The organism is Mesorhizobium sp. B263B2A (assembly GCF_020165775.1).
In the GTDB taxonomy this organism is placed as follows: Bacteria; Pseudomonadota; Alphaproteobacteria; order Rhizobiales; family Rhizobiaceae; genus Mesorhizobium; species Mesorhizobium opportunistum.
Window position 1 is genome coordinate 55,657 of record NZ_JAIUIU010000004.1, and the last position, 109,569, is coordinate 165,225.

The 109,569-nt window shown below is 63.7% G+C and carries 117 protein-coding genes, 1 tRNA gene and 2 pseudogenes (2 of these 120 cut by a window edge); 59 read left to right on the top strand and 61 right to left on the bottom strand.

Annotated elements, in window-relative coordinates:
* The 3 genes from LB568_RS09470 to LB568_RS09480 all read left to right on the top strand — a co-directional run.
* On the top strand, positions 1-122 hold the end of the coding sequence (locus tag LB568_RS09470) for an amino acid ABC transporter substrate-binding protein (RefSeq protein WP_013892561.1). 652 nt of this gene lie to the left of the window's left edge; the window shows 122 of its 774 coding nt (coding positions 653-774); the start codon falls outside the window, past its left edge; the stop codon is at positions 120-122.
* Positions 123-240: 118 nt separating this feature from the next.
* Positions 241-921, top strand: coding sequence for an amino acid ABC transporter permease (locus LB568_RS09475; RefSeq protein WP_224729968.1), 681 nt, complete (start codon positions 241-243; stop codon positions 919-921).
* Entirely contained in the window at positions 918-1,685 is a 768-nt protein-coding gene (locus tag LB568_RS09480) for an amino acid ABC transporter ATP-binding protein (protein ID WP_224729969.1), read from the top strand. Before LB568_RS09475 ends, LB568_RS09480 begins: the two co-directional genes overlap by 4 nt.
* A gap of 159 nt (positions 1,686-1,844) precedes the next feature.
* Here the strand turns inward: LB568_RS09480 and LB568_RS09485 are convergent, their stop codons facing one another.
* The 6 genes from LB568_RS09485 to LB568_RS09510 form a co-directional block, all read right to left on the bottom strand.
* Positions 1,845-2,426 (bottom strand): CarD family transcriptional regulator, encoded by a 582-nt coding sequence (locus LB568_RS09485; protein ID WP_010911999.1) that lies wholly within the window; start codon positions 2,424-2,426, stop codon positions 1,845-1,847.
* Positions 2,427-2,795: 369 nt separating this feature from the next.
* A complete protein-coding gene (gene fdxA / locus LB568_RS09490) occupies positions 2,796-3,134 on the bottom strand; it encodes a ferredoxin FdxA (RefSeq protein ID WP_013892564.1) in 339 nt (112 codons plus the stop codon).
* 267 nt (positions 3,135-3,401) lie between these two features.
* The gene (locus LB568_RS09495) at positions 3,402-3,788 is read right to left on the bottom strand and encodes an RNA-binding S4 domain-containing protein (protein ID WP_023769389.1); all 387 of its coding nucleotides are present in this window, start codon (positions 3,786-3,788) and stop codon (positions 3,402-3,404) included.
* Positions 3,789-3,815: 27 nt separating this feature from the next.
* Positions 3,816-7,304: a helicase-related protein gene (locus LB568_RS09500; RefSeq protein WP_224729970.1), complete on the bottom strand. Its 3,489-nt coding sequence runs from the start codon at positions 7,302-7,304 to the stop codon at positions 3,816-3,818.
* Positions 7,305-8,029: 725 nt separating this feature from the next.
* Entirely contained in the window at positions 8,030-8,755 is a 726-nt protein-coding gene (phbB, locus tag LB568_RS09505; RefSeq protein ID WP_013892567.1) for an acetoacetyl-CoA reductase, read from the bottom strand.
* Between the two features lie 128 nt (positions 8,756-8,883).
* Positions 8,884-10,062, bottom strand: a complete 1,179-nt coding sequence (locus LB568_RS09510) for an acetyl-CoA C-acetyltransferase (protein ID WP_013892568.1) — start codon at positions 10,060-10,062, stop codon at positions 8,884-8,886.
* 296 nt (positions 10,063-10,358) lie between these two features.
* Between LB568_RS09510 and phaR the strand changes: the two genes are divergently transcribed.
* Entirely contained in the window at positions 10,359-10,967 is a 609-nt protein-coding gene (gene phaR / locus LB568_RS09515; RefSeq protein ID WP_013892569.1) for a polyhydroxyalkanoate synthesis repressor PhaR, read from the top strand.
* A 19-nt stretch (positions 10,968-10,986) separates the two neighbouring features.
* On the opposite strand, the gene LB568_RS09520 is transcribed toward phaR, so the two are convergent.
* A complete protein-coding gene (locus LB568_RS09520) occupies positions 10,987-12,129 on the bottom strand; it encodes a citrate synthase (RefSeq protein WP_041164553.1) in 1,143 nt (380 codons plus the stop codon).
* 89 nt (positions 12,130-12,218) lie between these two features.
* Between LB568_RS09520 and LB568_RS09525 the strand changes: the two genes are divergently transcribed.
* The 5 genes from LB568_RS09525 (at position 12,219) to LB568_RS09545 (ending at position 20,182) form a co-directional block, all read left to right on the top strand.
* Entirely contained in the window at positions 12,219-13,307 is a 1,089-nt protein-coding gene (locus tag LB568_RS09525) for a citrate synthase/methylcitrate synthase (RefSeq protein WP_224729971.1), read from the top strand.
* Between the two features lie 208 nt (positions 13,308-13,515).
* Entirely contained in the window at positions 13,516-14,646 is a 1,131-nt protein-coding gene (locus tag LB568_RS09530) for a patatin-like phospholipase family protein (protein ID WP_224729972.1), read from the top strand.
* An 839-nt stretch (positions 14,647-15,485) separates the two neighbouring features.
* Positions 15,486-16,670, top strand: a complete 1,185-nt coding sequence (locus LB568_RS09535; protein WP_224729973.1) for an efflux RND transporter periplasmic adaptor subunit — start codon at positions 15,486-15,488, stop codon at positions 16,668-16,670.
* A 77-nt stretch (positions 16,671-16,747) separates the two neighbouring features.
* Positions 16,748-19,924 (top strand): efflux RND transporter permease subunit, encoded by a 3,177-nt coding sequence (locus LB568_RS09540; protein ID WP_023776967.1) that lies wholly within the window; start codon positions 16,748-16,750, stop codon positions 19,922-19,924.
* Positions 19,925-20,023: 99 nt separating this feature from the next.
* The gene (locus LB568_RS09545) at positions 20,024-20,182 is read left to right on the top strand and encodes a DUF3309 family protein (RefSeq protein ID WP_023763678.1); all 159 of its coding nucleotides are present in this window, start codon (positions 20,024-20,026) and stop codon (positions 20,180-20,182) included.
* Between the two features lie 26 nt (positions 20,183-20,208).
* Here the strand turns inward: LB568_RS09545 and LB568_RS09550 are convergent, their stop codons facing one another.
* Entirely contained in the window at positions 20,209-21,168 is a 960-nt protein-coding gene (locus tag LB568_RS09550; RefSeq protein WP_224729974.1) for an SDR family oxidoreductase, read from the bottom strand.
* A 116-nt stretch (positions 21,169-21,284) separates the two neighbouring features.
* On the opposite strand from LB568_RS09550, the gene LB568_RS09555 reads away from it, so the two are divergent.
* Entirely contained in the window at positions 21,285-22,193 is a 909-nt protein-coding gene (locus LB568_RS09555) for a LysR family transcriptional regulator (protein WP_224729975.1), read from the top strand.
* Here the strand turns inward: LB568_RS09555 and LB568_RS09560 are convergent.
* From LB568_RS09560 to LB568_RS09575, 4 genes are all read right to left on the bottom strand, one after another.
* Entirely contained in the window at positions 22,157-23,332 is a 1,176-nt protein-coding gene (locus tag LB568_RS09560) for an MFS transporter (RefSeq protein ID WP_224729976.1), read from the bottom strand. The two genes, LB568_RS09555 and LB568_RS09560, sit on opposite strands and share 37 nt — an antisense overlap.
* A gap of 262 nt (positions 23,333-23,594) precedes the next feature.
* Positions 23,595-23,903, bottom strand: a complete 309-nt coding sequence (locus tag LB568_RS09565; RefSeq protein WP_013892578.1) for a DUF1244 domain-containing protein — start codon at positions 23,901-23,903, stop codon at positions 23,595-23,597.
* A gap of 11 nt (positions 23,904-23,914) precedes the next feature.
* Positions 23,915-24,712: an N-formylglutamate amidohydrolase gene (locus LB568_RS09570; RefSeq protein ID WP_224729977.1), complete on the bottom strand. Its 798-nt coding sequence runs from the start codon at positions 24,710-24,712 to the stop codon at positions 23,915-23,917.
* Between the two features lie 142 nt (positions 24,713-24,854).
* Entirely contained in the window at positions 24,855-25,043 is a 189-nt protein-coding gene (locus tag LB568_RS09575) for a hypothetical protein (RefSeq protein ID WP_167313525.1), read from the bottom strand.
* Here LB568_RS09575 and LB568_RS09580 point away from each other — a divergent pair.
* Both LB568_RS09580 and pyk read left to right on the top strand, forming a co-directional pair.
* Positions 25,000-25,446: a DUF1036 domain-containing protein gene (locus LB568_RS09580; protein WP_412033906.1), complete on the top strand. Its 447-nt coding sequence runs from the start codon at positions 25,000-25,002 to the stop codon at positions 25,444-25,446. The genes LB568_RS09575 and LB568_RS09580 overlap by 44 nt on opposite strands.
* Positions 25,443-26,876, top strand: coding sequence for a pyruvate kinase (pyk, locus tag LB568_RS09585; protein WP_023763684.1), 1,434 nt, complete (start codon positions 25,443-25,445; stop codon positions 26,874-26,876). Before LB568_RS09580 ends, pyk begins: the two co-directional genes overlap by 4 nt.
* Before the next feature lie 9 nt (positions 26,877-26,885).
* On the opposite strand, the pseudogene LB568_RS09590 reads toward pyk, so the two are convergent.
* The 4 genes and pseudogenes from LB568_RS09590 to ykgO all read right to left on the bottom strand — a co-directional run bounded on the left by LB568_RS09590 (position 26,886) and on the right by ykgO (position 29,420).
* Positions 26,886-27,349 (bottom strand): annotated as a pseudogene (locus LB568_RS09590) (hypothetical protein).
* Between the two features lie 52 nt (positions 27,350-27,401).
* Positions 27,402-28,469, bottom strand: coding sequence for an alpha/beta fold hydrolase (locus LB568_RS09595; RefSeq protein WP_224729978.1), 1,068 nt, complete (start codon positions 28,467-28,469; stop codon positions 27,402-27,404).
* Positions 28,470-28,586: 117 nt separating this feature from the next.
* Positions 28,587-29,186, bottom strand: a complete 600-nt coding sequence (locus LB568_RS09600; protein ID WP_224729979.1) for a tetratricopeptide repeat protein — start codon at positions 29,184-29,186, stop codon at positions 28,587-28,589.
* Positions 29,187-29,294: 108 nt separating this feature from the next.
* On the bottom strand, positions 29,295-29,420 hold the full coding sequence (gene ykgO, locus LB568_RS09605) for a type B 50S ribosomal protein L36 (protein WP_006327841.1): 126 nt from the start codon (positions 29,418-29,420) through the stop codon (positions 29,295-29,297).
* A 230-nt stretch (positions 29,421-29,650) separates the two neighbouring features.
* Here ykgO and LB568_RS09610 point away from each other — a divergent pair, with 230 nt between their 5' ends.
* Complete coding sequence (locus LB568_RS09610) at positions 29,651-30,070, top strand: lysozyme inhibitor LprI family protein (RefSeq protein WP_140573118.1); 420 nt, start codon at positions 29,651-29,653, stop codon at positions 30,068-30,070.
* 70 nt (positions 30,071-30,140) lie between these two features.
* Here LB568_RS09610 and LB568_RS09615 read toward each other — a convergent pair whose 3' ends face one another.
* The 11 genes from LB568_RS09615 to LB568_RS09665 all read right to left on the bottom strand — a co-directional run bounded on the left by LB568_RS09615 (position 30,141) and on the right by LB568_RS09665 (position 38,413).
* Entirely contained in the window at positions 30,141-31,217 is a 1,077-nt protein-coding gene (locus LB568_RS09615; RefSeq protein WP_224729980.1) for a 5-(carboxyamino)imidazole ribonucleotide synthase, read from the bottom strand.
* Positions 31,214-31,711, bottom strand: coding sequence for a 5-(carboxyamino)imidazole ribonucleotide mutase (purE, locus tag LB568_RS09620; protein ID WP_013892587.1), 498 nt, complete (start codon positions 31,709-31,711; stop codon positions 31,214-31,216). Before purE ends, LB568_RS09615 begins: the two co-directional genes overlap by 4 nt.
* A gap of 86 nt (positions 31,712-31,797) precedes the next feature.
* Positions 31,798-32,706, bottom strand: coding sequence for an anti-sigma factor family protein (locus LB568_RS09625; protein WP_224729981.1), 909 nt, complete (start codon positions 32,704-32,706; stop codon positions 31,798-31,800).
* A complete protein-coding gene (locus LB568_RS09630) occupies positions 32,703-33,242 on the bottom strand; it encodes a sigma-70 family RNA polymerase sigma factor (protein ID WP_224729982.1) in 540 nt (179 codons plus the stop codon). Before LB568_RS09630 ends, LB568_RS09625 begins: the two co-directional genes overlap by 4 nt.
* A 46-nt stretch (positions 33,243-33,288) precedes the next feature.
* Positions 33,289-33,492: a hypothetical protein gene (locus tag LB568_RS09635; protein ID WP_224729983.1), complete on the bottom strand. Its 204-nt coding sequence runs from the start codon at positions 33,490-33,492 to the stop codon at positions 33,289-33,291.
* Between the two features lie 137 nt (positions 33,493-33,629).
* A complete protein-coding gene (locus LB568_RS09640) occupies positions 33,630-34,835 on the bottom strand; it encodes an aminotransferase class V-fold PLP-dependent enzyme (RefSeq protein ID WP_224729984.1) in 1,206 nt (401 codons plus the stop codon).
* Positions 34,836-34,860: 25 nt separating this feature from the next.
* On the bottom strand, positions 34,861-35,325 hold the full coding sequence (locus tag LB568_RS09645; RefSeq protein WP_013892592.1) for a RidA family protein: 465 nt from the start codon (positions 35,323-35,325) through the stop codon (positions 34,861-34,863).
* A gap of 70 nt (positions 35,326-35,395) precedes the next feature.
* Positions 35,396-36,190: an amino acid ABC transporter ATP-binding protein gene (locus LB568_RS09650; protein WP_013892593.1), complete on the bottom strand. Its 795-nt coding sequence runs from the start codon at positions 36,188-36,190 to the stop codon at positions 35,396-35,398.
* A 4-nt stretch (positions 36,191-36,194) separates the two neighbouring features.
* On the bottom strand, positions 36,195-36,845 hold the full coding sequence (locus LB568_RS09655; RefSeq protein WP_140573126.1) for an amino acid ABC transporter permease: 651 nt from the start codon (positions 36,843-36,845) through the stop codon (positions 36,195-36,197).
* Between the two features lies 1 nt (position 36,846).
* Complete coding sequence (locus tag LB568_RS09660; RefSeq protein WP_013892595.1) at positions 36,847-37,512, bottom strand: amino acid ABC transporter permease; 666 nt, start codon at positions 37,510-37,512, stop codon at positions 36,847-36,849.
* Positions 37,513-37,582: 70 nt separating this feature from the next.
* Positions 37,583-38,413, bottom strand: a complete 831-nt coding sequence (locus LB568_RS09665) for a transporter substrate-binding domain-containing protein (RefSeq protein WP_174324795.1) — start codon at positions 38,411-38,413, stop codon at positions 37,583-37,585.
* Positions 38,414-38,582: 169 nt separating this feature from the next.
* Here LB568_RS09665 and LB568_RS09670 point away from each other — a divergent pair, with 169 nt between their 5' ends.
* A complete protein-coding gene (locus LB568_RS09670) occupies positions 38,583-39,371 on the top strand; it encodes an IclR family transcriptional regulator (RefSeq protein WP_013892597.1) in 789 nt (262 codons plus the stop codon).
* A 35-nt stretch (positions 39,372-39,406) separates the two neighbouring features.
* On the opposite strand, the gene LB568_RS09675 is transcribed toward LB568_RS09670, so the two are convergent.
* The gene (locus tag LB568_RS09675) at positions 39,407-39,610 is read right to left on the bottom strand and encodes a YdcH family protein (RefSeq protein WP_013892598.1); all 204 of its coding nucleotides are present in this window, start codon (positions 39,608-39,610) and stop codon (positions 39,407-39,409) included.
* A gap of 239 nt (positions 39,611-39,849) precedes the next feature.
* On the opposite strand from LB568_RS09675, the gene LB568_RS09680 reads away from it, so the two are divergent.
* The 5 genes from LB568_RS09680 (at position 39,850) to LB568_RS09700 (ending at position 43,836) form a co-directional block, all read left to right on the top strand.
* Positions 39,850-40,023 (top strand): YdcH family protein, encoded by a 174-nt coding sequence (locus tag LB568_RS09680; protein WP_013892599.1) that lies wholly within the window; start codon positions 39,850-39,852, stop codon positions 40,021-40,023.
* A gap of 313 nt (positions 40,024-40,336) precedes the next feature.
* Positions 40,337-41,590 carry a flavodoxin-dependent (E)-4-hydroxy-3-methylbut-2-enyl-diphosphate synthase gene (gene ispG, locus LB568_RS09685; protein WP_013892600.1) on the top strand — a complete coding sequence of 418 codons (1,254 nt, stop codon included), beginning with the start codon at positions 40,337-40,339 and terminating at the stop codon, positions 41,588-41,590.
* Between the two features lie 4 nt (positions 41,591-41,594).
* Positions 41,595-42,449 carry a lytic transglycosylase domain-containing protein gene (locus LB568_RS09690; protein ID WP_013892601.1) on the top strand — a complete coding sequence of 285 codons (855 nt, stop codon included), beginning with the start codon at positions 41,595-41,597 and terminating at the stop codon, positions 42,447-42,449.
* 28 nt (positions 42,450-42,477) lie between these two features.
* The gene (locus LB568_RS09695; RefSeq protein ID WP_224729985.1) at positions 42,478-43,029 is read left to right on the top strand and encodes a chloramphenicol phosphotransferase CPT family protein; all 552 of its coding nucleotides are present in this window, start codon (positions 42,478-42,480) and stop codon (positions 43,027-43,029) included.
* A gap of 54 nt (positions 43,030-43,083) precedes the next feature.
* Positions 43,084-43,836: a Stf0 family sulfotransferase gene (locus LB568_RS09700; RefSeq protein WP_013892603.1), complete on the top strand. Its 753-nt coding sequence runs from the start codon at positions 43,084-43,086 to the stop codon at positions 43,834-43,836.
* An 18-nt stretch (positions 43,837-43,854) separates the two neighbouring features.
* On the opposite strand, the gene LB568_RS09705 is transcribed toward LB568_RS09700, so the two are convergent.
* The 3 genes from LB568_RS09705 to LB568_RS09715 form a co-directional block, all read right to left on the bottom strand.
* Positions 43,855-46,194, bottom strand: coding sequence for a response regulator (locus tag LB568_RS09705; RefSeq protein WP_013892604.1), 2,340 nt, complete (start codon positions 46,192-46,194; stop codon positions 43,855-43,857).
* A gap of 109 nt (positions 46,195-46,303) precedes the next feature.
* On the bottom strand, positions 46,304-47,059 hold the full coding sequence (locus LB568_RS09710) for an SDR family oxidoreductase (RefSeq protein WP_013892605.1): 756 nt from the start codon (positions 47,057-47,059) through the stop codon (positions 46,304-46,306).
* Positions 47,060-47,114: 55 nt separating this feature from the next.
* Entirely contained in the window at positions 47,115-48,032 is a 918-nt protein-coding gene (locus LB568_RS09715) for a polyprenyl synthetase family protein (RefSeq protein WP_013892606.1), read from the bottom strand.
* A 78-nt stretch (positions 48,033-48,110) separates the two neighbouring features.
* Here LB568_RS09715 and LB568_RS09720 point away from each other — a divergent pair, with 78 nt between their 5' ends.
* From LB568_RS09720 to LB568_RS09735, 4 genes are all read left to right on the top strand, one after another.
* Complete coding sequence (locus tag LB568_RS09720) at positions 48,111-48,872, top strand: biosynthetic peptidoglycan transglycosylase (protein WP_013892607.1); 762 nt, start codon at positions 48,111-48,113, stop codon at positions 48,870-48,872.
* Between the two features lie 141 nt (positions 48,873-49,013).
* Positions 49,014-49,196 carry a 50S ribosomal protein L32 gene (rpmF, locus tag LB568_RS09725; protein WP_008834724.1) on the top strand — a complete coding sequence of 61 codons (183 nt, stop codon included), beginning with the start codon at positions 49,014-49,016 and terminating at the stop codon, positions 49,194-49,196.
* A gap of 251 nt (positions 49,197-49,447) precedes the next feature.
* Positions 49,448-50,407, top strand: coding sequence for an agmatinase (locus tag LB568_RS09730; RefSeq protein WP_224729986.1), 960 nt, complete (start codon positions 49,448-49,450; stop codon positions 50,405-50,407).
* A gap of 258 nt (positions 50,408-50,665) precedes the next feature.
* Complete coding sequence (locus LB568_RS09735) at positions 50,666-51,067, top strand: hypothetical protein (protein WP_013892609.1); 402 nt, start codon at positions 50,666-50,668, stop codon at positions 51,065-51,067.
* A 26-nt stretch (positions 51,068-51,093) separates the two neighbouring features.
* Here the strand turns inward: LB568_RS09735 and LB568_RS09740 are convergent, their stop codons facing one another.
* The 3 genes from LB568_RS09740 to LB568_RS09750 all read right to left on the bottom strand — a co-directional run bounded on the left by LB568_RS09740 (position 51,094) and on the right by LB568_RS09750 (position 52,542).
* A complete protein-coding gene (locus LB568_RS09740; RefSeq protein WP_140573138.1) occupies positions 51,094-51,525 on the bottom strand; it encodes a GlcG/HbpS family heme-binding protein in 432 nt (143 codons plus the stop codon).
* A 185-nt stretch (positions 51,526-51,710) separates the two neighbouring features.
* Positions 51,711-51,944, bottom strand: coding sequence for a hypothetical protein (locus tag LB568_RS09745; protein WP_013892611.1), 234 nt, complete (start codon positions 51,942-51,944; stop codon positions 51,711-51,713).
* 76 nt (positions 51,945-52,020) lie between these two features.
* A complete protein-coding gene (locus LB568_RS09750) occupies positions 52,021-52,542 on the bottom strand; it encodes a winged helix-turn-helix transcriptional regulator (RefSeq protein WP_013892612.1) in 522 nt (173 codons plus the stop codon).
* 91 nt (positions 52,543-52,633) lie between these two features.
* Between LB568_RS09750 and LB568_RS09755 the strand changes: the two genes are divergently transcribed.
* Both LB568_RS09755 and LB568_RS09760 read left to right on the top strand, forming a co-directional pair.
* Entirely contained in the window at positions 52,634-53,470 is an 837-nt protein-coding gene (locus LB568_RS09755; RefSeq protein WP_224729987.1) for an alpha/beta fold hydrolase, read from the top strand.
* A 98-nt stretch (positions 53,471-53,568) separates the two neighbouring features.
* Entirely contained in the window at positions 53,569-54,225 is a 657-nt protein-coding gene (locus LB568_RS09760) for a glutathione S-transferase family protein (RefSeq protein WP_224729988.1), read from the top strand.
* Between the two features lie 113 nt (positions 54,226-54,338).
* Here LB568_RS09760 and LB568_RS09765 read toward each other — a convergent pair whose 3' ends face one another.
* The 3 genes from LB568_RS09765 to LB568_RS09775 all read right to left on the bottom strand — a co-directional run bounded on the left by LB568_RS09765 (position 54,339) and on the right by LB568_RS09775 (position 56,166).
* The gene (locus LB568_RS09765) at positions 54,339-54,602 is read right to left on the bottom strand and encodes an ArsR/SmtB family transcription factor (RefSeq protein ID WP_023763711.1); all 264 of its coding nucleotides are present in this window, start codon (positions 54,600-54,602) and stop codon (positions 54,339-54,341) included.
* Positions 54,603-54,633: 31 nt separating this feature from the next.
* Positions 54,634-55,881 carry an MFS transporter gene (locus LB568_RS09770; protein WP_013892616.1) on the bottom strand — a complete coding sequence of 416 codons (1,248 nt, stop codon included), beginning with the start codon at positions 55,879-55,881 and terminating at the stop codon, positions 54,634-54,636.
* 90 nt (positions 55,882-55,971) lie between these two features.
* Positions 55,972-56,166 (bottom strand): DUF1192 domain-containing protein, encoded by a 195-nt coding sequence (locus LB568_RS09775; protein WP_023763713.1) that lies wholly within the window; start codon positions 56,164-56,166, stop codon positions 55,972-55,974.
* Positions 56,167-56,288: 122 nt separating this feature from the next.
* Here LB568_RS09775 and LB568_RS09780 point away from each other — a divergent pair, with 122 nt between their 5' ends.
* The 3 genes from LB568_RS09780 to LB568_RS09790 all read left to right on the top strand — a co-directional run bounded on the left by LB568_RS09780 (position 56,289) and on the right by LB568_RS09790 (position 58,847).
* The gene (locus LB568_RS09780) at positions 56,289-57,299 is read left to right on the top strand and encodes an NAD(P)H-quinone oxidoreductase (protein ID WP_224729989.1); all 1,011 of its coding nucleotides are present in this window, start codon (positions 56,289-56,291) and stop codon (positions 57,297-57,299) included.
* Positions 57,300-57,567: 268 nt separating this feature from the next.
* The gene (locus LB568_RS09785) at positions 57,568-57,708 is read left to right on the top strand and encodes a DUF1127 domain-containing protein (RefSeq protein ID WP_013892619.1); all 141 of its coding nucleotides are present in this window, start codon (positions 57,568-57,570) and stop codon (positions 57,706-57,708) included.
* Between the two features lie 443 nt (positions 57,709-58,151).
* Positions 58,152-58,847: a DUF1013 domain-containing protein gene (locus LB568_RS09790; RefSeq protein ID WP_224729990.1), complete on the top strand. Its 696-nt coding sequence runs from the start codon at positions 58,152-58,154 to the stop codon at positions 58,845-58,847.
* Between the two features lie 48 nt (positions 58,848-58,895).
* Here LB568_RS09790 and LB568_RS09795 read toward each other — a convergent pair whose 3' ends face one another.
* The 4 genes from LB568_RS09795 to LB568_RS09810 all read right to left on the bottom strand — a co-directional run bounded on the left by LB568_RS09795 (position 58,896) and on the right by LB568_RS09810 (position 61,157).
* Entirely contained in the window at positions 58,896-59,615 is a 720-nt protein-coding gene (locus LB568_RS09795; protein ID WP_013892621.1) for a helix-turn-helix transcriptional regulator, read from the bottom strand.
* A gap of 168 nt (positions 59,616-59,783) precedes the next feature.
* Positions 59,784-60,191: a hypothetical protein gene (locus tag LB568_RS09800; RefSeq protein WP_013892622.1), complete on the bottom strand. Its 408-nt coding sequence runs from the start codon at positions 60,189-60,191 to the stop codon at positions 59,784-59,786.
* Positions 60,192-60,257: 66 nt separating this feature from the next.
* A complete protein-coding gene (locus tag LB568_RS09805; protein WP_224729991.1) occupies positions 60,258-60,848 on the bottom strand; it encodes a DJ-1/PfpI family protein in 591 nt (196 codons plus the stop codon).
* 141 nt (positions 60,849-60,989) lie between these two features.
* Entirely contained in the window at positions 60,990-61,157 is a 168-nt protein-coding gene (locus tag LB568_RS09810) for a hypothetical protein (RefSeq protein ID WP_013892624.1), read from the bottom strand.
* A 299-nt stretch (positions 61,158-61,456) separates the two neighbouring features.
* On the opposite strand from LB568_RS09810, the gene LB568_RS09815 reads away from it, so the two are divergent.
* Both LB568_RS09815 and LB568_RS09820 read left to right on the top strand, forming a co-directional pair.
* A complete protein-coding gene (locus LB568_RS09815) occupies positions 61,457-62,404 on the top strand; it encodes a ring-cleaving dioxygenase (protein ID WP_224729992.1) in 948 nt (315 codons plus the stop codon).
* Positions 62,405-62,520: 116 nt separating this feature from the next.
* Positions 62,521-62,682, top strand: coding sequence for a hypothetical protein (locus LB568_RS09820; protein ID WP_023763718.1), 162 nt, complete (start codon positions 62,521-62,523; stop codon positions 62,680-62,682).
* A 32-nt stretch (positions 62,683-62,714) separates the two neighbouring features.
* On the opposite strand, the pseudogene LB568_RS09825 reads toward LB568_RS09820, so the two are convergent.
* The 7 genes and pseudogenes from LB568_RS09825 to tkt all read right to left on the bottom strand — a co-directional run bounded on the left by LB568_RS09825 (position 62,715) and on the right by tkt (position 72,257).
* Positions 62,715-63,427: pseudogene (locus LB568_RS09825) on the bottom strand (SGNH/GDSL hydrolase family protein).
* A gap of 59 nt (positions 63,428-63,486) precedes the next feature.
* Positions 63,487-64,227 (bottom strand): DUF899 domain-containing protein, encoded by a 741-nt coding sequence (locus LB568_RS09830; RefSeq protein ID WP_224729993.1) that lies wholly within the window; start codon positions 64,225-64,227, stop codon positions 63,487-63,489.
* Between the two features lie 161 nt (positions 64,228-64,388).
* A complete protein-coding gene (locus tag LB568_RS09835; protein ID WP_224729994.1) occupies positions 64,389-65,414 on the bottom strand; it encodes a class I fructose-bisphosphate aldolase in 1,026 nt (341 codons plus the stop codon).
* A gap of 148 nt (positions 65,415-65,562) precedes the next feature.
* Entirely contained in the window at positions 65,563-66,759 is a 1,197-nt protein-coding gene (locus LB568_RS09840) for a phosphoglycerate kinase (RefSeq protein ID WP_224729995.1), read from the bottom strand.
* 158 nt (positions 66,760-66,917) lie between these two features.
* Positions 66,918-68,798 carry a potassium/proton antiporter gene (locus LB568_RS09845; protein WP_140573334.1) on the bottom strand — a complete coding sequence of 627 codons (1,881 nt, stop codon included), beginning with the start codon at positions 68,796-68,798 and terminating at the stop codon, positions 66,918-66,920.
* A 298-nt stretch (positions 68,799-69,096) separates the two neighbouring features.
* Entirely contained in the window at positions 69,097-70,107 is a 1,011-nt protein-coding gene (gene gap, locus LB568_RS09850; protein WP_224729996.1) for a type I glyceraldehyde-3-phosphate dehydrogenase, read from the bottom strand.
* Positions 70,108-70,265: 158 nt separating this feature from the next.
* Positions 70,266-72,257: a transketolase gene (tkt, locus tag LB568_RS09855; RefSeq protein WP_224729997.1), complete on the bottom strand. Its 1,992-nt coding sequence runs from the start codon at positions 72,255-72,257 to the stop codon at positions 70,266-70,268.
* A 262-nt stretch (positions 72,258-72,519) separates the two neighbouring features.
* On the opposite strand from tkt, the gene LB568_RS09860 reads away from it, so the two are divergent.
* The 4 genes from LB568_RS09860 (at position 72,520) to LB568_RS09875 (ending at position 75,105) form a co-directional block, all read left to right on the top strand.
* A complete protein-coding gene (locus LB568_RS09860; RefSeq protein ID WP_023763725.1) occupies positions 72,520-72,792 on the top strand; it encodes a DUF4164 domain-containing protein in 273 nt (90 codons plus the stop codon).
* An 11-nt stretch (positions 72,793-72,803) separates the two neighbouring features.
* A complete protein-coding gene (locus tag LB568_RS09865; RefSeq protein WP_140573331.1) occupies positions 72,804-73,169 on the top strand; it encodes a cell division protein ZapA in 366 nt (121 codons plus the stop codon).
* 249 nt (positions 73,170-73,418) lie between these two features.
* A complete protein-coding gene (locus LB568_RS09870; RefSeq protein WP_013892636.1) occupies positions 73,419-74,078 on the top strand; it encodes a peroxiredoxin in 660 nt (219 codons plus the stop codon).
* Between the two features lie 160 nt (positions 74,079-74,238).
* Positions 74,239-75,105: an MBL fold metallo-hydrolase gene (locus tag LB568_RS09875; protein ID WP_224730105.1), complete on the top strand. Its 867-nt coding sequence runs from the start codon at positions 74,239-74,241 to the stop codon at positions 75,103-75,105.
* A gap of 305 nt (positions 75,106-75,410) precedes the next feature.
* Here the strand turns inward: LB568_RS09875 and rpoH are convergent, their stop codons facing one another.
* Both rpoH and LB568_RS09885 read right to left on the bottom strand, forming a co-directional pair.
* Positions 75,411-76,322: an RNA polymerase sigma factor RpoH gene (rpoH, locus tag LB568_RS09880; RefSeq protein ID WP_013892638.1), complete on the bottom strand. Its 912-nt coding sequence runs from the start codon at positions 76,320-76,322 to the stop codon at positions 75,411-75,413.
* A 209-nt stretch (positions 76,323-76,531) separates the two neighbouring features.
* On the bottom strand, positions 76,532-77,584 hold the full coding sequence (locus LB568_RS09885; protein ID WP_041164022.1) for an RluA family pseudouridine synthase: 1,053 nt from the start codon (positions 77,582-77,584) through the stop codon (positions 76,532-76,534).
* A 27-nt stretch (positions 77,585-77,611) separates the two neighbouring features.
* Here LB568_RS09885 and LB568_RS09890 point away from each other — a divergent pair, with 27 nt between their 5' ends.
* The 7 genes from LB568_RS09890 (at position 77,612) to LB568_RS09920 (ending at position 81,860) form a co-directional block, all read left to right on the top strand.
* Positions 77,612-77,995 (top strand): hypothetical protein, encoded by a 384-nt coding sequence (locus tag LB568_RS09890; RefSeq protein WP_013892640.1) that lies wholly within the window; start codon positions 77,612-77,614, stop codon positions 77,993-77,995.
* Positions 77,992-78,399 carry a VOC family protein gene (locus LB568_RS09895; RefSeq protein ID WP_013892641.1) on the top strand — a complete coding sequence of 136 codons (408 nt, stop codon included), beginning with the start codon at positions 77,992-77,994 and terminating at the stop codon, positions 78,397-78,399. The genes LB568_RS09890 and LB568_RS09895 overlap by 4 nt, the downstream gene beginning before the upstream one ends.
* A gap of 91 nt (positions 78,400-78,490) precedes the next feature.
* Positions 78,491-78,565: transfer RNA gene (locus LB568_RS09900), tRNA-Glu, on the top strand.
* 20 nt (positions 78,566-78,585) lie between these two features.
* Positions 78,586-78,957: a hypothetical protein gene (locus tag LB568_RS09905; RefSeq protein WP_013892642.1), complete on the top strand. Its 372-nt coding sequence runs from the start codon at positions 78,586-78,588 to the stop codon at positions 78,955-78,957.
* Positions 78,958-79,747: 790 nt separating this feature from the next.
* Entirely contained in the window at positions 79,748-80,329 is a 582-nt protein-coding gene (locus tag LB568_RS09910) for a VOC family protein (RefSeq protein WP_013892644.1), read from the top strand.
* Positions 80,330-80,351: 22 nt separating this feature from the next.
* Positions 80,352-81,197: a glutathione S-transferase family protein gene (locus LB568_RS09915; RefSeq protein ID WP_140573313.1), complete on the top strand. Its 846-nt coding sequence runs from the start codon at positions 80,352-80,354 to the stop codon at positions 81,195-81,197.
* A gap of 270 nt (positions 81,198-81,467) precedes the next feature.
* Positions 81,468-81,860, top strand: coding sequence for a hypothetical protein (locus LB568_RS09920; protein ID WP_140573312.1), 393 nt, complete (start codon positions 81,468-81,470; stop codon positions 81,858-81,860).
* Between the two features lie 149 nt (positions 81,861-82,009).
* On the opposite strand, the gene LB568_RS09925 is transcribed toward LB568_RS09920, so the two are convergent.
* Positions 82,010-82,225: a hypothetical protein gene (locus tag LB568_RS09925; protein ID WP_023776891.1), complete on the bottom strand. Its 216-nt coding sequence runs from the start codon at positions 82,223-82,225 to the stop codon at positions 82,010-82,012.
* A 314-nt stretch (positions 82,226-82,539) separates the two neighbouring features.
* Here LB568_RS09925 and LB568_RS09930 point away from each other — a divergent pair, with 314 nt between their 5' ends.
* From LB568_RS09930 to phoB, 9 genes are all read left to right on the top strand, one after another.
* Complete coding sequence (locus LB568_RS09930) at positions 82,540-83,463, top strand: DUF2865 domain-containing protein (RefSeq protein WP_140573311.1); 924 nt, start codon at positions 82,540-82,542, stop codon at positions 83,461-83,463.
* 137 nt (positions 83,464-83,600) lie between these two features.
* On the top strand, positions 83,601-83,837 hold the full coding sequence (locus LB568_RS09935; RefSeq protein ID WP_013892649.1) for a hypothetical protein: 237 nt from the start codon (positions 83,601-83,603) through the stop codon (positions 83,835-83,837).
* Between the two features lie 567 nt (positions 83,838-84,404).
* Entirely contained in the window at positions 84,405-88,172 is a 3,768-nt protein-coding gene (locus tag LB568_RS09940; protein ID WP_224729998.1) for a PAS domain-containing protein, read from the top strand.
* Positions 88,173-88,703: 531 nt separating this feature from the next.
* Complete coding sequence (gene pstS, locus LB568_RS09945; RefSeq protein WP_224729999.1) at positions 88,704-89,759, top strand: phosphate ABC transporter substrate-binding protein PstS; 1,056 nt, start codon at positions 88,704-88,706, stop codon at positions 89,757-89,759.
* A gap of 67 nt (positions 89,760-89,826) precedes the next feature.
* Positions 89,827-90,810: a phosphate ABC transporter permease subunit PstC gene (gene pstC, locus LB568_RS09950; RefSeq protein WP_013892652.1), complete on the top strand. Its 984-nt coding sequence runs from the start codon at positions 89,827-89,829 to the stop codon at positions 90,808-90,810.
* A gap of 3 nt (positions 90,811-90,813) precedes the next feature.
* The gene (pstA, locus tag LB568_RS09955) at positions 90,814-91,665 is read left to right on the top strand and encodes a phosphate ABC transporter permease PstA (RefSeq protein WP_013892653.1); all 852 of its coding nucleotides are present in this window, start codon (positions 90,814-90,816) and stop codon (positions 91,663-91,665) included.
* Positions 91,662-92,465: a phosphate ABC transporter ATP-binding protein PstB gene (gene pstB / locus LB568_RS09960; RefSeq protein ID WP_013892654.1), complete on the top strand. Its 804-nt coding sequence runs from the start codon at positions 91,662-91,664 to the stop codon at positions 92,463-92,465. The genes pstA and pstB overlap by 4 nt, the downstream gene beginning before the upstream one ends.
* 23 nt (positions 92,466-92,488) lie before the next feature.
* On the top strand, positions 92,489-93,196 hold the full coding sequence (gene phoU, locus LB568_RS09965; protein WP_010911897.1) for a phosphate signaling complex protein PhoU: 708 nt from the start codon (positions 92,489-92,491) through the stop codon (positions 93,194-93,196).
* 16 nt (positions 93,197-93,212) lie between these two features.
* Complete coding sequence (gene phoB / locus LB568_RS09970; protein ID WP_010911896.1) at positions 93,213-93,902, top strand: phosphate regulon transcriptional regulator PhoB; 690 nt, start codon at positions 93,213-93,215, stop codon at positions 93,900-93,902.
* 318 nt (positions 93,903-94,220) lie between these two features.
* Here the strand turns inward: phoB and LB568_RS09975 are convergent, their stop codons facing one another.
* Positions 94,221-95,465: an ROK family protein gene (locus LB568_RS09975; RefSeq protein WP_224730000.1), complete on the bottom strand. Its 1,245-nt coding sequence runs from the start codon at positions 95,463-95,465 to the stop codon at positions 94,221-94,223.
* A 270-nt stretch (positions 95,466-95,735) separates the two neighbouring features.
* On the opposite strand from LB568_RS09975, the gene xylF reads away from it, so the two are divergent.
* The 4 genes from xylF (at position 95,736) to LB568_RS09995 (ending at position 100,855) form a co-directional block, all read left to right on the top strand.
* Positions 95,736-96,776: a D-xylose ABC transporter substrate-binding protein gene (xylF, locus tag LB568_RS09980; RefSeq protein WP_013892657.1), complete on the top strand. Its 1,041-nt coding sequence runs from the start codon at positions 95,736-95,738 to the stop codon at positions 96,774-96,776.
* Positions 96,777-96,919: 143 nt separating this feature from the next.
* The gene (locus LB568_RS09985) at positions 96,920-98,236 is read left to right on the top strand and encodes a sugar ABC transporter permease (RefSeq protein ID WP_013892658.1); all 1,317 of its coding nucleotides are present in this window, start codon (positions 96,920-96,922) and stop codon (positions 98,234-98,236) included.
* Between the two features lie 15 nt (positions 98,237-98,251).
* Entirely contained in the window at positions 98,252-99,064 is an 813-nt protein-coding gene (locus LB568_RS09990; protein ID WP_013892659.1) for an ATP-binding cassette domain-containing protein, read from the top strand.
* Between the two features lie 150 nt (positions 99,065-99,214).
* Complete coding sequence (locus LB568_RS09995; protein ID WP_224730001.1) at positions 99,215-100,855, top strand: CHASE domain-containing protein; 1,641 nt, start codon at positions 99,215-99,217, stop codon at positions 100,853-100,855.
* A gap of 97 nt (positions 100,856-100,952) precedes the next feature.
* Here LB568_RS09995 and LB568_RS10000 read toward each other — a convergent pair whose 3' ends face one another.
* The 6 genes from LB568_RS10000 to LB568_RS10025 all read right to left on the bottom strand — a co-directional run bounded on the left by LB568_RS10000 (position 100,953) and on the right by LB568_RS10025 (position 104,450).
* The gene (locus LB568_RS10000; protein ID WP_023763747.1) at positions 100,953-101,198 is read right to left on the bottom strand and encodes a YMGG-like glycine zipper-containing protein; all 246 of its coding nucleotides are present in this window, start codon (positions 101,196-101,198) and stop codon (positions 100,953-100,955) included.
* An 83-nt stretch (positions 101,199-101,281) separates the two neighbouring features.
* Entirely contained in the window at positions 101,282-101,608 is a 327-nt protein-coding gene (locus tag LB568_RS10005; protein ID WP_023776880.1) for a hypothetical protein, read from the bottom strand.
* A gap of 134 nt (positions 101,609-101,742) precedes the next feature.
* Positions 101,743-101,919 (bottom strand): hypothetical protein, encoded by a 177-nt coding sequence (locus tag LB568_RS10010; RefSeq protein WP_013892663.1) that lies wholly within the window; start codon positions 101,917-101,919, stop codon positions 101,743-101,745.
* Between the two features lie 148 nt (positions 101,920-102,067).
* The gene (locus LB568_RS10015; protein ID WP_224730002.1) at positions 102,068-103,099 is read right to left on the bottom strand and encodes a sensor histidine kinase; all 1,032 of its coding nucleotides are present in this window, start codon (positions 103,097-103,099) and stop codon (positions 102,068-102,070) included.
* Between the two features lie 179 nt (positions 103,100-103,278).
* Complete coding sequence (locus LB568_RS10020; protein WP_013892665.1) at positions 103,279-103,443, bottom strand: DUF1328 domain-containing protein; 165 nt, start codon at positions 103,441-103,443, stop codon at positions 103,279-103,281.
* 212 nt (positions 103,444-103,655) lie between these two features.
* Positions 103,656-104,450 (bottom strand): response regulator, encoded by a 795-nt coding sequence (locus LB568_RS10025; RefSeq protein ID WP_013892666.1) that lies wholly within the window; start codon positions 104,448-104,450, stop codon positions 103,656-103,658.
* 224 nt (positions 104,451-104,674) lie between these two features.
* Between LB568_RS10025 and LB568_RS10030 the strand changes: the two genes are divergently transcribed.
* Both LB568_RS10030 and LB568_RS10035 read left to right on the top strand, forming a co-directional pair.
* Positions 104,675-104,878: a NepR family anti-sigma factor gene (locus LB568_RS10030; protein WP_013892667.1), complete on the top strand. Its 204-nt coding sequence runs from the start codon at positions 104,675-104,677 to the stop codon at positions 104,876-104,878.
* Between the two features lie 3 nt (positions 104,879-104,881).
* A complete protein-coding gene (locus LB568_RS10035; RefSeq protein WP_013892668.1) occupies positions 104,882-105,433 on the top strand; it encodes a sigma-70 family RNA polymerase sigma factor in 552 nt (183 codons plus the stop codon).
* A 42-nt stretch (positions 105,434-105,475) separates the two neighbouring features.
* Here LB568_RS10035 and LB568_RS10040 read toward each other — a convergent pair whose 3' ends face one another.
* Positions 105,476-105,925 (bottom strand): response regulator, encoded by a 450-nt coding sequence (locus LB568_RS10040; RefSeq protein WP_013892669.1) that lies wholly within the window; start codon positions 105,923-105,925, stop codon positions 105,476-105,478.
* Between the two features lie 337 nt (positions 105,926-106,262).
* Between LB568_RS10040 and LB568_RS10045 the strand changes: the two genes are divergently transcribed.
* Together LB568_RS10045 and LB568_RS10050 are read left to right on the top strand one after the other, a co-directional pair.
* Complete coding sequence (locus tag LB568_RS10045; RefSeq protein ID WP_140573302.1) at positions 106,263-106,589, top strand: DUF883 family protein; 327 nt, start codon at positions 106,263-106,265, stop codon at positions 106,587-106,589.
* A gap of 11 nt (positions 106,590-106,600) precedes the next feature.
* On the top strand, positions 106,601-107,086 hold the full coding sequence (locus LB568_RS10050) for a hypothetical protein (protein ID WP_013892671.1): 486 nt from the start codon (positions 106,601-106,603) through the stop codon (positions 107,084-107,086).
* Between the two features lie 28 nt (positions 107,087-107,114).
* On the opposite strand, the gene LB568_RS10055 is transcribed toward LB568_RS10050, so the two are convergent.
* Positions 107,115-108,647, bottom strand: coding sequence for a sensor histidine kinase (locus tag LB568_RS10055; RefSeq protein WP_140573300.1), 1,533 nt, complete (start codon positions 108,645-108,647; stop codon positions 107,115-107,117).
* 133 nt (positions 108,648-108,780) lie between these two features.
* Between LB568_RS10055 and LB568_RS10060 the strand changes: the two genes are divergently transcribed.
* On the top strand, positions 108,781-108,954 hold the full coding sequence (locus LB568_RS10060) for a hypothetical protein (RefSeq protein WP_013892673.1): 174 nt from the start codon (positions 108,781-108,783) through the stop codon (positions 108,952-108,954).
* Between the two features lie 29 nt (positions 108,955-108,983).
* On the opposite strand, the gene LB568_RS10065 is transcribed toward LB568_RS10060, so the two are convergent.
* A protein-coding gene (locus LB568_RS10065; RefSeq protein WP_013892674.1) for a diacylglycerol/lipid kinase family protein crosses the window boundary here: on the bottom strand, positions 108,984-109,569 show its 3' portion. Its footprint extends 335 nt past the window's final position; the window shows 586 of its 921 coding nt (coding positions 336-921); its start codon lies beyond the right edge, outside the window; it ends in the stop codon at positions 108,984-108,986.

The window sequence follows — 109,569 nt, forward strand, 5'->3', positions numbered from 1 at the left end:
TCGTGCGCAAGGGCGATCCCGAGCTGGTCGCCGCGATCAACAAGGCGCTGGCCGACATCAAGGCGGATGGCACCTATCAGAAGATCGCCGACACCTATTTCGGCCAGGACGTTTCGAAGTAAGTTTTCGTGGGATGGGCCGGTTGCCGGCCCGTGCGATGCATCCAGCGGCGAGCCGTCTTTGACGGTTTGCCGCTTTTGTCGTGATATGGCTGACGTTTAGCACTCTGGAGGGTCTTTCGTGCCGCACTGGCTGCAACTGATGCTGGAGTCGCTGCCTTCGCTGCTCTGGGCCGCGCTGATCTTCACCGTGCCGTTGACGCTGCTGTCCTTCGTGCTGGGCCTGACGGTCGGCCTGGGCGCGGCGCTCGGCCGGCTGTTCGGACCCAAGCCGCTGGTCGCGCTCGTGCGCTTCTATGTCTGGATATTTCGCGGCACGCCGCTCCTGGTGCAGTTGTTCCTGATCTTCTATGGCCTGCCGTCGGTCGGCATATTGCTCGACGCCTTCACCGCGGCGCTGATCGGCTTCACGCTCAACATCGGCGCCTACACGTCGGAGATCATCCGCGCCGCCATCGGCTCGGTGCCGAAAGGCCAGTGGGAGGCCGCCTATTCGATCGGCATGACCTGGAGCCAGGCGATGCGGCGCACCATCCTGCCGCAGGCCGGCCGGGTCGCGGTGCCGCCGCTGTCCAACACCTTCATCTCGCTGGTCAAGGACACCTCGCTGGCAGCCGCCATCACAGTGCCGGAGATGTTCCAGGCGGCGCAGCGCATCGTCGCCACCACCTATGAGCCGCTGATCCTCTATGTCGAGGCGGCGATCCTCTATCTGGCGATGAGCTCGGTGCTGTCGGCCCTGCAGGCGCGGCTGGAGGAACGGCTCAACCGCTATGGCGGCTTCCTGGAGGCACGCTCATGATCGGCCTCAGCGACATCGAAAAGCGCTTCGGCGACAATCTGGTGCTGAAGGGTGTGACCGTCGCCATAGACGAAGGCAGCGTCACCGCGCTTGTCGGCCCTTCGGGCGGGGGAAAAAGCACGCTGCTGCGCTGCATTAACCTTCTGGAGATCCCGACATCGGGCACGGTCCGCATTGGCGACGAAACGCTGGAATTCCGCCCGGGCATCAAGGTGGCGACCGCCGATATCAGGCGCCTGCGCCTGCAGACCGGCATGGTGTTCCAGAATTTCCAGCTGTTTCCGCACCGCACCGCGATCGAGAATGTCATGGAAGGCCTGGTGACGGTGCTGAAATGGTCGCCGCTGAGGGCACGCGAGCGGGCGCTGGCGCTGCTGGAGAAGGTCGGCATGGAGCACAAGGCAGATGCGTGGCCGGCGACGCTGTCGGGCGGCCAGCAGCAGCGCGTCGCCATTGCCAGGGCATTGGCGCCGTCGCCGAAGGTGCTGCTCTGCGACGAGCCGACCTCGGCGCTCGATCCGGAATTGGCACAGGAGGTGGTCGATGTGCTCGGCAAGCTCGCCAGCGAAGGCACGACCATGGTGATGGCGACGCACGACCTGCGCCTCGCCTCCAAGATCGCCCAGGAAGTGGTCTTCCTCGATGCCGGCGTCGTCGTCGAAAAGGGGCCGTCCGCCGTGCTGTTCGGCAATCCGGAGCGCGAACGGACCAAGCGGTTCATCGCGACGCTGAAGCAGGAGGCGGAGAAGGAGGGCAAGGGGTGAGTCTTCTACTTCCCCCGTTGTGGGAGGTCGGACCGAAGGTCCGGAGGGTAGGCGCTGCCCCCCACCCCGCTGCTTTGCAGCGACCCTCCCCACAAGGGGGAGGGTAAACAAAAAACCCGGCGCGAGGCCGGGTTTTTCAGAACTCGAAGGTTCAAAGACTCAGGCAGCTTCTTCCTGCTCGGCTTCCTCGTTGTCGGCCTTGGCGCCACGCTTAGGGCCCTTGTTGAGGTTGACCTCGATCAGACGGACGGCTTCGGTTTCCGACATGCGGTTGACGGCCGCGATCTCGCGGGCCATGCGGTCGAGCGCCGCCTCATAGAGCTGGCGTTCGGAATAGGACTGCTCCGGCTGGTTGTCGGCACGGTAGAGGTCGCGCACGACTTCAGAGATCGAGATCAGGTCGCCCGAATTGATCTTGGCATCATATTCCTGGGCGCGGCGCGACCACATGGTGCGCTTGACGCGGGCGCGGCCCTGGACGACCTTCAGCGCGCGCTCGACATAATCCTCTTCCGAAAGCTTGCGCATGCCGATGGAGGTCGCCTTGGCGACCGGCACCTTCAGGCGCATCTTGTCCTTCTGGAAATCGATGACGAATAGCTCAAGCTTGTGACCGGCCACTTCCTGCTCGTCGATCGACACGATCTGGCCGACGCCGTGCGCCGGATAGACAATGTACTCACCGGTCTTGAAACCATGACGCGCACCGGTGGACTTCTTCTGCGGGGTGATCGTAGCCATTACGCCCTGAACTCCTTGTTGTGGTACCGGCGTCCTGCCGGTCCGAACTCGTGCGATCGGGGGAACCGATCGTTAGCCGCACAACAGATGAACCCATCGGAAAAGCCGGACCGGCAAACCGCACAGATTGCGACCGCCTGGCCCAGATCGCTCTGGTCCGGAATGGGATTTTCACCTTTCAGTGATTTGGGGCGTCTGCGCCATAAATCGACGTTGTGTCACCGGCATGTTTGGCTGATGTAACACAAAAAGTCGGAAGAATCAAGGTTTTGCTGCGTCAGCGAAGGCCACAGGTCCGTGCCGCCTGTCAAGGCGCTCAATGCAGCATGGCTCTTACCTTGCGTAATACCGGCCTTCGCGACCGGGTTGTCAATCGCCCTCGCCGGGCTCGGCGGAGAAGTATTTCTCGAATTTGCCAGCCTCGCCGTCGAAGGTTTTGGCGTCGGCCGGTGGCTCCTTCTTGGCGGTGATGTTGGGCCATTTCTCGGCGTATTCGGTATTGATCTGCAGCCATTTGTCGAGGCCCGACTCGGTGTCGGGCTTGATCGCGTCGGCAGGGCATTCCGGCTCGCAGACGCCGCAGTCGATGCACTCGTCGGGATGAATGACGAGCATGTTCTCGCCTTCGTAGAAACAGTCGACCGGACAGACCTCGATGCAATCCATATATTTGCATTTGATACAGTTGTCGGTCACGACATAGGTCATCGGTCGGCTCCGGGACGTCCCAGCTCTATTGGGCCAGTTTTGTTGGGCTTTTTCCGTGAGGTAACGCCTTTGTCCGTCGCTTGCAAGGGCAGCCATGCCCAACGGCATCGGCGTTTCCGGAATGAAATTCCAGCACGCGGGTGCGACAGGGGCATTTGGTGTCCTGTTTGCCGGGGTCGGTTTCCGTCTGGCGTCTGTCGCTGTCCCAAATCGCCAACCGCGTCTTTGGCCACAAACCTCTTGGCCGATCCTCTTGGGCGACAAGCCTCAATCTTCGCCGAGCAAGCGGTCGGTCTGGCGGCGCTCCCGTTTGGTCGGGCGGCCGCTGCCAGCCTCGCGCAGCGCTGGGATGGCATCGGGCACGCTGTCGGCCTTCGGCGTAGGCAGCGGCGACATGTCCTCGTAGAGGGTGCGAGCCTCCTCGGCCGGGCCGCGCCGCACACCGGCGCCGAGCACCTTCCAGACGAAAATGCGCCGGTCGAGCGTGATGGTCAGCACGTCGCCCGGCTTGACCAGATCCGAGGCCTGCGCTGCTTTGTCGCGATTGATGCGCACGCGGCCAGCGACCACCAGCTTCGCCGCCAGCGAGCGCGATTTCACGGCCCGCGAGAAGAACAGCCATTTGTCAATGCGCTGGCGGCCTTCAGCAACCATCGAAGCGCTATCTCTTGGTCTAGGGGCCTACTTCTTCAGCTGGTCGCGCAAGGCGGCGAGCTTGGCGAAGGGTGAGTCCGGATCGAAGCGGACCGGGCGTTCCTCGCGCGGCTTCGGCTGGAAAACGGGCTTTGCGCCCCCTTGATCGGGGCGACCGCCCTTGCCTTCCGGCCTGCCGCCCTTCCAGTCGGGCCGGCCTTCACGGCGTTCGGGACGTTCGCCTTGCGGGCGGCCGTCGCGGCGCTGTTCGCCTTCGCCCTGCGGCTTGGGCTTGAACTTCGAACGATCGAAGCGCGGCTTGCCGGCGCCGTCGCGGCGGCCTTCATAGGCCGGACGCTCGCCTGGCATGCCCGTTGCCTGGGCGCCGACGGCATCGGTCGGTGCGTTGCCTCGGCCGCGCGCCTGGCCGTTGCGCTGGCGATTGTTGCGGCCTTCCTGATGACGGGGGCGCTGATCGAAACGGCCCTGGCGCCACAGCAGGATCGGCTTGGGCGCTTCGGCTTCGGCGGCGGGCTCACTGGCCTCACCCTCCCCCTCGTGGGGAGGGTCGGCGCGCAGCGCCGGGGTGAGGGGAGCGCCGGTACCGTCAGCACCGCCTGCCTCACTGGCTTCATCAGCACTACGTGCATCGTCGGCGCCATCACCCGCGTCGCTTCGCGCCGCGACCTTCCCCATCGAGGGGGAGGTGGGGGCGTCGGCGCCTTCTGTGGCAGTGACGTTGGCGACAACTTCTGCAACAGCCGGAGTTTCTTCCACGATTTCTGCGGGAGTTGCGACTTGCTCTTCCGTGACAGGCTCTGACGCTGTTTCCGCAATGGCTGAGGTTTCGATTGTAGCTTCAACAGCCGTTTCCGCGACAGGTTCTGCGGCTGTTTCCGCGATGGCTTCGGGCGGAGCTTCGACCGCCGCCTCGGCGGCAGCCGGCTCGGAACCTTCGACCGCGGCTTCGGCTGCCTTGGCCTGTTCGGCGCGTGCGGCCTCTTCCGCCGCGAGCTTGGCGGCTGTCGCTTCGCGCGCGGCATTGTCCTGCGCCTCCAGCCGTGCCTTGACCTCGGCCGCCGGTTTCGGCTCGGCGCGGTAGCCGAGGCCCTTCAATATCTCTTCCATGTCGTCGGCGGTGGCGCCGAGGATCGACATCATCGGCGGCGTCACCATGAAGGACTGGCCGTCATAGGCGCCGTCCGGCCGCTGGCCAAGGCCGGGCTTCCAGTTGGTCGCCGGACGGATCAGGTCGGCCAGACGCTCCAGGATGTCGATGCGCACGGCGCGGCGGCCAAGATTGCGGTAGCCGGCAAGCTTGTAGAAGGCCTTGTCGAAGGTCGGATCGATGACCACCGAGGTGCGGCCCGATGCCAGCGCGTGGACCACGTCGCCAAAGCCGGGCTTGTCCTTGCCGTCGTTCTTCAGCGCCCACAGCAAGGTCACCAGTCCAGCCGGTGCCGGCTTGATCAGCGCCGGCACGAAGACATGGTAGGCGCCGAAGCGCACGCCAAGCCGGCGTAGCGCCGCACGGCCTTCCTGGTCGAGCGACTTCATCTCCTCGGCGATGTCGCGGCGGTTGATGAGGCCGAAATTCTCGACGAGCTGGAAGGCGATGCCACGGCCGATGCCGGAAATCTGGTCGGCATTCTTCAGGTCGACCAGTGGCTTCAGCAGCGTTTCGATCTGGAAATTGACGAAGCGTTCGGCACGCGCGGCGACCTTGTCGCGCGCCGGGCCGGTCAACTGTTCGTCGGCCAGCAGCACCAGGCGCGGCTTCAGTGCGTCCTCGCCTGAAACCAGCGTGCCGATCGGTGCGCCGATCCAGCGCAGCGTGCCGTCCGAACCAAGCGCAAGGTCGCCATTGGCGCAGGCGCCGAAGCGTTCGGCGCGTGCCTCGAATTCGGCGGCCAGCGCCTTTTGCGCGGCCGTGCGCACGGCCTTGGCGTCTTCGCCGCCGGCCGTCTGGTCGGCTGTGAAGCGGAACCCTTGCAGCTCGCCGACATGATGGCCTTCGACAAGGACGGTTCCGGTAGGACTGATTTCGGCTTCAGGCATGGTATTTTCTCTAAGGCGCCGCATGAGGACGGAAGTCCTGCGGTCTACGAAGCGTTTCGTCAACCGCTCATGCAGCGCATCCGACAATCTGTCTTCGATTTCGCGCGTCTTTTCCTGCCAGTGTGCCTGATCGGCCAGCCAGCCTGGCCGGTTCGACACAAATGTCCAGGTGCGGATCTGGGCGATGCGGTGCGACAGCGTGTCGATGTCGCCCTCGGTGGTGTCGGCGCGGCGCACCTGCTCGGCCATGTAATTCTCGTCGACATGGCCGTGCCGGGCAAGGTCCATGTAGATCGAGGCGATGAGGTCGGCATGCTGGGCCGGGGCGATCTTGCGGTAGTCGGGGAGTGCGCAGGCTTCCCACAGCAGCGCCACGCGCCTGGCATCGGTGGCCAGCGCGCGGATGTCGCCGTCGCGCGACAGATATTCGAGCGCCTGTGCGTCGACCGCCGGCAGCGCGCGCGTCAAACCCTCGACCGGAGCGTTGGTCTCGATCGAGCGCTTCAGCGCGTCGAGGCTGGCGAAGTCGAAACGCGCGGTGCGCCACTGCAGCACCTTCACCGGATCGAAGTCGTGGCCCTCGATCTTCTTGACCAGCTCTTCGTCGAGCGGATCGACCTGGCCGGTGACGCCAAAGGTGCCGTCGCGCAGATGCCGGCCGGCGCGGCCGGCGATCTGGCCAAGCTCGGCCGCCGTCAGATTGCGGTACTGGTAGCCGTCGAACTTGCGGTTCTGGGCAAAGGCGACATGGTCGAGATCGAGGTTGAGACCCATGCCGATGGCATCGGTGGCGACGAGATAGTCGACATCGCCCGACTGGAACAGCGCCACCTGCGCGTTGCGGGTGCGCGGCGACAGCGCGCCGAGCACGACGGCGGCGCCACCTTGCTGGCGGCGGATCAACTCGGCGATGGCATAGACCTCATCGGCGGAGAAGGCGACGATCGCGGTGCGACGCGGCAGCCGGGTCAGCTTCTTGGAGCCGGCATAGGCGAGATGCGATAGCCGCGGCCGCGTCACCACCGAGACGCCCTTCAGCAGCCGCTGCAGGATGCCATGCATGGTGGCCGCGCCAAGCAGCAACGTCTCCTGGCGGCCGCGCAGATGCAGGATACGATCGGTGAAGATGTGGCCACGCTCGAGATCGCCGGCCAGTTGCACCTCATCTATGGCGACGAAGGCGGCATCGGTCTCGCGCGGCATGGCCTCGACGGTGCAGACCGAATATTTAGCGCCTTTCGGCTGGATCTTCTCCTCGCCGGTGATCAGCGCCACCTTGTGAGCTCCGACCTTTTCGCAGACGCGGGTGTACACCTCACGCGCCAGCAGCCGAAGCGGCAGGCCGATGATGCCGGTCTCATGCGCCACCATGCGCTCGATGGCGAGATGGGTCTTGCCGGTGTTGGTCGGGCCAAGCACGGCGGTCACGTCGCGGCCCGACAGGATCAGCGGCTCGGTGTGTTTCGGCTGGATGTTCATCGGCTCGGAAATAGGGCTTTCTGGCCTCTCATTGTCGGGAGCGTGCCCTGGACGGCGCGTATGACAGGCGACACATAGGGATTTCGGGCGCGAAGCGAAAGCGGAATGTTCCGCTGTCGGCTCGAAGGCGCCTTTGTCAAGCTCCCGATCGGTTGCGGATTAAGAGTTGGAACGAGTCTGGAACGAATCGGCGACGAATCGCTGACTCGGTTAGATTCAGCTTTTGTTCACGGCTACATATGGATTTTGTGACGATGAGTCTCACCACATGCTGAATCGTTGAACTGGCCCGTTTTATGCTAAGTGGCCTCCGTCGTTAATCTTTGCCGGCAAATGAGAAGGGTGGCTCGATCCGCCCCACTCAAGGTTATGAGATTGTTAATCTTTCTGAATTGATCGTTAAAGCATTGCCGATGATTTCGGTCCGTTAATGTTAACTTCCGCTCAAAGCCGGAACGAATCGGCGACAAAACGGCGCCGACGATACTTTCCCCTTTTGTTCTCCCAATATCTTGTGTTGTGAACAGCTTATCCACCGAGAATCCACAGGCTTGGCGACGGGTTTTGCACAGATGCCGCTGCCGCCATTAACCTTTGCGTGCCGGATTGGAGCATCGCATTGGAACGAGGCATTTTGCTGCGACAGCATATCAATGAAAAACGGACCGGTTTCCCGGCCCGCCCGATTTCTCGCTGTCGCAGCTTGTCCCGCCGAAACCACCGCCTCAGGCGAAATACTGACCGCCGTTCGCAGTGAGCGTCGAGCCGGTGATGAAGCCGGCATCCTGCGAAGCGAGGAAGACGACGCAGCGCGCGATCTCTTCCGGTTCGCCGAGGCGGCCGACGGGGATCTGCGGGATGATGCGCTCGTTGAGCACCTTCTCGTCGATCGCCTTGACCATCTCGGTGGCGATATAGCCGGGGCAGATGACGTTGACGGTGATGCCCGCGCGAGCCCCCTCCTGAGCAAGGGCCTTGCTGAAACCGATGTCGCCGGCCTTGGCTGCCGAATAATTGACCTGACCGGCCTGGCCCTTCTGGCCATTGATCGAGGAGATGGTGATGACGCGGCCGAACTTGCGGTCGCGCATGCCGCTCCACAGCGGGTGCGTCATGTTGAAAACACCGGACAGATTGGTGTCGATGACCTCTTTCCACTGCTCGCGCGTCAGTTTGTGGAACATGGCGTCGCGGGTGATGCCGGCATTGTTGACCAGCACCGAGACCGGGCCGAGATCGGCCTCGACCTGCCTGATGCCGACGGCACAGGCATCATAGTCGGCGACCGACCATTTGTAGACCGGAATGCCGGTCTCGGCCTTGAACTTCGCCGCCGCCTCGTCGTTGCCGGCATAGTTCGCGGCAACGGAATAGCCTGCGGCCTTCAGAGCGATCGAAATCGCGGCGCCGATGCCGCGCGATCCCCCCGTGACGATTGCAACCTTGGTCATGCGCTCCCTCCCTTTGGTCGGGAGAGCGAATAGGGAGTAGCGAATAGCGAGTAGGGATCAAATGTCCTGTCGCGCTGACGCCATTCTTCCCTATTGGCTGCTCCCTATTCGCTATTCACTTCTCTTTCTTAGAGCGCTTCCACGCACATGGCGACGCCCATGCCGCCGCCGATGCACAGGGTGGCCAGGCCCTTCTTGGCGCCACGGCGGCGCATCTCGAAGACCAGCGTGTTGAAGACGCGGGCGCCGGACGCACCGATCGGGTGGCCGATGGCGATGGCGCCGCCATTGACGTTGACGATCGAGGGATCCCAGCCCATGTCCTTGTTGACGGCGCAGGCCTGCGCGGCAAATGCCTCGTTGGCCTCGACGAGGTCGAGATCGCCGACCGACCAGCCGGCCTTTTCCAAGGCCTTGCGCGAGGCGGGAATGGGTCCGGTGCCCATGATCGCCGGATCGACGCCGGCCGTTGCCCAGGACGCGATGCGCGCCAGCGGGGTGATGCCGCGCCTGGCGGCTTCCGCCTCGCTCATCAGCAGCGCTCCGGCGGCTCCGTCATTGATGCCGGACGCGTTGGCGGCGGTCACCGTGCCGTCCTTGTCGAAGGCCGGTCTCAGCTTGGTCATGGCATCGAGCGTCGCGCCGTGGCGGATATACTCATCCTGGTCGACAATGGTGTCGCCCTTCTTGCCCTTGATGGTGAAGGCGACGATCTCGTCCTTGAATTTGCCGGCCTTCTGCGCGGCCTCGGCCTTGTTCTGCGAGGCGAGCGCGAAATGGTCCTGGTCTTCACGGGTGATCTGGAACTGGCGGGCGACGTTCTCGGCGGTGTTGCCCATGTGATAGCCGTTGAAGGCATCCCACAGCCCGTCCTTGATCATGGTGTCGATCATCTTGTAGTCGCCCATCTTGACGCCGGCGCGCAGGTGCTGGGCGTGCGGCGACATCGACATCGATTCCTGGCCGCCGGCGACGATCACCTTGGCGTCGCCGGTGGCGATCTGCTGCATGCCGAGCGCGATGGCGCGCAGGCCCGAGCCGCAAACCTGGTTGAGGCCCCAAGCGGTGGTCTCCTTGGGCAGGCCGGCCATGATCGAGGCCTGGCGGGCGGGATTCTGGCCTTGAGCCGCGGTCAGCACCTGACCGAGGATGACCTCGTCGACCTCGGCCGCTTCGACACCGGCACGGGCCAGCAATTCCTTGACGACGACGGCGCCGAGCTCATGCGCCGGGGTGGCGGCAAAGGCGCCGTTGAAGGAGCCGACCGCGGTCCGCGCGGCGCTGGCAATGACGATGGAAGCGGACATTTTCTTCTCCAGACTTCATGGGTGTTGTTCTGCCGTTGAGGACTTTTCTTGCCCTTTCCCAACCCCAAGTCAAACCGGAAATGGGTATGGCGCCCATGCGCCGCAAGCAGGCCGCGCATCGCCGTGCCGGCAGGGCGGGCGCTGCTGCGCAACATATTTTGCCTGCTATGCAGCATTATATGATCCCGCACTGCACAAACTGCTTGGAATTGTGAGGCTTTTGCGCATATCCTTTAAAAAGGCGCAATCGTTACCGGCCGCTTACTCAGGCGCGCCGGTGTCCGGGGAGGATGCAGATGGCCGCAAAAGACGATCCGATTGTTATCAAGAAATACGCCAATCGCCGCCTCTACAATACGGGGACGAGCACCTATGTGACGCTCGAGGATCTGGCCGAGATGGTCAAGAAGGGCGAGGAGTTCACCGTCCAGGACGCCAAGACCGGCGACGACATCACGCATCCGGTGCTGACCCAGATCATCTTCGAACTGGAGAACAAGGACGGGCAGAATATGCTGCCGATCCCGTTCCTGCGCCAGCTGATCGCCTTCTATGGCGACCAGATGCAGATGATCGTGCCGAGCTTCCTCGAACAGTCGATGATCGCCTTTTCCAAGGAGCAGGAGCGCTTCCGCGAGCAGATGAAAGGCGCCATCGGCAAGTCGCCGCTCGACGTGATGAAGATGGCGACGCCGATCAAGGCGCTGGAAGAACAGACGCGCCGCAACATGGAAATGTTCCAGAACGCGATGCGGCTGTTCACGCCGTTCCCGCCTGCGGGCTCGGCGCCTGCCGCGGCTCCCGCCGAGCCGGCCAGGAAGGAAGCGCCGGAGAAGCCCGACGACCTGCAGCAGCTCAAGGACCAGATCGCGGCCATGCAGCGCAAGCTCGACACGATGTCGTGAGCGCTGTCATTCACGCAATCTACGGCAGCAATCCCTCATAGCGGCCGCGCGGCCTGATGATGCTGCCGCTCACGATCTGTTCGACCACATGCGCGGCCCAGCCGACGCTGCGTCCGAGCGCGAACAAATGGAACGGTGCGTCGCGGGGCAAGCCAAGGCTGCGCGTCAGCACGGCCAGGGCAAAATCGATATTCGCTGGAGCGCCGGTCGCGGCCATGGCGGCGGTTTCCAGCGATCGCAATGTCTCGTCTGTGTCGTCGATGGCCGCCAAGAGTGCTGTGGCGCGAGGATCGCCCTCGGGATAAAGCTGATGGCCGAAGCCCGGCAGCGGCCGGTCGTGGCCGAGCCAGCGCCGGATCGTGGCATCGGCGCCGTGCCGTGCCGCATCGTCGGCGAGTTGCATCACCGCTTCGCTGGCGCCACCGTGCCGGGGGCCGGAAAGCGTTGCCAGGCCCGCCAGCAGGCAAGCAGCAGGCGAGGCTCCGGTCGAGGCCGCGACGCGGGCTGCAAAGGTCGATGCGTTGAGTTCGTGGTCGGCGAGCAGCACAAGGGCGCGCCGGATTGCTTCCGCACCGCCATCATCCACCGACCAGCCCCGGGCCAATCGCCGATGCACCGGGTCGGATCCCGGCGAGGCACCGATGGCGCTGGCCAGCACGCCGATAGCGCGCGCGGCATCGGCGCAGAGCGAGGCGGCACTGCGTCCAAGCGAGGGCCGCCCCTGGCCGGCAAGCGTGGCAAGGTGCGCGAAGGCCGGGGCCTGGCCAAGCTGGCCGGAGGCATCCGACGCCTGCGCTTCGAAACTCACCGGTTCTGGCCGGGCCCAAAGCAGGGCGGCGGTTTCCTCCAGCGTGGCATGTTCGCAGAGCGCAACGGCGTCCCGTCCCCGATAGACGAGCCTGCCGTGCCAAACGGTCGAGATCGACGTTGCGATCGACGGCTCGCCCCAGGCGATGGCGCTTTCGGCGATGGCCGAGGGGCTGCGTCCGCGCGCCCTTCGCGTCGCCAGCGCCGCCACATCGTCGGCGCGGTACTGGCTGCGGCGCGGATCGGCACGGTCGGGCCGCATGCCGATGCGCCCGCGGCTGACATAGGCGTAGAGCGTCTGCGGCCGCACCTTGAGCCGTTCCAGCGCCTCTTCCCGTGACAACCATTCGGACATGTGAACCTGATATTGATTCTGTTGATCAAGATTGATGCCTGTGTCGCCCATCCTTATCTCCCATGCGCAAAAGCTTCAAGGAGACAGCTATGGCGAATGGGCTCGATGACGTGGTGGCGGCCGAAACAATCCTGTCGGACGTGGATGGCCTGGGCGGCCGCCTGACGATCCGCGGCCATTCCTTGCCGGAATTGGCGGGACGATGGACCTATCCGCAGGTGGTCCGCCTGCTGCTGGACGGTTTCTTCGACGACCTGCCCGGCGATGCCGAACTGGCGGCGAGCCTGGGCGAGGCACGCGTCGAGGTGTTCGATCGGCTCCAGCCTTCGCTGGTGCTGCTGGCGCCGCTCGACGTCTACAGTGCCATGCGCGCCGGAATGGCCTTATTACCGGACGGCGAAACGCTGGCGGATGCCCTGCGGCTGATCGCGGCGCCAGCGGTGCTGACGCCGGCCTTGCTGCGCCTGCAGCGCGGCGAGCAGCCGGTTGCGCCGGACGGCAAGGCCGACCATGCCGCCGACATGTTGAGGATGCTCAGAGGTTCCGCCCCGCCGCCGACATTGGCAAAGGCGCTGGATACCTATCTGGTGACGGTCTGCGACCACGGCCTCAATGCCTCCACCTTCGCCACCCGCGTCGTCGCCTCGACACTGGCTGGGCTGACCTCATCGGTGCTGGCCGGCCTCGGCGCGCTCAAGGGACCGCTGCATGGCGGCGCGCCCGGCCCGGTGATCGAGATGCTCGATGCCATCCAGGCGCATGGCGACGCGGCCGGCTGGCTGCGCGACGAGATCGCGCATGATAGGCGGATCATGGGGTTCGGCCATCGCATCTACCGCGTGCGCGATCCGCGCGCCGACGTGCTGAAGGCCGTCGTGCGGCAGATTGGCGGCGAGGGCGAGACCGGCCGCCGGCTGGCCTTCGCCGAGACGGTCGAGCAAACGGCGCTCGATGTGCTTCGGATCGCCAAGCCGCAGCGCTCGCTGCAGACCAATGTCGAGTTCTACACCGCGCTCGTGCTGGAGGCCGCGGGCTTTCCGCCAAAAGCCTTCAGCAATGTCTTCGCGGCCGGGCGCGTTTCCGGCTGGATCGCGCATGCGCGTGAGCAGCAGACGACCGGCCGGCTGATCCGGCCGCAATCGCGCTATGTCGGCCCGGTGCCGGACCTCGTCGCCTGACACTGCAAGCCGGCCTCGACGGGACTAAGCCTCTTCGCCTCAAGGCGGAGAGGCTTTTGCGCATGACCGAAATTTCATGTGATCACGCGACCGTGTTCGTGTTCTTGCCTTGGTCCGCCCTTATATGCTGCACTGCAACATAGCCTGCCGTGACCCTGCCGCTCCGATTCCCGGACCGATGGGTCGGCACCGAGGTAACAGGAACGCCATGACGAAGAACGGCAAGGCGGAGGATAAGAAGAAGATCAACATCGCCCTTCAGGGAGGCGGCTCGCATGGCGCCTTTTCCTGGGGCGTGCTCGACCGGCTGCTGGAGGACGGACGGCTGGAGATTTCGGCGGTGTCCGGCACCAGCGCCGGGGCCATGAACGCGGTGGCACTGGCCGACGGATTTGTGCGCGGCGGGGTCGACGGCGCGCGACAAAAGCTCGATGATTTCTGGCACGCGGTAGCGGCGAAGGGCCGGTTCAGTCCGGTGCAGCGCATGCCATGGGATGTCGCCTGGGGCAACTGGTCGATCGAGAACACGCCGGGCTATGTCTTCTTCGACACCATGTCGCGGGTGTTCTCGCCCTATGTCGCCAACCCGCTTGGCCTCAATCCGCTGCGCGACGTGGTTCAGCAGGAGATCGATTTCAAGAATGTCCATGCCTGCAAGTCGATGGAACTGTTCATCTCCGCCACCAATGTCGAGACCGGGCAGCTGCGGGTGTTCTCCGATGGCGAGATCGACCTCGACACGGTGATGGCCTCGGCCTGCCTGCCGCAACTGTTCCGCGCCGTCGAGATCAAGGGCGTGCCCTACTGGGATGGCGGCTATGGCGGCAACCCGGCGCTCTATCCGTTCTTCAAGACGGCGGCGACCGAGGATGTGCTTCTGGTTCAGATCAATCCAGTGGTGCGGGAGGGAACGCCCAGGAGCGCCAACGAGATCCAGAACCGCATCGACGAGATCACCTTCAACGCCGGGCTGCTGCGCGAATTCCGCTCGATCGCCTTCGTCAAGGAACTGATCGCCGCCGGCCGGCTGCCGCATGGCGAATATCGCGACATCCGCATGCATCGCATCGATGCCGACGAGGCGTTCAAGGATCTGTCGGCGTCATCGAAGGTCAATGCCGAATGGGCATTCCTGACCTATCTGCGCGATCTCGGACGCACCGCCGCCAGCGACTGGCTTGAGGAGAATTACGACGCGGTCGGCAAACGGGCGACGCTCGATCTTTCCGGCGAACTCGATGACGGTTTCAAGCCGGTGCGCGGTCCCGCACCCGGCCGGCGGGTGAAGGAATTCCTGGCGGCGCGCAAGAACCCGGAGGTGGAGCGCCGTCGGGCCTGAGCCCGTCTGTTGCCGAAGAGCGATGGCCGATCTGCATCAGCGAGAGTTTTCGGCATCCATGGATTTCGGACAGAGCGACAACCCGCACCGGCAACCAATGCGTGTGAACAACGCATCATCATGCTGACGCCTGCTGCCACCGACCTTCCGGCAATGCCTTGCGCTGTCGCACGATATTGCCGGAAACCGGCGAGCGGAATGGTCGGCATCGTCGTTGCGCGTCGCATGGACAATGACCGGCATTGCTGCACGCACAGGGCGTTGGGGGATGCGTCACGAATGGCAGGTCCAGCACCCTCCGGTGTTGGACGCACAGGCACTTTCGACGCCAGGTTCGATGCCCGCGGACTGGTCTTTGGCAATCTTAATCGGAATAACATTCCTGGCAATTTCATCAGTATTCCAATGCATTGCCTAGATTTTCCGGCGCCGGGCATCGGTGCCTGCCGTCGGCCGAAATGATTTGTTCATCGATGAAAATCAGCGTCCGGATCAACGATCCAGCGCGCGACGGCAGCTGTATTTTTCGAGAACGCCACGCCGCCCGCCGGCAATGCCAAGCCGGTCGTCCGGGCTGGTCGTGAGGGAAGATCGTGAGCCGGCAGCAGGCGCTCCTCGGGGCTGGCCAGGACGTCACGGACCGTTTCGCGGCTGCCACACTCTGTCCGGTTCCGCAATGCCGTTGCAACTTTCCGACTATATTGCGGTGCAACTTTGATGTAGAAGCGCGCTCGCCGATCACGGCAATTTGAACACGGTCAGGCGCGCACCCATATCGGCGACGCGCCCGCGTCATGAGGGCGCGGTGCTGGCCGAACCCGCAGTGGAAAAAAACGACGATGCCGAGAATCAGGTTTCACAAGCTTGCAGCCATTGTTGTGCTTATTGGTTTCGCGGCCTGGATGGCGACAGGCGAATTCTCGTCGGTGGGCAGCGCCGCTGTCGACCACCAGAAGGCGGCCGAGCCCGCCAAGGCGCAGGACGCGGCCAAGGCGCAGGACGCTGGCAAGCCGAAGGCTGAAGCCGAGCCGAAGGCGCCGTTGCGCACCGTCGCGGTGGTGACGCCGCCGCGCAAGACCTATGCGCGCGCCATCCGCGTTTCCGGGTTGACCGAGGCCGACAAGCGCGCGGTGCTGGCAACCCGCGTCGCCGGCGTCATCGACAAGCTGCCGGTCAAGCAAGGCGATCACGTCAAGACCGGCGATCTGGTGTTGATGTTGGCGGCTGAGGAAAAGATCTCGATGCGCGACAATGCCAAGCAGCTTGTCGCGCAGCGCCAGGCCGAACTGGACGCGTCGCTGCGGCTGATGAAGACCGGCAATTTGCCCAAGCTGCAGCTCGACACCGCCCGCTCCAATCTGACCCTGGCGCAATCGCAGCTGGATACCGCACAGGCCGAGCTCGACCGTAACGAAGTCAAGGCGCCGTTCGACGGCGTCATCGACCGGGTGCCGGTGGAACTTGGCAGTTCCGTCATGCAGGGCGGCGAGGTAGCGACCATCCTCAAGCTCGATCCGGTGATCGCCCGCGGCGAGATCAGCGAGCGCGACCTGGGCTATCTCAAGCTCGGCGACAAGGCCAATGTGCGGCTGGTCAGCGGCCAGACCGTCGAAGGCACCGTGCGCTACATCAGCCGTGATGCGTCGTCGGCGACCCGCACCTTCCGCGTCGAGGTGGCGATCCCCAATGCCGACGGCTCTGTGCCGGCCGGCATGACGGCGGAAATCCAGCTCAGCGCGCTGCCCACCGACGCGGTGCTTTTGCCGCGTTCGGTGGTGACGCTCGGCGACAAGGGCGATCTGGGCATCCGCGCCGTCGGCAAGGACAACAAGGTGGCGTTCTTCCCGATCGACCTGGTCGACGACACGCCGACCGGTCTCGTGCTCGGCGGTATCCCGGCCGATGCGCGCATCATCGTCGCCGGCCAGGAATTGGTGAAGGAAGGCGATGAGGTCAAGCCGGTCGAGGCCGACCAGGCGACCATCAACAAGCTGATCGGCGAAGCCACCGCCGGGACGCAGTAGCGCGGCGACGCCGGCGCTGGCCTTGCCCGGCGACGTCAGTCCGTTCGCCACTCCCGAAGCAACAGCAGGCAGATGTCATGGATATCGTCAGACTCGCAATCAACAATGCCCGCCTGACCATCTCGGTCCTGGTCTTCCTGCTGATTGCAGGCTGGGTCGCCTATCAGTCGACACCGAAGGAAGCGGAACCGGACGTTCCGATTCCGATGATGTATGTCAGCCTGATCTATCAAGGCATTTCGCCTGAAGATTCCGAGCGCCTTCTGCTGCGGCCGATGGAAAGCAAGCTGAAAAGCCTGAAGGGCCTCAAGGAGATGCGCTCGGCCGCCTTCCAGGGCGGCGGCTATGTGCTGGTCGAGTTCCAGCCGCAGACCAACCTTGCGACGGCGCTGCAGGATACGCGCTCCAAGGTGCAGGACGGCAAGGCCGACCTGCCGCAGGCGGCTGAGGAGCCCGTCGTCACCGAGGTCAACATTTCCGAATTTCCGGTGCTCGTCGTGACACTGTCGGGCGATTTGCCCGAACGCGTCCTGACCGCCGCGGCGCGCGAATTGCGCGACCGTATCGAGGAAGTGCCCGGCGTTCTCGAAGGCTCGCTGCAGGGCTCGCGCGACGATCTCGTCGAAGTCGTCATCGATCCGATGAAACTGTCTTCCTATGGCTTGCAGCTCGACCAGCTGATCGGCGCCGTCGGCGCTTCCAACAGCCTGGTCGCCGCCGGCAACATCGAAGGCTCCGAAGGCAAATACGCGGTCAAGGTGCCATCGCTGATCGAGACGCCCGAGGACGTTGCGGCCTTGCCGGTGGTCGCCGGTCCCAATGCCGTGGTGCAGGCCAAGGATATCGCGACGATCCGCTCGACCTTTGCCGACGCAGAGACGATCACCCGCCTCAACGGCAAGCCGGCCATCGCCATCGAAGTCAAGAAGCGCATCGGCGCCAATCTGATCGACACGCTCACCAAGGTGAGGGAGGTGTCCGACGGCTTCGTCAAGACGATGCCCGAGGGCATGCACGTCACCTACACGCAGGACAAGTCGGTCTTCGTCAACCAGTTGCTTGGCGACCTGCAGAACCATGTGATGATCGCGGTGATCCTGGTGTTCATCGTCATCCTCTATGCGCTGTCCGGCCGTGCCTCGCTGCTCATCGGCCTGGCCATCCCGTCGTCCTTCCTGATCGGCATCCTGTTGCTGGCGATGATGGGTTACACGATCAACATGATCGTGCTGTTCAGCCTCATCCTGGCCGTCGGCATGCTGGTCGATGACGCCATCATCGTCACCGAATTCGCCGAACGGCGCATGAGCGAGGGCATGCCGAAGCAGGATGCCTTCGCGCTGGCCGCCAAGCGCATGGCCGGTCCGGTCATCGCGGCGACGATGACACGCATTGCCGCCTTCTCGCCGCTCCTGTTCTGGCCCGGCATCATCGGCGATTTCATGAAGTACATGCCGATCACGCTGATCGTCACGCTGTCGGCGTCGATGCTCTACGCGCTGGTCTTCGCGCCGACGCTGGGCGCGATCTTCGCCAAGGCGCCGCAGCATCACGAGGATGACAATCGCGACGGCTGGTACATGGCCGTCGTCAAGCAAGCGGTGCGCTTCCCCATCACCGTGATGGTGCTCACCGTCGTCCTGCTTGCCGGCATCTTCGTCGGCTATTCGAAATACGGCGCCGGCGTCGAGTTCTTCCCAAGCGTCGAGCCCGACTACGGCCTGCTCTATGTGCACGCCCGAGGCAACCTTTCGCTGGCCGAAATGGACACCGCGACGAAGATCGCGGAAAATCGGATGCTTGGCTGGCCCGGGATCAAATCCGTCTACACCCGCGTCGGCAAGACGCAGGGCGGCGGCCAGGACGTGCCCGAAGACGTGGTCGGCGTCATCCAGTATGAATTCATCGACTGGCGCGAGCGCAAATCGGCGAACCAGATCCTGAACGATCTGCGCGGCGTCATGGCCGGCATTCCGGGCGTCGACGTCGAGGTTCGGGTGCCCGAGGCCGGACCGCCGACCGGCAAGCCGATCCAGATCAGGCTTTCGGCTGTCGATCCCAAGGGGCTCGACGACAAGGCTCGGGCCGTTGCGGCGCGCGTGGCCAAAGTGCCCGGCGTCATCGATATTTCCGATGGCCTGCCGCCACCCGGTGTGGACTGGGCGCTCGAGGTCGACCGCGCCAAGGCGGCGCAATACGGCATCAGTCCGACCGCTGTCGGCACAGTCGTTCAGTTGGTGACCAACGGGCTGAAACTCTCGGAATACCGGCCGGCCGGCGCTGATGATGCCGTCGATATCAGACTGCGCCTGCCCGAAGACCGGCGCACACTGTCGACGCTCGACGAACTTCGTGTGCAGACCTCGCAAGGCTCGGTGCCGATCTCGAACTTCGTCATCCGCAAGCCCGAGCCGACGGTCGGTATCCTCAACCGCATCGACGGCGCGCGTACGGTGGTGGTGCAGGCCAACGTTGCCGCCGGTCAACAGGTCGCGGCTGTCCAGCAGGAGGTCACCAAGGCGGTCGCCGACATGGATCTCGGCAGCGGCATCCGCTGGAAGCTGGCCGGCTCGAACGAGGACAGCGCCGAAGCCAGCGCCTTCCTCAGCAAGGCCTTCGGCGCCGCGATCTTCCTGATCTTCCTGGTGCTGTTGGCGCAGTTCAACAAGTTCACCAGCGTCTGGCTGGTGCTGTCCTGCGTGGTCATGGCGACGATCGGCGTGTTCCTCGGACTGCTGATAACCGGCGAGACGTTCGGCATCGTCATGTCGGGCATCGGCGTCATCGCTCTGGCCGGCGTGGTGGTGAACAACAACATCGTGCTGATCGACACCTATGACCGGCTGCGCGAAGAGGGCTGGGACAAGATGGAGGCCGTGCTGCAGACCTGCCGCGAGCGCGCGCGCCCCGTGGTGCTGACGGCGGTGTCGGCCATTCTCGGCGTGCTGCCAATCGCCTTTGGTCTTGGCCTGGAAATCTTCCACCACGAGACGACGATCAACGCGCCGTCGACGCAATGGTGGATTTCGCTGTCCTCGGCGATCGTCTTCGGCCTGTCCTTCGCCACGGTGCTGACGCTGGTGGTGACACCCTCGATGCTGATGGTGTTCACCCGCGCCAAGGTCAAACCCGGCGCTCGGCGCAGCTTGTTCAGCCGGCTGTTCCGGCGCGGCAAGGGCGAGATCTCGTCGGATGCGCCAAAACCGGATGCCGGTTCGGAACCAGCGATCGCCTTCCCGAAAGCCGCCGAATAGGCACGACTTTCCGATTTGAGTGCAAAAGGCCGTCCGGAACAACCGGGCGGCCTTTTGCATTGTCCCTCAGCCTCATGGGTTCAAATGCGGGGGAGTCTCATGCCGATCACCACCATCGTCATTATCATCCTGGTCCTTGTCCTCATCGGCGCGGTGCCGGCATGGCCGCATTCACGCTCCTGGGGTTATGGGCCGTCGGGCATTCTTGGCGTGGTGCTGGTGGTGGTTTTGATACTTGTGCTGATGGGCAGGATCTGAGCTGACGCGCAGCTCCTGGGGTGCGTTCAGGCGGTCTTGGCCAAAGTTCCGGCCGTCGCGATGCCGATGTCCTCAAGGGCCTCGGCGACAGCCTGGTCGAGCGGCGTATGCGGGATCTCGCCGATGATGGCTTCCAGCCGCGTCGAGGCCAACCGGTGCGGCTCGAAGCGCAGATAGGACATCGAGACGATCTCACGCCACATCGCCACGAACGGGCTGCCGGCGCGCAGCACCCACCAAGGCATCGAGGTCATCTTGAGCGGGCGGCCAACAGCTTTCTCGGCCGCCGCCTTGATCTCCAGGTCGGTGACCGCGTGGCCGGGAAAGTTCAGCGCCTCGTAGGAGCCGAGCTTGTCGAGATTCTTGACCAGCGCGACGAAGCCCACGGCGAAGTCCGGCAGATAGGCCCATTCATGCACCAGATCGGCCGGGCCGGGCGCGGTGTAGACGCCCTTGGCGATCTTGGCGGCGACGATCAGGTCGAACCAAGAGCCGCTGCCGGTGCCGCCGAAGAAGTCGCCGGCCCGCAGAACAATGGTGCGAACCCGACCGGCGTCGGCCTCGCTGCGAAACAGCGCCTCCATGGCGCAGCGGATGCGGCCTTTTTCCGTCGTCGGATGGAAGGGCGTGTCCTCGGTGATCACCGCCGGCATCGGCGAGCCGTAGTTGTAAACGGTGCCGGGGAAGAGATGCAGCGCGCCGTTGGCATGGCAGGCGGCCATGACGTTCTCGGCCATCGGCAGGCACTTGCCCCAGTCGGTGTAGATCGGATTGAGGCCGTTGAAGATGATGTCGACACCTTGCGTGGCGCGGATGAGGGTCTCGCGGTCAAGCGCGTCGCCGGCAATTGCGGTCGCACCCTTGAGTCCGGCCGGCAGCTTGCCGCTGCGGGTGACGGCGCGGACGTCGAAGCCGGCATCGATGAATGCCTTGGCGACGACGCGGCCGAGCCGGCCATTGGCGCCGAGGATTGCGATCTTGGTCATTTGAGTTACTCCTGTTTGGGTTGTTGCGGTCGGTATCGGTGTTTGCAGGCCGAATATGATTGCCGCACGGATGAATTGAAATTGACCATGGATGCAGTTCTGATATTCATTCTTGAATGGCTGACATCGACTGGAACCTGATCAAGAGCTTCGTCACGGTGGCGGAAACCGGCAGCCTGTCGGCCGCGGCGCGAAAGCTGTCGGCAAGCCAGCCGACGCTTGGCCGCCACATCTCGGAATTGGAACAGGCGCTCGGTGTCACGCTGTTCCGGCGTGGGCGCAGCGGTTATGCGCTGACGGAAGCCGGGGCCACGCTGTTCGAACGTGGCAAGACGGTTAGCGAGCAGGCAAGTGCCTTCTCACGGCTGGCGCTGGGCTCGGTCGAGGCCATCGAAGGCACGGTGCGCATTGCCGCCAGCGAAGTGGTGGCGGCCTACGTGCTGCCGCAGATGATGGCATGGCTCGGCATCGATGAGCCCGGCATCGAGGTCGAGATCGTTGCCTCGAACCAGGTCGAGAACCTGTTGCGCAGGGACGCGGACATCGCCATCCGCATGGTCAAGCCAGCGCAGAACGAACTGGTGGCGCGCAAGGTCTGCGACATCCCCCTCTGCGCCTGCGCGGCCATTTCCTATCTCGACAGGCGCGGTCGCCCCCTGGCGCCGGGCGACCTCGTCGATCACGCCCTGATCGGCTTCGACCGCAGCGACGAGATGATCCGAGGCTTTGTGCAGGCCGGCATCCCCGTCACGCGGAACAGTTTCCGCTTCAGGGCCGACAACCAGATGGTTCTGTGGCAAGCGGTGCGGGCGGGAAATGGCATTGGCCTCGGCCAGGAGCCGCTGGCCGAGCGTGACCCGCTGGTGGAGAAGGTGCTGCCCGGCCTGCAGCTGCTCGCTTTGCCGGTCTGGCTGGCCATGCATCGCGACGTGCGCACCAGCGTGCGCATCCGCCGCGTGGCGGATTTTCTCCATGAGGAACTGAAACGCTATTCGGCCGGCGCAGGCGCGAATTCGGCGCGGTGAGCGAGGCCTGCCATCAGCAGCACGACGATCAGCAGACCCGACATGGCAACGAAGATCGGGCCGAAGCTGGAATGCTCGGCGACGAAGCCGATCGCCGATGGCGCCACGAGGATGCCGGAATAGCCCATGGTGGTCACGACGCTCATGCCGGTGCCGGACGACATGCCTTCCTGGTTGCCGCCGGCCGAAAAGATGATCGGCACCATATTGGCGATGCCGAAGCCGCAAAGGGCAAAGGCCGCGATGGCGAGCCAGGGTGAGGGCGACAGGCCGGCGATCAGCATGCCGGCAGCAGCAATGACAGCTGAGCCGCGCAGGGTCGTCACGGCTCCGAAACGATTGCGCACGCCATCGCCGAAGAAGCGCATGACGGCCATGACGCCGGAAAAGGCGGCATAGGCGAGGCCGGCAATGGCAAGGTCGGCGCCGAGTTCCTGCCTGAGGTAAAGCGCTGCCCAGTCGAGCACCGCGCCCTCGGAGACCATCGTCAGCAACGCCATCAGCCCGACCAGATAGACCAGCGGGTTTGTCGGCAGGGCGAACTTTTGATGCTCGGCCGCTTGCGGCTTGCCCTCGGCAATGAGATGGCCGACCGCCAACGCGATCACCGCGAAAGCGAGTGCGGTCACCACCGCGGCATGGGCGAGATGGCCATAGTTCTGGATGGCGAAGCCACCAATGGCGCCGCCGGCGAAACCGCCGAGGCTCCAGAAGCCATGCGAGGACGACATGATCGCGCGCGACAATTTTCGCTCCACCACCACGGCATTGGCGTTCATGGCGACATCCATGCCGCCGATCGAGCCGCCGAAGATGAACATGGCGATCGCCGCCAGCGGCACGTTGGGCGCCAGCGCCACGACCAGCAAGCCAAGGCTGCCGCAAAGACCGAACCAGCGCAGCACGGTGCGCGAACCATGTTTCGAGATCAGGTGGCCGCACCAGGTCATGGCCGTGACCGCACCGGCGCCAAACAGCAGGATCAAAAGGCCGAGCGTGAACTTCGAGATATCCAGCCGGGTCAGGAACACCGGGATCTGCGGCGCCCAACTGCCGGTCAGGAAGCCGTTGGCCAGAAAAATGGCCGCAACGGCCCACCGTCCGCGAATGGCAGTCTGCATGGCGGTTGACGCATTCATACGGCGAATCCGGTCGAGAATTGGACTTTGCGCGGGAAATTAGATCGATTCAATTTGCAGTCAAGCGTCGGTTGCCCGGAAGTGCTTGGACCAAAGACGCAAATAAGGTCGGTATCGTTCGTAGCGGACTTATCCGCGTTGGAGACTAGCGAAAACGCTTCTCTCTTCGTCATCCACGGGCGGAGCAAGGAGCGAAGCGACGCGGCGAAGACCCTAGGATGACGAAGGCGCGTAGCATTATCGATGAAGAACGTGGATTGCTCTAATGATCCGTGGGCCGCCTTGCCTCGAATTCGGCCTTCTTGGCTTCGGAAGCTTCGGTCTGGTGAAGCGCTTGCCATTGCGCGTAGGGCATGCCGTAGACGATCTCGCGCGACTGGTCCTTGTCGAGATCGACGCCTTCGGCATTTGCCGCCTCGCGATACCAGTTCGACAGGCAGTTGCGGCAGAAGCCGGCGAGGTTCATCAGGTCGATGTTCTGCACGTCGCTGCGTTCTCTGAGATGCTCGACCAGCCGGCGAAAGGCGGCGGCTTCGAAGTCGCGTTTCTGCTCGTCGCTGAGTTTGGTCATAGGAACCTCCGTCATAGCGGCCCGGTGCGCGAGCCGAACATCTTTACCGCATGTATATCGGGACGGCGGTCGATGGCGTCAACGATCGGCGCCAGGCGTTCGGCCCAGGCGATGGCGCTCTTCTGATCCGATATCAGGTCCTGGCGGATTTCGATCAGCGCGTGGGCATAGCCATTGATGATGGCATGCCTGAACATGGTGTCGCCGCGCAGCGCGCCGTCATAGGGTTCATTGTCGCCAACCACGAGACCCTCGTCCTCGGCCAGCATGTCGATCAGCGGCCGCGCCACCCGGTCGTCCCGATCCCAGAGGATCCCGACATGCCACGGACGCTGCCTGCCCTGCATGACCGGCGTGAAGGAATGCACGGAGAAAATGAAAGGTGCCTGCCCGAACGCTTGCGCAACCGAAGCGATCATGGCGCCGACCGCGTCGTGATAGGGCCGGTAGAAGCGGTCGAGCCGCCTTTCACGCTCCTCAGGCGCGAGCGGATAGTTTCCGGGCACCACCGTGCCGTCGTAGAGCTGGCGGATGAGCGTCGGGTCGTCCTCACCGCGATTGGGATCGATCAGCAGCCGTGAGAAATTGGCGAGCACCGCCGGGACGTCGAGCAAGGCGGCGAGTTCGCGCGTCACCGCTTCGACACCGATATCGTAGGCGATATGGCGGTCGAACTCCGCCGGGGGCAGGCCGAGGCTGCCATACTCGTCGGGCAGGTCGCGGCGGGCATGATCGGCCAGGAGCACGATGCCTCGCTTGCGATCGCCCTCGACAATGTCGAAAGGCGCGAAAACTGTGGATCGGGTCATTGGCGGAAAATGGTCTGTTCGCTGGCTTCCGGGGAGGGTGCTATCGTCATTCCACGAAGGCGACGCTTGCGCAATGCCGTTGTTTGGCCAAGGTTTCCCGGGAAATCTGGTGGAAGTCGGCGAATTGTGCGCCGGAGCCTTTCTAAATCGATTGGAATTGAACAAAACGGTGCGTTGACATGCGCCCGGACTTTTCCGAAAAGGGGCGCAGAGAGATGCTGATGTGGTTCTTGAGGGGTTTTGGAATGGGTTCCGCCGGCAGGCAGCGCATGCGCTCTGCCTTTGCCATGCCGCTCCTGACCCTGACCGTCGGCATGTCGGCAATGGTCATGGCCTCGCCGGCGCGCGCCGATTTCCGTGTCTGCAACGCCACGCAGAACCTGGTCGGCGTCGGCATCGGCTATCGCGCCAAGGCCGGCTGGATCACCGAAGGCTGGTGGCACATCGAAGGATCGAGCTGCAAGACGTTGATCGAAGGGCCGCTGTCATCAAGGTTTTACTATCTTTATGCAGAAGACGCAGAGCGCGGCGGACGCTGGGACGGCCCGATCAACATGTGCGTGGCTGAAAAAGAGTTCAAGATCGCCGGCGTAAACGACTGCGTCGCCCGGGGCTTCCAACGCGCCGGATTCCAGGAATATGACACGGGCGAACAGGCAAGCTGGATGGTCCAGCTGACCGATGAGCCCGCAACGGGAGGCGCTCCAGCCGCCCCGGGAACAAATAGTCAATGAGACGCAGCCGCAAGGTCAAGATTCTAGCCACCATCGGTCCGGCCTCCTCCTCCGAGGAGATGCTGAAGAAGCTGTTCGAAGCCGGTGCGGATGTCTTCCGCATCAACATGAGCCATACCGATCACGAACTGATGCGCACGCTGGTCGGCCGCATCCGGGCCGTCGAGGAACAGGTCGGCCGGCCGATCGGCATCCTCGCCGACCTGCAAGGTCCGAAGCTGCGCGTCGGCAAGTTCGCCAATGGCAAGGAAGTGCTGACGCTGGGCCAGACCTTCACGCTCGACGACAATCCCGAGCCGGGCACGTCGGCCAGGGTCTATCTGCCGCATCCGGAAATCCTGAGCTCGGTCGAGGCCGGCCACCGCCTGCTGATCGACGACGGCAAGCTCGAACTGAAGGCGGTGAAGAGCAACGGCAAGTCGATTGTCTGCACCGTCGTTGCCGGCACCACGATTTCCGATAAGAAGGGCGTCAGCCTGCCTGATACCGACCTGCCGGTCGGCGCGCTGACCGAAAAGGACCGCAAGGATCTCGACGCGGTGCTCGCCACGGGCGTCGACTGGGTCGCGCTGTCCTTCGTGCAGCGGCCAGAGGATCTGGCGGAAGCGCGCAAGATCGCACGCGGCCGTGCGCTGATCATGGCCAAGATCGAAAAGCCGCAAGCCGTTGCCCGGCTGGCCGAGATCATCGAATTGTCCGACGCGCTGATGGTCGCCCGTGGCGATCTCGGCGTCGAGATGCCACTCGAGGCCGTGCCTGGCATCCAGAAGCAGATCACGCGCGCCGCGCGCCGCGCCGGCAAGCCAGTGGTGGTGGCCACGCAGATGCTGGAATCGATGATCACCGCGCCCGTGCCGACCCGCGCCGAGGTGTCCGACGTCTCGATCGCCGTGTTCGAAGGCGCCGACGCCATCATGCTGTCGGCCGAATCGGCGGCTGGTGCCTATCCCGTCGAAGCGGTGGCGATGATGAACCGCATCGCCGCCAAGGTCGAAACCGATCCGACCTATGCCGGCATCATCAATGCGCAGCGCTCCGAGCCCGAAGCGACCGGCGCCGACGCCATTTCGCTGGCCGCGCGCGAAATCGCCGAAACGCTGAAGCTGTCGGCGATCATCACCTACACCGCATCCGGCACCACCGGCCTGCGCGCCGCGCGCGAACGGCCGCAGGTACCGATCATCGCGTTGTCGCCGATTCTCAACACGGCCAGGCGGCTGTCGCTGTTGTGGGGCACGCATTGCGTCGTCTCGCCCGATGCCACCGACCTCGACGACATGGTCAACCGCGCCTGCCGCATCGCGCTCGAAGAAGAATTCGGCAAGCCTGGCGACCGCGTCATCATCACGGCCGGCGTGCCGCTGAGGACGCCCGGATCGACCAACATGCTGCGCATTGCCTATGTCGGATCGGAAACTGCCGGCCGGTAAAGCGGGGCTTCAGCCTGTCGCAATTCTGAGTGCTCGTGCCGCGGCTTCAGCGTGATCCCTGCGCTGAAGAAACGTACGTGCGCGAGGAATAGGGTCGTGCAGGTACTGATCCGGGCCCAGTATCTTTCGCCGGTTGAGTTCGGCCGTGTCGAGCAGATCGAAATCGACCTTCTCGATCGTGCAATGCCATCCCGCACTGTGCGAGGCCCATCCTTTGCTGTGGTGTACCAGGAGCCGCTCACGGCTGGAGTAGCCGTGATAGTCGAAAGCGACGATGCCGTTCGTCACATAGATATGGTTTCCCGAAAAACTTCGCCCGGAATGATCCGCTCTGCGTAGAATCCCTCCAGAGGGGAATGCTTGAGGAAGGTGCCGGCGAGAATGGCGCATGCGCCATGACCGAAGAAGATGCGATCCGGCAGTGCCCATCGCTTTTCGGGGTTTCTCTTTATGCCGTGCTTCAGGACGTACATGCCGCTCGGGTCCTGATGGCGCCTTGCGATGACCGTTTTCTGGAGACGCGCATCAGGTCGGCGCCAGCTCGGCTTCAGGTTCCTTGATGTCGGCGCACTTGCCGGCACCGTATGTATCGCCTGCAATCCGTGCTTCCACCACCTTGGCCATCGCCTCCAGATCGACGGTCTTGCCGGCAACCTTCTCGATGGCGCCAACCACGAGATCGGCGGCGATCCAGTCGGGCTTGTGGCCGAGATTGCGCACCCAGATCAGTTCAGCGCCCGATATGTCGCGCGCCAGGCCGACGGAATGGATATGCGCATAGACGACCTTGTCGCGGTCGCCGGAGATGATCACGGTCGGCGCCGTGATCGCGTTGTAGTGCGGTGCCGCGCCGAGCGCATAGCGATAGAGCCCGGCGACGTCGGTGGCGTTGGCGCGAAAGGCCGCCGGCCGCAGCACCAGCGGGATCGAGGCAATGCCGGGATAATTGTCCGGCACCTTGTTGGGCGAGAACACGCAGGTGGTGGCATCGGCCATCTGCAGCGTTCCGGCGGGATAGGCAAGCGTTTCGGAGAACAGCCGGCCGATTACCGGGAGGGTGGTCAGATCGTAGTACCAGGCAGTCGCGCCGCCCGGCCAGGGATGAGTCGCGGGTGCGAGGAAGACGAGACCGAGCGTCTTGTCTGCGTGTTCGCGGCCAAAGGCGGTGGTTATGGCACCGCCGAAGGAATGGCCGACGATGATCGCCTTCTTCATACCGAGACGATCCATCAGGGCCGCTAGGGTGTTGGCCTGAGCCGACGGATCCTCATTGTTGCCGGGTCCGCGCCCCGACCAGCCGTGCCCCGGCCGATCGAAGAACAGCATTTCGGCGCGTCCTTCGAGCGGTGGCCGCAGCGGCAGCATCTGATCCCGGAGATTGGCGCTGGCGCCATGGATGAAGACGATCGGCGGCAGGTCCGCATTGGCGGGCGCCGGGATGTGGACATAGTGGATGCGCGCGCCATTGATGTCGGCGAATTCACCGATCGGCGGATTGCGGCGCTCGATCAGCCATGAGCCGACGCGGGTGACGCCGACGAGGCCAAAGACAAGCGCCATCAGGAAGGCGAGTGCGGCGGAGATCAGGTTCATTCAGGGATATACGGGGGTGGAGGGGGATAAGTTCTGGAACAGGAATAGGCAGTAGGCAGTAGGAATTAGGCCGTAGGGGAAGCTCAAGCGCCTAGTGCCTATTCCCTAGTGCCCAGTTCAAATCCCTTCTCCGGCAAGCTCTTCGGAAAGCGTCGCGACCTGGTCCTGGGCGCTGCGCATCATCGGGTAGATGACCAGCACCTTCTGCCAGGCCTCGAGCGCCGACTGCTTGTGGCCGGTCAGCGCCATGATTTGCGCCAGACCGGACAGCGCGCCGAAATGGCGCGGCTCGAGCTGCAGCGCGCGGTCGATGTCGGACATCGACTTGCCGTAGTTCTTCATCATGAAATGCACAGTGGCGCGCCGGTTCCAGCCTTCGGCGTAGCTCGGCTGCAAGGTCACCACCTGATCGAGGAAATCGAGGGCGACGTCGAACTTCTGGTTCTCGATCGCCTTTTGCGACCACTGCATCATCAGGTCGATCGAGGCGCTGCCCGACTGGGACCATTCGTTCCAGATGTTGCCGGCGATGCGTTCGGCCGCCTTTTCGTTGCGCTCGCGCTTCAGGTCGGTGAACAGCTTGTCGAGCCGATCCTGCTTCGTCATCGGCGCGGCCGGTGCATTCGGGGCTGCCGGCGGAGCCGCCTGGTCATCCGCCATCGCCGGCAGGGCGCCGGCAACGAGCAAAGCTGTCAAGAATGCAAAAAGAATCCGCATCGCCCGATCCTAGTCCCGGGCGGCGGAACATCAAAGTGATTTTAGCGTGAGAGGCCGGCAGGCCGACAAGCATCAATTGGCGGAGGCAAAAAGCCTCCGGCCGAAAACTCAGCCCTGGCGCGCCTTGTAGCGGGGGGCGGTCTTGTTGATGATGTAGACGCGGCCTTTGCGGCGAACCAGCTGGTTGTCGCGGTGACGCGCCTTCAACGCCTTGAGCGAATTCTTGATCTTCATGGTCTTGCCTGTCGGTGTGGACCCGGTCCCGGGTCGAAATTTTAAGGCGCGCCAGAAGACGCGCCTTTGAACTGTGGGTGGCTCATAAACGAGGAGCCTTGTCCGTGTCAACCGCAAGCGTGCTCCACTCCGCCTTATCATCAAATATCCGCCATGTCGGCCTAGCGGCATTGCATGGTCGTGGCCTGGCTGGAATGATCCGCCAGCCGTGACGTGATTTGGGGATGACCATGCGCCGAATTTTCCTGTCCGCCTGCCTTGTCCTGCTGGCGGGGATCTCGATTGTCCAGGCGCAGGAATGCGACCGCTCCGACGACAGCCAGCAAATGATGAACATCTGCGCCGGCGAGGATTACCAGGCTGCCGACGCCAGGCTCAATGCGGCCTACCAGGACCTGATCAGCTCGGACGATGCCGACGGCAAGAGATTGCTGCAGGCGGCACAGCGTGCCTGGATCGCCTTCCGCGACGCCGAGTGCGCGCACTCCACAGCCGCCAGCGCAGGCGGTTCCATTCACGCGATGGCGGTTTCGCAATGCCTCACCAGGCTGACCGATGATCGCACTAGGCAACTCGCCGCCGCGGCCAATTGCGAGGAAGGCGATGTCAGTTGCGCCAGCCCCGACGAGGACAGCGACGAGGTGCAATAGCTCGTGTCCGGGGACTTGTTTTTACGCATGTCGTTCTCCCAAAACCGAGGTCACTTTTGGGCGACATGCATTAAGCCAGGCGGCTGATGCGGGTGAAATGGCCCATCTTGCGGCCTGGGCGCGCCTCGGCCTTGCCATAGAGATGCAGCATCAGATCGGGCTCGGCGAGCAGTTCGGGGACACGCAGCACGTCATCGCCGATCAGGTTCTCCATCACGCAATCGGAATGACGTCTCGGGTCCCCCAGCGGCAGGCCGGCGACGGCGCGGATGTGCTGCTCGAACTGCGAGACGGTGCAGGCGGCCTCCGTCCAATGGCCGGAATTGTGGACGCGGGGGGCGATCTCGTTGGCCAGCAGCGAGCCGTCGGCCAGCACGAAGAACTCGACGCCGATGACGCCGACATAGTCGAGCGCCGACAGGATTTTTGCCGCCGCCGCTCGCGCCGCCTGCGCAGTTTCAGGCCTGATCGCGGCCGGCAAGGTCGAGGTGTGGAGGATGCCGTCGCGGTGGACATTCTCGGCCGGGTCGTAGGCAGCCACGGTTCCGTCCAGTCCACGCGCCGCGATCACGGATATCTCGCGCTCGAACGGCACGAAGCTTTCCAGAATCAGCGGGACATTGCCCATCGCCTCGCAGGTGCCGGCAAAACCGCCGGTTTCCATGTTGCGGAAGACGCGCTGGCCCTTGCCGTCATAACCCATGCGCCGCGTCTTCAGGATGCCGCTGCCGCCGAATGCCTTCAGCGCCGCCGTCAGTTCGTCGTCAGTGTCGATGGGGCGGAAATCAGCCGTGGCAATGCCGATGTCGTTAAGGAACGTCTTCTCGCCCACCCGATCCTGCGCCACTTCGAGGGCGCGTGGCGGCGGGTAGACCGGCACTTTGGCGGCAAGAGCGCCTGCGGCGGCAACCGGAACGTTCTCGAACTCGTAGGTGACGACGGCACTTGCCGCTGCCAGTTCGGCAAGGGCCGCCGGATCGTCATAGGCGGCCATTATCTGCCGGTTGGCGACTTGCGCGGCGGGACAATCCGCTTGCGGCTCCAGCACCACGGTGCGGTAGCCGAGGCGGGCGGCTGACATCGCCAGCATGCGGCCGAGCTGGCCGCCGCCAATGATGCCGATGGTCGATCCGGCGGGCAGGCTCACGGCGTGTCCGTCGGCTCGGTCGCGACCTTGGCGGTCTGCGAGGCGCGCCAGGCGTCGAGCCGCTGGGCGAGCTTGTCGTCGTTCAGCGCCAGCACGGCAGCGGCCAGCAGGGCGGCGTTGGCCGCACCAGCCTTGCCGATGGCCAGCGTCCCCACCGGAATGCCGGCCGGCATCTGGACGATGGAGAGCAGCGAATCCTGTCCGGACAGCGCCTTCGATTCCACCGGCACGCCGAACACCGGCAGCGGCGTCATCGCCGCCGTCATGCCCGGCAGATGAGCGGCCCCACCGGCGCCGGCGATGATCACCTTGTAGCCGGCAGCCTTGGCGCCCTTGGCGAATTCGTAGAGCCGGTCGGGCGTGCGATGCGCGGAGATGATCAGCCGCGTGTGCGGAACGCCCAGCGCGTCCAGCGTTTCGGCGGCCTGGCGCATGGTCGCCCAGTCGGACTGGCTGCCCATGATGATGGCGACGTCGGCGCGTTGATCGTTCAAGCTAATGCTCCCGGCGACAAAGGCGCGCCTTAGCGGAATTCGGGCGCCACGGCAAGGATACGCAGCCGAAGTGGCCGCGTATTGGCTCACACCGCAGCCTTGCGGAAGCGGGCGACGAAGTCATCGAGCTCGGGCCGCTCCATGTCGGAGATCGCCCAATAGGAGAAGGCGCCGTCGCTCCAGTGGACCATCGAGAAGCCGCCCGACGAAAGGTCGTCCGGCTGGATGGTCTTGCCGCCTTGCTGCGGCTCGGCGACCAGCGTGATCAGGTGCTCGCGGTGCCGGTAGACCAGTGCCGGCACCGGCCGGCCCGATATCACCTCGACCCGGCCGCCGATCAGCGCGAACCCGTCCTGGGCAAGATCGGGCGCCGGCGGCGAGACGCCGATCCGGGCATCGAGCCACGGCTTGACCGTATGGCGGTCGGACGAGACGATGTCGATCGGGCTCGCGGCTAGCAGGCTGCGGCGATGACCGCTGGCGACGGCGGCGGCAAAGCCATCTTCCGCGCCGCTGAACATCGCCCATTGCGTCGCCCCGCTGGCCAGCACGGCGCTGACCATGATCGACGCGGCCATGGCGCGCCAGTCGAACGAGCCGAAACGGCGCGCCCTTGGCGATGGCCGCGCCTGGGAAGGCCGTGTCCCGGCTTCCCGGCGCTGGCCGCCGCCGGCGCCCGCAATCAATCCCGGCAGCGCCGACGGCACGCCACGCTGCGGCTCCGTCGCCTCGGCCTGCTCCTGCTGTTCGGTGCCGGCCATGCCGATCGCCGCGATGCGGGCCCGAAAGGCATCGCTGACATCGGGGCGCGGCAAGCGGCTCACCGCTCCCCGCAAGGCCACGATGCGGGCATGCTCGGCGGCAAGCCGCGGATCGGCGGCGATGCGCCGCTCCACGGCAAATGCGGCGGCCGCATCGAGTTCGCCATCGGCAAGGGCATGGATCATCAGTCTGATACCTTCGGGATCATTGGGCAGTCCGTCGTCGTGTGTCATGACGCTCTCCCCAGTTCAGACGCCAGCAGGCCGCGTGCGCGGGCCAGCCGGGACATCACCGTGCCGATCGGCACGTCGAGCATGGCCGCTATCTCGCGATAGCTGAGGCCATTGATGTCGCGCAGCACCAGCGTTTCGCGAAACGGCTGCGGCAGTGCGGCGATCGCCGCCTCGAGTGCCGCTGTATCGGCCCTGGCGATCAGGCTCGCTTCCGGGCCGTTCTCGTCCGGCAGACTGGTGCCGTGCGCGGCGGCCATGTCGTCGAGATCGGCGAGATCGCCGACGGCCATCATGCCGCGCGGCCGGTTGCGCGACATCCAGGTGTAGGAGGTGTTGCGCACGATGGTCAGCAGCCAGGCGCGCGAATTGCCGCCGGCATAGCCTGCGATCCCGGCATGCGCCTTGATGCAAGCGTCCTGCACGACGTCCTCGGCATCGGCCGCATTGCCGGTCAGCCAGCGGGCAAGTGCCAGCGCGTCGCCAAGATGCGGCAGCACCACCTCGTTGAAGCGTTCCGCCAGCGCCCTCTCGCTCAAAGCAGCACCATGATCCGATACTCCGGACAAGACCGGGCGTGCCGCCTCAGGACGCGACAGCGAGTTTGCCTTGCTCGCAGGGGTAAAACCCCTGGGAATAGGCAAGGGCGCCTGCCTTGCTGGAAGTGAATTCATCTGCGTCACCGGTGTCAAGCGTCACGGGGGAGAGATCGGTGACCATCATGCGCTCCAACACATGGCGACGGCTGACGCCGCGACCGTGTTCGCCGGGCTCGCGATGATAGGGCATGCCGATCTCCTCAACGCCAGCAGTGGCGTATGACAAGGAGACTTGCTGTGGCGCCGGTTTATTCCCGCAGCGCGCAAATCAGGCTGTTCACAGTCGCGTGATCAGCCTGATTTAGCCGGTCGATGCTGGTTCCGCGTTCAATCCGGCCAGCGCAAGGCGCCAGACGAATCCTTGCGGGCGGCTTTCATCGCATCGGCGGGACGATCCTTCGCGGTCAATATGGCCCGCAGGCGTTCGGCGACGATCTCCGCCTCGCCGGGATGGAGGTTGCAGGGGTCGAGGAAGAAATGGCCGCGCTCGACCTCGTGATTGCGCACGATGATCGGCGGCGAGCCTGCCGCGAGCGCCGAGGCGAGACCGGCGGCACTGAACCGGCTCTCCGGCGAGACGGAGATCTGCAGCCGGTCGAGCGGATTGGCTGTCGGATCGGGGATGATATTGGCAAAGATGCCCGGCAGTCCCTGCAACGCGTCTTTCCAAAGATTGAGCGCAGCCTCCTCGCGGCGGCGGATGCCGGCGTGGTCGCGCTTTTCCCAGGCTTCCAGCGCCGCCATGGTGCCGGCGATGCTCTCCTTGCCGACCTTCATGGCGCGCGCGACGCCTCGGTTCTGCAGATAGGCTGATCGCACCAGGTCCTTGCGTCCGGTGACGATGCCGCTGGTCGGGCCTGAGAGGAATTTGTGGCCGCTGTAGATGACGACGTCGGCGCCGCGCGCCAGGAAGCCGCGCAGATCATATTCGGAAGCGGCATCGACAATCACCGGCACGCCCTTGGCGTGGCAGATATCGCAGAATTCCTCCAGCGACAGCATGCCGTACTGCACGGTGTGGTGGGCGACTACGTAGAGGGCAGCCGCCGTGCGCTCGTTGATCGCTTCGCGCACGTGATAGTGCTGCGTGACGCTGACCGTGCCGGCAGGGATCACTTTGGCGCCGGCGACGCGGACCGACTGGTCGATCGGCGCGCCGTAATTGACGATGTGGCCGAGCTGGATAACGACCTCCGACTTGAGGTCGCCGGTGTCGTCAGGCAGGCGCTCGATGGCGAGAAGGCTGGTGCCCGTCATGGCGCCGGCGATCGCCATGGTGATGCCGCTGGCGCAGCAGGCGGTGATGAAGCCGGCCTCGCCGCCGGTGAGGCGCGCGACGACCGTGCTCGCGGCACGCTGCAGATCGTCCATCTCCACCCATTGCGAAGCCATTTCGGCCATGGCGCTGATCGCTTCGGGAACGATGATCGATGCGCCCAGCGCGGTCATTGTGCCGGAGACGTTGATGATCGGCCGCAAGCCCAGCCGTTCGCGGATGGTGGTGTTGGAGCCGGTGTCGGAATAGGTTTTCATGTCAGCAGGTCCCGTGAGTGACAAATCAGGCTGCGGCGATCTCGACGACCGCCTCGATTTCGACAGTGATGTTTCCAGGCAGCGAGCCGACGCCGATCGCCGACCGCGCATGGCCGCCGATCTTGTCGAAGACATCGGCGAACAGGTCCGAGCAGCCGTTGACCACCTTCGGATGGTCGCTGAAGGTCGGGGTCGCGTTGACGAAGCCGAGCAGCTTGACGACGCGCACGATGCGGCCGAGGTCGCCGGCGGCGGCATGCATGACGGCGAGCAGGTTGAGCCCGGTGAGACGTGCATGCTCATACGCCTGCTCGACCGTCACGTCCTCGCCGACCTTGCCGGTGCAAAGCGTGCCGTCGGCGCGCAGCGGTCCCTGGCCGGAGAGGAAGATCAGCCGGCCGCTCTCTGCATGGGTGACGAAGTTGGCAATGGGCGTCGGCGGCTCGGGCAGCTTCAGGCCGAGTTCGGCGAGCCGGATGTAAGGCGTCATGGAAGAAGGCTCCCTTGGATGGCTTCAGCCATCCGATATTCAAAAAATGGGCGGTGTCGGCCGTCCGGTGTCAGAAATGCGAGGCGCGGAAGCGCGCCAGGAAGGTGCGGAGGCGCTCGTTGCTGGTCTCCGCCGCGAGGATTTCCTTGGGCGGACCAACAGCGCTGACGCCACCATCGGCCATGAAGACGATGCGGCTCGATGCGTCGCGGGCAAAGGCCATTTCGTGCGTCACCATCAGCATGGTCATGCCATCCTCGGCGAGGCTGCGCACCACGGCCAGCACCTCGCCGACCAGTTCGGGGTCGAGCGCGGAGGTGATCTCGTCAAGCAGCAGGATCTTCGGCTCCATGGCCACGGCGCGCGCGATGCCGACGCGCTGCTGCTGGCCGCCGGAGAGCTCGGCCGGCAGGCTGTCGGCCTTGTGGGCCAAACCAACGCGGCCGAGCCAGTGTTCGGCCGCCTGGCGCGCCTCGGCCTCGCTCTTTCCCCGCACCTTGGTGAGCCCGAGCATGATATTGCCGGCCGCCGTCAAATGCGGAAACAGGTTGAAGCTCTGGAACACCATGCCGGTCTCGGCGCGCATACTGGCCAAGTCGCGTTCGCTGCGGCGCTGGCGCGTTGCGGCCTCGCGGTAGCCGACCTCCTTGCCGTCGATGCGGATCGAGCCGCTGTCGTAGCTCTCCAGGAAGTTGACGCAGCGCAGCAGCGTGGTCTTGCCGCTGCCGGAGGGGCCGATGACGGTGACCACCTCGCCGCGCTTGACCTCAAGGCTGACGGAACGCAACACCTCGACGGCGCCGAAGGCCTTGGAGACATCGCGCACGTCGAGCAGCGCGGGGCTGGCGGTTGAGGCTTCGGACATCGTGCTATTCCCGGATGAAGGAGAAGCGCCGTTCGAGCCGCCGGCTGGCGAGCGAGAGCGCGTAGTTGACCGCGAAGTAGATGAGCGCGCCCAGTATATAGAGCGGCATTGCCTCATAGGTGCGGCCGATGACCTGGTTGATGGCCTGCATCAGGTCGGTGATGCCGAGCAGCGACACCAGCGCGCTGCCCTTGACCGCGTCGGTGACGCCGTTGATCCACGGCGGCAGGAAGCGCCGGAAGGCCTGCGGGAAGATGACGTAGGCCAGTCGCTGGCGGAAGGTCAGCCCGATCGCCATCGCCGCTTCGGACTGGCCCTGGGGGATGGAGCCGACGGCGCCGCGCACATATTCCACCACTTGCGCCGTCTTGAACAAGGTGAGCGCGAACACGGCGGCCCAGAATGATGGCAGATGAAGCCCGATCGCCGGCAGGCCGTAATAGACGAAGAACATCAGCACCAGGATCGGGATGCCGCGGATGGTGTCCGAGAAGATGCGCACCGCCCAGCGCAACGGAGTGGGGCCATAGACCAGGCCGACACCCAGCAGGATACCGGCGATGAGCGACAGGACGACGACCAGCAGCGACACCCACAAGGTCACGGCGAAGCCTTCGGCGAGGAACGGCAAGGCGTAGAAAATCTGGCCAAGCATGTCAGCGCGCCGCCCTGAACCGGCGCTCGACGAGCCTGAGCGCGAAAAGCAGGGCATAGCCGGTGACCAGATACATGGCCGTGGTGACCAGATAGACCTCGACGATGCGGAAGGTGTTGAAGTTGATCCACTGGGCGCCGTAGGTGAGCTCCGGCACCGAGATGACCGAGGCGATCGAGGTGTCCTTGAACAGCGATATGAAGGTGTTGGACAGCGCCGGCAGCGTGATGCGCAGCATGGTCGGCAGGCGCACATGCAGCAGCCTCTGCCACGGTGTCAGCCCGATCGCCTTGCCGGCATCGAGCTGGCCGCGCGGGACGGCTTCGAGGCCCGAGCGAAACACCTCGACCAGATAGGCGCCGCTATAGACCGACAGCGTCAGCACGAACGAGGTCGGCGCGCTGTAGGCGAGGTCGACCACGGTCGGCAGGCCGTAGAAGACGAGATAGACCAGCAGGATCAGCGGTACGTTGCGGATGAATTCGACATAGGCGGCGATCACCGCCCGCACCACGCGTCCGGCCGAGACATACCAGACCGCGAGCACCAGCCCGATGACGACGCCGATGGCGATCGAGATCACGGCAAGCTCGAGGCTGAGCAGCAGTCCGCCCCACAGCTTGTCGAAATGCCGCCAGATCAGGTTGAAATTGAGGGCATAGCCCATGCTTCCGCCTCGGTGTGAAGGGCGTCGGAAGAAAAGCGGAAGGGCGAATGCCGCCCCTCCGCCTGCTGGGTCAGATGACCGGGAAGCCGGGGTGGCGCGCCGGCGGCTCCTGGCCGAAATAGTCCTTGAAGGCAGCGTCGTAGAGCGCTGATTCATGGCCGAACATGGCGATGGTGAAGGTCTGGTCGACGAAGGTCAGCCAGTCGAGATCGCCTTGCCGCAGGGCCGCGCCATAGAGCATCGAGTACCAGCTTTTGCCGGCATCGAAATATTTGTCGGGATTGCGCGAGGCGAGCCAGCGCACCGTGGAGAGATCGACCGCGGCCGCATCGACACGCTTGGATTCCAAGGCTTGCAGCACGTTGGCCTGGGTGTCGATCTGCATCACCTGCGCCTGCGGCAAGGCATAATGGACCGAGGTTTCCGCATCGACGTTCTGCAGGATCGAGATGCGCGTCGCCGAACCGCCGGCAAGCAATTTGTCGAAGGTCTTGTTCTCGGCGTTGGGAAGCGTCAGCAAGGCGACGCCTTCGACGTAATACGGCCTGGTGAAGTTGATCAGCTGCGAGCGCTGCGCCGTCATCGTCATGAACTGGATGGTGATGTCGACCTTGTTGGTGGTGACGTTGGGAATGCGCTGCGCCGGATCCTGCATGACGAACTCGACCTTGGTCGGATCGTCGAAAAGGCCCTTGGCCAGGATGCGCCCCATGGTGATGTCCATGCCGACCAGCTCGCCGGCATCGTTCTCGAAATGCCAGGGCGCGTTGGTGCTGCCGGTGCCGACGATGAGCTTGCCGCGATCGAGCACGGTGCGCAGCAAGCTGTCGGACGCTGCCTGGGCGGCGGCCTTCTGGGCATCGACGGTTGCCAAAACGCCGGCCGTCGCCAGTCCCGCCATTCCCAATTTCAGAAAATCACGTCTTCCGGATGTGTCGTTCACGGCGACCTCCTTTCGTGTTGTGTTCCCCTATGCACAGGCAAGACACGTCATTGTTTTCACAGCGATTGTCTCTTACAAGAGACGTATGTATCCTGTACAAGACAGATACTAACATCAGGAATCGACAATGCAAGATGGCAATGCCCTGGCGGTTTCAGCCGGCGAGAAGATCTCGGGCTCTCGGGAAAAGGGTCTCAACCGGGTGCTCGAAATCCTGGAGTTTCTTCATACGACGCAGCGCGCCATCGGCATCGGCGACCTTGCCAAGGGGGTGAACGCACCGCGGTCGACGACCTACACGCTGGTGCGGTCGCTGGTCGACGCCGGCCTGCTGGAAATGGAAGGCGACGGCAACCGCGTCTATTTCGGCAAGAAGCTCTACCTCTACGGGATGGATTATGTGCGCGGTAACGATCTGATGCGGCGCGGGCGCCAGGAGGTCGACAATCTGTCGCGCGAGACCGGCGAGACCTCGGAACTGTGCATGCTGCAAAGTGGCCGCTACACCATCGTCCACGCGAGCCCTGGCACCAGGCCGTTCCGCATCAGTTCGGCGACTGGCCTGCAGATACCGCTGCCGTGGACCGCTTCGGGGCGGCTGCTGCTGGCGGGGCTGGACAGGGCCGCGATCGAAGCCATGGTGTCGGACGACGATCTCGTACTGCCCGACGGGCGCAAGCTCAAGCTCGACGATTTCGTCGCCGACATCGCCAAGGCGCGGGTCACCGGCTACTGCGTCACTTCGGGGCTGGTCGATGCCTATACGAAATGCCTTGCCGTGCCGGTCTTTTCATCGCCGGGCAAGGTCGAGGCGACGATGTGCCTGGTGGTTCCCATCGATACCACCGATGAGCGGACCGCCAGCCTCATCGGCCTGCTGCGCGAGCGCGCCGCCAGGCTATCGATCGCCGGATAGGCGAAGCATGATGGAGGACGCCTGGTGCCCGCGGCTCAAGCGATGATGTCGGGGATGATCTTGTCTTCCAACGCCATCAGCCGATCCTTGAGGACCAGTTTCTTCTTCTTCATGCGCTGGATTTGCAGCGGATCGCAACCCATGGCGATCATCGCGTTGATCGCCGCGTCGAAATCGGCGTGTTCCTGCTTCAGCCGGGAAAATTCGAGGCGAATATCGGCCTGTTCCTGATCGGACATTCTCTACCGTCTGCACGTCTGCGGCGCCCAAAACTGGGCCTGATTGGGCGGGGGCGGCAATTTCTGCCACCGGCGCGCAGGCCATATCACATTTCACATTGTCGTGGAATGCTACCACGCAGCATTCGACATCCCAGCCGGAAGGTGGCACAGTGTCATTGTGCCGTCACAGAAGCGACCTGCGGTGGACGTGCCTTTGACGGCTGCAATCGAGGAAACCATGAAAGGGAGAACCAATCATGTCTCTTGCATCCCATCTTGATGAGTTGCAGCGGAAACACGGCGACATCGAACGCGAGATCGATGACGCGATGAACCACCCGTCGGTGGACGACCTCGAAATCGTGAATCTCAAGCGACGCAAGCTGGCACTCAAGGACGAGATTGAAAAACTGAGGGCGACCACGCATTGACGCTCACCTGATATAGCCGCTCGTTAGTTGCGGTTTTCCTTGCCGGCGGCAAGCGCCGCCGGTTTGAGTTTTGGTTTTCACCGCTCCACCATGAGCCGCAGCTAATATCTCTACCGGTCTCACTTTTTGACCCCGGGGTCGTGGACCGTTTCAGGTCCCCGGCGGGGATCAATTGCTGCCAGTGGCGACCTGTCGCCATTGACAAGCCATCTTTGCTCATCCACCTCATGCCCGAACTTCAGCGTATCGGCCCCGGGGAGCGTTCGTGTGTCCAAGTGGACGCATGGGGCTTCAGAGACAAAAGGCTGCCGGCATGACCGGATATTTTTCCTTTCCCTTCCCTCGCCGCACCTCGGTCGGCGTCGATGTCGGCGGCGTGGTCGTCGGCGGCGGCGCGCCGGTCGTCGTGCAGTCGATGACCAACACCGATACAGCCGACATCGACCAGACGGTCGCGCAGGTCGCGGCACTGCACCGCGCCGGCTCCGAGATCGTGCGCATCACCGTCGACCGGGACGAGAGCGCGGCCGCCGTGCCGCGTATTCACGAGCGCTTGCTGCGGCTTGGCATCAACGTGCCGCTGGTCGGCGACTTCCACTATATCGGCCACAAGCTCCTGGCCGACCATCCGGCCTGCGCCGAGGCGCTGGCCAAATACCGCATCAATCCGGGCAATGTCGGCTTTAAGGACAAGAAGGACCGGCAGTTCACTGACATCGTCGAAATGGCGATCAAACACGACAAGCCGGTGCGCATCGGCGTCAATTGGGGCTCGCTCGACCAGGAGCTTTTGACCCAGCTGATGGACGACAACCAGGACAAGGGTTTTCCGCTGACCGCGCAGGAAGTCACCCGCGAGGCGATCGTGCAGTCGGCGATCCTGTCGGCCGAGATGGCCGAAGAGATCGGCCTCGGGCGCGAGAAGATCATCCTGTCGGCCAAGGTCAGCGGCGTGCAGGACCTGATCGCGGTCTATACCGAACTTGCCACCCGCTCCAACCACGCGCTGCACCTCGGCCTGACCGAAGCCGGCATGGGTTCGAAAGGCATCGTCGCCTCGTCCGCCGCGATGGGCATCCTCTTGCAGCAAGGCATCGGCGACACCATCCGCATCTCGCTGACACCGGAGCCGAATGGCGACCGCACGCGTGAGGTGCAGGTGTCGCAGGAGTTGCTGCAGACCATGGGCTTCCGGCAGTTCGTGCCGATCGTCGCCGCTTGCCCCGGCTGCGGCCGGACCACCTCCACCGTGTTCCAGGAACTCGCCCAGAACATCCAGGCGGACCTGCGCAAGAACATGCCGGTGTGGCGTGAAAAATATCCCGGTGTCGAGAACCTCAAGGTCGCGGTGATGGGCTGCATCGTCAACGGTCCGGGTGAATCCAAGCATGCCGATATCGGCATATCGCTGCCCGGCACCGGTGAAACGCCGACGGCTCCCGTCTTCGTCGACGGCAAGAAGGCGGCGACGCTGCGGGGGCCGTCGATCGCATCGGATTTCGAGAAAATGGTCGCCGACTATATCGAGCAGAGGTTCGGTCGCGGCGGCAAGGCCGCGGCAGAGTAGGGCAATGCAGCGTTTCCTCTGGGTGGCGCTGATTTCCCTGTGCGGGCTGGCCTGGTCGACGCTGGTTCAGGCCGACCCGCCGCAATCGGCCAAGCAAAGGCTGATCGACAAGGTCTGCAACCTGATCCAGGCCCATGCCGACCAGAACGGGCTGCCCCGGGATTTCTTCGCCCGGCTGATCTGGAAGGAAAGCAGGTTCGATCCCAACGCGGTCAGCCCCGTCGGCGCCGAAGGCATCGCCCAGTTCATGCCGGGCACCGCCAAGATGCGCGGGCTCGCCAATTCCTTCGACATCAACCAGGCGATCCCGGCGTCGGCGAAGTACCTGGCCGAAATGAAAGTCAGCTACGGCAATCTCGGCCTGGCGGCGGCCGCCTACAATGCCGGCGAAAGCCGGGTGTCGCGCTGGCTGGGTTCAGGCGGCTTCCTGCCGATGGAGACCGAGAGCTATGTCTTCGACGTCATGGGCGAGCCGGTCGACAAGTTCACCGACCGCGCCTATGCCGGCAAGATCGCGCCTCTCGACGCAAAGACGGATTTTGCCGCCGCCTGCCGCAAGCTGCCGGTGATCATGTCGAGGACCGTGGCGATGGCCTCGATCAACGTCAAGCCGTGGGGCGTCCAGGTGGCGGGCAATTTCCGCCGCAGCGCGGCGATCGGCCAGTGGCTGCGGGTGAGAGGCCGTTTCCCGGCCCTGCTCAGCGGCCATGATCCGGTGGTGAGCCGGGTGCGCACGCCGATCGGCCGGCGCGGCATCTATGCCGTCAGGATCGGGGTGAATGACCGCGCCGATGCCAATGTCATCTGCCAGAAACTGCAGAGCGTCGGCGGAGCCTGCGTGGTGGTGCGCAACCGATAGCCGACAGGACTGAAGGAGGCGGTTGAAATTGCCAGCCAGGATCGTTCTGCTCAACGGCGTCGGCAGTGCCGGCAAATCCTCGATCGCCAGGGCGCTGCAGCAGATCACTGCCGAACCATTCCTGCATGTCCAGATGGACAGTTTCATCGCGATGCTGCCCGATGCCTTGCAGGACCATGCCGATGGCTTTTCCTATGAAACCATCCGGCAGGAGGGCAAGCCTTCGGTCGTGATCAGGACTGGACCGATCGGTGCGCGGACCCTGCGCGGCATGCGCCATGCCGTTGCCGCCATGGCCGGGCAAGGCAACAACCTCATCGTCGACGACGTGCTGTGCAACGGCGAAATATCGGAATATGTCGAACTGCTGTCGGCCTTCGATCTCCATCGGGTCGGTGTCATGGCGCCACTGGACGTTCTGGAAGCCCGCGAAGCCCAGCGGGCCGACCGGCTGCCCGGCCTGGCACGTTGGCAATATGGACGTGTGCACAAGGGAATACGCTACGACCTCGAAGTCGACACCAGCGTGCTGACGCCGCTGGAATGCGCCCGTCGCATCCAGCAACAATTTCGACTATAGGCGGCGATCGATTGGCCGGGCTTGCCCTGCCTCAAACAGGACTGGGGCAGCCACATGTTCGACGCCTACATTATCTGCGGCACGCCGAGAACCGGCAGCACTCTGCTGTGCAAGCTGCTGGCCTCCACCGGGGCATCAGGCGATCCTCACTCCTTCTACCGGCGGCAGGATGTGACGGAGTGGGCGCAGGAGTGGAAACTGCCGGCCCGCGAGACGATGGGTGAACTCGAATTCGACACTGCCTATCTCGATGCGGCAATCGCTGCAGGGAAGGGCGGGACAGATATCTTCGGCCTGCGCCTGATGCGCGAAAACCTGGATGAACTTTCGGCGATCCTCAACCGGATTTTTCCGGGGCTTGCGGCGGACACAGCGCGTTTCGAAAAGGCCTTTGGCCATGTCCTCTACATACACCTGTCGCGCGAGGACAAGCTGGCGCAGGCTGTCTCGCTGGTCAAGGCGCAGCAGACCGGCCTTTGGCATGTCGCGCCCGACGGAACCGAGATCGAGAGGGTCGGAGTTCCCGGGCAAGCTCGGTATGATTTCCAGCGGATCAAGGGCGAGCTCACCGAGCTTGAAGCGTATGACGCGGCCTGGAACACATGGTTCGCAAAACAGGGCGTCACCCCATTGCGGATAGGCTATGAGCGCCTTTCCGCCGATCCGGCCGCGGCATTGCTAACCATCTGCGAAGCCCTGGGCGTTCAAGCGCCTGACGCCGAGGCGGTGCGGCCAGGCGTCGCAAAGCTCTCCGACGAGACGAGCCTGGACTGGATGCGCCGCTTTCACGTGGACGCAGCCGTCTAAGGCGTCGATGCAGGGTGCTCAGGCCGTCTTGGCCACCACCGTCTCACTCAGCCATGTGCCGATCTTGGCGCCGAGGCGATCGGGTGAAACCGGCTTGGGCAGATAGTCGTCCATGCCGGCCTCGATGCATTTGTCCCGGTCGCCCTTCAGCGCATGCGCGGTGACGCCGATGATCGGGATGTGGCCGCCCGAAGAGGTCTCGATCGCCCGGATGGCGCGGGTCGCTTCGTAGCCGTTCATCTCGGGCATCGAGACATCCATCAGGATCAGCCTGGGACGCAGCGACCGGTACATCTCGACCGCCGTGCGGCCATTGCCGGCGATGCGGTAGCTCAGGCCCAGGCCGTTGAGGATCTGGCCGAACACAAGCTGGTTCACGTCATTGTCCTCGGCAATGAGGATGTCGATCGGCCCGTTCGGCGTGGCGGTCGATTCCGGCGCCGGGACCACGGGCAAGGCGGGGCCACGAATGACGGTGAAGGGAAGCGGTGCCGGCTGGGGCTGAGGCTGGACAGGCTCGCGCGTGAATTGCGCCTTGCCGACCTGGGAGCGGGCCTTCTGGATGACCGAGATGACGGTGCCGAGCAGAACCGCGGAGCGCGCCGGCTTGGTCAGATGCGCGGCAATGCCGAAGTCGATGATCATCTTGCCGAAATCGACCTGGTCGACCGAGGTCAGGATGACGATAGGGATGGCCGACAGCCGGCTGTCGGCGGCAATGGCCCGCGCGACGTCGGCACCGTTCATGCCGGGCATCTGGTAGTCGAGGATGATGCAGTCGACGGCGGCACCCAGCTGGTAGGCACGGTCGAGGAAGGCCAGTCCCACCGCGCCGCTTTCGGCGGCGGCGCAGTCGAAGCTCCAGCTCCTCAGCTGTTCGAGCAGGATCTCGCGGTTGACCGGATTGTCGTCGATGACCAGCACGCGGGCGCCGGTGACGTCCACCGGCACGATCTCGTCGCGCGCCTGCGCAGTGTGAAGGGGCAGCGGCACCGCGAACCAGAACACCGAACCGCGGCCGATCTCGCTCTCGACGCCGATCTTGCCGGCCATCAGGTCGACGAGACGGGCGGCGATGGCAAGTCCGAGGCCGGTGCCTTCGTGGCGGCGGGTCGACGATCCGTCGACCTGGGCGAATTTCTCGAACACGTTCTGCAGCTTCTCGGCCGGGATGCCGATGCCGGTGTCCTCGACACGCAGCTTGAGCTGGACGACGCCGTTGACGGTCTCGCCGCCGACATCGATCAGCACATGGCCCTTCTCGGTGAACTTCACCGCATTGCCGACCAGGTTGGTGACGATCTGCCGGAACCGGCCGGCGTCACCGACGACATAGGTCGGCAGGCGCGGGTCGACGCGCACGATCAGCTCGAGGTTCTTTTCGGCGACGCGCGCCGATACCAGCGTCGCCACGTCCTCGACCGCTTCGGCAAGGCGGAAGGGGGCGGGGTCCAGCGTCAACTGACCGGCATTGATCTTGGAGAAATCGAGAATGTCGTTGATGATGGTGAGCAGCGCGTTGCCCGATTTGACGATGACGTCGGTGAAGGTCTTCTGGCGAGCGGTCAGTTCGGTCTTGGCGAGGAGTTCGGCCATGCCGAGCACGCCGTTCATCGGCGTGCGGATCTCGTGGCTCATATTGGCCAGGAATTCCGACTTGGCGCGGTCGGCGGCCTCGGCCTTGAACAGGGATTCCGCCGACTGGGCAAAGGCCCGGCGGATCGCCTGTTCCATCGGCCGGAAGATCCAGAAGGCGACGACGGCCAGGACCGCGAACAAAAGCCCGCTCGCCCAGAGCAGCAAGCGGTCGCTGGCGACATCGGCCAGGTGACGCTCTTCATCCATGGCGGTGCGCACGCGGACCAGCATGGGCTGGACGAACAGATCGTTCTGGTTGCGGATTTCGCGGGAACTCCATTCGTCGGTCTTTTGCGCCACCGACATCAAGTTGAAGTTGCGCACCATGTCGCGCGGCGACCAGAACAGGTCGCCGTTGACGGAGGCCGCTTCGAGCTCGTTGAGGGTCCCGGCGGACAGGCGCGACCGAATCGCGGCGAGCTGCGCGCTCAGCGTTTCGATCTCGCCGGTCAGGCGCTCCGAATGGCCACGCGCCGCGGTGGTCAGGGCATCGCGCGTTTCTGCCCGCCAGGCGGAGCTGGTTGTCTCGGAGAAGCTGGTTGCGTTGCGCAGGTCGCGGGTGAAGATCACGAGATTGGCGCTCAGCGCATCGACCTCATGGCGGAAGGAATTGACGCGATTGAGCGCGAAAATGATGATGGCCGAAGCCAGCGCGAAGGCCAACAATCCTGAAAGATAACGAATCCGGACCAATCGGATGAAGGAAGAATATTCCGGCATGCGCAACCCCAACACATACGCATTATTTTAATGGTCGGGATTACGCTTCATTTACATTAAGATTTCGTTCGCGCGGACCGGCGAGTTGCTCGACAACGGAGAAGCGAGATCAGATCGATGCCGTGATGCCGCCATCGACATAGAGGATATGGCCGTTGACAAAGGACGAGGCATCGGAGGCGAGGAAGACACAGGCCCCGACCAGCTCCTCGACCTTGCCCCAGCGGCCGGCCGGCGTGCGCTTTTCAAGCCATTCGGTGAATGCCGGATCGGCGACCAGCGCGGCATTCAGCGGCGTGTCGAAATAGCCGGGCGCGATGGCGTTGCATTGCAGGCCGAACCTAGCCCAGTCCGTCGCCATGCCCTTGGTCAAATTGCCGACCGCGCCTTTGGTCGCCGTGTAGGGCGCGATGCCGGGGCGGGCAAGCGCCGTCTGGACGCTGGCGATGTTGATGATCTTGCCGCGCCCGCGACGGATCATGTGCCGGGCGACGGCCTGGCCGACATGGAAGACGCTGGCGACATTGGTCTGCAGCAGGCGTTCGAACGCGTCGGCGGGAAAGTCCTCGAGCGGCGTGCGGAACTGCATGCCGGCATTGTTCACCAATATGTCGATCGGCCCGCCGGACAGCTCGAAACTGTCGATCGCGGAACGGACCGCGCCGTGGTCGGTGGCGTCAAAGGCGAGCGTTTCCGCTCCGCCGATCTGCGCTGCCGCGGCGTCGAGCTTTTCCGCGTCACGGCCGTTGAGGATCACCACGGCGCCGGCTTGGCGCAGCCCTTTGGCCAAAGCAAACCCGATGCCTTGCGAGGAGCCGGTTACCAGCGCCCTGCGCCCGGCGAGATCGAACAGATTGGATGACATCTACGCTGATCTCCGTTGGTTCTCGCCATGCGGTCCCGATATTGGAGGCCGCCCGTCAGTTGTTCCGCGTCGCGACGAATGTGGCGGCGGCCTTCAGCAAGGCTGCGTTCTCGCCATAGGGTTCGAGCAATGCGTGCGCCTGCTCGACAAGCCCGTGCAACTGGCTGCGCGCCCAGTTCGTCCCGTGCAGCGCCACCAACGTTGCCTTGCCGGCGGCGGCGTCCTTGCCGGTGGCTTTGCCCATCTGGCTGGCGTCGGCCGTCAGGTCGAGCAGGTCATCGGCAAGCTGGAAGGCAAGGCCGACGGCCGAGCCGAATTCGGCCAGCCGCTCGCGGTCTTCGGCCGGAGCGCCGGCGATGATGGCGCCCGCCTCGCAGGCGAAGCGGATCAGCGCGCCGGTCTTCATCGCCTGCAGCCGGATGATGCCGGCTTCGTCCGGCGGCGTGCGCTCGGCTTCGAGGTCGAGCGTCTGGCCGCCGACCATGCCGCCGGCCCCGGCGGCGCGGGCGAGCGCCAGCACAAGGGCAGCCCGCCGCTCGGCCGGCAGCACGGTTGCCTCGCCGGCAATGATGTCGAAGGCCAGTGTCAGCAAGGCATCGCCAGCCAGGATCGCGGTCGCCTCGTCGAAGGCCCTGTGCACGGTCGGCTGGCCACGGCGCATATCGTCGTCGTCCATCGCAGGCAGGTCGTCATGGATCAGCGAATAGCAGTGGACGCATTCAAGTGCCGCGGCGACGCGCAGCGCCGCTTCGCCATCGGCTGAAAAAAGCGCCGCGCTTTCCATCACCAGGAAAGGACGCAGGCGCTTGCCGCCGTTCAGCACGCCATGGCGCATCGCCGCCATCAGACGGCCGGGCCGCGCGATCTCACCCGTAAGCGGACGGTCGTCGAGCAGCCGCCGCAGCAGCACCTCGACGGCGGCCGCCCGCCTGATGAGCGCCATTTCGAACGCCATTTCGTCGTCATTCGTCATGGCCGGGAGCGGTAGCCGACACTCAGACGTTGCGCAAGAAGGCAAGCGCCATTATGCCGGGGGAGGGAGAAGCACGGGTTGGGCGGCTTGGCGGAACCGATCGTCGATCATGAAACCGAAAAGCTGGACATGGCGCCGAGATCGCGCGGCGTGAACCGCCGCAGTCTCAGGCGCTGGGTCCGGCGCGGCATCGTCGTGGCCGCCGTGCTGGCACTTATCCCGGTGGTGCTGACCTTTCTTTACCTGCCACCCTTCGTGCATCCGGTGTCGACGCTGATGCTGAAGGACCTGACGACATTCTCCGGCTATGACCGGCGCTGGGTGTCGATCGACGATGTTGCGCCGGTGCTGGCCCATTCGGTCATCATGTCGGAGGACGGGCAGTTCTGCTTCCACCGCGGCGTCGATCTCGGCGAACTCCGGGGCGTCGTCGACGACGCGCTGGCCGGCGAGGCGACGCGCGGTGCCTCGACCATCACCATGCAGACGGTGAAGAACCTTTTCCTGTGGTCGCGGCCGCTAGGCTCGGTGCGCAAGGTCGTCGAACTGCCGCTGGCCGTCTACTTCGACGCGGTGATGTCGAAACGGCGCATCATGGAGATCTATCTCAACATCGCCGAATGGGGGCCGGGCATCTACGGCATCGAGGCTGCGGCGCAGCACCATTTCGGCGTTTCGGCAAAACAGCTGTCCAGACGGCAGGCGGCACTTCTGGCCGTCACACTGCCAAACCCGATCGCCCGCAACCCGGCGAAGCCCGGACCGGGCCTGAGAAGGCTTGCCAATCTGATCGAACGCAGGGCCGGCCGTTCCGGCGCCTATGTCGGTTGTCTCCGGTAGGCTTGCTCAAAAAAATTCACGGCAGCGCTGGCCAAAACAGCATCAGGCGTGTATAGGCACCCGACTTTCTCAGATTTAGGCCCCGACATGGCCCTTTCACGAGGGCGGGCGGGGCTTTTGACCATGTAGTGGAGCATATCCATGGCCGTTCCGAAACGCAAAACCTCTCCGTCCAAGCGCGGCATGCGCCGCTCGGCCGACGCCCTCAAGGCCCCGACCTATGTCGAGGACAAGAATTCCGGCGAAATGCGCCGCCCGCACCACATCGACCTGAAGACCGGCATGTATCGCGGTCGCCAGGTGCTGACCCCCAAGGAAAGCTGAGACCAGCTTTTCCCAAGGTTTTTGGTTCCAAAAGACCGGCCAGTGGCCGGTCTTTTTGCGTTTGCAGGCGTCCGGGCCGGCATGACCTATGCCAAAGGCAAGGCGGTCGGTGGCGATACCCACCGGAGTGACCTTGCTGTACCGAGGTTTGAACGCTTTCGTCGCCACCATTTCATGTGGCTGGAAACACGCGAGACCCCGACCGCTCGAGCCGCGGATGATGACGAAGGCGAGGCAACAGAGGAGACCCCATGTCCAAACTGACCGTCACGCCGCGCACCGTCTTCCAGACATTCCTGGACTTTCCGCTGGTCGAGGACCTCGACACGCTGAGCGCCGATGTCGCCATCATCGGCATGCCCTACGGCGCGCCCTATACGATCGACGAGACGATCAACGACCAGACCAATGCGCCGACCGCGGTGCGGCGTGCCTCGCAGCGTATCAGCCTTGGGCTCGATCGCTATGATTTCGACATTGGCGGTACCCTGTTGGACGGGCAGGACGTCAAGGTGGTCGATGTCGGCGACGTGCCGGGCGAAGCGTCCGATTCCACCGGGCATTACGCCAGAGCCGAAGCGGCGATCCGCAAGATACGCGCCGCCGGCGCGCTGCCGATCACCATCGGCGGCGACCACGGCATTCCGATCCCGATCTTCAGGGCGCTCGATGGCGAGGGGCCGATCACGCTGGTGCAGATCGATGCCCATCTCGACTGGCGCGACAATGTCAACGGCGTCAAGGAAGGCTATTCCAGCCCGATCCGACGGGCATCCGAAATGGCGCATATCGACGCGATCTTCCAGCTCGGCATTCGCGGCCAGGGCAGCGCCCGAATGGAAGAAGTCGAAGCGGCACGCGCCTACGGCTCCAACATCATCACCGCTGGCCAGTGGCAGGATATCGGCACGGCGGCCCTGCTCGAGCGCATTCCCGAGGGCGGCCGTTACTACCTCACGATCGACGCCGACGGTCTCGATCCGGCCGTTATGCCGGCGGTGGAGGGACCGTCGCCGGGTGGCGTCACCTATCGCCAGACGATCGACCTGATCAAGGGGCTGTTCGCCAAGGGCGAAGTGATCGGCGTCGACATCGTCGAGATCGCGCCGGCACGCGATATCAACGAGATCACGTCGATGACGGCAGGCAACATCATCCTCAATGTCATCGGCGCCGCCGTTCGCGCCGGTCAATTCAAGCGCCAAAATTGAAAATCAAGCGCTAGAGCAATTCCAGGAAAAGTGTGACACGGTTTTCCGTCCGGAATTGCGTAAAAACAAAGAGATAGAGCGGTTCGCCGTTTCCGTGAAACGGTGAAATGCTCTAGAACCGAAACCCTGTCAGCCCGACAACCTGCTGACAGGGTTGTTGCATCCGGTCTTCGACCGTGTTTGCGGCTTTGCACGAAAAATCTTGACGGCGTGCCTGCGGCGCATTCTACAGAAGATGCCCCCATATGGAGACGCCAGATGTTCGGTGCCGTCCCGCTCTTGATCGTGCCTTTCATTCTCTACAATCTCGGACTGCTCGGAATTTTCGGCGGCGGTGACGATCCGTGGGCGAGCGAGGTGTTCTCGTTCCGCATGATGTCGGGCGGGGTGTTCTCGATGACGCTCGGCGACCTGATGATACTGATCGGGCTGATCTTCCTGTTCCTCGAAATGGTGAAGTCGGCGCGCACCACCAGCGCTTCGATCATGGACCATCTCCTGTCGACGCTGGTCTTCGTCGCCTTCCTGGTCGAGTTCCTGCTGGTGAAGGGCGCAGCGCACTCCATCTTCTTCACGCTGATGATCATCGCGCTGTTCGATGTGCTGGCCGGATTCGCGGTGTCGATGCGGTCGGCCAGCCGGGATATCAACCTGAATTAGCCGGAACCTGAATTAGAGCCGGCGCCTCAGCCAGGGTCGGCGGTGAAGCCGGCTACCTCGATGCCGGCGATGGCCGCCGCCTCGTCATTGTCCGAGGTATCGCCGGAAATGCCGACGGCGCCAATAATGGCACCGGCCTTGTCACGGATCAGCACGCCGCCGACCACCGGCAGCACGCGTCCGCCCGACACGTCGGAGATGCCGGCCACCAGATGCGGGCGCTCCTTGGCGAAGGCCTCGACCTTGCGCGAACCCATGCCGATGGCCAGCGCGCCATAGGCCTTGCCGGCCGACATTTGCGGGCGCAGGAACGAGGCGCCGTCCTGGCGCTGGAAGGCGACCAGATGTCCACCGGCATCGAGCACCGAGACGCCAAGCGGCTTGAGCTTGAGATCGGCGCCCTTGGCGAAGGCCGCGGCGATGATCTCATTGGCTTTTTCCAGCGACAGTGCGGTCATTGCAGTCTCCTGTTTTGAAATGAGTCAATTTTCGGCCGCCAGCCGGATGAAGCAATCCCGCTTTCGGTTGAAATTGCTTCTCGTGAAGCGGTGTGATGGACAGCGCCGTGCAGCTAGATGGTATCGATACGCGATCGACGATGGCCCGGTTCAGACCAAGTCGAAGCTGCCGGCGGTGTCGTGCGTTACTTTTTCTTGGCGCGGGCGGGCTTCTTGGCGGGCACTGCCGGCGCGTTGGCAAGGTCTTCGGCTTCCTTGGCGAGCCGCAGCGCGCGCAGCTTGTCGGTCTTGGCCTTGCGGGCGTCGCTCTCGGCGACATATTCCGCCATCGCCTTCTGGCGGACGGTCGCTGCTTCTTCCTGCTTCTTGAAGCGCAGATCGGCGCGCGCGCGCGCCGTATCCCTGGAGTTCTCAACCAACAGCCTGTCCAATCCCGTAAAGTGCGTTTTCCGCCTCTTGTAGCAGAGGCGACCTCTCAACGGGGAAAATAGTTGGTCACGCGGCCGGGCTGGCGGCGTGCGCCTTGCTGGCGACGACGGCCTCATAGGCCGCTTGCAGGGTCGCCCGCACGGATGGCCCGGCCGTCGGGACGGCCGGTTTGCCGAGGTGCTCATGGCGCAACTCGTCCATGAATTTTTCCCACATCGGCGGTCCGCCCTTTTCCAGAAGCTCGGCGCGGATCGACAATTCCTCGCTGGTCGGCAGCCAGACACGACCCCAGGCGCCGAGATGGGCAAGGATCGGCACCAGCGTGATGGCCATCTCGGTCAGGCTGTAGATCGCCTTCTGCTTGTGCGAGGGGTCGTCGGCCTTGGTCAGCATGCCCAATTCCATCAGGCGCTTCAGCCGGTCGGCGAGGATGTTGGAGGCGATGCCTTCCATCGATCCATTGAGCAATTCGCGAAAATGGCGCCTGCCGCCGAAAATCATGTCGCGAAGGATGATCAGGCTCCAGCGGTCGCCGAACACTTCCAGCGACAGGTTGATCGGACAGCCGGACCGGCGATCGAGGCTCATTCGATTCTCTCCACAAAACCGGTTGCATTATCGTATCAGTTTTATTATCGTGCAACCGATTGCAAAATGCAATCAGATTGGAGGCCATACGATGACGACGATCAATCGCCCGGAGATCATATCCGAAGCTTTCGGTGACCCTGAAAATCCTCCGCTGCTGCTGATCATGGGCGCGATGGCCTCGATGCTCTGGTGGCCGGAGGCGCTTTGCCGGAAACTCGCCGATGCCGGCCTCTACGTGATCCGCTACGACAATCGCGATGCCGGCCGCTCGACCAAATATCCGCCCGGCGAGCCGCCCTACACATTCGACGACATGGCCGATGATGCGATCGGTGTCCTCGACAGCCATGGCATCGGCAAAGCGCATGTCGCCGGCATGTCGATGGGCGGGATGATCGCGCAACGCGTGGCGCTCAGGCATCCCTCCCGTGTCGCGTCGCTGATCGTGATCAGCAGCTCGCCGATGGGCATGGACACCTCGCATCTGCCGCATATGAGCGATGCTTACGCCGAGCATTCGGCCGAGGGCGCTGGTGTCGACTGGTCGGATCGCGGCCAGGTGATCGATTTCATGGTCCGGGATACCAGGGCGATCGCCAGCACGGCGCATCCCTTCGACGAGGCCGGAATGAGAGACTTTATCGAACGCGATTATGACCGTTCCGGTGGTTTCCTGAGCGCCACCAATCACTTCCTGCTGAAGGGGAGTGACGAATGGAACGGCCGCCTGCGCGAGATGACGGCGCCGCTGCTGGTCATCCACGGCACGACGGATCCGATCTTTCCTGTGGAGCATGGCGAGGCGCTGGCCAAGGCGGTCGCCGGCGCTAAACTGCTTCGTGTCGAAGGCGGCGGCCACGAGTTGCATCCGCAAGACTGGCCGGCGATTGCCGACGCCATTGTCGCGCATATCCGATCCAACTGAGACTTCCCGGGTGAGCCTTGACGGACCAGGCCTGACGCAACATCCGGTCACCGATGAACCAGAAACAGACGAGAAAAGCCAAAACAGAAGAGAAAAGAATGTCCCTGACGCTTCATTTCCATCCGCTGGCCTCTTTCTGCTGGAAGCCGCTGATCGCGCTTTACGAGAACAGCACGCCCTTCACGCCAGTCATCGTCGATCTCGGCGATGCCCACTCGCGCGAGGCCTTCCTGAAGATTTCGCCGACCGGCAAGATGCCGGCGCTGCGCGACGATGCGCGCGACCGCACGGTGCTGGAATCGACAATCGTCGTCGAATATCTGGCCGCGCACTATCCCGGGCCGGTCGAGCTCGTTCCCGCCGATATCGACATGACGCTGGCAATCCGCCAGGCCGATCGCTTCTATGATTTCTATGTGCAGGAGCCGATGCAGAAGATCGTCGGCGACCGGTTGCGGCCGCAGGACAAGACCGATCCGTTCGGCGTCGAAGAGGCGCGCGGCCAGTTGCGCAATTCCTACGCCATCGTCGAGCAGGAGATGCAGTCGAAGGCCTGGGCAATGGGCGATGCCTTCACCATGGCCGACTGCGCGGCCTCTCCGGCGCTCTTCTATGCCAACAAGGTCGAGCCGTTCGGCGACAAATACCCGGCCGTGAAAGGCTATCACGACCGCTTGCTGCAGCGCCCCGCCTTCAGCAGGGTGATCGAGGAGGCGCAGCCCTACTTCGAGCTCTTCCCCTACAATAACGGCTGACCGCCACGATCCCGCCCAGCTCGACCTGACGTTCCAGGCGCTTGCCGATCCGGCGCGGCGGCGGATGGCCGACCGGCTGAGAAAGATGAGAAGCCATCCAGCACATCAAAAAATCAAGCTTCCCAAAATTGATCGAGCCAGATGTTGAGCCTCAGGAAGCCGGCGTTGCTTACCGTATAGACACGCCGCGTGCCTTCGGCCTTGGCATGGACCAGACCGGCGTCGAGCAAAACTTTCAGATGCTGTGAGACGGCCGGGCGTGAAACCGGCAGCCCGGCTGCCAACTCGTTGACGGTCTTCGGGCCGCGTCGAAGTTCTTCCAGAAGGTGGCGCCGATTGGGGTCGGCGATCGCCATGAAGGCGTCGGAAAACATCATCGCTTATTTGTGGGGCAAAGTCTTTCGAATCTCAACTGCTTGCTTCTGCTTTTCTTCTTGGGTCAAGACGCAGTGCTTCCGGCGTCACGGAGCGGTCGGCCGGCTGGGTCTTGAAGGCGTCACGGCCTTCGATCGGCACCGGGGCGCGGCGGCTGATGCGCAGCAGCGTGTAGCCGCCCAGGCAGAGATGCGCGAAGGCGGTTGCCAGGAACAGGCCCTCGGGACGCATCCAGCCCATCAGGGCCGCTGCCAGCAACGGCCCGATCATGGTGCCGAAGCCGTAGAGCAGCAGCAGCCCGCCCGATACCTTGACGAAGTCCTCCGACCGGGCGTGGTCGTTGGCGTGCGCGACGGCGATCGAATAGAGCGTATAGGCGAAGGCGCCGTAGGCTGCTGTGAAGACGATGACGAAGACACCGGAGCGCGGTTCGAACAGGAAGATCATGAGCGCAACGAGCGCCGCGCCGAAGGCGGCACCCGCCAGCACGAAACGGCGGTCGGTCTTGTCGGACAGGCGTCCGGCGGGAAGCTGCATGGCGGCGCCGGCAACGACCACGAGGCTCATCATCAAGGCGATCTCCGCCGTGGAGATGCCGATGCGGGCGCCATAGACGGCACCGAGCGTGCCCCAGGCGCCATTGGCGATGCCGATCAATAGACAGGCGATCGCGGAGACCGGCGAGTTGGCGTAGAGCCCCCTGACGTCGAGCTTGACGTCCTGCAGCGGCTTGGGGTGCGACGCCGTCGAAACCGCGGTCGGGATCAGCGACAGGCAGAACAGGATGCCGGTGATCATGAACAGCGACGCCGACTTCACGTCGCCGCCGGCGACGATCATCTGTCCGCCCATGATCGAGGCATAGGTGACCATCATGTAGAGGCCGAAGACGGTGCCGCGGTTCTCGTTGGTGGCTTTCTCGTTCAGCCAGCTCTCGATGACCATGAAGGCGCCGGCCATGGTGAAGCCGGTGAAGGCGCGCAGCAGGATCCAGACATATTCGTCGATGATGAGACCGGTGAGCAGCGCCACGATGGCACCGGAGGCGGCAAAGGCGCCGAAGGCGCGCACATGTCCGGCACGGCGCACGATGCGCGGCGCGAAAAAGCAGCCGGTGACGAAGCCGCCTGCCCAGGCCGTGCCCATCAAGCCGAGCGATGCGGTCGAGAAGCCCTCCACCTGGCCGCGCAGCGGCAGCAGCAGCCCGTGCAGCCCCGATGCCGCCAGCAGGAAGGCGGTGCCGCGAAGCAGGGAAAGGATCGGTCTGTAGGATGCAAGCATTTTTTGATCCGGCTGGACACTGGAACGGGTGACAGGGTCTGAAGACAGTCGCATTCGGGCTTTTCAGCGGCGGCCCGTGCCGCTGACGGATTATCCGCGGCGGAACAGTGCCTCGGCCGCCGACTTGGTGCTGTCCTTGGTTTTGAGCTCCGCCTCCAGCCTGGCGATCTCGTCGCGCAGGATGCCGATCCGTTCCGACAGTTCACCGACGGACAGCAGCGCCAGATCCTGCCCGATCTCGTGCGGGCGCGCCTTCTTCTTGGGTTCGTCGTCGAAGATCGCCATAGTTGCTCCTCCTCCGCCACACCAGATTGGCCATTTGCCTGATTTGGCAATGAGCATACATAGGGCAGGGGTGTCGATGCAAACAGCCGGTAAGAATGCGGCGAGGAAAGACGGGAAACTTCATGGCGAGCGGACAGAAAATTCCGGCAAGGATGACGGCGATCGCGATTTCGGAGCCGGGCGGCCCACGGGTGCTGAAGCCGGAAATGCGCGACGTGCCGCAGCCCGGTCCCGGCGAGATCCTGATCAAGGTGCATGCCGCCGGCGTCAACCGGCCCGACGTGCAGCAGCGCAAGGGCGCCTATCCGCCGCCGCCCGGCGCATCGGACCTGCCGGGCCTGGAGGCGTCGGGTGAAGTCGCCGCCCTTGGCGACGAGATATCGCGCTGGCGCATCGGCGACCGGGTCTGTGCGCTGACGCCGGGCGGCGGCTACGCGGAATATGTCAAGGTCCATGCCGGCAGTGTGCTGCCGCTGCCGGCCGGCTTCACCCACACCGAAGCGGCGGCGGTGCCGGAGAATTACTTCACCGTCTGGCACAATGTGTTCGAACGCGGCGGCCTGAAAAAGGGCGAGACACTGCTTGTGCATGGCGGCTCGTCCGGCATCGGCACCACGGCGATCCAGCTTGCCTCGGCCTTCGGTGCCTATGTCGTCACCACTGCCGGCAGCAAGGAGAAGTGCGACGCCTGTCTGAAGCTCGGCGCCGACCGGGCGATCAACTATCGCGAGGAGGATTTCGTCATGGCGGTCAAGGAGGCGACGGATGGCAAGGGCGCCAATGTCATCCTCGACATGGTCGGCGGCGATTATGTCCAGCGGAACTACGAGGCCGCGGCGGTCGAGGGCCGCATCGTCCAGATCGCCGTGCAGGCCGGCGCCATCGCCAGCGCCGATTTTTCGAAAATCATGGTCAAGCGGCTGACCCATACGGGTTCGACGCTGCGGCCGCGCACCGTCGAATTCAAGGCGGCGATCGCGGCGGCGCTCGAAGCGCAGGTGTGGCCCCTGCTTGGCACACGCAAGGTTGCTCCCGTCATGGACATGATCTTCCCGCTCAGCGAAGCCTGGCGCGCGCACGAACGGATGGAAGAGGGCGAGCATATCGGCAAGATCGTGCTCGACGTTGGCTAGGTCTTTGTTTTTATGCATGTCGTTCTCCCAAAACCGGGGTCGTTTTTGGGCGACATGCACTAGGGCGTATCGACATTCGGTGATGCCGGCCTGACGGTATCTCTGCGTCCTGAGTCAGCGCGGCACGCGCTTGCCTACAAGATGAACAGAACCTTAATGGTGCAATGCAGCATTTGCATCATTGCTATGCAAAATCAGCCATTCAAGTCGCCCTCGATGATGACTATTTGAGCATCATTGAAACGAACACCCCATTTGGAGGACTACCATGAACCCGATCCGCGCTTTCCGTAACTGGCGTATGTACAATGAGACCGTGCGTGAACTGAACCGCCTCAACGCGCGTCAGCTCAGCGACCTCGGCATCAACCGTGGCGACATCGAACGGATCGCCCGTCAGGCGATCTGACTTCAAAGCGTGACCCGGCCACAGGGCCGGGCCTACGCCTGGAAGTAGAGCCGTCGAGACGTTACCCGTCTCCGGTTCCGAACCCGCTGGACACTGTCCGGCGGGTTTTGTCTTTTGGGGCCGAGAAAGCGGCCGGCCAGCCGTTTTGCGATATCGGCGGCGGCAGGCTTGACCTCAGTTTTCGGCATGACACTTTGGCAGGCGGTTGCCGCGTGACGGCGTGGTGGCGCCAAGACCGAAACGCGCCAGCAGAGCCAGCCGGTGGCGCTGCTCAAGGGCGCCGAGCCGTTCCGTTAGCCTCCAGTTCGCGGTTTCCGGCGAGTGTATCCAAAAACGTTGCGAAACAGGCAGGGAACGGTTATACAGGCCGCGAATTTCCCATTTTGGTGGCTCTAAACCACCGCCCGCGCGGGAACGCGGGCGAACGAGAAGGATTTTTAAAAATGGCCAATACGCTGCTGATGCCCAAGGCGACCGCCGTCTGGCTGGTCGACAACACCGCGCTCTCCTTCGAGCAGATCGCGCAGTTCTGTGGGCTGCATCCGCTCGAGGTCAAGGCAATCGCCGATGGCGAATCGGCGCAAGGCATCAAGGGCATGGACCCGATCATGACCGGCCAGCTGACCCGCGACGAGATCGCGCGCGCCGAGAAGGATGCCAACCATCGGCTGAAGCTTTCGGACCCCAAGGTTCGCGTGCCCGAATCCAAGCGCAAAGGCCCGCGCTATACGCCGCTGTCGAAGCGCCAGGATCGGCCGAATGCCATCCTATGGCTGGTGCGCAACCACCCCGAACTCAAGGACGCGCAGATTTCGCGCCTCGTCGGCACCACCAAGTCGACGATCGAGCAGATCCGCGAACGCAAGCACTGGAACTCCGCCAACCTGCAGCCGATGGACCCGGTGACGCTGGGCCTTGCCTCGCAGATCGACCTCGACATGGAAGTCAACCGCGCTTCGCGTGGCCGCGAACAGGCGCAGCCGGTCGGCGACACGCTGCTGCCGGCGGCCCTGACCGAGCGGCTGGTGCCGGCCCCGGAGAAGCCGAAGGACGAGGACGCCGAACTCGACGCCAACGCCGTGTTCGCCAAGCTCTCGGCACTGAAGTCGAAGGACGAGCATTCCGACGACGAGGAATGAGCGCCCGCAACGTGACGACAGAAAGCCCGCTTCGAGCGGGCTTTTTTGTCAGTTTCGCGCCGCGCGATCCGGCGCCATGCCGTAGTCCTCGCTGCGTTCCACCGCGCGGTAGAAGTCGGCGAGCTGCTTGCCGCGCTCCGGCTTGAAGATGCGGCCGGCGATGACCACCGAGGCAATGCGGTCGATGCGGAAGGCGCGGAAGTCGTCGCGCATCTCGCACCAGGCGACCAGCGTCCACACCTTGCCCCAGAACCACAGGCCGAGCGGCCGGATGTCGCGCGCGGTGCCGCGCCCTGCCTCGTCCGAATAGTCGATGGTCAGCACCTGGCGCTTTTCCACCGCGCGCTCGATCAGGTCGATCGCCTCGCGGGCGGCGTCGCTGACCACCCACATCGGCGTGTGGATCTCGGTGCGGGCAATGCGGTCCTTCTCGGCATCGGGAAGCACGGCGCCGATCTTGACCAGCGCCTCGTCGGCGGCACGCGCCATGGCGGCGCCGCCGAAGGCGCGCACCATGCGCGCACCGGCAACCAGCGCCACGATCTCGTCACGCGTGAACATCAGCGGCGGAAGGTCGAAACCCTCCCTCATCATGTAGCCAACGCCAGCCTCGCCGTCGATCGGCACCCCGGTCGACTGCAGGTCGGCTATGTCGCGATAAATCGTTCGCTCGGAAACCTCGAGCCACGTGCCGAGCTTCTGGGCGGTGACCAGACGGCCACCACGCAGATGCTGCACGATCTGAAAGAGCCTGTCGGCGCGGCGCATCGTTTGCTTCCCCAGTGTTTTTCCTAGAGCGGTTCACCGTTTCATGGAAACGGCGACCTGCTCCAACTCTTTGTCTTGATGCAATTCCGGACGGAAAACCGTTCCACACCGGAATTGCTCCATGCATGCAGTGGCTCCTGGACCGGATCCACTTCCAAATGACATGCATTAAGGTTTCAGCCCTTCGCGCTTGCGCTGCGCGGCAACGAACTCCGCGCCAAAGGACAGTTTTTTCGTTGTCGGCGTCTTCGCATCGAGCACACGCCAGAACGGGGCGATGTCGCTCAGCGTCATGCCGCGTTCGAGGTCCTCCCTGGCGGCTTCGGCAACGGTGCGCAGATGATAGCCTATGGTGACCGGGCATGTCACTTCGGCGCCATGTTCGACGGCAAGCGCGGTGCGCAATGCGCGCACGTCCATCTCGACGCCTTGGGGAATGGAACGGATGAAATCGTCGACCTGCCGCGCCGTCGGCACCAGCATCGGCTGGCCTTCGACGACGTCTCCCATCGTGCGCGGCGTTGGTTTCACACCATTTATGCCCGGCGTGTTCAGCCTGTCGTTCCAGCTTTTCATCGATCGTCCTCTCGGCCGGCCATGCGCATTATCCCACCATTGCACGCAGCTCCTGACAGCATACTGTCAGGAGGCTTCAGCATACTCCCTGGCGAACAGCCCCCGCATCTGTGCGAGATCGCCGCCTTTTTCTGGGTAGAGCGTCTGCAAAAAGGCAAGGGCGAAGGTGCCGGGCGCCGAACCCGGCGCGGACACGACCCTGCCGTCGGCCACGGCATGCGTGACGTCCTGGTAGTTGATGTCGCCGGCATAACCGGCTTCGTGGCGGTTGATCCAGTCGCGGCCATTGCTGGTATGCTTGGCCTTCTCGAACAGGCCGGCCCGGGCCAGCGCAAGCGTCCCGGCGCAGATGCCGCCGACGACACCGTCGCGGGACGCGACGGCCGTAAGCAGTCCTGCGACATCCGGCGGTGCCTTGCCCGCCCACTGATCGGAACCGATCACGGCGACGGCATCGAGATCTGCATTCTCATCGACGCCCGCCGAGCGGTCGGGCGTAAGCCGAAAGCCACTGATTCCGGTCACCGGCTTGCCTTCAGGCGTCAGCGAGACGGCGCGGGCGCCGAACCATTCCACCGCCGATGCCGCCAGCAAGCCATATTCCCAGTCGGCGAAGCCTTCGATGAACAGAAAGCCGATTGTCTTCCGATCAGGCATAAGCTCGCTCCATCCCTTTAGCGCCGGACTTTGTTTTCATGCATGTCGCAGCCTCAAAACCGAGCCACTTTCGGGCAAACGTGCATTGATATCTGGGCATCGACGCGCCCATGTCCAACACGCTGTCTCGAAAATCTTGTCTCAATTGCCGCGATGGCGACGGTCGGCATACATGTCCGGCCAGCCGATATCCTTGCGGATGTCCGCCGGCAGCGAATTCATGAAGCGCTGGGTGCGGATTTCGTTGCGCATGGTCCGCACCTTGCCGACATAGTGCTGCACGCCGCGAAGAATGGTAAACCCGTTCATGGCTATTCTCCTCTCTCTGACTGGAGGCAGTATCGCATACCCCTCCTGACAGCAGTCTGTCAGGAGGATGGCAGGGCGCACGACAATAGCGCGCACGGGCGCGGCTCGTCGGAGAGCGATCCTTGGACCACGGCCTCCGACCAGCTTACGGACAGTCGATTGTTCACTGAGTAGGAGCAAATCAGTCTGCCATTGTTCAATCAGCGGCGACGGACTGTCGGAGTGCAAGGCCTTCAGCGTCATGGCTGCCGTTCCGATATGGAAGGAGAAAATTCCCCCAAAAAACAGGGAGACCCCCCATGAGCCTGCAACTGACAGGGATCCACCATCTCACCGCCATCACGGCCAACGCGCCCGGCAATCTTCACTTCTACACGAAGGTGCTGGGGTTGCGGCTGGTCAAGAAGACGGTGAACCAAGACGACACCTCGGCCTACCACCTTTTTTACGCCGACGGCGAGGCTACGCCGGGCACCGACCTCACCTTCTTCGACTGGCCGGTCGGGAGCGAGCGGCGCGGGACGCACAGCATCGTGCGGACCAGCCTCAGGGTCGGCAGCCGGGAAAGCCTTGCCTGGTGGAAACAGCGCCTGACCGACGAGACGATCGCGACAGGAGAGATCGCCGAGATTGGCGGCTATGCCAGCCTGGATTTCGAAGACCCCGAGGGTCAGCGCCTGCGGCTGGTCAGCGATGGCGGCAAGGGCGACAGCCATCCCTGGGCGCAAAGTCCGGTTCCGGCCGAGCACCAGATCCGCGGGCTCGGGCCGATCGTCATCAGTGTCCCCGACGTCACCAACACCGAGGCGGTGGTGACTGGGGTCATGAATATGCGCAAGGCGCGGGAGTATGCGTCGCCGGAAGGCCAGGTTCACGTCTTTGAAATGGGCGAGGGTGGGCCGGCGGCGGAGCTGCATGTCCTGGTGCAGCCAGGTGTCGCGCCGGCAAGGCAAGGTGCCGGTGCGGTCCATCACGTTGCGTTCAGGGCGCCGGACCAGGAGACGCTGCATCAGTGGACGGCGCGCCTGGCCGAATTCCGCCTGCCGTCGAGCGGCGAGGTCGAGCGCTATTACTTCCGCTCGCTCTATTTCCGAGAGCCGAACGGCATCCTGTTCGAGATCGCCACCGATGGGCCGGGCTTCACCGCCGATGAGCCGCTGGAGACGCTGGGCGAAAGCCTGGCCCTGCCGCCATTCCTCGAAGCAAGGCGCGCTTCGATCGAGGCTGGGCTGAAGCCGCTGAAATAGGCCGCTGCGTGCTCAAGGCGGGGGGGGGGTCCCGGTTCGGGATCGCGGCGCCGGTTCTTTCCCGGAGACCGGACGATCCGCTTTGACAGCCAGCCACGTTGCTGGTCAAAGGCGGCATGACGAAATTCCTCGCCCTTGTCATTATAGGCTTCATGGTCATCCAGCTGATCAAGCCGCTCGGCTGGCCCGGGCTCAAGCGACGGGCTGATTTCTGGAAGCTGGCGCTGCTCGCCATGGCCGCGATCTCGCTGGCCGCCGTGCTCGGGCATTTGACATAGGGCGGCCAAGACAGAGCCTACCCGGTTGGCGTTCAGCCGGCGATCACTGGGCCGACAGGATGCTCGGCCCAAGCCCGGTAGCCGGCCTCCGAGGCGTGGAAGCCATCCGAGGCAAAGCCGGCCTCGGGATCGGTGATCGGCAGGCGAGGTGCGGGCACCGCGCCGCGCTCCAGGCACAGGCGCTCGCCCATTCGGTTCATCTCCGTGGCGCGGACTTCCAGGATTTTGCCAAGCAGCGACGGCATCGCCGGTGCCCGCGTGAACTCCAACACCGGCGACCACACCACGCGCGCCTCCGGCCATTTGGCGCGCAGGCCGTAGAGCAGCCCGCCGAACTCCTCTTGAAGCGCGGCACCGAGTGGAAGTTCTTGGTGTCGTTGGTGCCGATGGCCAGCACGATGTGCGTCCAAGGATCGGCCGACAGGTTGGGCAGGACAAGGTCGCGGATCTGGCCCGATGTCGCCGAATTGAAGCCGGCGGCGCGCCAGCGGACAGTGCGGCCGGTGCGCTGCGAGATCAGCACGGCGAGCTGCGCGGCAAGCCCGTCCTCGGAATTGCCGATGCCGACCGAGGCGGCGGAGGAGTCACCCAGCACCAGCAGCGAGATCGCAGGTGCTTCGCCTGATATTTCATGCATGACCGGCCCCTGCGCCGGCAGCATGCGGGTGGTGCGACGGCGCACGCCCAAGCCCTGCCAGACATAGGCGGGGTAGGCGAGCCAGGTGAGAAGGGCCGGGAAGCGCATGGCGATACCGTGAAATGATCAGGAAGGCTTAGCGCATGTTCGGGCCGAGGTGAACGCCTTCAGTCGCAGCAGTTGGACTTGCCGGCCTGGTCGTCCTGATATTCGTCATGCAGCCGCACCCAGTCCATCAGGCCGTGATAGGGACCGTTCTCGTTGCGGCCCTTCGGCGTCATGTCGAGATAGTCGTAAGCGCCGATCTGCGCCTCGCCGCCGCGGGCGCGCGACGTGAAAGTGAGGAAGATGTCGCCGTTCTCGTCCTTGTAGAAAACACTGGTGCCGGGGAGTTCCTTCGAGGTGCGGGGACGGGTCTCGAAATTGTAGGTGGTTTCACCGGCGGCGATCTGCCTGTCGGTGAAAGAGACCTGCATGTCGAAGTTGAAATCCGACGCATAGGACGACACCCAGTCGAACTTCCAACCCATGCGCTGCTTGTAGGGCACAAGCTCGGCCAGCGGCGCGCGCGAGATCACGACCAGCGACACGTCGTGGTGCTTGAGGTGCTGATTGGCGCCGTCGATATGATCGGCAAGGAAGGAGCAGCCCTCGCAATGATGGGAGCAGCCCGGCCCGAACATGAAGTGGTAGACGATCAGCTGGCTGTTGGCACCAAACAGGTCGGCCAGTTTCTTCGGTCCTTGCCCGGTCTCGAAAACATAGTCCTTCCTGATCTTCAGCCACGGCAGCTCGCGCCGCTCGGCCGCGAGGCGCTCGCGCAGCCGCGTCAGTTCCTTCTCGCGTGCCAGATGCGCCTTGTGCGCCTGGAACCAGTCTTCGCGTGAAACGACCTTGTTGCGATGCATGTATCTCTCCCTGTCTGCATCCCAAGGACGTTCGGGACGAGCGAAAACCGACATCGCCGCAGAGGAGATAAGGACGGAGACGCGCCGTCCCAAGCCCGGCATGCCACAAACGAAACCCGGGCGCGGCGGCCCGGGTTTGAAGGAAGACGAAAAAGATGTGGTCAGGCGGCCTGTTCGAGGCTCGCTTTCCATTTACCCAGCGCCGCAAGGTGGTTCATGTGGGCGCGGTGGGTGAAGGCGGCCTGGCCGGCGGCGACGTTCGATGCCTTGCCGCTCCAGGCCTTCTGCGGGGCGGCCTGCAGCGCGCGGCCGTAGGAGAAGGTCAGCTTCCACGGGTGCGGACCGATGGCGTTGATCGCGCTGAGGTTTGCGGTCGCCTCCTCGTCCTCCTGGCCGCCGGAAAGGAAGGCGATGCCCGGCACCGCCGCGGGCACCGTCTGGCGGAACAGTTTTATGGTCTTCTCGGCGACTTCCTCAGGGCTGTCCACCGTGCCTGACTTCTTGCCCGACAGGACCATGTTGGGCTTCAGGATGGTGCCTTCGAGCACGACGCGGGCTGCATGCAGTTCGTCATAGAGCTTGATCAGCGTCGCCTTCGATATCTCGTAGCAGGTGTCGATGTCGTGGGCGCCGTCCATCAGCACTTCCGGCTCGACGATCGGCACGATGCCGGCTTCCTGGCAAAGCGCTGCATAGCGGGCGAGCGCATGGGTGTTCGCAGCGATCGAATTGGCCGAGGGCACGCCCTTGCCGGTATCGATGTCGATCACCGCGCGCCATTTGGCAAAGCGCGCGCCGAGCTTGTAATAGTCGGCAAGCCGCTCGCGCAGGCCATCGAGGCCCTCGGTGACGGTGTCGCCGGGAAAGCCGGCCAGCGGCTTGGCGCCCGCATCGACCTTGATGCCGGGAATGGCGCCCGAAGCCTTGATGATGTCGACCAGCGGCGTGCCGTCGGCGGCCTTCTGGCGGATGGTCTCGTCGTAGAGGATGACGCCGGAAATATACTTGGTCATCGCGTCCTTGGCTCGAAACATCATCTCGCGGTAGTCGCGACGGCTATCGGCGGTCGATTCGACGCCGATGACGTCGAAACGCTTCTTGATCGTGCCCGAGCTTTCATCGGCGGCCAGCAGGCCCTTGCCGCCCGCCACCATCGCGGCGGCAATGTCTTCGAGACGTTCGCTCATCGTGCTTCCTCCTGAAAGGGGTTCTTCCGCGCTTAACGGAAGTCTACCGCCAAAGGAATGGCATCGGAAAGCTCGAATCGATTGAAAGTCCCGGGCGCCTCTCCGGCTCTCGCCGAGTTGATCGGATTGCCCGTTTTTCCTGGAATGCCTACCGCTTCAGCACGTCGACGCCGGGCAGCGGCTTGCCTTCCATCCATTCCAGGAACGCGCCGCCGGCGGTCGAGACATAGGTGAAGTCGTCGGCGACACCGGCGTGGTTGAGCGCTGCCACCGTATCGCCGCCGCCGGCAACGGAGACCAGCTTGCCGGCCTTGGTGCGCGCCGCGGCATGCTTGGCCGCGGCCACCGTGGCGTGATCGAAGGGCGCGATCTCGAAGGCGCCGAGCGGGCCGTTCCAGACCAGCGTCGCGGCGCGGTCGATCCATTCGCCGACGGCCGTCACGGTCTTTTCGCCGACATCGAGGATCATGCCGTCGGCCGGCACCTCCGAGATGGCGACGGTTTCGCAGGCCGCGCCCGCCTTGAATTCCTTGGCGACGACGCCGTCGACCGGCAGGATGATGGCGCAGCCGGCCTCGGCCGCCTCGATCATGATCTGCTTGGCGGTCGCGGCCAAATCATGCTCGCACAACGACTTGCCGACATTGGTGCCGCGCGCGGCGAGGAAGGTGTTGGCCATGCCGCCACCGATGACCAGCGCGTCGACCTTCTTCACCAGGTTCATCAACAGGTCGATCTTGGTCGAGACCTTGGCGCCGCCGACGATGGCGACGACCGGACGGACCGGGTTGCCCAGGCCCTTCTCCAGCGCTTCGAGCTCGGCCTGCATGGTGCGGCCGGCGAAGGCCGGCAACAGGTGTGCCAGCCCCTCCGTCGAGGAGTGGGCGCGGTGCGCCGCCGAAAAGGCGTCGTTGACGAAGATGTCGCCATTGGCGGCGAGCCGCTCGGTGAAGGCCGGATCGTTCTTCTCCTCGGCCTTGTAGAAGCGGGTGTTTTCGAGCAGCAGCACGTCCCCCTTGTTCATGGCGGCGACCGCGGTTCCCGCCGTGTCGCCGACGCAGTCCGAGGCAAAGCCGACGGGACGGCCGAGCACCCCTGCCGTCGCTTTCGCGATCGGCTCCAGCGAGAATTCGGGAGAGGGGCCATCCTTGGGGCGACCAAAATGGGCGAGCAGGATGACCTTGGCGCCCTTGCCTGTGAGCTCGGCGATGGTCGGCGCGATGCGCTCGATGCGGGTGGCGTCGGTGACCTTGCCGTCAGCGACGGGAACGTTGAGGTCGACGCGCACCAGCACGCGCTTGCCGCTGATGTTGCCGATGTCGTCCAGTGTCCTGAAGGCAGCCATGCCGATCCCTTTCCTCGAAAAATCGCCGGGACCATACCCCGCATCGGCTACGATGCAAGGCTTGGGCTGGGTTCGGGACGAAATTTTGAGGCGGGCGGGCACACAGTCCGTGAAGACAGCGCCGACGTAGATGAGGGAGACGCAAACGAGCGCCGCAGTCAGCTTCCCGTCGCTGCCTTTTCGACCGGCGGCTCAGGGGCGTCGTCTGTCTTTGCCGCCACCTGCGGTACCACCGGTCTGCGCCAATCGCGGATGAAGGCGGCGAGGCGGTCGACGATCTCGCCGGCACTGAGGAAGACCGGCACTCGCGCCACCGGCGCGGTGGGCTCGAAGGAGAGGCCCAGCCCGGTGATCCTGCCCTTATCATCGACATCCCTGACGATCAGCTCGATCGGACCGATCAGCACACGGTCGGCATATTCGGCATGGCCGCCGAGCCGCGCGGTGACCAGCGCGCCGACGGTCTGCTTCTGCTCCGCTTCGCTCAGGCCTGGCGCATAAGCGGCTTCCAGTTCGGCGGCCGAGCGTGCCGGGTCGACGGCGAAGGCGCCGAAGAAATCGGCGTCCTCGGGATCGACGACGGCGCGGCTGGCAAACAGCTTGTCGAGCAGGCGCGGATAGCGGTCCGGCACGAAGATGTAGACTTGGTCGCCGGCGGCGAGCCGGCCCATGTCCTGGAAGCGCATCGAGCGGCCGTCGCGCAGCACCAGCGAGGGCCGCGCCCAGCGCGGAATGCGCTCGCCGCGTGCCACCGGGCTGCCGTGTGCGACGCGATAGGCGAGCAGCTCGTGGTGGGCGGAGCCCGGCAATTCCAGCTCGACCTTGTCCAGGGGGCCGAGGCGCGCCGGCACGATGAGGCCAAGGCGACGTGCCAGCGGGCCAACCGTCCAGCCCTGGATGACCAGCGACACAAGCACGATGATGAAGGCGGCATTGAAGATGGTGCGGCCGTTCTCCAGCCCGCCAAGCAGCGGGGTGATGGCCAGCAGGATTGAAACCGCGCCGCGCAGGCCGACCCAGGAGACAAAGGCGACTTCAGGGCGGGGCAAGCGGAACGGGATCAGGCAGAGCCAGACCGCGATCGGCCTGGCGATGAACATCAGGAACAGGCCAAGCGCTATCGCCGGCAGCATGATCGCCGGGAACTGCGAGGGCGTCGCGAACAGGCCGAGGATCAGGAACATGATGATCTGTGCCAGCCACGACATGCCATCCTGGAAGCGCTTGAGGATGGTGACGGCGCGGATGTCGGAATTGCCGGCGATGAGCCCGGCAAGATAGACCGCCAGGAAGCCCGAGCCGCCGATGGCGCCAGCGGCGGCGAAAACCATCAGCGATAGCGTCAGCACGAAGATCGGCAGCAGGCCGTGGTCGAGATTGAGCCGGTCGACGAGGCGCACGATGCCGAGGCCGCCGAGCACGCCGACAACGGCGCCGAGACCCATGTTGACGAGGAAGCCCAGCATCAGGTTGGTGACCAGGACGTTGGTTTCGGGATTGGCGTGGGCGGCGATGATCTCGACCAGCGTGATGGTGAGGAAGATGGCGATCGGATCGTTGGTGCCGGATTCCACCTCAAGCGTGGAGCGCACGCGCTCGCGCAAATTGATCTCGCCGGCGCGCAGCAGGAAGAACACCGCAGCCGCATCGGTGGACGCGACGGCAGCCCCGAGCAGGAAGGATTCCAGCCAGCTGAGGTCGAGCAGATAGTGGGCGGCGGCCCCGAACAGGCCAGTGGTGAGCAGCACGCCGAAGGTCGCCAGCGACAGCGCCGGCCCCGCCGCCTGCCGCAAGGCATTGAGCGGCGTGCCGAAACCGGAATCGAACAGGATGACGGCCAGTGCCAGTGAGCCGGCAAAATAGGCGACGCGGGCATTGTCGAACTCGATGCCGAGGCCGTCGGTTCCGGTGGCGAGCCCGATGCAGAGAAACAGAAGCAGGAGGGGGGCGCCGAAGCGGAAGGCGATCAGGCTCGAAAACGCGGCGGCGACGACAAGCGCTGTGCCGACCAGCGTGACGAGATAGATCGCATGCTCCATCCGTGATTTGCCCCTCGAAATCCTGACGCATGACCCCGAAATCGGGATCGATTTCGGAAAGAGTCATGCGCCAAGTCAAAGTGTTACAGCGTCCTTTGCGCGTCCGAGGACGCGCGGCGCTGTAGTGCTTTCCCGATTCAACGGAGAGTGGGGCGAAGGCATGGCCAGTGCAAGGCGGGAGGGTGGTTTTTTGGCCGAAGCCGCTGATTTTCGGGCGACTAGCCGTTGCGGCTCCGGCAAATGAAAAACGCCCGGGCGAAGCCGGGCGTTTCAGGGTCTTGCGAAGACGGACCTTCGATCAGGCGATGGTCTTGCCGAAGGCGACCGCGGTGTCGCCCATGCGGTTGGAGAAACCCCATTCATTGTCGTACCAGGACAGCACCGAAACGAAGTTGCCGTCCATCACCTTGGTCTGGTCGAGCGCCATGATCGAGGAACGCGGATCGTGGTTGAAGTCGATCGAGACATTCGGGTGATGGGTGACGCCGAGAATGCCCTTGAGCTTGCCGTTGGAGGCGGCGATCACCGCTTCGTTGATTTCCTGCACCGTGGTTGCGCGCTTGGCGATGAACTTGAAGTCGACGACCGAGACGTTCGGGGTCGGCACGCGGATCGAGATGCCGTCGAGCTTGCCCTTGAGGTCGGGCAGCACGAGGCCGATCGCCTTGGCGGCACCGGTCGAGGTCGGGATCTGCGACAGCGCGGCGGCGCGGGCGCGGTAGAGGTCCTTGTGCATGGTGTCCAGCGTCGGCTGGTCGCCGGTGTAGGAATGGATCGTCGTCATCATGCCCTTTTCGATGCCGACCGTCTCGTGCAGCACGGCGGCCAGCGGCGCCAGGCAGTTGGTGGTGCAGGACGCGTTCGAGATGACGATGTGGTCCTTGGTCAGCTTGTCGTGGTTGATGCCGTAGACGACGGTGAGATCAGCGCCGTCGGCGGGTGCGGACACCAGCACGCGCTTGGCGCCGGCGGTGAGGTGCGCGGCGGCCTTGTCACGGGCGGTGAAGATGCCGGTACATTCGAGGGCGATGTCGACACCGAGTTCCTTCCAGGGCAGCTGCGTCGGATCCTTGATCGCGGTGACCTTGAATTTTTCCTTGCCGACGGTGATCTGGTCGCCATCGACGCTCACCTCGTGCGGGAAGCGGCCGTGCACGCTGTCGTAGCGCAGCAGGTGCGCGTTGGTCTCGACCGGCCCGAGATCGTTGACGGCGACGACGTCGATGTCCCTGCGGCCGGATTCATGGATGGCGCGCAGGATGTTGCGGCCGATGCGGCCGAATCCGTTGATGGCAACTCTGACGGTCATGTTTCTCTCCCTGGGAGCTGGAAGGTAATTTGGTCCGCAGCTTCATAGCGGCGGACGGCCGAAGAATCCAGCCATCCAAGGCATGGATTTAAATCGATTAGGTTGGGTCAGCCCACGAAATGCAAATGCAGTTTCGTGGATCTCGGCACTTCAATCGGTTATTTGCCGTGCAGGCGGGCTTCCGCCGCCTTGGCAGCCGCCTCGGCGGTGATGCCGAAATGCGGATAGAGCTGCTCGATGGTACCCGAGGCGCCGAAGCCGGTCATGCCGATGAAGATGCCGTCGGAGCCGATGAGATGATCCCAGCCCTGGCGGATGCCGGCTTCGATCGCCATCTTGATCGGCGCGTCGCCGATCGTCTTCTTGCGATAGGCGTCGCTCTGCTTGTCGAACAGCTCGAAGCAAGGCACCGACACGACGCGGGTCGGGTGGCCGTGCTTCTCCAGCAAGTCGCGGGCGCCAAGCGCGACCTCGACTTCGGAACCTGTGGCGAAGATCGTCACCGCCGCCTCGCCGCTGGCCGCGGCCAGTTCGTAGGCGCCCTGGCTGCTCAGGTTCTTGTCCGAGTGCTCGGTGCGCACGGTCGGCAGGTTCTGGCGGGTGAGCGCCAGGGTCGACGGCGTTTTCTCGGATTCGAGAGCGATCTGCCAGCATTCGGCGGTTTCCACCGCGTCGGCCGGACGGAAGACATTGTGGTTCGGGATGGCGCGCAGCGCCGCCATATGCTCGACCGGCTGGTGGGTCGGGCCGTCTTCGCCCAGACCGATGGAATCATGGGTCATGACGAAGATCGAACGGATGCCCATCAGCGAGGCGAGCCGCATCGAGGGGCGGGCATAGTCGGAGAAACACAGGAAGGTGCCGCCATAGGCGATGAGGCCGCCATGCAGCGTCAGGCCATTGATGGCGGCCGCCATGCCGTGCTCGCGGATGCCATAGTGGACATAACGCTGGCCGTAATCATCAGGCGTGATGTTCTTGGTCTGGCTGGTCTTGGTGTTGTTGGAGCCGGTGAGGTCGGCGGAGCCACCGATGGTCTCGGGCACGGCGCCATTGATGATTTCGAGCGCCATTTCCGAAGACTTGCGGGTGGCGACCTTCGGCTTCTCGGCCGAGAGCTTCTTCTTGTAGTCGGCAATGACGGCGTCGAAATTGGACGGCAGCTTGCCGCTGGTGCGACGCTCGAACTCCGCCTTCAGCTTGGCGTCGGCCTTGGCGAGGCGACCTTCCCAATCGGTGCGTGCCTTGACGCCGGCCTTGCCGGCGGTGCGCCAGGCCTCGAGGATGTCGGCCGGGATTTCGAAGGGGGGCGAGTCCCAGTTGAAGAACTTGCGCGCGCCGGCGATCTCGTCGGCGCCAAGCGGCGAGCCGTGCGCCTTGTTGGTGCCGGCCTTGGTCGGTGCGCCAAATCCGATGGTCGTCTTGCAGGCGATCATCGTCGGCTTGTCGGAATGGCGGGCGGCCTCGATGGCGTAGGCGATGGCTTCCGGATCGGTGCCGTCGATATGGCTGGCGTTCCAGCCGGAGGCCTGGAAGCGGGCGACCTGGTCGGTGTTGTCGGCGAGCGAGACCGGGCCGTCGATCGAGATGTTGTTGTTGTCCCAGAAGACGATCAGCTTGTTGAGCTTCAGATGCCCGGCCAGCGCGATGGCTTCCTGGGAAACGCCTTCCATCAGGCAGCCGTCGCCGGCCAGCACGTAGGTGTAGTGGTCGACGAGGTCGTTGCCGAAGGCGGCATTCATGATGCGCTCGCCGAGCGCGAAGCCGACCGAATTGGCGAGGCCCTGGCCGAGCGGGCCGGTGGTCGTTTCGATACCGGTGGCATGGCCGTATTCGGGATGGCCAGCCGTCTTCCAGCCCAGCTGACGGAAGTGCTTGATCTGGTCGAGGGTCATGTCCTCGTAACCGGTCAGATGAAGCAGCGAATAGAGCAGCATCGAACCATGGCCGGCTGACAGGATGAAACGGTCGCGGTCGGGCCAATGGGGGGTCTTCGGATCATATTTCAGGAAACGGGTGAACAGCACGGTGGCGATGTCGGCGCAGCCCATGGGCAAGCCGGGATGACCTGAATTGGCTTTCTCGACGGCATCCATGGCGAGAAAACGGATTGCGTTGGCCATCCGGTCATGTTGTTCACGCGACGTCATGGTTCCTCCATGGTGGGGAGTTGGGGGCTTGGGAGAGCCCTTGAAAAGGGTGCGCGACACATAGCAGGCGCGGGCTTTTAGTCAACAAATCGGGTGCACATTTACCGGTCTTGTGATGACGGCGGCGGGCCAACATTAGCGTTAGCGGGGGACAGTCGCGAGAGCTTTGTTGACGTCGCCTTCACCCGGTGCCTAATGTTTCCGATATAACGCGTTCTGAACGCGAACGATTCGGTGATGGGCAGGGCACAGGACGAACGCCATGACCGGGGAAACCACGCTCAAGGAAGTGATCGCCAGGCTAGGCAAGGCCATGGAGGGGCTGGAAAACGCCGTCGCGGCCAAGCTTGAGCACGAACGCGACTACTCGGAAGCCGAGGCCGAGGTGCAGCGGATGAACGCCGATCGCTCGCGGCTGGCGCAGGAACTCGACAATTCCGAAGCACGCGCCGAACGGCTGGAAGACGCCAACAAGGAAGTCTCGCGACGGCTGGTAACCGCCATGGAAACCATCCGCGCCGTGTTGGACAGATAGGAGCTGGCCCGATGGCACAGGTCACGGTTTCAATCGACGGCAAGCAGTATCGCATGGCCTGCGACGAGGGCCAGGAAGAGCATCTGATCGATCTTGCCGAACGCTTCGACCGCTATGTTTCACACCTGAAGGACTCGTTCGGCGAGATCGGCGACCAGCGGCTGACCGTGATGGCGGGGATCATGGTGATGGACGAGCTTTCCGAGCTGCAGAAACGTGTCAAGGGCATGGAAAGCGAAGTGCTGACCTTGCGCAAGACGCGCGACGAGGCGCTGACCAAGGCCGACAAGAGCGACAGCGTGCTGACCAACGCGCTCGGCGCGCTGGCGCAGCGCATGGAAGACCTCACGGCGACGCTGGCGGTTGGCAAGGCCTGAGCAAGTCGCGGTTGAACGGCATCGCGCGCCGGATCTGTTCTTTCATACAGACCTGTCTCCGGCAGAGACAGCTTCGACTTCGGCGGACATCCGAAAATCCTGCCGCAATTTCCATCGAGGACAGAATCTTTTTCGCCGCCAGCGCTGCAACTGGCAGGTTTAAGCATTTTGTCGGCGCTGCCAGGAGTGCTAAAAAGGTGTCGAGCTGCGGCAGCGGGTTTGCGGCATTGTCAGGGGTAGGGATAGATCATGAGCCTTCGTATCAACGATATCGCACCGGACTTCACCGCCGAGACCACCCAAGGGGTGATCAAATTCCATGACTGGATCGGCGACGGCTGGGCGATCCTGTTCAGCCACCCGAAGAATTTTACTCCGGTCTGCACGACCGAGCTCGGCACGATGGCGGGGCTCGAGGGCGAGTTCAAGAAGCGCAACGTCAAGATCATCGGCATTTCGGTCGATCCGGTCGCGAGCCACGACAAATGGCAGGCCGACATCAAGACGGCGACCGGCCATTCCGTGAACTATCCGCTGATCGGCGACAAGGACCTCAAGGTCGCCAAGCTCTACGACATGCTGCCGGGCGGTGCCGGCGAGACGTCGGAAGGCCGCACGCCCGCCGACAACGCCACGGTGCGCTCCGTCTATGTCATCGGGCCGGACAAGAAGATCAAGCTGGTGCTGACCTATCCGATGACCACGGGCCGCAACTTCGACGAGATCCTGCGCGCGGTCGATTCCATGCAGCTGACCGCCAAGCACCAGGTGGCGACGCCGGCGAACTGGAAGCAGGGCGAGGACGTCATCATCACGGCCGCCGTTTCCAACGAGGATGCGATCAAGCGTTTCGGCGCCTACGAAACCATCCTGCCCTATCTCCGGAAGACCAAGCAGCCATCGGCCTGAGCACCTCCCCGGGCGCCTGGGAACGGTTTTTGCGTTTCTCGCCGCCTCGGGCGAAGCGATACTTGACTGGGCGGCCTGAGAGGACAACCATGCTCTTCTCAGGCGCCGTCAGAGAAAATCATTCCTGCCGGCCGAGGAGTTGAGGGAGCCGGAATTGGACATGGTTTTGGCCAGGCCATTGGTCAGCGGCTTCTATGACAAGCCGACCGGGGCCATCCAGTATATCGTCGCCGATCCGGCCACGAAGCGCTGCGCCATCATCGATCCGATCCTCGACTTCGACGAGAAATCCGGCGCAACGGGTACGAAGAGCGCGGATGCCTTGCTCGATTTCCTGAGGGAAAACGGGCTGGAGCTGGAGTGGATCCTCGACACTCACCCGCATGCCGACCATTTCTCCGCCGCGCATTACCTAAGGGAGAAGACCGGGGCGCCGACAGCGATCGGCGACAGGGTCGTCGATGTCCAGAACCTGTGGAAGGCAATCTACAACTGGCCGGATTTTCCTGCTGATGGCTCGCAGTGGGACAGGCTGTTTGGGGAGGGCGAGACCTTCCGGATCGGCACCCTTCCGGTCCAGGTGCTGTTCTCGCCTGGACATACGCTGGCGTCGATCACCTATGTGGTCGGCGACGCCGCCTTCATCCACGATACGCTGTTCATGCCCGACAGCGGCACGGCGCGGGCGGATTTTCCCGGCGGCAGCGCCTTGCGGCTCTGGCATTCGATCCAGGCCATCCTGGCTTTGCCTGATGAAACGCGCGTCTTCGTCGGCCATGATTATCAGGCCGGCGGCCGCGAGCCCTTGTGGGAAAGCACGGTGGCCGCGCAGAAGGCCACGAACATCCATCTCGTCGCCGCGCACAGCGAAGCCGAGTTCGTCGCCTTGCGCGAGGCGCGTGACCGGTCCCTGCCGATGCCCAGGCTGATCCTGCATGCACTGCAGGTCAACATGAACGGCGGACGGCTGCCGGAACCGGAGGCCAATGGCCGGCGATATCTGAAATTTCCGCTGGATGGGCTTTGACGGGTATTTTTGTGGCGGGCGCCGCCGGTGAAACTGCCGATCTCCCCACCTGCGGGGGAGATGCCCGGCAGGGCAGAGGGGGGTGCTGTCCCTCCGACCTGTCAGCCAATTGTGCCTTCAGTTTTCGGTTGGGTGACTGACGCCGAAAGTAGCGTTCCTTCACACCCCCCTCTGTCCTGCCGGACATCTCCCCCGCAAGGGGGGAGATTGGCCATGCTCCCGGTTTTCGCCAACCGCCAGCCGAATATAAAAAAGCGGCGCCAGTTTCCTGACGCCGCCTTTTGATCTTGTTGCCGAACCCGGCTTTACGCTGCCGGCTGTGCCTCGATGGTGCGCAGCGCCTGCATCTGGCGCTTGGCGGCGGCCTTGACTGCATCCTGCACCTTCTCGAAGGCGCGCACCTCGATCTGGCGCACGCGTTCGCGGCTGATGTCGAACTCGGCCGACAGCTCTTCCAGGGTCAGCGGCTCCTCGGCGAGGCGACGCGCCTCGAAGATGCGCCGCTCGCGATCGTTGAGCACGGCAAGAGCGCCCGACAGCATGCCGCGCCGGTTTTCCAGCTCGTCCTGCTCGATCAGCATCTCTTCCTGGCTTTCGTGGTCGTCGACCAGCCAGTCCTGCCATTCGCCGGACTCGCCTTCCGTCGCCCGGATCGGGGCGTTGAGCGAGGCGTCGCCAGACAGGCGGCGGTTCATCGACACCACTTCGGCTTCGGAAACGTTGAGCCGCGTGGCGATCTCGGCGATCTGGTCGGGCTTGAGGTCGCCGTCATCCAGCGCCTGGATCTTGCCCTTCACCTTGCGCAGGTTGAAGAACAGGCGCTTCTGGTTGGCGGTCGTGCCCATCTTGACCAGGCTCCACGAGCGCAGGATGTACTCCTGGATCGAGGCCTTGATCCACCACATGGCGTAGGTCGCGAGGCGGAAGCCACGCTCGGGTTCGAATTTCTTGACGGCCTGCATCAGGCCGACATTGCCTTCCGAGATCACTTCGCCGATCGGCAGGCCGTAGCCGCGATAGCCCATGGCGATCTTGGCGACGAGCCTCAAATGGCTGGTGACGAGCTTGTGCGCGGCGGACGTGTCTTCATGCTCGGCATAACGCTTGGCGAGCATGTACTCTTCCTGCGGCTGAAGCATGGGAAAGCGGCGGATTTCTTCCAGGTAGCGGCTGAGGCCGCCTTCGCCGGAAACGATACTGGGTAGTGACTGGGCCATGATAGCGCCCCCTCTCTATTGGAGTGATGCCCCCGAAACGCGGCGGGCATGTGACGCGAGCACCAAAGGCTCGCCCGCGACACGAGATCTTATACAGGAACAAAACCAGAAAAGACAGCTTTTGTTCAACACGAAACAGTGTGTCACGTTGAAGTGAACAATGTCAGTCAGGTTTTTGATGGCTGGCTCAACGCCTGTCGTCGGCAGGTTCAGAACTTGCGAAAGCCGCCGACGAGTTCCTCCATGTCCCTCGGTATCGGCGCCTCGAACCTCATCGTTAGATGGGTATCGGGATGACGAAATGCAAGGAGCCAGGCATGCAAAGCCTGCCGGGAAAATGCCTTGACCTGGCTTTTCAACGGTTCGGGCAGCCGGTTGGCCTTGGTGCGGAAGGCCTGGCCGTAGTCGGGGTCGCCGATCACCGGATGACCGATATGGGCCATGTGGACACGTATCTGGTGGGTGCGGCCGGTTTCCAGCCGGCATTCGACCAGGCTTGCAGTGGCGAACTCCTGCTGTTTCTCGCCAAAACGCTCCTGGACGGCAAAATGGGTGACGGCGTGGCGGGCGTCGTCGCGACCTTCCGGCACCACGGCGCGGCGCACCCGGTCGGCGGCGCGGCCAAGCGGCGCATCGACCGTTCCGGTCGGCCGTTGCGGGATGCCCCAGACCAAAGCCAGATAGGCGCGTTCGAGATCGCCGGTCAGGCCATGATCGGCGAAGGCTTCCGACAGGGCCTTGTGGGCGCGGTCGGTCTTGGCCACCACCATGACGCCGCTGGTCTCCTTGTCGAGGCGATGGACGATGCCCGGCCGGCGCACCCCGCCAATGCCGGAAAGGCTGTCGCCGCAGTGATGGATCAGCGCGTTGACCAGCGTGCCGGTCCAGTTGCCGGCGCCGGGATGCACGACAAGCCCGGCCGGCTTGTTGATGACGATCAGTGCGTCATCTTCATAGAGCACATCGAGCGCGATGTTCTCGCCCTGCGGCTCGGCCGGCTCGGGCTCCGGCATGGCGACCGAGACGCTTTCACCTGGAAGCATCTTGCGCTTGGTTTCGTCGACCGGCTTGCCGTTGATGGAAACGGCGCCCTGCCGGATCAGCATCTGCACGCGGCTGCGCGACATGTCCGGGCCAAGGCTGGCAGCCAGCCACTGGTCGAGGCGCTGGCCGGCCGCATCCGCGCCCGTCACAAGCACGGTGGGTGCCTCCATCAATCGGTCCTCTATCAATTGAGGGGCCTCTTCGCTATGAGCGCTCATTGAAAAACCGTTCCGGAATGTTTTGCCATGGCCAGCCCAACCGCCGAGGAAGATCAGGAAAAGCCGCTCGACCCCGAAGTCGAAAAGGTGCGCAGGAAACTCGTCCGTTTCGTCGGCATCAATCTCGGCCTGCTGTTTCTTGCCCTTATGGTGGTGATCGGCGCCCTTGTCTACAAAGCGCGCAACGCGCCACCGACGAGCCCGCCGCTGGCCGGCGATATCCAGACCCCCGCCGGCGAGCTTGCCAGCGGCGACATCGTGCTGCCGGTCGGGGCCAAGGTGGTGAGCCAATCGCTGTCCGGCAGCCGCGTCTCCATCGATGCCGAGCTCACCGACGGCAGCCGTGCCATCTTCATCTACGATATCGCCGAGCGCCGCCTGATCGGCCGCTTTGCAATTCGCAACAGATGACGGATTTTGCCGAACATCGTCGCGTCGCGACCGTTGCGCTGGTCGTCGCCAACTATGACGAGGCGATCGCCTGGTATGTCGGTCGGTTGGGTTTTGATCTCGTCGAGGATGTCGATCTCGGCGGCGGCAAGCGCTGGGTCACGGTGGCGCCGGCCAACGGCCAGGGCGCCAGGCTGCTTCTGGCCGAGGCTTCCGACGAGGCACAAGGCAAAAGCATAGGCAACCAGACCGGTGGCCGGGTTTTTCTCTTTCTCGAAACCGACGACTTCGCCCGCGACCACGCGGCGATGCTGGAGAAGGGCGTCGAATTCCGCGAGGCGCCGCGTTACGAACCCTATGGCACGGTGGCGGTTTTCGCCGATCTGCACGGCAATCTCTGGGACCTGATCGAGCCCAAACGGTAACGTGCGCGTTGCTTTTTGTCCGATGCGGCAAAGCAGCCGAAACCCCAGTTGCTTTTTCCCAGCCGTCAGCCTATATCGCCGGTTCTTGAGCGCGCCCATCGTCTAGCGGTCAGGACACCGCCCTCTCACGGCGGGAACAGGGGTTCGATTCCCCTTGGGCGTACCAAGGATTTTCTGCCAGATGCGATGCTTGCGCCATACGGCCTGTTGCAGCAAGTTGGCTGCATGAAACAATTGGCTTTGCCGCTCCTCATTTCCGCGTCCCTGATCGCCCAGTGCGGTCCGTCGTTCTCCAAGGACAGGAAGATCACCGGCACCATTCGAGGTTTCGAATGTGGCGACAATTGCTATCTGACCATTGTCGACCGCAAGAAGGAGGAGCAAGTCGGCCTGTGTTCCGCTCCCGAGTGCGGAAGCTGGAACGAGCAAACCGCGATGCCGTCCCGCTACAAGGGAAAACGCGTGACCGTTACAGTCGGACAAGGGCAGCAGATCGATGACGGCGGCAACGTGATGGGAGAGATGATGTCCTTCACGAAGATCAGATTTCTCGACTAGCATTGGCGTATTCGCGACCACCTCGCGCTCCAAGTGGAAGTGGAGGGCCAGCGCAATGCCGGCCCCTTTTGCTTTTAGACTGCTGTGCAGCGGTCCGTCCCGGCGCAACAACAGCTCCGTCGCTTCTTCCCGCAGTCTCGGGTCACATTCAGACAAAGCACCCGTGTGGGTTGCGTTCACCGAAAGAAGCGGCAAAGCCCGCGAAAATCCGGTGGCCGCATGGCCGAATCCACCCAATTTAAGTCAGGCCGCGACGCTTGAAAGCGTAACGATCTCTGTTACTTGGCATGCGGGTAGCGTCCGCGGATGGCGGACTTTGGGTCGGGTAGAGTTGGGATGTCCTCAGTCAAGATGATTTGCTCGCGCTGCCATGGCGGCGGCAAGGTTTTCGATTGCTCGAGATGGTCTGCGTCAAAAGGGCATTGCTGCCCGCAGGGGACGCATCAGACAAACTGCCCGGGGAAGACCATCGCATGCGCCGAATGTGGCGGCGTGGGGATGCTGGCGGCGGCCGAGCTCAGGGCCGTCGCGTAGTCGCGGTTTCGGCCAGGGCGCTACGAGCCCGCCTTTGGCTAGGGCTGATAACCGCAATCCTTAAAAACGTTTCCCTGGCTTTTACAACCAGGAACGGTTTCGCCGGCGTGCCAACATTAGGGTTCGCCGCTTCTGGCGCGGCGGAGCCGATTGCATTAGCATCACCTCCTGGGTCTTGAGGCACGGCTCGAGTGGCGCGCAGAACGCCGAGCGCCGGGCAGATCCGCACGGGCAGCTGATGCCTCGGGAGGGGCCAATGCAGAAACTGCAGTCGCAGGGTGTCCACCACATCACGCTGGTTGGCGCCGGCCGCCAGACCTCGATCGATTTCTGGGAGGGCGTGCTCGGCATGCCGTTCATCTTCGAGCAGCCCAATCTCGACAAGCCCAAGGAGAGTCATCTCTATTTCGATCCCGGCGATGGCCGGCTGATCACCATCTTCACCGACGAAAGCCGCACGCCGGAGAAGCGACGCACGCCGACCGATACGGGTTGTGTCCATCACATCGCCTTTTCGGTGTCGCGCGTCACCTTCCTGCAGGCGGTCGCGCGGCTCGACCAGCGCGGTATCAAGCACAGCGGCGTCAAGGATCGCGGCTTCATGGATTCGATCTATTTCGAGGATCCGCTCGGGCTGCTGATCGAACTCGCCTCCTATCGCTTCGAGCCGCCGGCCGGCTTCACCCATGCCGACGTGCTGATGGAAGCGCACAGGCTGCGGGTCGCGCGCGGCGACTACAACATCGCAGAAGTGCATCTCGCCGATGCGATCCAGGCGCTCGTCGAGCGTTCGCGCGCAACCCTGTCGGATGACCGGGCGCCGAAGAACCCATACTGAACGGGCACAGAGGGAGGAACAAATGGCCAAGACAGCGACAACGAAGGCGAAGAAACCCGCGGCCAAGGTGGCCGCAAAAGCGACCCCAAAGGCGGGGGCCAAAGCAGCGGCGAAACCGACGGCAAAGGCCACCGCAAAACCCGCTGCGAAGGCCAAGGCCAAGCCGGCGAAGAAACCGGGGCTGAAGCTCAGCATGCTGAAGCCGAGCGTCAACAACATGACGGTGCGGGTGTTCGCGCGCGCGGCCGGATTCGACGCCGCCGAGACCGACGCCTGGGGCCACACGCGCTCGCCCGAATATATGGCGCGCAATCCGGCGCACCTGACGCCGATGATCGAGGACAAGGGGCTGCCCAGAGGCGTGCTTTGGGAAAGCTGCGCCATCATGCAATATCTCGCCAACAAGCACGGGCTGGAGAAATTCTATCCCACGGCGCCGGCCAAGCGGGCAATGGTCGACAGCGCCATGTTCTACCTGATCGGTACGCTCTACCCCTATGTGGCACGCGCCACCTATCCGGCGCTCGGCTTCCCGCACTATGCCGGCGAGGTCGGCCACAGCGACGCCCATCCCGACAAGAAGTCCGAAGCGCAGAAGGCAGCCATGGCCGCGATCGCCGAGCCGTTGGAGGTCTTCCACAGCTTCTTCAGGGACGGCAAGCCGTTCATCGGCGGCAAGCACCCGTCGATCGCCGACATCCGGCTGGCGGCGACGCTCGAATTCCTGGCCGTCATCGACTACGCGCTGCCCAGATGGACGAAGGAGTACATGGCGGCGATCGAGAAGAAGCTCGGCAAGGCCTACGCCGAGCCGGCCGGCGACGTGCGCGGCTATATCGCCCATGTGAAGTCGCAGGCCAGGGGTTAGGGATTCGTTAACCAAAGCCCTGTCTACTGCCCGGAATTCACCGCGCGACCACGGATGTACTGGCGCCGAGGTGGAAGGAAAGGTCGGCCCCGCGCCGGCCTTTTTGCTTTTTTTGGGGCGGTGGTGCCGGGGCATCGCGGCACGAAAGTCAGGCAACGCCGAAGCATCAACTTTTGCTGCAAGATATTGTCATTGCCAACGTCGGCTCTAACATCCCTTACAGCCAGTCCAGCCATGAATGCCGGCCGGCAGTGAAATCGAGGGATTGCAATGAAGTGCGTCGCGGCAAGGCTGATGATCGCCGTTGGAATGCTGGTCGGGACCCTTCTCCCGCTACAGGCCGCGACGCTCAATACAATGGCTGATGTCGGGGCCGCGATCCAGGCGTGCTGGACGCCCTCGGCGGATGCCGGGAATTCCACCGTAACCCTGAGCTTCAGCTTCAAGCGCGACGGCACGCTGATCGGTTCGCCAAGGGCGACTGCCGTCAAGGTGGCCGGCGATGACAAGGCGCGGCAGGCGTTCATCGACGCGGCCACCGCGGCCGTCAAGAATTGCACGCCCCTGACTTTCTCTGCGACGCTGGCACAGGGCATTGGCGGCAAGGTGTTCACATTGCAATTGGTTTCCCCGAAGCAGTTGCAATCGGTCTCCCCGAAGTAAATAGCTGTTCCCGCGACGACCTTACGGTGACCATGCCTGACGCCATGGGTCAGGGAAGGCTCGCGAAAAGCAGACTGTCCGGCAGGTTTTACACCTCCGCGTAGCCGGCCCCTCCGAGATCAGCGGCTCAATGGCCCGGCGCTTTTGGCTCAATGGCTCAGGCGCCGCGCCTCGGCATGCCGTGCCAAATCCGGTGTCTCGAAGACGTAGTCGCTCCAGGCCGATTCCGGAATTTGCCCGGCCAGATAGCACTCCAGCAACAGGTTCTGCTCGGCGTTGAGCGGCCGTGGCGCGCCCTCATGGTCAAGCCCGAGGGAATGAAAAAGGTTTCTTGTCAGTTCCGATACCGTGAAGTGGATCGACATCCGCGTTCTCCTTTGCCTTTCAACGCCGCACGCCAGGCAAAGGTTTCAGGTCAGGTATCGGATTTAGTCGCCCGCCTGGCGTCCTGGCCTTGCAGCATTGGCTGCCATCGATCGGGCCGCACTGTTTTCCGGTTCGTCTCAATCTTGAAATAAAAATGTAATATCGAATTTACAGGGCTGGTCCTATTACACTAAATGAAGGTCTGCTTAGGTCGAAAGTCTTAAAACATTAGACTAGGCTCATCTAACCAAAGGTTAGCTCAGTCTAAAGAACGTGATTCCAGACTATCCGCAACAAGGATCATGTCGTCCCGATGACCCGTTTCTGGTTTCTCATGATGACGGTCGCACTGGTAATGGTGACCGCCTTTGCGCTCGGCACAACATCTTCCTACGCGGACAGTTGCAGCGCGATCAGAGGCCAGTTGCTTTCCGCCGGTCGCGGCGGCGGCGTGAGCCCGGAACTGGCGCAGCTGCGTCGCCAGCTCGCGGCGATCCAGGGCCTGGAGAGGCAGCGCAGATGCACCGCGCAAAGTGCGACGGGTGGTTTCTTCAACGCTTGCGCCGACCTTGCCAGGAACCGGTCGGACGTGCAGCGCCAGATCGCCGCCGCGTCCAATTCCGGCCGGGACATTTCGGGCCTGCAGGCACGGTTCGCGGCGCTCGGCTGCACATTCCGGGGCAAGGAGCAGCGCCCGGCGCCGAAGACGCAGTCCGCCGCGGCAACGGCGGTGCCAACGTACGGCGGCAACACCATGCTGTTTTGCGTGCGCCTTTCGGATGGATATTTCTTCCCGGCGCCCAAGTCGCAATTCGCCGGCAATGACGATCTCAAGGATACGGCCGATCAATGCCGTTACATCTGTGACGATCCGGCGGTCGACCTCTACACGCTGAGCGATGCCAGTCTGGAAACCGAAAAAATGGCCGCGCTTGACACGCGCAAGCCTTACACGGAATTGCCGACGGCTTTCCGCTACCGTGAGGATGCCAATTTCAAGGCCTGTGACGTCAAGCGCTATTACCAGCGGGTTGCCGAACTGAGAGCGAGGACGGTCACGCCCACGAACATGAGCAATGCCATCATCCCCTTGCCGCAGCCAAAGCCGGACCTCGGCAGTGTCGCGGCAATTCCGGGATCCGGCAGCGAGGCTCCGGGCACCGCTCGGTTGCAATCGATCGAGGCTGGCAAGCGGTCGGTGCGCATGGTTGGCCCTGCCTTCTTCCCCGTGGAATAGCAACGGTTTTTCAAACCCGGCGGCCGACCGCCGCGATGAGCCTGTCGCTTACCTGGCCGCGATCCTGGCCGCCGCGATCCGGCTGGAACAGGTGCCTGCTCCCAGCGTTGTGATCGACATCAGCCGGGAGCAACGCCATGGCCACGTTCAGGGAAATGCGGGTTCTGGAGATCCTCGAAGACGGCTCCTTGACCAAAGACGAGAAGATCGCCGAACTGCGCAAGATCGAATCCGAGGCGCGCGGGCTACAGCGGGCAGCGTCGGAGAGCCCGATGGGCAACGATGACGGCTGGCAAGACGATCTGCGCCAAGTTCGCCTAGCGCTCGACAAGCTCGGTGCAAAAGAACCCAAGAAGGGCGCGGCAACGCTATAGAAGCCCTGCCGGCAACAAGGCTCCAGCTTTAGTCGCAAACCATGCGAACGCGTTGGCCTGGCGCGCTTACATTCCTGCACGCCAGCTGCTTTTCCGGGCCGGAAGACGAGGGAGCCGGGGAGGAAAGCCTCCTTTGATGCCGTCTCTGCACGGCGGGCTTCACAACCCTGCGCTCGGAAAACCGTTCGGGCGACTGTGGTGGCGCCGGAAAGGCACCGTTGTCGACCTGCGACGGTCCGTAGTCGACATTGGGTGGCGGCCGGTCCCAGAAGCGCCTGGCATCGAGCGGCCGCGGGATGATGACCGTGCCGTCATAGCTGCGCGAACAGCCGCTGCCGAAAAGCAGCGCCACGCCCAGCAAAAAAGGCCCTATCCGTCCAGACATAAGCAACACCCCTGCGGGCGCTTATAACGCAGCGTTGGCCGACCCGGCAACCGCACGGAACAACGCAGCAACAACGGTCCGGTTGCTCGTTAAGGTTAGCGGATCGTTAATGCTTCTCGGGCACATTCCGCCGACGAACCGCGGAGGGAGGGTTCGGCCTTGATTTTCGGGGTGGGGACAGCATGGCGGAAGCGGACGAAGCAATCGGCGCGCGCGGCAAGCGCGAGCCCGGCAAGGCAGCAGTGCATGGCGGCGACGCCTTGCCACATACTGCCGATATGGATCGCGCCGAAGGGCTTCGCCAGCTTGTCGAAGCCGGCTCGGACTGGATCTGGGAGACCGATGCGGAGCTGCGCTTCTCCTGGCTTTCGCAGGGCTACCAGGCGGCGACGGGCATCGATCCGGCCGATGTGCTTGGCCGGTTCCGCTTCGATTTCCTCAACCAGGTCCTGAAGGGCAATCGCAGCGCGGCAGCGCATCTGGAAGATCTGCAGGCGCGCCGGCCGTTCCGCGACTTCGTCTATGAGCTGAAGGGCGGCGGCGCCGACTGCCGCTGGGTGCTGACGTCAGGCTTTCCACGCTTCGACAGCGAAGGAAAATTTGCCGGCTATCGTGGCATCGGCCGCAACATCACCGCGCTGGCCGCCGCCTTCGAGGAGATGGCGCCGAAACAGGACGAAGACGTTTCTTCGCAAAGTCTCGTCAACCTTCGCACGATGGTCGATTCGATGCCGATCGGCGTGGTCGTCCTCGGTGCCGACATGCGCGCGGAGGTGATCAACAGCGCCTTCCATGACTTCTGGAGGATCGATCCAAACCGCGCCGGGATCGGCTCCAGCTTCCGCGAGCTGATGGAAGCCAGCCGTGCCATAGATCCCTTCGGTGCCGACGAGACTGCCTGGCAGCGCCATGTCGCCGAGCGCGAAGCCGAGATCAGGGCCGGCGTCGCCGGCTCCAGGCAATTGCCGCACAATGACGGGCGCACGCTGGTGGCCTCACTGGCAACGCTGGCCGGTGGCAAGCGGCTCATTTCCTATGTCGATGTCACCGACATGAAGGGCCGCGAGACGGAAGCCGAGGATGCCCGCAAAAACCTTGCAACCGTGCTGGAATCGCTGCCGGCGGGCGTCATCATCTACGACCGAGACGACAAGTTCGTCTTCGCCAACCGCAAGCTGCAGGATTCGCTGCCGGCACTGAAGCCCTACTGGCAGCCCGGCCGCACTTTCCGCGAGGCGCTGGAGTTCGGCCACTCGGTCGGCTATTTCCGCTCGAGCGGCGATGCCGAGGTGGACAGCCTGTATGCGGTCGATACCGACCGCTGGCTCGACGGCATGCTGACGCGCTACCGTCTGTCAAATTCTTCCTACGAGCGTCTCAATGCGGACGGACGCTGGTACCAGGTCTACGACATGCGCACCGATGACGGCACGTTCATCGGCGTGCGCGTCGACATCAGCGACCTCAAGAGCCGCGAGGCCGCCTTGCGCGACTCGATGCGCCAGATCGATCTGTTCCGGCACGTCATGGACGAGCTGCCGGTGGCCGCCTTCATCAAGGCGCAGGACCTGAACATCGAATTCGTCAACAAGGCCTGGTGCGCGCTGACCGGCCTCGCCAAGGAAAATGTCATCGGCCGGACCGACCGGCAATTGTTCGGCGCCGAGGAAGCGGAAGGCTTCAGCCATGACGACGCCGATGTCGTGGCGACCGGCAATGTGCGCGAGGTCGAGGAGCCGATCACTCATCGCGACGGCACGGTGCGGCAGTTGATGACGCGCAAGAGCCGCCTGGTGGCCAGCGACGGCTCGGTGCACCTTGTCGGCTCCAGCACCGACATCACCGATGTCAAGGCGCGCGAGCGGGCGCTGGAAGAAAGCATGCGCGAGAACGAGGTGTTCCGCAGCCTGATCGACAACGTACCGGTGTCGATCTACGCCAAGCGCTCCGACCTCAGGCAGTTCTACGTCAACAAAGGCTGGTGCGATCTCACCGGTCTCGGCAAGGAAGAGGCGATCGGCAAGACCGACGTCGAGATCTTCGGGCCGGACGGCGAGGCCTTCGTCGCCGGCGACCTGGCCGTGCTGCGCACCGGCGAAACCCAGGAGATCGAGGAGACCGTGACGCTTGCCGATGGCAGCGTGCGCCACCAGTTCGCCCGAAAGGGCGCGATGATCGCGTCCGACGGTTCGCTCTATCTGATTGGATCAACCACCGACATCACCGAATTGAAGATGCGCGAGGCCGAATTGCGCGAGGCGCGCCAGCGTGCTGTGCTTGCCGACCGTGCCAAGTCGGAATTCCTCGCCAATATGAGCCATGAGATCCGCACGCCGATGAACGGCGTGCTGGGCATGGCCGAACTCCTGGCCAAATCCAATCTCGATCCGAAGCAGAAGACGTTCACCGACATCATCGTCAAATCCGGCAACGCGCTTTTGACCATCATCAACGACATCCTGGATTTCTCCAAGATCGATGCCGGCCAGTTGGTGCTCGATCCGGCGCCCTTCAATCTCGCGGAGGCGATCGAGGACGTCGCGACGCTGGTGTCGACACGCGCCAAGGAAAAAGATCTCGAACTTATCGTGCGCATCGAGCCGAGGCTCGGAAGCCTGTTCATCGGCGATGTCGGCCGCATCAGGCAGATCGTCACCAACCTGCTCGGCAACGCGGTGAAATTCACCGACGAAGGCCATGTGCTGGTCGACGTGACCGGCGAACGGATGCCGACCGGAACCAGGCTGACGATCTCGGTCACCGACACCGGGATCGGCATCCCCGAGGAAAAGCTGAAGCTGGTGTTCGAGAAGTTCAGCCAGGTCGACACCTCCTCGACAAGGCGGCACGAGGGCACCGGGCTTGGTCTCGCCATCACCTCGCGGCTGGTCGAGCTGATGGGCGGCAAAATCGGCGTCGAGAGCGCCGAGGGCAAGGGATCGACCTTCTGGTTCGAGGTGACGCTGCCCAGCGCCGAACAGCAGAACGGGCAGCGCATCATGCCGGTGGACGTGACCGGCGCTCGCGTGCTGATCGTCGACGACAATGCCGTGAACCGCGCCATCCTGACCGAGCAGATGACGTCGTGGACATTCGATTCCTGCGCGGCCGAAAGCGGTGCCGAGGGGCTCAAGGTGCTGATCGCCGCCGCGGCTTATGGCGTACCGGTCGACTGCGTCGTGCTCGACTACCAGATGCCTGGGATGAGCGGCGCCGAAATGGCGCGCATCGTGCGAAACACCGCCGGCCTCGCCAACACGCCGATCATCATGCTGACCTCGGTCGACCAGTCGCTTGCCAACACCAGCTACCGCGATCTCGGCATCGACGCACAGCTGATCAAGCCGGCGCGCTCGTCGGTGCTGCTGGAAACGCTGGTCGCGACCGTCCAGCGCCATCGCCACACCACGGTTGGCCACGCCGCCGAGCCATCGGCAGGCGAGGCGCCTAACGCGCCTCAGCGGCAATCATTGGCGCTGTCCGAGCAGCGCGCACAATTGCAGCCGCCGCCGGTTCGTCCCAGGCTGCCGGCCGTCGGCGGTGACGGACAGAGGCTTGATATCCTCGTGGCCGAGGACAATGAGGTGAACCAGATGGTCTTCACCCAGATCCTTGGCGAGACCGGCTACGGCTTCGAGATCGTCAGCAACGGCCGCAAGGCGCTCGACGCCTTCGGCAAGCTCAATCCGTGCATGATCCTGATGGACGTCTCGATGCCGGAGATGAGCGGTCTCGAAGCGACGGCCGCGATCCGCCGGCTGGAGGAAGAAACCGGCACGCATGTGCCGATCGTCGGCGTCACCGCGCATGCGCTCAAGGGCGATCGCGAACGATGCCTGGAAGCGGGCATGGACGACTATCTGCCAAAACCGATCAGCCCCAGGGCCCTCTTGGAGAAGGTCGAGCGCTGGGTCGGCGCCAGCCGCCAGGCGCAGCGCAACGCGGGATAGCACCGCGTCGCGGATTCGCGGCATCTGAAGAGGCAAGCCGAAGGAATCAGTGGGAGATTCCCTGCTACCCCCGCGTGCAATGACTATGGTGCGATCGCACCATATCAAAGGCTGTGCCTAGCCGGGACAATGGCGGCATCGAATTCCGCTCATCCAGTTACGGGCGGGAGCAGCGACCGCCGGCAAGGAACAGCGTCACTCTACCCCAACGGACCTGTTTTCGGCGATGGCCCGGCCACGACACGCTCTGGCCTCGAGCAACGCACTCCCGTCCGGATTTTCTTCACCTTTGAAAGCCCCGTCGAATCCGGCGGCGGCTGCGGTCGGCGGACGGCTCAAGCCCATGATTCCGGGGACAAACTCGGATCGGGCCGCGAACCAGCCGCGCCACCGCCTTTGCCGGCGCCGGCGACGCGTTACCGGGCTGACATGAAACTGTCATGCGACTGTTATAATCGAAGGCTATTGGCCTCAGCGGGCGCTGGCAAGAAATGGCGCCGAGAGACCATCTTCCGAACAGGAGCAGGCCACATGAGACATTTCATCCGCTCGGCGGCCGTTGCGATTGCAATGGCTGCGGCGTCCACCATCACCCTTTCCGCGGCAATGGCAGCTGACCTTTCAGGCGCCGGCTCGACCTTCATCTATCCGGTGTTCGCCAAGTGGGCCGACACCTACAAGAAAGACACCGGCATCGGCCTCAACTACCAGTCGATCGGTTCCGGCGGCGGCATCAAGCAGGTCATCGCCAAGACCGTGACCTTCGGCGCCACCGACAAGCCGATGTCCGATGCCGATCTGGAAAAGAACGGCCTCGTGCAGTTTCCGATGGTGATGGGCGGCATCGTGCCGATCGTCAACCTCTCCGGCGTCAAGCCGGGCGAACTCGTCCTCGACGGCAAGATGCTGGCCCAGATCTATCTCGGCGCCATCACCACCTGGGACGATGCCGCGATCAAAGCGCTGAACCCCACCCTCACCCTGCCGTCGACCGCCATCGCCGTCGTGCACCGCTCGGACGGCTCGGGCACCACCTTCAACTTCACCGACTATCTGGTGAAGCTCTCGCCCGACTGGAAGGACAAGGTCGGTTCGGACACGGCCGTCGAATGGCCGACCGGCGTCGGTGCCAAGGGCAGCGAAGGCGTTGCCAATACCGTCAAGCAGACCGACGGCGGCATCGGCTACGTCGAATACGCCTATGCCAAGCAGAACAACCTGTCCTACTCAAAGATGGTGAATGCAGCCGGCAAGGTTGTCGAGCCTTCGCTCGAATCCTTCGGCGCCGCCGCTTCGAATGCCGACTTCAAGACTGCCAAGAATTTCAACGTCATCATCACCAACGAGCCCGGCGACACCACCTGGCCGATCGCGGCTTCGACCTGGGTGCTGATCCACAAGGTTCCCGATGACGCGGCCGCCACCGGCGAAGCGCTAAAGTTCTTCGCCTGGGCCTACAAGGACGGCAAGGAAACCGCCAAGGCGCTCGACTATGTGTCGATCCCCGACAGCGTCGTCGACCTGATCAAGGCTTCGTGGAAGACCGACATCCAGGCCGACGGCAAGCCCGTCTACGCCGGCGAGTAACATCTTCTGGAGGAGCGCCGCGCCCGCGGCGCTCCTTTTCCTTCAACTCGAAAGAGCCGAGCTTGACATGAGTGCTGTCCAGGAAGCCTTGCCAGCCATTCGAGGTTCGCGCGACGCCATCGTCAGGCGGTTTGCGCTGACAGACGCGATCTTCCACGCAATGACCCGCGCCGCCGCGATATTGGTGCTGGTTCTGCTCGGCGGCGTCGCGATCTCGCTGTTTGCCGGCTCCTGGCAAGCCCTGTCGACCTTCGGCTTCTCGTTCCTGACCAGCGAAAGCTGGAATCCGGTGACGGAGAAATTCGGCGCGCTGGCGCCGATCTACGGCACCATCATCACCTCGGCAATCGCCATCCTGATCGCCGTGCCGCTCGGCATCGGCATCGCCATCTTCCTCACCGAGCTTTGCCCGCGCCCGCTGCGGCGCCCGATCGGCATGGCGGTGGAATTGCTGGCCGGCATTCCCTCGATCATCTACGGCATCTGGGGCCTGTTCGTGCTGGCGCCGTTCCTGCAGACCACGGTGCAGCCGTTCATCATCAGCGTGTTCCACGGTATCCCGGGCCTCGGCAGCCTGTTTGCCGGCCCGCCCTACGGCATCGGCCTGCTGACATCGTCGATGATCCTTGCCATCATGGTGCTGCCTTTCATCACCTCGATCACCAAGGACGTCTTCGACACGGTGCCTCCGGTGCTGAAGGAATCGGCCTACGGCATCGGCTGCACGACGTGGGAAGTGACCCGCCGCGTCGTCATTCCCTACACGCGGATCGGCATCATGGGCGGCGTCATGCTCGGCCTTGGCCGCGCGCTCGGCGAAACCATGGCGGTGACCTTCGTCATCGGCAACGCGCACCGCATCTCGACATCGCTGTTTGCGCCCGCAACGACGATCTCCGCGACCATCGCCAACGAATTCACCGAAGCGGTCGGCGATCTCTACACGTCTTCGCTGGTGGCGCTCGGCCTGATCCTGTTCGTCATCACTTTCCTGATCCTTGCCATCGCACGCTACATGCTGATGCGCATCGACGCCCGCACCGGAGCCTGACCGATGTCGACAGCCACGTCGCTTCACCAGAGCCGCAAGCGCAAGAATGGCGTGATGATGACGCTGTGCGTCGCCGCGGCCGGCATCGGCCTTGCCTGGCTGGCGCTCATTCTCGGCGCCCTGCTCTACAAGGGCCTGTCGGGCGTCAATCTTTCGGTCTTCACGGAAATGACCCCGCCGCCCGGCGATGCCGGCGGCCTGCTCAACGCCATCTACGGCAGCATCGTGATGACCGTCATCGGCATCATCGTCGGCACGCCGATCGGTGTGCTGGCCGGCACCTACATGGCCGAATACGGCCGCTTTTCGAAGCTCACCACCGTTGTGCGCTTCATCAACGATATCCTTCTGTCGGCGCCGTCGATCATCATCGGCCTGTTCGTCTACGAATTGATGGTTCGGCCGATGGGGCATTTCTCGGCGATGGCCGGCGCCGTCGCGCTGGCTATTCTGGTTATCCCCGTCGTCGTGCGCACCACCGAGGACATGCTCAATTTGGTGCCCAACGCCTTGCGCGAAGCCGGCACCGCGATCGGCGCGCCGCGCTGGGTGGTGATCCGCTCGGTCGCCTACCGCGCCGCGCTTTCCGGCATCGTCACCGGCATATTGCTGGCCATTGCCCGTATCTCCGGCGAGACGGCACCGCTGCTGTTCACCGCGCTCAACAACCAGTTCTGGTCGAGCAATCTCAACGCGCCGATGGCCAGCCTGCCTGTCACCATCTTCCAGTTCGCTCTCAGCCCCTACGAGGAATGGCAGCAACTGGCCTGGACCGGCGCACTCATCATTACATTGACGGTTCTCGCGCTCAGCATCTTTGCGCGCAGCCTGACCGGACGCAGAGAGGACAAATGAGCCAGATGTTGTCTCCAGACATGACGATCGCCGCCGAGGCAGCCGCCAAGGCAAAGATCGAGGTCAAGAACCTCAATTTCTACTACGGCCAGTCGAAGGCGCTGAAGGACATCACGCTGTCGCTGCCCGAACGCAGCGTCACCGCCTTCATCGGACCGTCGGGCTGCGGAAAGTCGACGCTGCTGCGCGTCTTCAACCGCATCTACGAGCTCTATCCCAGGCAGACAGCCGAGGGCCAGGTGCTGCTCGACGGCAAGAACGTTCTCGACCGTTCGCAGGACCTCAACCTCTTGCGCACCAAGATCGGCATGGTGTTCCAGAAGCCGACGCCGTTCCCGATGTCGATCTATGAGAACATCGCCTTCGGCGTCAGGCTCTACGAGAAGATCAGCAAGGCCGAGATGGACGGCCGCGTCGAGCAGGCGCTGAAGCGCGCGGCGCTCTGGACCGAGGTCAAGGACAAGCTCAATGCCAGCGGCCTCAGCCTTTCGGGCGGCCAGCAGCAGCGGCTCTGCATTGCCCGTACCGTGGCGGTGAAGCCGGAAGTCATCCTGCTCGACGAGCCGGCCTCGGCGCTCGATCCGCTGTCGACCGCCAAGATCGAGGAACTGATCGACGAATTGCAGGCCGACTACACGATCGTCATCGTCACCCACAACATGCAGCAGGCGGCGCGCGTGTCGAAGCAGACGGCCTTCATGTACCTGGGCGAACTGGTCGAGTTCGACAAGACGGAGAAGATCTTCACGTCGCCCCGCGAAAAGCGCACGCAGGACTACATCACCGGCCGCTTCGGCTGATCACGCATACGAGGACCAGGATCATGGCCGAACACACGGTTGCAGCCTTCGACGAAGATCTCGGACAGATCAGCAGGCTGATCAGCGACATGGGCGACCTCGCCGGCTCGATGGTCGGCGGTGCCACCAAGGCGCTGCTGAACTCCGACAATGCGCTCGCCCAACGCGTCGTCTCCGATGACGCGATCATGGACGCGCGCCAGCGCGAGCTGGACGACCGCGCCATCACGCTGATCGCCAAGCGCCAGCCGATGGCCGACGATCTGCGCCACGTCGTCGGCTCGATCCGCATGGCCGGCGATCTCGAACGCATCGGCGACCTTGCCAAGAACATCGCCAAGCGCGTCGGCACGGTCGGGCTCTCCGCCACGCCGCGCGACCTGTCGCACTCCATCGACGCGATGGCGCAGCTGGTGCTGATCCAGGTTCAAGGTGTCATCGAGGAATATGCGGCGCGCGATGCCGCCGCACTGGCCAAGCTGCGCGCCGACGACGAGCGTATCGACGTCAAATACACTTCGGTGTTCCGAGAACTGCTGACCTACATGATGGAAGATCCGCGCAACATCACCGCCTGCACGCATCTTCTGTTCTGTGCCAAGAACCTCGAACGCATCGGCGACCACGTGACCAACATCGCCGAGAATGCGTATTATGTGCTGACCGGCACGCAGCTGCCCGCCAATCGCCCGAAGCAGGACGAAACCGCGATGTCGGCGCCGGCGGCATAGCAGGGGTGACCAGCCGATGATCGCGCCACGCATCATGGTGGTGGAGGATGAGGAGCCGCTAGGGGTGCTGCTCCGCTACAATCTGGAATCGGAAGGCTACCAGGTCGAGGTGGTGACGCGCGGCGACGAGGCGGAGATCCGCCTGCAGGAGAACGTGCCCGACCTTCTGGTGCTCGACTGGATGGTGCCGGCGGTGTCCGGCATCGAACTCTGCCGGCGCCTGCGGATGCGGCCCGAGACCGAGCGGCTGCCGATCATCATGCTGACCGCGCGGGGCGAGGAGAGCGACCGCGTGCGCGGCCTGTCGACCGGCGCCGACGACTATCTGGTCAAGCCGTTCTCGACGCCGGAATTCATGGCACGCGTCAAGGCGCTGCTGCGCCGCGCCAAACCTGAAGTGCTGTCCAGCGTGCTCAAGGTCGGCGATATCGTGCTCGACCGCGAATCGCACCGCGTCTACCGCAAAAAGAGCGAGATCCGGCTCGGACCGACCGAGTTCCGCCTGCTCGAATTCATGATGCGCCATCCCGGCCGGGTGTTCTCGCGCAGCCAGTTGCTCGACAATGTCTGGGGCGAGACGATCTACATCGACGAGCGCACCGTCGACGTGCATGTCGGGCGGCTGCGCAAGGCGGTCAACAATGGCCGCATGCCGGATGTGATCCGCACGATTCGTGGGGCGGGCTACGCGATCCGGGAAGATTAGGTTCTTCGGCGCGGAAGGTTAGACAGTCGGATTTCGTGCTTAAGCCGGATCGCTTTACCTTGGCGATTCGCGAAAACGTCCATTGCTTCGTCATCCACGGGCGGAGCAAGGAGCGAAGCGACGCGGCGCAGACCCGAGGATCCATGCCGCGACTTCGAAGCGTTGCCTCGGTGCGGAATTCTGCTCCGCTGCACTCCGTGGCCAAGGTCGCGGCATGGATCCCAGGGTCTCCGCGACGGAGCTTCGCTCCTGCTCCGCCCAGGGATGACGAAGTCGTGAGGCTTTGTCCAACCCACGGGTGTTACGATGGCTTCGATTTCACGCCACGTTCTTCCCAGCGGCGCCCCCTCTCGCCTGCACGCCTGGCGCGAAAATTTCCTGGTCGACGAAGGTCAGAGCGCGCATGGCGCAGCCTTCGCGGATCAGCGGCAGTTCGTTCGGCTCGGTGTCGAAGGAGATCGATTCCGAGTGCTGGCCACCGGCGGTCCGGGCAATCGCCTCGCGCAAGGCCGGCTCGATCAGGTCGAAGGCGGCGGCGCTGACGCCGACCATGGCGACGGGGGCGGGATCGATCAGCGCGAACAGGCTGCCCAGGCCATAGCCGAGCGCCTCGCCGGCCTTGCGATAGGCCTGGCGCTCCGGGCCGTCCTTCTCGCGCGCCGAGGCCGCCAGCGTCCGCATGTCGGCGTCGCTGACGTCGACCGGTTCGGTGTCCTCGCCAAGCTGCCTCGCATTGCGCCAGATAGCATAGTTGCCGGCATAGGCCTCGACGCAGCCGCGCCGTCCGCAGCGGCAGAGCGCGCCGCCCGGCCGGTGGATCATGTGGCCGAACTCGCCGCCCGAGGAATGGGTGCCGGTGAACAGTTCGCCCTTCAGCACCAGGCCCATGCCGATGCCATGCGACAGCAGAATGGCGATGAAGTCGTCGCGGTAGCGCTCGGGATCGCGCCAGCGCAGCGCCACCGCCATCATGTTGCAGTCGTTTTCCATGGTGGCGGGGATGCCGAACTCGGCTTCGAATATGTCGGCGAAGGCGATGTCGGTCTGCGGCGTGATCGGCGACCACAGCATGGCGCGCGCCTCGGTGTCGGTGATGCCCTGGATGGCCAGTGCGATGCGGGCGACGCTGCGGACGTCGACGTCGGGATCGTCGATGCGGCGCCGCACGATGGCAACGCATTCGCCGATCAGCGCCTCGCGCGACATGGTCAGCGTGTCCAGCCGGCGCTGTTCCTCCGATATCACCTGGCCGGCATAGTCGATGACGGCGACCGACAGGAAATTCAGCGACAGCACCACGGTCATCACCGCCGCCGCCTCCGGGTTGAGTGTGAGGCCGACCTGCGGTCGGCCGCGTTTCAGCGACCCGGCCTCGCTCGGCTTGCCCTCGGTCAGGACGCCTTCGCCGATCAGGTCGGAGGAGATCGCCGAGATGGTCGAGTGGCTGAGGCCGGTGGTCGCGGCGATCTCGGTGCGCGAAGGCTGACCGGCACGGCGCACGGCCGCGATCACCATCGCGCGGTTGCGCCGGCGCAGATCGTCGTGGCGGATTCCGACCGACATGTTTCCCACATCCTCCCGATCGCCGCGGCCTTTCGTGCCTCCCGAACGCCGCCAGCGAAGCCACCAAATACTGGCAGAAGCGCCCCACGCTGTCATTATTTATTCCGGAGCTCGAAAAAAAGTCCGCGGCACCTCAAAATCCATCAGAATCATTGTTGACAGTGTTCCGGCGATGGACCAGTGTTTTTTCGAGGCTCGAAAAAATAGGGGCCTTTGTGCCGGCCTTAGGGCCAGTTTGGTCGCGCCATACGCGGCGCAGGGAGGAATATCATGAAGAAATTCACAGCCGCCATCCTGGCGGGTGTCGCCATGTCGCTGACGCTTGCGTCGGTCGCGCAGGCGAAGGACAAGGTCATCGGCGTTTCCTGGTCCAATTTCCAGGAAGAGCGCTGGAAGACCGACGAGGCCGCGATGAAAAAGGCGATCGAGGCCGCCGGCGACAAGTACATCTCCGCCGACGCGCAGTCCAATCCCGGCAAGCAGCTCACCGATGTCGAAAGCCTGATCTCGCAAGGCGCCAATTCGCTGATCATCCTGGCGCAGGATGCCTCGGCCATCGGCCCGGCGGTGCAGAAGGCGCTGGACGAAGGCATTCCGGTCGTCGGTTATGACCGCCTGATCGAGAACAAGGACGTCTTCTACCTGACCTTCGACAACAAGGAAGTCGGTCGCTTGCAGGCCAGCGCGGTGTTCAAGGCCAAGCCGGAAGGCAACTACGTCTTCATCAAGGGCTCGGGTGCCGATCCGAATGCCGACTTCCTGTTCTCGGGCTCGATGGAAGTGCTCAAGGAAGCCATCGACAGCGGCAAGATCAAGAATGTCGGCGAAGCCTATACGGACGGCTGGCTGCCCGCCAACGCCCAGAAGAACATGGAACAGTTCCTGACCGCCAACGACAACAAGGTCGACGCGGTGGTCGCGGCCAATGACGGCACCGCAGGCGGCGTCGTCGCGGCGCTGACGGCGCAAGGCCTTGCCGGCACCGTGCCGGTGTCCGGCCAGGACGGCGACCATGCGGCACTCAACCGCATCGCGCTCGGCACCCAGACCGTGTCGGTGTGGAAGGACGCGCGCGAACTCGGCAAGAATGCCGCCGAGATCGCCTCGCAGCTGGCCGACGGCAAGAAGATGGCAGACATCGCCGGTGCGAAGGACTTCACGACGCCTGGCGGCAACACCGTCAAGTCGCTGTTCCTGACACCGGTTGCGATCACCAAGGACAATCTCAACGTGGTCATCGACGCCGGCTGGATCAAGAAGGACGAGGTCTGTGCAGGCGTCGCCGCCGGCAGCGTCGCGGCCTGCAACTGATCTCGAAGACGTCAGACAATGAAGCGCCGCGGCTGTCAGGCCGCGGCGTTTTTTCAGGAAGATTTGTGTTTCCGCCGCGGGCGGGTAACTTCCAGGCTCTATTCCGGCATCCGCGTCAGACGGCAAGCCGGCGGGAGGATTTCATGACCGACACGACCTCAAATGCACCGGCCGACACCGCGCGGGCATCGGAACTTGGCGCGGTCGCCCGGTTTCTGAAGGCAACCGAACTCGACACACGCATGCTTGGCATGGTCGGTGCGCTGCTGGTCATCTGGATCGGCATTCACATCCTGTCGGGCGGACTTTTCCTGACGCCGCGCAATCTCTGGAACCTGTCGGTGCAGACGTCCTCGGTCGCGATCATGGCGACCGGCATGGTGCTGGTCATCGTCATGCGTAACATCGACCTTTCGGTTGGCTCCGTCGAAGGTGTGATCGGCATGATCATGGGCGTGGCGCAAGCCGAATTCCTCATTCGCGTCATCGGCTTCCAGCTTGGAAACCCCTGGCTCTGGATCATTGCACTGGCCGCCGGTGTGGTGCTCGGTCTCCTGATCGGTGCGTTCCAGGGCTTCATCATCGCCTACCTCGAAGTTCCCGCCTTTATCGTGACATTGGGCGGCCTGCTGGTCTGGCGCGGCATGGCATGGCTCATCACCAACGGGCGCACGGTCGCGCCGCTCGACGCCACATTCCAGCTGATGGGGGGCGGACCGAGGGGCTCGATCGGCGCCACCGCCAGCTGGATCATAGGCGCCGTTGCTTGCGCGGCTGTCGCTTTCGCGCTGCTCAACGGTCGATCGCAGCGCAAACGGTTCAACTTTCCGCTGCGTCCGGTCTGGGCGGAAACCTTTCTCGGCGTAGTCGCCTGCGCTGCCATCCTTGGCGCGGTGTGGATCGCCAATTCCTATCCGTGGCCAATCGGCATCGTACGCCAGTACGCTCAGCAGAACGGCATCGCCATTCCCGAAAATGGACTGTTCATCGCCCACGGCATCGCCATACCGGTGCTGATGGCGGTCGCGGTCGGCATCGTCATGACGTTCATCACCAAGCGCACCCGTTTCGGCCGCTACGTCTTTGCCATCGGCGGCAATCCGGAGGCTGCCAATCTCGCCGGCATCAACACCCGCTGGGTGACGATGAAGGTGTTCATGATCATGGGCGTGCTGGCCGCGATCAGCGCTGCGATCTCGTCGGCCCGTCTTAACGCGTCGACCAATGCGCTGGGCACGCTGGACGAGCTTTTGGTGATTGCCGCCGCCGTTATCGGCGGCACTTCGCTTGCCGGCGGCTCCGGAACGGTGCTCGGCGCCATGCTTGGCGCGCTGCTGATGCAGTCGTTGCAGTCCGGCATGGTGCTGCTCGGTATCGACTCACCGCTGCAGAGCATCGTCGTCGGCGCCGTGCTCGTCGTCGCGGTCTGGCTCGATACCGTCTACCGCAAGCGGGTCTAGGGAAGGAGAACCATCATGGCCGACAACACCGCTCCCGCATCTGCTCCCGCCGGCACGTCGCTGGTCGACATGCGCAACATCTCGATCGCCTTTGGCGGCATCCGTGCCGTCGACGACGCCTCGATCGATCTTTTCCCCGGCGAGGTCGTGGCGCTGCTCGGCCACAATGGCGCGGGCAAGTCGACGCTGATCAAGATCCTGTCCGGCGCCTACAAGCGCGATGCCGGCCAGATCTTCGTCAATGGCGAGGAAGCGGCGATCTCCAACCCGCGCGACGCCAAGAAATACGGCATCGAGACGATCTACCAGACGCTGGCGCTGGCCGACAATGTCGACGCCGCCGCCAACCTCTTCCTCGGCCGCGAGCTGATGACCGCCTGGGGCACGCTCGACGACGTCGCCATGGAGGCCGAGGCGCGCAAGGTGATGGGGCGGCTCAATCCCCGCTTCCAGCGCTTCAAGGAGCCGGTGATCAAGCTGTCTGGCGGACAGCGGCAGTCGGTGGCGATCGCGCGCGCGATCCTGTTCAACGCCCGCATTCTGATCATGGACGAGCCGACCGCCGCACTCGGTCCACAGGAAACGGCACAGGTCGGCGAACTGGTGAGGCAGCTCAAGTCGGATGGCATCGGCATCTTCCTGATCAGCCACGACATCCATGATGTGTTCGAACTGGCCGACCGGGTCTGCGTGATGAAGAACGGCCAGGTCGTCGGCACCGCGCGCACCACCGACGTGACGCAGGACGAGGTGCTCGGCATGATCATCCTGGGTAAATGTCCTCCGGGAGCCATTCCGGGGCCGGGCGCGCTGAAGATCGCCGCCTGAGGCGTTTTGTCGGTCCGGCATCGGCCGATCGGGCACGGCCGGTTGCCGTTCACGTGATGTACCAGCGATCACGATGGCTTGGCCTTGCCATTGTGTTGACCCGGCGACTTGCCCATAAAGGTCCGATATCGCTCATGGATCGCATCACCATTGAAGAAACTTTTTCCAATCGTCGCGTTCGTCGCCGTCGCGCTGATCAGCATGACCATGGCGGGGTTCGCCTATTTCGCGACGCAGGAAGCCGCCCGCATCAAGTTCGAAGGGGCGGCCGACGATGCGCTCAACCGAATCGAGAGCCGTATCGACCTGCATCTGTCGCTGCTGCGCTCCACGCAGGCTCTGTTCGACGCCCGTAACGGCGACATATCGCAGAATGAGTTCAAGGCATTCTTCAACGCGCTGGATATCAAGGACAATTTCGCCGGCCTGCGCGGGATCGGGTTCCTCCAACTCGTCAAGACGGGCGACGAGGCGGCGGTCGAACGCGATATCCTCCACGATTTCGGTGCCAGCCATCCGGTCTATCCGGATACGACGCAGCCCTGGCGCGCGCCTATCACTCTGTTCGAGCCGCTGGATCCGTCCAACCAGGCGAGCATCGGCTACGATATGTTCAGCGAGCCGGTTCGGCGCGCGGCGATCGAAAAGGCAATGGCGGACGACCAGCAGCACGCGAGCGGGCTGGTGCAACTCGGCCAAGGCACCGGCGCTGCGCAGACCTTCACCGGCTTCCTGGTCTTCGTGCGGCTCAACGTCGAAACCGCGCCCGAGGTCATCAACGCATCGCGATCCTCGACCGCGGGCTTTCTCTACGCGTCCTTCCGGGCCCGCGACCTGTTCCAGATCGCGCTCAGCCGCACGCCGCTGCTGCCGGTCAACACCGAGATCTATGACGGCGCGGCGAACGGCGACAATCTGTTGTTTCGGTCGGAGACGCCACCGGCTTCGTCGTTTGGCGATGGGCTACTGGTCACCCGCAAGATCATGGTGGCAGGCCGTCCGTGGACCATATTGTTCAGGCCGACCAGCGCCTTTTCGCAACCGTCGTCGCGCGCCATCCCGGTGATGCTGGGGCTGTTCGGCCTGCTCGCGGCGGGCGCCATCGCGCTGGTGGCGCGCTATCAGGAACGGGCTTACGAGGCGGCATCACGTCTGCACGAGACGACCGAAAAGAGCCTGCTCGAAAAGGACCTGATGCTGCAGGAGATGAAGCATCGCATCAAGAATTCGATCACCAGGGTGCTGGCGATCGCGCGACAGACGGCGTCGCGGGCGACCGACGTCAACGAGTTTTCCGCATCCTTCTCGGCCAGGCTGCAGGCGATGGCGGCTTCCCAGGACATGCTGACGCGCTCGCGCTGGCAGAAGGCGGATCTCGCCGATCTGCTGCGCATCGAGCTTGGCCAGGTGTTCGGCAAGGAACTGCCCGAGGGGCTGCTGTCAGGGCCGGAGGTACTGCTCGACGAGACGACGACGCAGTCGCTTGGCCTGACCTTCCATGAACTGGCGACCAACGCGCTGAAATATGGCGAAGCCGGCAATTCCGCCAATTCGCTTGGGAGTGACTGGGCGCTCAAGGTGGACTGGTCGCTGGAAGGGCGTGGGCGCGAGCGGACGCTGGCGCTGAACTGGCGGGAGGCCGGGAAAAAGAAAGTCGAGGCGCCGTCCGAAACCGGATTCGGCACCAAGCTGATCGACCTCAACGTCACGCGCGAACTGCGTGGCACGATCAAACGCGATTTTCAGGCCGATGGTCTGAAGGTGGAGATCAGAATTCCGTTGGTCGGCTGAGGTTCAGCCTGTCAGCAGGGACAGCCACAGATTGCCGGTCATAAAAAAAATCCGGAGGCCGGACACGGCCTCCGGATTTGCATTCCATTATCGCGGATTAGTTGCAGCGTGCCGTGTAGATGCGGCCATGGCGGTCGCGATACTGGCAGTAGCCGTTCTGCAGCTTGCGCACCAGCAGACCGGAACCGGCGCCGACGGCCGCACCAATCAGCGCGCCCTTGCCACCGCCGACCAAGCCGCCGATGCCGGCGCCGATCAAGCCGCCGCCAACCACGTCCTGCTCGGTGGAGGTGCAGCCGCTTAGAGCAGCCACCGCAACCATGGCAATAATCATCTTCCGCATTGAGTCACTCCTCACTTTGTGTCCACACTTTGGTAAGCACCAGCAGCCATTTAGCATGAAACAACGGGCTTTGCTGCTCCAATTTATTGTTGGCTAAGGTCGCCTTTTTCTGGGCGCGCCGCGTTCGATGCCACGACGAGGCTGGATATCGCCAGCGAGGCGTCGAGACTGCCATCGGTATGCACATTCCAGACGATCCGATCATAGTCATCCTCGAGAGCGGGATCGACGGCGAGGCACTTGGCGACGACATGTTGCGCCTGCCCCCGCACATCGCCCACGGCGAAGGGACGCTCGGCGGTGCATTCGTCGGCGGTCGCAAAGACGCTGACCGGAACCTGCAGCTCATGACAATCGGCCATCGAGTTGGTGCAACCGATGACCAGCAACAGTGCAGCGATGTGTTCCATGGCGAACCCTCTCGCCATAATAACGGTCCAGATCGGCCAAAAGTTCCTGGTTCCTGGGGGTGGCTAGCGAATAATGGCTGTCGCGAGCAGCTAACATCACGTCCCCGTTGCCGGCGGGGCAGGACGGATCGCAGTCAGGTCAGCCTGAACACGGTGACCAGGAGAATTGTCGCGGCCGCGGCCAGGACCACACCCCAAAGCAGACCGTGATGAGGCGGGGAAAGCGGTTCCGCGGATGCTTCGGGATCCTGGAATTCGCCCATCGAAACACGGGCGGCCTGTTCCAGTCTGTTCATGTCGGAGACGGTCAAGCATTCCTCCCAATACCTTGTTGCAACCCAAGCAAGTTGCAGCAGTATCTGGGTAAAACAGCATCCGCCCTTATGGTGAACAGCCGGTTAATGGTGAACAGCCGGTTAAGGATCTCCGGCCGCCGCGCGCTCCCGGCCACCGCGCTCATTATGTCTCGAAATTGCTATGCGGAACGACAAGGCGGTATTCGAGGTGGCCATCCACGATATCGAGGTTCGCGGTTCCATTCAGGGACGTGGGCACCACCCGCTCCAGCGCGACGCTGCCGAAACGCTTTTGACTGCCTCGGCCGCCATTGGTTCCGATGGCTTCGGCCCATGTCAGCGACAGGACGACCTCACCGGCGGCTGCGGTGTTGAGATCGGCGCTCACCTCGACGAAACCATCCGGCCGGGACAGGGCGCCATAGCTGACCGAGTTGACGGCGAGTTCATGCATCGCGAGGCCAATATGCAGTGCGGCGTTGGGATTGAGGTAGGGATTGGCGCCTCGGAAGCGAAGGCTGTGCGATGTGCTCGTGCCATAGCGGCCGACCTGGCTGGCCACCAGTTCATGGAGGGCCGCGCCGCGCCAGTTGGAAGAAGTCACCAGGTCTTGGGAGGACGCCAGCGACTGCAGTCGGCCACGAAAACGGGTCAGGAAATCGCTGATGCTGTCGGAATAGCGGCCGGTCTGGGTCGCTATGCTCTGGATGATCGCCAGCAGGTTCTTCGAGCGGTGGCTGACTTCGCGCAACAGCGTCGTCAATGTCTGTTCGCGGCGCTTCTGCTCGGTCGTCTCGACCATTGTGGTGACCACGCCTTGCACATCGCCGCCGTCGCCATGGTCGGCATCGACCCAAACCTGGAACCAGCGGATGCCATCTTCGCCCGGAACACTGATCTCAAGCCGCTCCGGATTGCCGGTCGCGACCACATCGCCCTTTGCGGCGCGGATGCGGTCGGCCTGCGCTGTCGGCAAGATGCCATTGCCGTCGGCGTTATCGGAGACCCAGGGCGCACGCATGTTGCGGGCCCATACGGTCTTCATCTCGCGATCCTGATAGAGGACGGAAATGCCGGCATTGTGCAGCGCGTGGAGAAGCGCCCGGCCAAGCTGCATGCCGCTTTCCGCCGGATGCAGCGCGATGACTTCGTCACTCCCCGCGCCTTCCGTCCTATCTGAAGTCTTGGAGCGCATCGGTCAATCTGTCCACCCCTGCTAGGCTGAACGGTTCCCTGGCAAATGGGTTCCCAAGGAAAAACCAGCTTCCAAATAGCGGTCCGCCGGACGGCGTCCGTTTGAGGGACACCGCCCGGCGGTGGCTGGAAACCGTTTGAGGGGTGCGGCTTCCAGTGTTCGCCTGAATGAAGGTCGCCTCATGCTCGCCTGAACAAACCGGCAAGAAGCGAGATGATCAGGAAGGCGAGAAAGACGAAGAACAATATCTGCGCTATGCCAGCAGACGTGCCGGCGATGCCGCCGAAACCAAGCGCGCCGGCTATGATGGCCACGACGAGAAATACGAGCGCCCAGTAAAGCATGGTTCATCTCCTTCCGAATGGTGCGAGCAAAACGTGGGTGGTTGCGGTTTGTTCCACCATTTGCTGAAAAAGACGACGCTTGCAAACGGTTCGGGGGAAATCGCTGATGAGGGAACCCCGGCTTTGCAAAAGGGCCGCCAGATGCGTCGCATCTGGCGGCCCTTGCCGTGAAGTCCTGCTATCGGTCGGATATTGCGGCCAGACGGCCGGGCCTATGCGGCGGCCTTGGCCTGACGGTCGAAGAACAGCGCCTGGCTGATCAGCGCCTTGACCATGTCGGGGTTGAACGGTTTGGTCACCAGGAAAGCTGGCTCGGGGCGCTCGCCGGTCAGGAGGCGCTCGGGAAAGGCAGTGATGAAGATGACCGGCACCGACGTTGATGACAGGATCTCGTTGACCGCTTCGATACCCGAACTGCCGTCGGCGAGCTGAATGTCGGCCAGCACCATCTTCGGCCGTGTCTTGCCGAACATCGTCACCGCTTCGGCATGGGTGCGCGCCGTTCCCACGACGCGATGGCCGAGGCTCTCGACCATCTCCTCTATGTCCATGGCGATCAACGGTTCGTCCTCGATGATCAGCACATCGGTTGCCACCTGGCGAGAGATCTCATTGCTCGCCTGGGCAAGCAGCTCGGAGAATTCCTGGTCGCCGACGTCGAGGATCTCGGCCGCCTCGTCCTCGCTGAAGCCTTCGACGGCGACCAGCAGGAAGGCCTGCCGGGGAAGCGGAGCGATCGCATTGAGATTGGCGGCTGCGCGCTGCTCCCATGCCGATTGTGCCTGCTCCTGCGGAACACGGATGGCGACCGACGTGAACAGTTTGGCGAAAACCTTGTAGAGGGCGATACGGTCGCTCGATGCTTCGGGAAAGATATCGACATCGGCAATGATGGCCTCGAGCATCGCGGCGACCAGCGCATCTCCGCTCTCCTGGGATCCGGAAACGGCGCGCGAGAAGCGGCGCAGGAACGGCAGGTGCGGGGCGATGGTGGCGGATAAACTCATGGTAGGACGTCTCCCTCAGAATGACGCGATTGCCTGGATTTGCAGGTCAAGCTGATTGCAAGCCCAGTTAACATAACGCGGGCCCTCCGAAAAAGTTCCGACGCAAATGGAACGAATGGGCGCGAACGGCGTTGGGGGTTGGGATGGGCGACCAGACGAGGATGCCGCTTGCCTTGTGTCGAGTTGAATTCAAGCGGCTTTCGTGCTGGGAATATAAGGGCGAAATGAAGGATATGACCAAAGAAATTTTGACTGGCGCCGCGGGCAGGCGCCGGAACGGTTCGGGCGACCCGCTCGGGCCGAACTCCGAAATCGGACGCAAACTCAAGCAGTATTACGACGAGCTGGTCTCCGACGATGTGCCGGATCGCTTTGCCCAGTTGCTCAGGCAACTGGAACGGACCGAACCCGCGCAGAAGAAGGACTGAGGCATGGCAGCGGTCTCCCAGGGCTTCAAGACCGATTTGCTTGGGGCGATCCCAAGCTTGCGGGCCTTTGCCGTGTCGTTGACGCAGAATGCCGACAAGGCCGACGACCTCGTTCAGGAGACGCTGGTCAAGGCGTGGGACAAGCATGAGAGCTTCCAGCCCGGCACCAATCTCAAGGCATGGCTTTTCACCATCCTGCGCAATGAATTCTATTCGCAAATGCGCAAGCGCGGCCGCGAGGTGCAGGACAGCGACGGCATCATGACGGCCAGGCTTGCGGTGCATCCGGCCCAGCACGGCCAACTGGACCTCAAGGATTTTCGTGGCGCTCTCGAGCAATTGCCGGAAGACCAGCGTGAGGCCATCATCCTCATCGGTGCTTCGGGCTTCTCCTACGAGGAGGCCGCCGAAATCTGCGGTTGCGCGGTCGGAACGATCAAGAGCCGGGTCAGCAGGGCCCGCACGCGCCTGCAGGAAATCCTGAAGATCTCCGGTGAAGACGAATATGGTCCCGATGCGATCTCGACCCAGGTCACAGGGACGGCAGCACATTGAAGCATGCCTAGTAGCAGGAACCCGGATGCTGCCGCGTCGGTCTCAATCAGGCGAGGCACGTCCGTAGGCCAGCGCCACCGCTTCGACCAGATCTTCGCCTGAATAGGGTTTGGTGACCAGCCTCACCCCTGGAAACGTTGCCTTGATCTCGTCCGCATCCGAATAGCCGGAGGCAAACACGAAGGGGACGCCTGTTTCACGCAGGCCCGCGGCGAATTCGAGCGTCGAAGTGCCGCCCAGCATCAGATCGACGATGGCCGCGTCGAATTGCGTTGCGACCTTTCGGCCATCGACCTCGGTCAGGTCGCGGGCAATCACCACCTCGCCTGCACCGTGGTCACGGCAAAGCTGCTCGACATCCATGGCTATGAGGAACTCGTCCTCCAAGACAAGAATGCGCAATCCATCAAGTAACGGGGGCACGGGCAATGGCTCCTTGAAACGGTGGGAGTCATGATGGTTATTTGGGCCGTTGTCATTTAAAAAAGACATGCCGCCGCTCGTCTAACAGAGACATCCCGCCGCTCGTCGGAACTTCGATCCCGGCAAAGCGTTTCAAATCTTGCCTGCCGCCCGGCGGGCGCTCGAGGAGGGGGGTCGAAATGCCAAGCCAGAATGGGCGCTTTTCAGCTGATGGATCGCAAGCTGGTCGTCTGGCGCGACGGCGGTTGCGAGGCGCTAAAGCAGCTCGGGAGGGCCGCCGAGTTCTGACGCAATGCATCTTGCCAGATCGGGTGCGCGCGGGCAGCTTTCCAGGTAGTTTGGACCGATGCCGGAACGTTAAGCCGCACGGCGCGTTTGAAATCGAGCAATCACAAGGAGTTAAGCAATGGCAGCTGCCGCAGGAAAGACCGCCAACGAGGCGCGGGCGAATTCGGACCTCGAGGCCGATATCAGGCAGTTGAAGGCCGATATCGACAAGCTTACCAAACAGTTGGCCAAGACCGGTGAACACGGCTACGGCACCGCGCGTCGTGCGGCGGCCGAAGGTGTCGAGCAGTTGCGGGCCCAGGGTGAAGCGGCTTTCGATAGCCTGCGCGGCAACGCCAGGGATATCGAGGCGCAGATGGTGGCGAGCGTACGCGAAAAGCCTGTGACGTCACTGGCAATCGCCGCCGGTGTCGGCTTCCTCTTCGCGCTGCTCGCGCGTCGCTAGTCACGCCGCAGATGGGACTGCTGGCATCGCTGCTTTCGGGTTTCGCCTCGGGTGAAACTTTGGCCGCCGTGCGCCGCGCGCGCACGGCGGCCATCGTCTATGCGCTCGCCGCTCTGGCGGCATTGTGCGGTCTCGGCTTTCTGGTGGGGGCCGCCTATATCTGGGCGGCCGCCCGCTATGGATCGCTGGCGGCGGCGCTCGGTTTCGGTGTCGGCTTTCTGGTGGTCGCGGGCCTCGTTCTCCTGATCCATCGGTTGATGTCCGGCGCTCGCGCTCGCCGCGAGGCAAAGCGGCGCAAAACCGACATGAAGGCGATCGGCGTCACGGCCGCACTGGCCCTGCTGCCGACGTTGCTCAAGGGGACAGGGGGACTCAAGGGGAAAGGCGGCCTCGGGATCATTCTGGGCCCGGCCGTGGCGCTCGCGGCCTATGCCATTTACCGCGAGAACTCCAAACCCGGCGCTGACCATCCGGATGATGCCGGCGAGGGGAAATAACGTCGCCGCTTCGGCCCGGATGGGTCCGTCATTTCGACAGGTCTTCCAGGGGCATCGATATTTCGGCGAATACGCCCTCCTGACGGAATTCATGGGTCACTTCGCTTGAAAGGACCTTGGCTAGGCTGCGCCGGATGAGGATCGAGCCAAATCCATGGCGCTGGGGCGGAGCAACCTGCGGGCCGCCGGTTTCGCGCCAGGTCAGTACCAGGCGACGGTCGCTCTTCCTGCCTTGCGCCTTCCAACCGAGATCGACCTTGCCCGACGCAACCGACAGCGATCCATATTGCAATGCGTTGCTGGCCAATTCGTGCAGGATAAGGCCGAGACCGACGGCCTGATCGGGCGACAGCAGCAGGTCGGCGCCGGAAATCGTCATGCGCGCCTGGCCGGCTGTGTCAAAGGGTCCGGTCTCGATCTGGACGAGTTCGCGGATGCCGATGCCGCGCCACTCTCGGTCGGACAAGAGATTGTGCGCGATGCCCAGGGCCTGAAGCCGGGCACCGAAGGCCTCCAGGAATTCGCTCGGCTGGCGGGCATGACGCACGGTCTGCGTCGCCAGCGCCTGGACGGTCGCCAGCGTGTTCTTGACGCGATGGTTAAGTTCGCGCAGCAACAGCCGCTGCCGTTCGTCGCCGAGCTTGCGTTCGGAGATGTCGTAGTTGACGCCGAAGATCAGCGTCGGCTTGCCCTCGCCGTCGCGTTCGATGACACGGCCACGCGTCGCGACCCAACGCGGCGGATGGAAGCCCTTCACGCGATATTCGCCGAAGTAGTCGTCACTGCCGGTCAAGGCGTCGCGAAAGCGGGTCTCGGTCTGGTAGACGTCGCGGGGATCGATGGCGGTGAGGATATCGCGGGCCCGCAGCCGGGTCGAGCGCGGCAGGTTGAAAAGTTCCGACAGCCGGACATCGCATTCGATGATATCGGTGCGGATGTCCCATGCCCAACTGGCAAGCGAGGCGGCATCGAGCGCGATGGCGCGGCGTTTTTCCTCGCGCGCCAGTGCGGCCTCGGCGATAGCGCCGCTGCGGGTTGCGTCCTTCAGGGTGAACAGGCTGGCGGCGAGGCCGGCGAGCGTCTTCAACTGGTCGAGCGTGGCAGGGGACGGATAGGCGTGCGGCTTGCGGTCGAGGACGCATAGCGTGCCGATCCTTGCGCCGGCCACCAGCATCGGCGCGCCGGCATAGAAGCGCACATGGTGCTTGCCCGTGACCAGCGGGTTGGTTTTGAAGCGTGGATCCGTCGTTGCGTCCGTCACCACCATGGGTTCGTCGCCGGCGGCGATGGCGTGGGCGCAGAAGGAGATGTCGGTCGTCGTTTCGGTCTCGTCCAGGCCAAAGCAGGACTTGAACCATTGCCGCTCGATATCGACGAGTGTGACCAGGGCGATCGGCGCTCGCATGACGGTCGCAGCAAGGCTGCTGATGCGGTCGAAGTCCAGGTCCGCGGCCGTATCCAGCATCTCCAGCCCGTGCAGCACGGCCAGACGGCTTTCCTCCCTCACCGCGCGCGCAACCGCGGCCGGCAGAACCGGCACTGTTTCCACCTTGCTATCCACCCAAGTCCCCAAAGCCCAGCCCCGGTCTTTGCCGCTTCGCCGGCCTGCGGCCGATCGGCTCGTCTCGGAACCATCCTAGCAAGGAACCGTTACCGAGAACGTCAACAGGCGCGGAACGAAACAAGGACCGGCCATGATCAAGATCATTCCCGAAAACAAAGCGCGTCAGGGGCGATGGGGCAGGCATGGCTTGCGTATCCTGATCGCCGCGCTGCTTCTCGCCTTCGCGGCCTGGGGCATCGCCGAAATCTATGGCGAGGTCGCCAAGACGCCGGCGACAGAGCAAGGAAGCGCGCCGAGCAACTAGAGCCTTGACCGTCATCGTCCGAGATCGCATCAGGCGGCCTTTGCCTCGGCAATGCTGGCCGGCACCAGGACATTGAGCGCGCCAGGCCGGATTTCGAGCGTCGTGTCGCGGTCGAGCCTGACCAGTTCGCCATCCATCACAGCGTGGAACTTCTTACTGCCCGAGTGGATTTTCAGAACCGCCCGGTCGGCTTGGTGGATTTCGACATGCTCGTTGTCGCGCCATTTGCCACGCGCCACGTCGAAGAAGAATTTGACCAGTTCTGCACGCTGCTGCGCCACCGTGACGTAGATACCGAGCACGCCGCCAGCAGGGTTGTCGGCATAGGGCAGGTGGCCTTCGCCAAACAAATTGTTGGTAATACCGATGCCGGTGATGCGCGCCGCGATCTCGGTTTCGCCGATATTTAACGTGACGTTCATCGCCGGCGGATTCTTGATCGTCGCCCACGCCGCCTTCGCCGAAGCCCCGATCTTTCCCAGGCGCGAACCGAATTCCATCCTTTGGCGCAACTGAACCATCCTCGCATGCATGCCGATGGAGAACTGATGGATGAAGGGCTGGCCGTTGGCCGTGGCCATGTCGACGGCGATGATTTCGCCGTCAGCGAAGGAT

Bases quoted from the DNA above. Each gene is read 5' to 3' on its own strand.
- LB568_RS09480 (WP_224729969.1), top strand. From the start codon at position 918: ATGATCGGCCTCAGCGACATCGAAAAGCGCTTCGGCGACAATCTGGTG.
- LB568_RS09485 (WP_010911999.1), bottom strand. From the start codon at position 2,426: ATGGCTACGATCACCCCGCAGAAGAAGTCCACCGGTGCGCGTCATGGT.
- fdxA (WP_013892564.1), bottom strand. From the start codon at position 3,134: ATGACCTATGTCGTGACCGACAACTGTATCAAATGCAAATATATGGAT.
- LB568_RS09495 (WP_023769389.1), bottom strand. From the start codon at position 3,788: ATGGTTGCTGAAGGCCGCCAGCGCATTGACAAATGGCTGTTCTTCTCG.
- LB568_RS09500 (WP_224729970.1), bottom strand. From the start codon at position 7,304: ATGAACATCCAGCCGAAACACACCGAGCCGCTGATCCTGTCGGGCCGC.
- phbB (WP_013892567.1), bottom strand. From the start codon at position 8,755: ATGACCAAGGTTGCAATCGTCACGGGGGGATCGCGCGGCATCGGCGCC.
- LB568_RS09510 (WP_013892568.1), bottom strand. From the start codon at position 10,062: ATGTCCGCTTCCATCGTCATTGCCAGCGCCGCGCGGACCGCGGTCGGC.
- phaR (WP_013892569.1), top strand. From the start codon at position 10,359: ATGGCCGCAAAAGACGATCCGATTGTTATCAAGAAATACGCCAATCGC.
- LB568_RS09520 (WP_041164553.1), bottom strand. From the start codon at position 12,129: ATGTCCGAATGGTTGTCACGGGAAGAGGCGCTGGAACGGCTCAAGGTG.
- LB568_RS09525 (WP_224729971.1), top strand. From the start codon at position 12,219: ATGGCGAATGGGCTCGATGACGTGGTGGCGGCCGAAACAATCCTGTCG.
- LB568_RS09530 (WP_224729972.1), top strand. From the start codon at position 13,516: ATGACGAAGAACGGCAAGGCGGAGGATAAGAAGAAGATCAACATCGCC.
- LB568_RS09535 (WP_224729973.1), top strand. From the start codon at position 15,486: ATGCCGAGAATCAGGTTTCACAAGCTTGCAGCCATTGTTGTGCTTATT.
- LB568_RS09540 (WP_023776967.1), top strand. From the start codon at position 16,748: ATGGATATCGTCAGACTCGCAATCAACAATGCCCGCCTGACCATCTCG.
- LB568_RS09545 (WP_023763678.1), top strand. From the start codon at position 20,024: ATGCCGATCACCACCATCGTCATTATCATCCTGGTCCTTGTCCTCATC.
- LB568_RS09550 (WP_224729974.1), bottom strand. From the start codon at position 21,168: ATGACCAAGATCGCAATCCTCGGCGCCAATGGCCGGCTCGGCCGCGTC.
- LB568_RS09555 (WP_224729975.1), top strand. From the start codon at position 21,285: ATGGCTGACATCGACTGGAACCTGATCAAGAGCTTCGTCACGGTGGCG.
- LB568_RS09560 (WP_224729976.1), bottom strand. From the start codon at position 23,332: ATGAATGCGTCAACCGCCATGCAGACTGCCATTCGCGGACGGTGGGCC.
- LB568_RS09565 (WP_013892578.1), bottom strand. From the start codon at position 23,903: ATGACCAAACTCAGCGACGAGCAGAAACGCGACTTCGAAGCCGCCGCC.
- LB568_RS09570 (WP_224729977.1), bottom strand. From the start codon at position 24,712: ATGACCCGATCCACAGTTTTCGCGCCTTTCGACATTGTCGAGGGCGAT.
- LB568_RS09580 (WP_412033906.1), top strand. From the start codon at position 25,000: ATGCCGCTCCTGACCCTGACCGTCGGCATGTCGGCAATGGTCATGGCC.
- LB568_RS09575 (WP_167313525.1), bottom strand. From the start codon at position 25,043: ATGACCATTGCCGACATGCCGACGGTCAGGGTCAGGAGCGGCATGGCA.
- pyk (WP_023763684.1), top strand. From the start codon at position 25,443: ATGAGACGCAGCCGCAAGGTCAAGATTCTAGCCACCATCGGTCCGGCC.
- LB568_RS09595 (WP_224729978.1), bottom strand. From the start codon at position 28,469: ATGAACCTGATCTCCGCCGCACTCGCCTTCCTGATGGCGCTTGTCTTT.
- LB568_RS09600 (WP_224729979.1), bottom strand. From the start codon at position 29,186: ATGCGGATTCTTTTTGCATTCTTGACAGCTTTGCTCGTTGCCGGCGCC.
- ykgO (WP_006327841.1), bottom strand. From the start codon at position 29,420: ATGAAGATCAAGAATTCGCTCAAGGCGTTGAAGGCGCGTCACCGCGAC.
- LB568_RS09610 (WP_140573118.1), top strand. From the start codon at position 29,651: ATGCGCCGAATTTTCCTGTCCGCCTGCCTTGTCCTGCTGGCGGGGATC.
- LB568_RS09625 (WP_224729981.1), bottom strand. From the start codon at position 32,706: ATGACACACGACGACGGACTGCCCAATGATCCCGAAGGTATCAGACTG.
- LB568_RS09635 (WP_224729983.1), bottom strand. From the start codon at position 33,492: ATGCCCTATCATCGCGAGCCCGGCGAACACGGTCGCGGCGTCAGCCGT.
- LB568_RS09640 (WP_224729984.1), bottom strand. From the start codon at position 34,835: ATGAAAACCTATTCCGACACCGGCTCCAACACCACCATCCGCGAACGG.
- LB568_RS09645 (WP_013892592.1), bottom strand. From the start codon at position 35,325: ATGACGCCTTACATCCGGCTCGCCGAACTCGGCCTGAAGCTGCCCGAG.
- LB568_RS09650 (WP_013892593.1), bottom strand. From the start codon at position 36,190: ATGTCCGAAGCCTCAACCGCCAGCCCCGCGCTGCTCGACGTGCGCGAT.
- LB568_RS09655 (WP_140573126.1), bottom strand. From the start codon at position 36,845: ATGCTTGGCCAGATTTTCTACGCCTTGCCGTTCCTCGCCGAAGGCTTC.
- LB568_RS09660 (WP_013892595.1), bottom strand. From the start codon at position 37,512: ATGGGCTATGCCCTCAATTTCAACCTGATCTGGCGGCATTTCGACAAG.
- LB568_RS09665 (WP_174324795.1), bottom strand. From the start codon at position 38,413: ATGGCGGGACTGGCGACGGCCGGCGTTTTGGCAACCGTCGATGCCCAG.
- LB568_RS09670 (WP_013892597.1), top strand. From the start codon at position 38,583: ATGCAAGATGGCAATGCCCTGGCGGTTTCAGCCGGCGAGAAGATCTCG.
- LB568_RS09675 (WP_013892598.1), bottom strand. From the start codon at position 39,610: ATGTCCGATCAGGAACAGGCCGATATTCGCCTCGAATTTTCCCGGCTG.
- LB568_RS09680 (WP_013892599.1), top strand. From the start codon at position 39,850: ATGTCTCTTGCATCCCATCTTGATGAGTTGCAGCGGAAACACGGCGAC.
- ispG (WP_013892600.1), top strand. From the start codon at position 40,337: ATGACCGGATATTTTTCCTTTCCCTTCCCTCGCCGCACCTCGGTCGGC.
- LB568_RS09690 (WP_013892601.1), top strand. From the start codon at position 41,595: ATGCAGCGTTTCCTCTGGGTGGCGCTGATTTCCCTGTGCGGGCTGGCC.
- LB568_RS09700 (WP_013892603.1), top strand. From the start codon at position 43,084: ATGTTCGACGCCTACATTATCTGCGGCACGCCGAGAACCGGCAGCACT.
- LB568_RS09705 (WP_013892604.1), bottom strand. From the start codon at position 46,194: ATGCCGGAATATTCTTCCTTCATCCGATTGGTCCGGATTCGTTATCTT.
- LB568_RS09710 (WP_013892605.1), bottom strand. From the start codon at position 47,059: ATGTCATCCAATCTGTTCGATCTCGCCGGGCGCAGGGCGCTGGTAACC.
- LB568_RS09715 (WP_013892606.1), bottom strand. From the start codon at position 48,032: ATGACGAATGACGACGAAATGGCGTTCGAAATGGCGCTCATCAGGCGG.
- rpmF (WP_008834724.1), top strand. From the start codon at position 49,014: ATGGCCGTTCCGAAACGCAAAACCTCTCCGTCCAAGCGCGGCATGCGC.
- LB568_RS09730 (WP_224729986.1), top strand. From the start codon at position 49,448: ATGTCCAAACTGACCGTCACGCCGCGCACCGTCTTCCAGACATTCCTG.
- LB568_RS09735 (WP_013892609.1), top strand. From the start codon at position 50,666: ATGTTCGGTGCCGTCCCGCTCTTGATCGTGCCTTTCATTCTCTACAAT.
- LB568_RS09740 (WP_140573138.1), bottom strand. From the start codon at position 51,525: ATGACCGCACTGTCGCTGGAAAAAGCCAATGAGATCATCGCCGCGGCC.
- LB568_RS09750 (WP_013892612.1), bottom strand. From the start codon at position 52,542: ATGAGCCTCGATCGCCGGTCCGGCTGTCCGATCAACCTGTCGCTGGAA.
- LB568_RS09755 (WP_224729987.1), top strand. From the start codon at position 52,634: ATGACGACGATCAATCGCCCGGAGATCATATCCGAAGCTTTCGGTGAC.
- LB568_RS09760 (WP_224729988.1), top strand. From the start codon at position 53,569: ATGTCCCTGACGCTTCATTTCCATCCGCTGGCCTCTTTCTGCTGGAAG.
- LB568_RS09765 (WP_023763711.1), bottom strand. From the start codon at position 54,602: ATGATGTTTTCCGACGCCTTCATGGCGATCGCCGACCCCAATCGGCGC.
- LB568_RS09770 (WP_013892616.1), bottom strand. From the start codon at position 55,881: ATGCTTGCATCCTACAGACCGATCCTTTCCCTGCTTCGCGGCACCGCC.
- LB568_RS09775 (WP_023763713.1), bottom strand. From the start codon at position 56,166: ATGGCGATCTTCGACGACGAACCCAAGAAGAAGGCGCGCCCGCACGAG.
- LB568_RS09780 (WP_224729989.1), top strand. From the start codon at position 56,289: ATGGCGAGCGGACAGAAAATTCCGGCAAGGATGACGGCGATCGCGATT.
- LB568_RS09785 (WP_013892619.1), top strand. From the start codon at position 57,568: ATGAACCCGATCCGCGCTTTCCGTAACTGGCGTATGTACAATGAGACC.
- LB568_RS09790 (WP_224729990.1), top strand. From the start codon at position 58,152: ATGGCCAATACGCTGCTGATGCCCAAGGCGACCGCCGTCTGGCTGGTC.
- LB568_RS09795 (WP_013892621.1), bottom strand. From the start codon at position 59,615: ATGCGCCGCGCCGACAGGCTCTTTCAGATCGTGCAGCATCTGCGTGGT.
- LB568_RS09800 (WP_013892622.1), bottom strand. From the start codon at position 60,191: ATGAAAAGCTGGAACGACAGGCTGAACACGCCGGGCATAAATGGTGTG.
- LB568_RS09805 (WP_224729991.1), bottom strand. From the start codon at position 60,848: ATGCCTGATCGGAAGACAATCGGCTTTCTGTTCATCGAAGGCTTCGCC.
- LB568_RS09810 (WP_013892624.1), bottom strand. From the start codon at position 61,157: ATGAACGGGTTTACCATTCTTCGCGGCGTGCAGCACTATGTCGGCAAG.
- LB568_RS09815 (WP_224729992.1), top strand. From the start codon at position 61,457: ATGAGCCTGCAACTGACAGGGATCCACCATCTCACCGCCATCACGGCC.
- LB568_RS09820 (WP_023763718.1), top strand. From the start codon at position 62,521: ATGACGAAATTCCTCGCCCTTGTCATTATAGGCTTCATGGTCATCCAG.
- LB568_RS09830 (WP_224729993.1), bottom strand. From the start codon at position 64,227: ATGCATCGCAACAAGGTCGTTTCACGCGAAGACTGGTTCCAGGCGCAC.
- LB568_RS09835 (WP_224729994.1), bottom strand. From the start codon at position 65,414: ATGAGCGAACGTCTCGAAGACATTGCCGCCGCGATGGTGGCGGGCGGC.
- LB568_RS09840 (WP_224729995.1), bottom strand. From the start codon at position 66,759: ATGGCTGCCTTCAGGACACTGGACGACATCGGCAACATCAGCGGCAAG.
- LB568_RS09845 (WP_140573334.1), bottom strand. From the start codon at position 68,798: ATGGAGCATGCGATCTATCTCGTCACGCTGGTCGGCACAGCGCTTGTC.
- gap (WP_224729996.1), bottom strand. From the start codon at position 70,107: ATGACCGTCAGAGTTGCCATCAACGGATTCGGCCGCATCGGCCGCAAC.
- tkt (WP_224729997.1), bottom strand. From the start codon at position 72,257: ATGACGTCGCGTGAACAACATGACCGGATGGCCAACGCAATCCGTTTT.
- LB568_RS09860 (WP_023763725.1), top strand. From the start codon at position 72,520: ATGACCGGGGAAACCACGCTCAAGGAAGTGATCGCCAGGCTAGGCAAG.
- LB568_RS09865 (WP_140573331.1), top strand. From the start codon at position 72,804: ATGGCACAGGTCACGGTTTCAATCGACGGCAAGCAGTATCGCATGGCC.
- LB568_RS09870 (WP_013892636.1), top strand. From the start codon at position 73,419: ATGAGCCTTCGTATCAACGATATCGCACCGGACTTCACCGCCGAGACC.
- LB568_RS09875 (WP_224730105.1), top strand. From the start codon at position 74,239: ATGGTTTTGGCCAGGCCATTGGTCAGCGGCTTCTATGACAAGCCGACC.
- rpoH (WP_013892638.1), bottom strand. From the start codon at position 76,322: ATGGCCCAGTCACTACCCAGTATCGTTTCCGGCGAAGGCGGCCTCAGC.
- LB568_RS09885 (WP_041164022.1), bottom strand. From the start codon at position 77,584: ATGAGCGCTCATAGCGAAGAGGCCCCTCAATTGATAGAGGACCGATTG.
- LB568_RS09890 (WP_013892640.1), top strand. From the start codon at position 77,612: ATGGCCAGCCCAACCGCCGAGGAAGATCAGGAAAAGCCGCTCGACCCC.
- LB568_RS09895 (WP_013892641.1), top strand. From the start codon at position 77,992: ATGACGGATTTTGCCGAACATCGTCGCGTCGCGACCGTTGCGCTGGTC.
- LB568_RS09905 (WP_013892642.1), top strand. From the start codon at position 78,586: ATGCTTGCGCCATACGGCCTGTTGCAGCAAGTTGGCTGCATGAAACAA.
- LB568_RS09910 (WP_013892644.1), top strand. From the start codon at position 79,748: ATGCAGAAACTGCAGTCGCAGGGTGTCCACCACATCACGCTGGTTGGC.
- LB568_RS09915 (WP_140573313.1), top strand. From the start codon at position 80,352: ATGGCCAAGACAGCGACAACGAAGGCGAAGAAACCCGCGGCCAAGGTG.
- LB568_RS09920 (WP_140573312.1), top strand. From the start codon at position 81,468: ATGAAGTGCGTCGCGGCAAGGCTGATGATCGCCGTTGGAATGCTGGTC.
- LB568_RS09925 (WP_023776891.1), bottom strand. From the start codon at position 82,225: ATGTCGATCCACTTCACGGTATCGGAACTGACAAGAAACCTTTTTCAT.
- LB568_RS09930 (WP_140573311.1), top strand. From the start codon at position 82,540: ATGACCCGTTTCTGGTTTCTCATGATGACGGTCGCACTGGTAATGGTG.
- LB568_RS09935 (WP_013892649.1), top strand. From the start codon at position 83,601: ATGGCCACGTTCAGGGAAATGCGGGTTCTGGAGATCCTCGAAGACGGC.
- LB568_RS09940 (WP_224729998.1), top strand. From the start codon at position 84,405: ATGGCGGAAGCGGACGAAGCAATCGGCGCGCGCGGCAAGCGCGAGCCC.
- pstS (WP_224729999.1), top strand. From the start codon at position 88,704: ATGAGACATTTCATCCGCTCGGCGGCCGTTGCGATTGCAATGGCTGCG.
- pstC (WP_013892652.1), top strand. From the start codon at position 89,827: ATGAGTGCTGTCCAGGAAGCCTTGCCAGCCATTCGAGGTTCGCGCGAC.
- pstA (WP_013892653.1), top strand. From the start codon at position 90,814: ATGTCGACAGCCACGTCGCTTCACCAGAGCCGCAAGCGCAAGAATGGC.
- pstB (WP_013892654.1), top strand. From the start codon at position 91,662: ATGAGCCAGATGTTGTCTCCAGACATGACGATCGCCGCCGAGGCAGCC.
- phoU (WP_010911897.1), top strand. From the start codon at position 92,489: ATGGCCGAACACACGGTTGCAGCCTTCGACGAAGATCTCGGACAGATC.
- phoB (WP_010911896.1), top strand. From the start codon at position 93,213: ATGATCGCGCCACGCATCATGGTGGTGGAGGATGAGGAGCCGCTAGGG.
- LB568_RS09975 (WP_224730000.1), bottom strand. From the start codon at position 95,465: ATGTCGGTCGGAATCCGCCACGACGATCTGCGCCGGCGCAACCGCGCG.
- xylF (WP_013892657.1), top strand. From the start codon at position 95,736: ATGAAGAAATTCACAGCCGCCATCCTGGCGGGTGTCGCCATGTCGCTG.
- LB568_RS09985 (WP_013892658.1), top strand. From the start codon at position 96,920: ATGACCGACACGACCTCAAATGCACCGGCCGACACCGCGCGGGCATCG.
- LB568_RS09990 (WP_013892659.1), top strand. From the start codon at position 98,252: ATGGCCGACAACACCGCTCCCGCATCTGCTCCCGCCGGCACGTCGCTG.
- LB568_RS10000 (WP_023763747.1), bottom strand. From the start codon at position 101,198: ATGCGGAAGATGATTATTGCCATGGTTGCGGTGGCTGCTCTAAGCGGC.
- LB568_RS10005 (WP_023776880.1), bottom strand. From the start codon at position 101,608: ATGGAACACATCGCTGCACTGTTGCTGGTCATCGGTTGCACCAACTCG.
- LB568_RS10015 (WP_224730002.1), bottom strand. From the start codon at position 103,099: ATGCGCTCCAAGACTTCAGATAGGACGGAAGGCGCGGGGAGTGACGAA.
- LB568_RS10020 (WP_013892665.1), bottom strand. From the start codon at position 103,443: ATGCTTTACTGGGCGCTCGTATTTCTCGTCGTGGCCATCATAGCCGGC.
- LB568_RS10025 (WP_013892666.1), bottom strand. From the start codon at position 104,450: ATGAGTTTATCCGCCACCATCGCCCCGCACCTGCCGTTCCTGCGCCGC.
- LB568_RS10030 (WP_013892667.1), top strand. From the start codon at position 104,675: ATGAAGGATATGACCAAAGAAATTTTGACTGGCGCCGCGGGCAGGCGC.
- LB568_RS10035 (WP_013892668.1), top strand. From the start codon at position 104,882: ATGGCAGCGGTCTCCCAGGGCTTCAAGACCGATTTGCTTGGGGCGATC.
- LB568_RS10040 (WP_013892669.1), bottom strand. From the start codon at position 105,925: ATGTCTTTTTTAAATGACAACGGCCCAAATAACCATCATGACTCCCAC.
- LB568_RS10045 (WP_140573302.1), top strand. From the start codon at position 106,263: ATGGCAGCTGCCGCAGGAAAGACCGCCAACGAGGCGCGGGCGAATTCG.
- LB568_RS10050 (WP_013892671.1), top strand. From the start codon at position 106,601: ATGGGACTGCTGGCATCGCTGCTTTCGGGTTTCGCCTCGGGTGAAACT.
- LB568_RS10060 (WP_013892673.1), top strand. From the start codon at position 108,781: ATGATCAAGATCATTCCCGAAAACAAAGCGCGTCAGGGGCGATGGGGC.